This window comes from Aeromonas sp. S12(2024) (assembly GCF_041402305.1).
Taxonomy (GTDB): Bacteria; Pseudomonadota; Gammaproteobacteria; order Enterobacterales; family Aeromonadaceae; genus Aeromonas; species Aeromonas veronii.
Genome location: NZ_JBGLRB010000012.1, coordinates 1 through 110,925 on the forward strand (window position 1 = coordinate 1; position 110,925 = coordinate 110,925).

Annotated in this window: 105 protein-coding genes, 6 tRNA genes, 1 rRNA gene and 1 riboswitch (1 of these 113 only partly in view); of the genes, 61 read left to right on the forward strand and 51 right to left on the reverse strand. The window is 59.8% G+C overall.

Going from position 1 to position 110,925, the window contains the following annotated elements; translation table 11 throughout:
• Positions 1-88, forward strand: a 5S ribosomal RNA gene (gene rrf / locus ACB035_RS12515); the annotation flags it as partial.
• Positions 89-713: 625 nt separating this feature from the next.
• Here rrf and ACB035_RS12520 read toward each other — a convergent pair.
• Positions 714-801: transfer RNA gene (locus ACB035_RS12520), tRNA-Ser, on the reverse strand.
• A 197-nt stretch (positions 802-998) separates the two neighbouring features.
• Here ACB035_RS12520 and ACB035_RS12525 point away from each other — a divergent pair.
• Positions 999-1,748: a DsbA family protein gene (locus tag ACB035_RS12525; protein ID WP_042084194.1), complete on the forward strand. Its 750-nt coding sequence runs from the start codon at positions 999-1,001 to the stop codon at positions 1,746-1,748.
• Between the two features lie 296 nt (positions 1,749-2,044).
• Positions 2,045-2,947, forward strand: a complete 903-nt coding sequence (locus ACB035_RS12530; protein WP_201937710.1) for a sulfite exporter TauE/SafE family protein — start codon at positions 2,045-2,047, stop codon at positions 2,945-2,947.
• Here ACB035_RS12530 and ACB035_RS12535 read toward each other — a convergent pair.
• The gene (locus ACB035_RS12535; protein WP_371167388.1) at positions 2,862-3,677 is read right to left on the reverse strand and encodes a hypothetical protein; all 816 of its coding nucleotides are present in this window, start codon (positions 3,675-3,677) and stop codon (positions 2,862-2,864) included. The genes ACB035_RS12530 and ACB035_RS12535 overlap by 86 nt on opposite strands.
• Positions 3,678-3,894: 217 nt before the next feature.
• On the reverse strand, positions 3,895-5,181 hold the full coding sequence (gene hemL, locus ACB035_RS12540) for a glutamate-1-semialdehyde 2,1-aminomutase (RefSeq protein WP_058058558.1): 1,287 nt from the start codon (positions 5,179-5,181) through the stop codon (positions 3,895-3,897).
• A gap of 244 nt (positions 5,182-5,425) precedes the next feature.
• Here hemL and clcA point away from each other — a divergent pair, with 244 nt between their 5' ends.
• From clcA to erpA, 3 genes are all read left to right on the forward strand, one after another.
• The gene (gene clcA / locus ACB035_RS12545; protein ID WP_371167389.1) at positions 5,426-6,814 is read left to right on the forward strand and encodes a H(+)/Cl(-) exchange transporter ClcA; all 1,389 of its coding nucleotides are present in this window, start codon (positions 5,426-5,428) and stop codon (positions 6,812-6,814) included.
• A 91-nt stretch (positions 6,815-6,905) separates the two neighbouring features.
• Positions 6,906-7,601: a DUF6776 family protein gene (locus ACB035_RS12550; RefSeq protein ID WP_005343032.1), complete on the forward strand. Its 696-nt coding sequence runs from the start codon at positions 6,906-6,908 to the stop codon at positions 7,599-7,601.
• Positions 7,602-7,688: 87 nt separating this feature from the next.
• Positions 7,689-8,039 carry an iron-sulfur cluster insertion protein ErpA gene (erpA, locus tag ACB035_RS12555; RefSeq protein WP_005340225.1) on the forward strand — a complete coding sequence of 117 codons (351 nt, stop codon included), beginning with the start codon at positions 7,689-7,691 and terminating at the stop codon, positions 8,037-8,039.
• A 138-nt stretch (positions 8,040-8,177) separates the two neighbouring features.
• Here erpA and nhaC read toward each other — a convergent pair whose 3' ends face one another.
• Positions 8,178-9,587 carry a Na+/H+ antiporter NhaC gene (gene nhaC, locus ACB035_RS12560; RefSeq protein WP_236297999.1) on the reverse strand — a complete coding sequence of 470 codons (1,410 nt, stop codon included), beginning with the start codon at positions 9,585-9,587 and terminating at the stop codon, positions 8,178-8,180.
• Positions 9,588-9,888: 301 nt separating this feature from the next.
• On the opposite strand from nhaC, the gene ACB035_RS12565 reads away from it, so the two are divergent.
• Positions 9,889-10,098 (forward strand): hypothetical protein, encoded by a 210-nt coding sequence (locus tag ACB035_RS12565; protein WP_005340228.1) that lies wholly within the window; start codon positions 9,889-9,891, stop codon positions 10,096-10,098.
• Here ACB035_RS12565 and ACB035_RS12570 read toward each other — a convergent pair.
• The 9 genes from ACB035_RS12570 to rsmC all read right to left on the reverse strand — a co-directional run bounded on the left by ACB035_RS12570 (position 10,093) and on the right by rsmC (position 15,095).
• Positions 10,093-10,365: a late competence development ComFB family protein gene (locus ACB035_RS12570; RefSeq protein WP_005343036.1), complete on the reverse strand. Its 273-nt coding sequence runs from the start codon at positions 10,363-10,365 to the stop codon at positions 10,093-10,095. The two genes, ACB035_RS12565 and ACB035_RS12570, sit on opposite strands and share 6 nt — an antisense overlap.
• 109 nt (positions 10,366-10,474) lie before the next feature.
• Positions 10,475-10,560: transfer RNA gene (locus ACB035_RS12575), tRNA-Leu, on the reverse strand.
• 72 nt (positions 10,561-10,632) lie between these two features.
• Positions 10,633-10,718: transfer RNA gene (locus ACB035_RS12580), tRNA-Leu, on the reverse strand.
• Positions 10,719-10,764: 46 nt separating this feature from the next.
• A tRNA-Leu gene (locus ACB035_RS12585) sits at positions 10,765-10,850 on the reverse strand.
• Positions 10,851-10,894: 44 nt separating this feature from the next.
• Positions 10,895-10,980, reverse strand: a tRNA-Leu gene (locus ACB035_RS12590).
• Positions 10,981-11,033: 53 nt separating this feature from the next.
• Positions 11,034-11,119: transfer RNA gene (locus tag ACB035_RS12595), tRNA-Leu, on the reverse strand.
• Between the two features lie 128 nt (positions 11,120-11,247).
• Positions 11,248-12,708: a glycogen synthase GlgA gene (glgA, locus tag ACB035_RS12600; RefSeq protein ID WP_371167390.1), complete on the reverse strand. Its 1,461-nt coding sequence runs from the start codon at positions 12,706-12,708 to the stop codon at positions 11,248-11,250.
• A complete protein-coding gene (glgC, locus tag ACB035_RS12605; protein ID WP_005340236.1) occupies positions 12,698-13,915 on the reverse strand; it encodes a glucose-1-phosphate adenylyltransferase in 1,218 nt (405 codons plus the stop codon). Before glgC ends, glgA begins: the two co-directional genes overlap by 11 nt.
• Before the next feature lie 151 nt (positions 13,916-14,066).
• A complete protein-coding gene (rsmC, locus tag ACB035_RS12610) occupies positions 14,067-15,095 on the reverse strand; it encodes a 16S rRNA (guanine(1207)-N(2))-methyltransferase RsmC (RefSeq protein ID WP_371167391.1) in 1,029 nt (342 codons plus the stop codon).
• A gap of 280 nt (positions 15,096-15,375) precedes the next feature.
• Between rsmC and dapA the strand changes: the two genes are divergently transcribed.
• Positions 15,376-16,248, forward strand: a complete 873-nt coding sequence (gene dapA, locus ACB035_RS12615) for a 4-hydroxy-tetrahydrodipicolinate synthase (RefSeq protein WP_371167392.1) — start codon at positions 15,376-15,378, stop codon at positions 16,246-16,248.
• Between the two features lie 91 nt (positions 16,249-16,339).
• On the opposite strand, the gene ACB035_RS12620 is transcribed toward dapA, so the two are convergent.
• Positions 16,340-17,308 (reverse strand): inorganic triphosphatase, encoded by a 969-nt coding sequence (locus ACB035_RS12620; protein ID WP_371167393.1) that lies wholly within the window; start codon positions 17,306-17,308, stop codon positions 16,340-16,342.
• Between the two features lie 170 nt (positions 17,309-17,478).
• On the opposite strand from ACB035_RS12620, the gene ACB035_RS12625 reads away from it, so the two are divergent.
• The gene (locus tag ACB035_RS12625; protein ID WP_005340244.1) at positions 17,479-18,159 is read left to right on the forward strand and encodes a TIGR00153 family protein; all 681 of its coding nucleotides are present in this window, start codon (positions 17,479-17,481) and stop codon (positions 18,157-18,159) included.
• A gap of 25 nt (positions 18,160-18,184) precedes the next feature.
• Complete coding sequence (locus ACB035_RS12630) at positions 18,185-19,450, forward strand: inorganic phosphate transporter (RefSeq protein ID WP_005343043.1); 1,266 nt, start codon at positions 18,185-18,187, stop codon at positions 19,448-19,450.
• Positions 19,451-19,544: 94 nt separating this feature from the next.
• Here ACB035_RS12630 and ACB035_RS12635 read toward each other — a convergent pair whose 3' ends face one another.
• Positions 19,545-22,001: a bifunctional aspartate kinase/homoserine dehydrogenase II gene (locus tag ACB035_RS12635; protein WP_371167394.1), complete on the reverse strand. Its 2,457-nt coding sequence runs from the start codon at positions 21,999-22,001 to the stop codon at positions 19,545-19,547.
• On the reverse strand, positions 22,001-23,173 hold the full coding sequence (metB, locus tag ACB035_RS12640) for a cystathionine gamma-synthase (RefSeq protein WP_371167395.1): 1,173 nt from the start codon (positions 23,171-23,173) through the stop codon (positions 22,001-22,003). The genes ACB035_RS12635 and metB overlap by 1 nt, the downstream gene beginning before the upstream one ends.
• A 205-nt stretch (positions 23,174-23,378) precedes the next feature.
• On the opposite strand from metB, the gene metJ reads away from it, so the two are divergent.
• The 3 genes from metJ to ACB035_RS12655 all read left to right on the forward strand — a co-directional run bounded on the left by metJ (position 23,379) and on the right by ACB035_RS12655 (position 24,889).
• Complete coding sequence (gene metJ / locus ACB035_RS12645; protein WP_005340251.1) at positions 23,379-23,702, forward strand: met regulon transcriptional regulator MetJ; 324 nt, start codon at positions 23,379-23,381, stop codon at positions 23,700-23,702.
• Positions 23,703-23,743: 41 nt separating this feature from the next.
• A complete protein-coding gene (locus tag ACB035_RS12650; protein WP_371167396.1) occupies positions 23,744-24,478 on the forward strand; it encodes a helix-turn-helix domain-containing protein in 735 nt (244 codons plus the stop codon).
• A 72-nt stretch (positions 24,479-24,550) separates the two neighbouring features.
• The gene (locus tag ACB035_RS12655) at positions 24,551-24,889 is read left to right on the forward strand and encodes a tRNA-binding protein (protein ID WP_335842295.1); all 339 of its coding nucleotides are present in this window, start codon (positions 24,551-24,553) and stop codon (positions 24,887-24,889) included.
• A gap of 71 nt (positions 24,890-24,960) precedes the next feature.
• Here ACB035_RS12655 and ACB035_RS12660 read toward each other — a convergent pair whose 3' ends face one another.
• The 3 genes from ACB035_RS12660 to nudE all read right to left on the reverse strand — a co-directional run bounded on the left by ACB035_RS12660 (position 24,961) and on the right by nudE (position 28,128).
• Complete coding sequence (locus ACB035_RS12660) at positions 24,961-26,232, reverse strand: aromatic amino acid transport family protein (protein WP_193860724.1); 1,272 nt, start codon at positions 26,230-26,232, stop codon at positions 24,961-24,963.
• A gap of 437 nt (positions 26,233-26,669) precedes the next feature.
• Positions 26,670-27,482, reverse strand: a complete 813-nt coding sequence (gene cysQ / locus ACB035_RS12665; protein ID WP_371167397.1) for a 3'(2'),5'-bisphosphate nucleotidase CysQ — start codon at positions 27,480-27,482, stop codon at positions 26,670-26,672.
• Positions 27,483-27,519: 37 nt separating this feature from the next.
• Entirely contained in the window at positions 27,520-28,128 is a 609-nt protein-coding gene (nudE, locus tag ACB035_RS12670; protein ID WP_371167398.1) for an ADP compounds hydrolase NudE, read from the reverse strand.
• 144 nt (positions 28,129-28,272) lie between these two features.
• Here nudE and yrfG point away from each other — a divergent pair, with 144 nt between their 5' ends.
• Positions 28,273-28,953 (forward strand): GMP/IMP nucleotidase, encoded by a 681-nt coding sequence (gene yrfG / locus ACB035_RS12675; RefSeq protein ID WP_371167399.1) that lies wholly within the window; start codon positions 28,273-28,275, stop codon positions 28,951-28,953.
• Positions 28,954-29,021: 68 nt separating this feature from the next.
• Here the strand turns inward: yrfG and ACB035_RS12680 are convergent, their stop codons facing one another.
• The 6 genes from ACB035_RS12680 to ACB035_RS12705 all read right to left on the reverse strand — a co-directional run bounded on the left by ACB035_RS12680 (position 29,022) and on the right by ACB035_RS12705 (position 35,478).
• A complete protein-coding gene (locus ACB035_RS12680) occupies positions 29,022-29,234 on the reverse strand; it encodes a hypothetical protein (protein ID WP_005348798.1) in 213 nt (70 codons plus the stop codon).
• A 164-nt stretch (positions 29,235-29,398) separates the two neighbouring features.
• Complete coding sequence (locus ACB035_RS12685) at positions 29,399-29,737, reverse strand: DUF1294 domain-containing protein (RefSeq protein ID WP_103251910.1); 339 nt, start codon at positions 29,735-29,737, stop codon at positions 29,399-29,401.
• Positions 29,734-30,324 carry a sugar O-acetyltransferase gene (locus tag ACB035_RS12690; protein ID WP_371167400.1) on the reverse strand — a complete coding sequence of 197 codons (591 nt, stop codon included), beginning with the start codon at positions 30,322-30,324 and terminating at the stop codon, positions 29,734-29,736. Before ACB035_RS12690 ends, ACB035_RS12685 begins: the two co-directional genes overlap by 4 nt.
• An 86-nt stretch (positions 30,325-30,410) precedes the next feature.
• On the reverse strand, positions 30,411-31,673 hold the full coding sequence (locus ACB035_RS12695; protein ID WP_371167401.1) for an MgtC/SapB family protein: 1,263 nt from the start codon (positions 31,671-31,673) through the stop codon (positions 30,411-30,413).
• Between the two features lie 285 nt (positions 31,674-31,958).
• A complete protein-coding gene (gbpA, locus tag ACB035_RS12700; protein ID WP_323875876.1) occupies positions 31,959-33,380 on the reverse strand; it encodes an N-acetylglucosamine-binding protein GbpA in 1,422 nt (473 codons plus the stop codon).
• 65 nt (positions 33,381-33,445) lie between these two features.
• Positions 33,446-33,531: riboswitch (cyclic di-GMP riboswitch) on the reverse strand.
• 264 nt (positions 33,532-33,795) lie between these two features.
• The gene (locus tag ACB035_RS12705) at positions 33,796-35,478 is read right to left on the reverse strand and encodes a methyl-accepting chemotaxis protein (RefSeq protein WP_160881020.1); all 1,683 of its coding nucleotides are present in this window, start codon (positions 35,476-35,478) and stop codon (positions 33,796-33,798) included.
• A gap of 276 nt (positions 35,479-35,754) precedes the next feature.
• On the opposite strand from ACB035_RS12705, the gene ACB035_RS12710 reads away from it, so the two are divergent.
• From ACB035_RS12710 to ACB035_RS12725, 4 genes are all read left to right on the forward strand, one after another.
• The gene (locus ACB035_RS12710) at positions 35,755-37,599 is read left to right on the forward strand and encodes a M3 family metallopeptidase (protein ID WP_371167402.1); all 1,845 of its coding nucleotides are present in this window, start codon (positions 35,755-35,757) and stop codon (positions 37,597-37,599) included.
• Positions 37,600-38,219: 620 nt separating this feature from the next.
• A complete protein-coding gene (locus tag ACB035_RS12715) occupies positions 38,220-39,563 on the forward strand; it encodes a diguanylate cyclase domain-containing protein (RefSeq protein ID WP_047439779.1) in 1,344 nt (447 codons plus the stop codon).
• Complete coding sequence (locus ACB035_RS12720; protein WP_005357891.1) at positions 39,556-40,896, forward strand: glycosyltransferase; 1,341 nt, start codon at positions 39,556-39,558, stop codon at positions 40,894-40,896. Before ACB035_RS12715 ends, ACB035_RS12720 begins: the two co-directional genes overlap by 8 nt.
• The gene (locus ACB035_RS12725) at positions 40,896-41,945 is read left to right on the forward strand and encodes an HlyD family secretion protein (protein ID WP_005348815.1); all 1,050 of its coding nucleotides are present in this window, start codon (positions 40,896-40,898) and stop codon (positions 41,943-41,945) included. Before ACB035_RS12720 ends, ACB035_RS12725 begins: the two co-directional genes overlap by 1 nt.
• A 99-nt stretch (positions 41,946-42,044) precedes the next feature.
• Here the strand turns inward: ACB035_RS12725 and ACB035_RS12730 are convergent, their stop codons facing one another.
• Positions 42,045-42,278 (reverse strand): hypothetical protein, encoded by a 234-nt coding sequence (locus ACB035_RS12730; RefSeq protein WP_088870201.1) that lies wholly within the window; start codon positions 42,276-42,278, stop codon positions 42,045-42,047.
• 308 nt (positions 42,279-42,586) lie between these two features.
• On the opposite strand from ACB035_RS12730, the gene ACB035_RS12735 reads away from it, so the two are divergent.
• Positions 42,587-43,879 carry a ferric reductase-like transmembrane domain-containing protein gene (locus ACB035_RS12735; RefSeq protein ID WP_371167403.1) on the forward strand — a complete coding sequence of 431 codons (1,293 nt, stop codon included), beginning with the start codon at positions 42,587-42,589 and terminating at the stop codon, positions 43,877-43,879.
• 6 nt (positions 43,880-43,885) lie between these two features.
• Here ACB035_RS12735 and ACB035_RS12740 read toward each other — a convergent pair whose 3' ends face one another.
• On the reverse strand, positions 43,886-47,053 hold the full coding sequence (locus ACB035_RS12740; protein WP_371167404.1) for a S41 family peptidase: 3,168 nt from the start codon (positions 47,051-47,053) through the stop codon (positions 43,886-43,888).
• A gap of 279 nt (positions 47,054-47,332) precedes the next feature.
• On the opposite strand from ACB035_RS12740, the gene ACB035_RS12745 reads away from it, so the two are divergent.
• The 6 genes from ACB035_RS12745 (at position 47,333) to ACB035_RS12770 (ending at position 51,986) form a co-directional block, all read left to right on the forward strand.
• A complete protein-coding gene (locus ACB035_RS12745; protein WP_042084254.1) occupies positions 47,333-47,812 on the forward strand; it encodes a murein L,D-transpeptidase family protein in 480 nt (159 codons plus the stop codon).
• A gap of 120 nt (positions 47,813-47,932) precedes the next feature.
• Positions 47,933-48,640, forward strand: a complete 708-nt coding sequence (locus tag ACB035_RS12750) for an AzlC family ABC transporter permease (RefSeq protein ID WP_075115980.1) — start codon at positions 47,933-47,935, stop codon at positions 48,638-48,640.
• A 1-nt stretch (position 48,641) separates the two neighbouring features.
• Complete coding sequence (locus ACB035_RS12755) at positions 48,642-48,977, forward strand: AzlD domain-containing protein (RefSeq protein ID WP_005340292.1); 336 nt, start codon at positions 48,642-48,644, stop codon at positions 48,975-48,977.
• Positions 48,978-49,099: 122 nt separating this feature from the next.
• The gene (locus ACB035_RS12760) at positions 49,100-50,626 is read left to right on the forward strand and encodes a YjjI family glycine radical enzyme (RefSeq protein ID WP_371167405.1); all 1,527 of its coding nucleotides are present in this window, start codon (positions 49,100-49,102) and stop codon (positions 50,624-50,626) included.
• A gap of 10 nt (positions 50,627-50,636) precedes the next feature.
• Positions 50,637-51,524, forward strand: a complete 888-nt coding sequence (locus ACB035_RS12765; RefSeq protein WP_371167406.1) for a YjjW family glycine radical enzyme activase — start codon at positions 50,637-50,639, stop codon at positions 51,522-51,524.
• 138 nt (positions 51,525-51,662) lie between these two features.
• Positions 51,663-51,986 carry a DUF1820 family protein gene (locus ACB035_RS12770; protein ID WP_371167407.1) on the forward strand — a complete coding sequence of 108 codons (324 nt, stop codon included), beginning with the start codon at positions 51,663-51,665 and terminating at the stop codon, positions 51,984-51,986.
• Between the two features lie 63 nt (positions 51,987-52,049).
• Here ACB035_RS12770 and ACB035_RS12775 read toward each other — a convergent pair whose 3' ends face one another.
• From ACB035_RS12775 to ACB035_RS12785, 3 genes are all read right to left on the reverse strand, one after another.
• Positions 52,050-52,982 carry a LysR family transcriptional regulator gene (locus tag ACB035_RS12775; protein ID WP_100646832.1) on the reverse strand — a complete coding sequence of 311 codons (933 nt, stop codon included), beginning with the start codon at positions 52,980-52,982 and terminating at the stop codon, positions 52,050-52,052.
• Between the two features lie 163 nt (positions 52,983-53,145).
• Positions 53,146-54,342, reverse strand: coding sequence for an amino acid aminotransferase (locus ACB035_RS12780; protein ID WP_128815084.1), 1,197 nt, complete (start codon positions 54,340-54,342; stop codon positions 53,146-53,148).
• Positions 54,343-54,469: 127 nt separating this feature from the next.
• Positions 54,470-54,745, reverse strand: a complete 276-nt coding sequence (locus ACB035_RS12785) for a metal/formaldehyde-sensitive transcriptional repressor (RefSeq protein WP_005348831.1) — start codon at positions 54,743-54,745, stop codon at positions 54,470-54,472.
• A gap of 71 nt (positions 54,746-54,816) precedes the next feature.
• Here ACB035_RS12785 and dmeF point away from each other — a divergent pair, with 71 nt between their 5' ends.
• Entirely contained in the window at positions 54,817-55,782 is a 966-nt protein-coding gene (dmeF, locus tag ACB035_RS12790) for a CDF family Co(II)/Ni(II) efflux transporter DmeF (protein ID WP_181269258.1), read from the forward strand.
• Positions 55,783-55,829: 47 nt separating this feature from the next.
• On the opposite strand, the gene ACB035_RS12795 is transcribed toward dmeF, so the two are convergent.
• Positions 55,830-56,243: a hypothetical protein gene (locus tag ACB035_RS12795; protein WP_058058596.1), complete on the reverse strand. Its 414-nt coding sequence runs from the start codon at positions 56,241-56,243 to the stop codon at positions 55,830-55,832.
• Between the two features lie 262 nt (positions 56,244-56,505).
• On the opposite strand from ACB035_RS12795, the gene pulA reads away from it, so the two are divergent.
• The gene (gene pulA / locus ACB035_RS12800) at positions 56,506-60,570 is read left to right on the forward strand and encodes a pullulanase-type alpha-1,6-glucosidase (RefSeq protein WP_371167408.1); all 4,065 of its coding nucleotides are present in this window, start codon (positions 56,506-56,508) and stop codon (positions 60,568-60,570) included.
• Between the two features lie 201 nt (positions 60,571-60,771).
• Here pulA and ACB035_RS12805 read toward each other — a convergent pair whose 3' ends face one another.
• The gene (locus tag ACB035_RS12805; RefSeq protein WP_371167409.1) at positions 60,772-63,219 is read right to left on the reverse strand and encodes a zinc/cadmium/mercury/lead-transporting ATPase; all 2,448 of its coding nucleotides are present in this window, start codon (positions 63,217-63,219) and stop codon (positions 60,772-60,774) included.
• 184 nt (positions 63,220-63,403) lie between these two features.
• On the opposite strand from ACB035_RS12805, the gene tpx reads away from it, so the two are divergent.
• Positions 63,404-63,904 (forward strand): thiol peroxidase, encoded by a 501-nt coding sequence (gene tpx / locus ACB035_RS12810; RefSeq protein WP_005341463.1) that lies wholly within the window; start codon positions 63,404-63,406, stop codon positions 63,902-63,904.
• Positions 63,905-63,962: 58 nt separating this feature from the next.
• On the opposite strand, the gene ACB035_RS12815 is transcribed toward tpx, so the two are convergent.
• On the reverse strand, positions 63,963-64,790 hold the full coding sequence (locus ACB035_RS12815; RefSeq protein WP_371167410.1) for an ABC transporter substrate-binding protein: 828 nt from the start codon (positions 64,788-64,790) through the stop codon (positions 63,963-63,965).
• Between the two features lie 144 nt (positions 64,791-64,934).
• Here ACB035_RS12815 and ACB035_RS12820 point away from each other — a divergent pair, with 144 nt between their 5' ends.
• Positions 64,935-66,155, forward strand: coding sequence for a DEAD/DEAH box helicase (locus ACB035_RS12820; protein WP_371167411.1), 1,221 nt, complete (start codon positions 64,935-64,937; stop codon positions 66,153-66,155).
• 2 nt (positions 66,156-66,157) lie between these two features.
• On the opposite strand, the gene ACB035_RS12825 is transcribed toward ACB035_RS12820, so the two are convergent.
• The 3 genes from ACB035_RS12825 to ACB035_RS12835 all read right to left on the reverse strand — a co-directional run bounded on the left by ACB035_RS12825 (position 66,158) and on the right by ACB035_RS12835 (position 69,290).
• Entirely contained in the window at positions 66,158-66,943 is a 786-nt protein-coding gene (locus ACB035_RS12825) for a hypothetical protein (RefSeq protein ID WP_371167412.1), read from the reverse strand.
• On the reverse strand, positions 66,940-68,256 hold the full coding sequence (locus tag ACB035_RS12830; RefSeq protein WP_371167413.1) for a sphingomyelin phosphodiesterase: 1,317 nt from the start codon (positions 68,254-68,256) through the stop codon (positions 66,940-66,942). The genes ACB035_RS12825 and ACB035_RS12830 overlap by 4 nt, the downstream gene beginning before the upstream one ends.
• Positions 68,257-68,459: 203 nt before the next feature.
• Positions 68,460-69,290: a lysostaphin resistance A-like protein gene (locus ACB035_RS12835; protein ID WP_371167414.1), complete on the reverse strand. Its 831-nt coding sequence runs from the start codon at positions 69,288-69,290 to the stop codon at positions 68,460-68,462.
• A gap of 120 nt (positions 69,291-69,410) precedes the next feature.
• Between ACB035_RS12835 and ACB035_RS12840 the strand changes: the two genes are divergently transcribed.
• Positions 69,411-70,148 (forward strand): substrate-binding periplasmic protein, encoded by a 738-nt coding sequence (locus ACB035_RS12840; protein WP_371167415.1) that lies wholly within the window; start codon positions 69,411-69,413, stop codon positions 70,146-70,148.
• Between the two features lie 68 nt (positions 70,149-70,216).
• Here ACB035_RS12840 and ACB035_RS12845 read toward each other — a convergent pair whose 3' ends face one another.
• Together ACB035_RS12845 and ACB035_RS12850 are read right to left on the reverse strand one after the other, a co-directional pair.
• The gene (locus ACB035_RS12845; RefSeq protein ID WP_005340323.1) at positions 70,217-70,513 is read right to left on the reverse strand and encodes a hypothetical protein; all 297 of its coding nucleotides are present in this window, start codon (positions 70,511-70,513) and stop codon (positions 70,217-70,219) included.
• 53 nt (positions 70,514-70,566) lie between these two features.
• Positions 70,567-70,941, reverse strand: coding sequence for a YacL family protein (locus tag ACB035_RS12850; protein ID WP_031227767.1), 375 nt, complete (start codon positions 70,939-70,941; stop codon positions 70,567-70,569).
• 209 nt (positions 70,942-71,150) lie between these two features.
• Between ACB035_RS12850 and ACB035_RS12855 the strand changes: the two genes are divergently transcribed.
• The 7 genes from ACB035_RS12855 to ACB035_RS12885 all read left to right on the forward strand — a co-directional run bounded on the left by ACB035_RS12855 (position 71,151) and on the right by ACB035_RS12885 (position 78,578).
• Positions 71,151-72,266, forward strand: a complete 1,116-nt coding sequence (locus ACB035_RS12855; RefSeq protein ID WP_371167416.1) for a sugar diacid recognition domain-containing protein — start codon at positions 71,151-71,153, stop codon at positions 72,264-72,266.
• A gap of 118 nt (positions 72,267-72,384) precedes the next feature.
• A complete protein-coding gene (locus ACB035_RS12860; RefSeq protein ID WP_371167417.1) occupies positions 72,385-73,647 on the forward strand; it encodes a GntP family permease in 1,263 nt (420 codons plus the stop codon).
• 9 nt (positions 73,648-73,656) lie between these two features.
• Positions 73,657-74,790 (forward strand): glycerate kinase, encoded by a 1,134-nt coding sequence (locus ACB035_RS12865; RefSeq protein WP_263084794.1) that lies wholly within the window; start codon positions 73,657-73,659, stop codon positions 74,788-74,790.
• Between the two features lie 232 nt (positions 74,791-75,022).
• Complete coding sequence (locus ACB035_RS12870) at positions 75,023-75,586, forward strand: NnrU family protein (protein WP_042084306.1); 564 nt, start codon at positions 75,023-75,025, stop codon at positions 75,584-75,586.
• A gap of 58 nt (positions 75,587-75,644) precedes the next feature.
• Positions 75,645-76,181: a glutathione peroxidase gene (locus ACB035_RS12875; protein ID WP_123173810.1), complete on the forward strand. Its 537-nt coding sequence runs from the start codon at positions 75,645-75,647 to the stop codon at positions 76,179-76,181.
• An 82-nt stretch (positions 76,182-76,263) separates the two neighbouring features.
• Positions 76,264-77,199: a LysR family transcriptional regulator gene (locus tag ACB035_RS12880; RefSeq protein ID WP_005340335.1), complete on the forward strand. Its 936-nt coding sequence runs from the start codon at positions 76,264-76,266 to the stop codon at positions 77,197-77,199.
• Positions 77,200-77,381: 182 nt separating this feature from the next.
• Positions 77,382-78,578, forward strand: coding sequence for a NupC/NupG family nucleoside CNT transporter (locus tag ACB035_RS12885; RefSeq protein WP_005348874.1), 1,197 nt, complete (start codon positions 77,382-77,384; stop codon positions 78,576-78,578).
• Between the two features lie 101 nt (positions 78,579-78,679).
• On the opposite strand, the gene ACB035_RS12890 is transcribed toward ACB035_RS12885, so the two are convergent.
• The 5 genes from ACB035_RS12890 to ACB035_RS12910 all read right to left on the reverse strand — a co-directional run bounded on the left by ACB035_RS12890 (position 78,680) and on the right by ACB035_RS12910 (position 81,676).
• Positions 78,680-79,099: a DUF4426 domain-containing protein gene (locus ACB035_RS12890; RefSeq protein WP_108613294.1), complete on the reverse strand. Its 420-nt coding sequence runs from the start codon at positions 79,097-79,099 to the stop codon at positions 78,680-78,682.
• Positions 79,100-79,142: 43 nt separating this feature from the next.
• Positions 79,143-79,445: a DUF167 family protein YggU gene (gene yggU / locus ACB035_RS12895; RefSeq protein WP_201958626.1), complete on the reverse strand. Its 303-nt coding sequence runs from the start codon at positions 79,443-79,445 to the stop codon at positions 79,143-79,145.
• Positions 79,445-79,996 carry a YggT family protein gene (locus ACB035_RS12900; RefSeq protein WP_323906461.1) on the reverse strand — a complete coding sequence of 184 codons (552 nt, stop codon included), beginning with the start codon at positions 79,994-79,996 and terminating at the stop codon, positions 79,445-79,447. Before ACB035_RS12900 ends, yggU begins: the two co-directional genes overlap by 1 nt.
• A gap of 11 nt (positions 79,997-80,007) precedes the next feature.
• Entirely contained in the window at positions 80,008-80,832 is an 825-nt protein-coding gene (proC, locus tag ACB035_RS12905; RefSeq protein ID WP_323906462.1) for a pyrroline-5-carboxylate reductase, read from the reverse strand.
• 142 nt (positions 80,833-80,974) lie between these two features.
• Positions 80,975-81,676 (reverse strand): YggS family pyridoxal phosphate-dependent enzyme, encoded by a 702-nt coding sequence (locus ACB035_RS12910; protein ID WP_371167418.1) that lies wholly within the window; start codon positions 81,674-81,676, stop codon positions 80,975-80,977.
• 39 nt (positions 81,677-81,715) lie between these two features.
• On the opposite strand from ACB035_RS12910, the gene tapT reads away from it, so the two are divergent.
• The 4 genes from tapT (at position 81,716) to ACB035_RS12930 (ending at position 85,329) form a co-directional block, all read left to right on the forward strand.
• Positions 81,716-82,750, forward strand: coding sequence for a type IVa pilus ATPase TapT (gene tapT, locus ACB035_RS12915; protein ID WP_005340354.1), 1,035 nt, complete (start codon positions 81,716-81,718; stop codon positions 82,748-82,750).
• 28 nt (positions 82,751-82,778) lie between these two features.
• Positions 82,779-83,888: a type IVa pilus ATPase TapU gene (gene tapU, locus ACB035_RS12920; RefSeq protein WP_005340356.1), complete on the forward strand. Its 1,110-nt coding sequence runs from the start codon at positions 82,779-82,781 to the stop codon at positions 83,886-83,888.
• A 47-nt stretch (positions 83,889-83,935) separates the two neighbouring features.
• Complete coding sequence (gene yaaA, locus ACB035_RS12925; RefSeq protein ID WP_371167419.1) at positions 83,936-84,709, forward strand: peroxide stress protein YaaA; 774 nt, start codon at positions 83,936-83,938, stop codon at positions 84,707-84,709.
• Positions 84,710-84,903: 194 nt separating this feature from the next.
• The gene (locus ACB035_RS12930; protein ID WP_005340360.1) at positions 84,904-85,329 is read left to right on the forward strand and encodes a hypothetical protein; all 426 of its coding nucleotides are present in this window, start codon (positions 84,904-84,906) and stop codon (positions 85,327-85,329) included.
• 360 nt (positions 85,330-85,689) lie between these two features.
• On the opposite strand, the gene ACB035_RS12935 is transcribed toward ACB035_RS12930, so the two are convergent.
• Positions 85,690-86,181 (reverse strand): methylated-DNA--[protein]-cysteine S-methyltransferase, encoded by a 492-nt coding sequence (locus ACB035_RS12935; protein WP_371167420.1) that lies wholly within the window; start codon positions 86,179-86,181, stop codon positions 85,690-85,692.
• Positions 86,182-86,213: 32 nt separating this feature from the next.
• The gene (gene arfB, locus ACB035_RS12940; RefSeq protein ID WP_021230947.1) at positions 86,214-86,630 is read right to left on the reverse strand and encodes an alternative ribosome rescue aminoacyl-tRNA hydrolase ArfB; all 417 of its coding nucleotides are present in this window, start codon (positions 86,628-86,630) and stop codon (positions 86,214-86,216) included.
• Between the two features lie 201 nt (positions 86,631-86,831).
• On the opposite strand from arfB, the gene glnK reads away from it, so the two are divergent.
• The 5 genes from glnK to ACB035_RS12965 all read left to right on the forward strand — a co-directional run bounded on the left by glnK (position 86,832) and on the right by ACB035_RS12965 (position 92,227).
• The gene (glnK, locus tag ACB035_RS12945; protein WP_005341406.1) at positions 86,832-87,170 is read left to right on the forward strand and encodes a P-II family nitrogen regulator; all 339 of its coding nucleotides are present in this window, start codon (positions 86,832-86,834) and stop codon (positions 87,168-87,170) included.
• A 258-nt stretch (positions 87,171-87,428) separates the two neighbouring features.
• Entirely contained in the window at positions 87,429-88,436 is a 1,008-nt protein-coding gene (locus ACB035_RS12950; RefSeq protein WP_005357960.1) for a Fe(3+) ABC transporter substrate-binding protein, read from the forward strand.
• Positions 88,437-88,475: 39 nt separating this feature from the next.
• Positions 88,476-90,101 (forward strand): iron ABC transporter permease, encoded by a 1,626-nt coding sequence (locus ACB035_RS12955; RefSeq protein WP_100654581.1) that lies wholly within the window; start codon positions 88,476-88,478, stop codon positions 90,099-90,101.
• Between the two features lie 82 nt (positions 90,102-90,183).
• Positions 90,184-91,218, forward strand: a complete 1,035-nt coding sequence (locus ACB035_RS12960; protein WP_371167421.1) for an ABC transporter ATP-binding protein — start codon at positions 90,184-90,186, stop codon at positions 91,216-91,218.
• A gap of 103 nt (positions 91,219-91,321) precedes the next feature.
• Entirely contained in the window at positions 91,322-92,227 is a 906-nt protein-coding gene (locus tag ACB035_RS12965; RefSeq protein WP_064338814.1) for a Dyp-type peroxidase, read from the forward strand.
• A gap of 90 nt (positions 92,228-92,317) precedes the next feature.
• Here the strand turns inward: ACB035_RS12965 and argR are convergent, their stop codons facing one another.
• A complete protein-coding gene (gene argR / locus ACB035_RS12970; RefSeq protein ID WP_005340378.1) occupies positions 92,318-92,788 on the reverse strand; it encodes a transcriptional regulator ArgR in 471 nt (156 codons plus the stop codon).
• Positions 92,789-92,989: 201 nt separating this feature from the next.
• Here argR and ACB035_RS12975 point away from each other — a divergent pair, with 201 nt between their 5' ends.
• From ACB035_RS12975 to ACB035_RS13000, 6 genes are all read left to right on the forward strand, one after another.
• Positions 92,990-93,730 (forward strand): ATP-binding cassette domain-containing protein, encoded by a 741-nt coding sequence (locus ACB035_RS12975; RefSeq protein WP_005357971.1) that lies wholly within the window; start codon positions 92,990-92,992, stop codon positions 93,728-93,730.
• A gap of 24 nt (positions 93,731-93,754) precedes the next feature.
• On the forward strand, positions 93,755-94,492 hold the full coding sequence (locus ACB035_RS12980; RefSeq protein WP_005340381.1) for a transporter substrate-binding domain-containing protein: 738 nt from the start codon (positions 93,755-93,757) through the stop codon (positions 94,490-94,492).
• A gap of 3 nt (positions 94,493-94,495) precedes the next feature.
• Positions 94,496-95,146 carry an arginine ABC transporter permease ArtQ gene (artQ, locus tag ACB035_RS12985; protein ID WP_371167422.1) on the forward strand — a complete coding sequence of 217 codons (651 nt, stop codon included), beginning with the start codon at positions 94,496-94,498 and terminating at the stop codon, positions 95,144-95,146.
• Positions 95,147-95,149: 3 nt separating this feature from the next.
• On the forward strand, positions 95,150-95,812 hold the full coding sequence (gene artM / locus ACB035_RS12990) for an arginine ABC transporter permease ArtM (protein ID WP_005348902.1): 663 nt from the start codon (positions 95,150-95,152) through the stop codon (positions 95,810-95,812).
• 221 nt (positions 95,813-96,033) lie between these two features.
• On the forward strand, positions 96,034-96,969 hold the full coding sequence (gene mdh, locus ACB035_RS12995) for a malate dehydrogenase (RefSeq protein ID WP_005340384.1): 936 nt from the start codon (positions 96,034-96,036) through the stop codon (positions 96,967-96,969).
• Between the two features lie 368 nt (positions 96,970-97,337).
• Positions 97,338-97,949: a tetratricopeptide repeat protein gene (locus ACB035_RS13000; protein WP_371167434.1), complete on the forward strand. Its 612-nt coding sequence runs from the start codon at positions 97,338-97,340 to the stop codon at positions 97,947-97,949.
• Positions 97,950-98,049: 100 nt separating this feature from the next.
• On the opposite strand, the gene hmpA is transcribed toward ACB035_RS13000, so the two are convergent.
• Entirely contained in the window at positions 98,050-99,243 is a 1,194-nt protein-coding gene (gene hmpA, locus ACB035_RS13005; protein WP_371167423.1) for an NO-inducible flavohemoprotein, read from the reverse strand.
• 111 nt (positions 99,244-99,354) lie between these two features.
• On the opposite strand from hmpA, the gene ACB035_RS13010 reads away from it, so the two are divergent.
• On the forward strand, positions 99,355-99,825 hold the full coding sequence (locus tag ACB035_RS13010) for an Rrf2 family transcriptional regulator (RefSeq protein WP_005340388.1): 471 nt from the start codon (positions 99,355-99,357) through the stop codon (positions 99,823-99,825).
• Between the two features lie 40 nt (positions 99,826-99,865).
• Here the strand turns inward: ACB035_RS13010 and ACB035_RS13015 are convergent, their stop codons facing one another.
• Positions 99,866-101,146: an HlyC/CorC family transporter gene (locus ACB035_RS13015; protein ID WP_005348906.1), complete on the reverse strand. Its 1,281-nt coding sequence runs from the start codon at positions 101,144-101,146 to the stop codon at positions 99,866-99,868.
• Between the two features lie 42 nt (positions 101,147-101,188).
• Positions 101,189-101,977 (reverse strand): inner membrane protein YpjD, encoded by a 789-nt coding sequence (locus ACB035_RS13020; protein ID WP_203119288.1) that lies wholly within the window; start codon positions 101,975-101,977, stop codon positions 101,189-101,191.
• Between the two features lie 202 nt (positions 101,978-102,179).
• Between ACB035_RS13020 and ffh the strand changes: the two genes are divergently transcribed.
• The 5 genes from ffh (at position 102,180) to rplS (ending at position 105,692) form a co-directional block, all read left to right on the forward strand.
• The gene (gene ffh / locus ACB035_RS13025; RefSeq protein WP_042084336.1) at positions 102,180-103,556 is read left to right on the forward strand and encodes a signal recognition particle protein; all 1,377 of its coding nucleotides are present in this window, start codon (positions 102,180-102,182) and stop codon (positions 103,554-103,556) included.
• A gap of 177 nt (positions 103,557-103,733) precedes the next feature.
• Positions 103,734-103,982, forward strand: a complete 249-nt coding sequence (gene rpsP, locus ACB035_RS13030) for a 30S ribosomal protein S16 (protein ID WP_005340392.1) — start codon at positions 103,734-103,736, stop codon at positions 103,980-103,982.
• A 24-nt stretch (positions 103,983-104,006) separates the two neighbouring features.
• The gene (gene rimM, locus ACB035_RS13035; RefSeq protein ID WP_005340394.1) at positions 104,007-104,528 is read left to right on the forward strand and encodes a ribosome maturation factor RimM; all 522 of its coding nucleotides are present in this window, start codon (positions 104,007-104,009) and stop codon (positions 104,526-104,528) included.
• Positions 104,529-104,562: 34 nt separating this feature from the next.
• Positions 104,563-105,312: a tRNA (guanosine(37)-N1)-methyltransferase TrmD gene (trmD, locus tag ACB035_RS13040; RefSeq protein WP_005340400.1), complete on the forward strand. Its 750-nt coding sequence runs from the start codon at positions 104,563-104,565 to the stop codon at positions 105,310-105,312.
• A gap of 32 nt (positions 105,313-105,344) precedes the next feature.
• Positions 105,345-105,692 (forward strand): 50S ribosomal protein L19, encoded by a 348-nt coding sequence (gene rplS / locus ACB035_RS13045; RefSeq protein WP_005313505.1) that lies wholly within the window; start codon positions 105,345-105,347, stop codon positions 105,690-105,692.
• A 108-nt stretch (positions 105,693-105,800) separates the two neighbouring features.
• On the opposite strand, the gene ACB035_RS13050 is transcribed toward rplS, so the two are convergent.
• Both ACB035_RS13050 and mutH read right to left on the reverse strand, forming a co-directional pair.
• Positions 105,801-106,124, reverse strand: a complete 324-nt coding sequence (locus ACB035_RS13050; protein WP_005348910.1) for an isoamylase early set domain-containing protein — start codon at positions 106,122-106,124, stop codon at positions 105,801-105,803.
• A gap of 80 nt (positions 106,125-106,204) precedes the next feature.
• Positions 106,205-106,879, reverse strand: a complete 675-nt coding sequence (gene mutH, locus ACB035_RS13055; RefSeq protein ID WP_042059668.1) for a DNA mismatch repair endonuclease MutH — start codon at positions 106,877-106,879, stop codon at positions 106,205-106,207.
• Positions 106,880-107,612: 733 nt separating this feature from the next.
• Between mutH and rppH the strand changes: the two genes are divergently transcribed.
• The 3 genes from rppH to lgt all read left to right on the forward strand — a co-directional run.
• On the forward strand, positions 107,613-108,140 hold the full coding sequence (gene rppH, locus ACB035_RS13060; RefSeq protein WP_005340421.1) for an RNA pyrophosphohydrolase: 528 nt from the start codon (positions 107,613-107,615) through the stop codon (positions 108,138-108,140).
• 14 nt (positions 108,141-108,154) lie between these two features.
• Positions 108,155-110,434, forward strand: a complete 2,280-nt coding sequence (gene ptsP, locus ACB035_RS13065; protein ID WP_005340422.1) for a phosphoenolpyruvate--protein phosphotransferase — start codon at positions 108,155-108,157, stop codon at positions 110,432-110,434.
• Positions 110,435-110,501: 67 nt separating this feature from the next.
• A protein-coding gene (gene lgt / locus ACB035_RS13070; protein ID WP_031227775.1) for a prolipoprotein diacylglyceryl transferase crosses the window boundary here: on the forward strand, positions 110,502-110,925 show its 5' portion. The gene runs 401 nt beyond the window's last position; only the first 424 of its 825 coding nucleotides appear in the window; the start codon lies at positions 110,502-110,504; its stop codon lies beyond the right edge, outside the window.

Genomic DNA, 110,925 nt, shown 5'->3' on the forward strand with positions numbered 1-110,925 from the left:
CCTGATCCCATGCCGAACTCAGAAGTGAAACGCGGTAGCGCCGATGGTAGTGTGGCATTCGCCATGCGAGAGTAGGACACTGCCAGGCACCCAATACAAGAAACCCCGCTCGATGAGCGGGGTTTTTTATTGCCTGCAATTCAGTAAGTCGCCTGATAATTGACCCATCTTATCTCTTCTCCTCTGTTCTTATTGTTACTCGTCGCTGTTTTCTGGTTCCACAAATAGCCTGATGTTCCGCTTGGTACTCTTTCTTCGCTGAACCGCTGTCGCTTTTTCCGGTGGCTCTGGCGTCGTCATATCCTGTGCATCCCATGATCGCCTATACGTCATGATATCTTGCTTGGGATCTCTGCTTCCTGAGTTAGCCGCCCCTTCTGTTTAAGCCGCAACCCCATCGTCCCTGCTTTCTATGACTGTGTTAATCGGCCCTGACTTTATTCCGAAGAGGGGTTATTGGCGGTACCAACATGCAGGAGTTGTGGTCGCTGCGTGTTGTCGTTGTGGTTTGGGGAATAAGAAAGTGGGCTGGGATGTGCGCAGTAACTCAGATCTTCTGAGGTTGATTGGTGATTTTCTGGTGATTATTGAGCCCGCAGGCGGGAAGATTAGGAGGATGTTGAAGAAGACTAATGTGTTGAGAGCTATGAGGAATGACAAATCGCAGGCAAACAAAAAGCCCACGCAACATGATTGCATGGGCTCGGTATGAATGGCGGAGGAGGTGGGATTTGAACCCACGGATGGTCGCCCATCGCCGGTTTTCAAGACCGGTGCATTCAGCCGCTCTGCCACCCCTCCGCAGCAGTGCGGCGAATATTACCATGCTGATCCGGCTTGTAAATCCCTGTCCGGTTTGATTGCTGGTTAATTGCGCGAAATGACATGAAAAAGTGGCAATCAGGGCGCATCAAGCGCTTTTTTGGCCAGATAGCTTGACTTGAAAACAGACTCAACCACTATAGTGGCCTCTATCATATCCTCTGCAAGATAACGTTATGACTATTAAAAATGCCCTGTTTTGCGCGCTGGCTGGTGTGACCCTGCTGGCGACGCCGGTACATGCAAGCGAGCTGACCAAAAGCGATGTCGAGCAAATCGTTCGCGACTATCTGGTCAAGAATCCCGAGATCCTGGTCGAGATGTCCAATGCCCTGCGTGCCAAGCAGGAGAGCCAGCAGGCCGAGAGTGACAAGGCGCTGATCAAGGCTCACTCCAAGCAGCTTTATGCCAATCAGGATCCCGAGATGGGGAATCCGAAGGCGTCGCTGACCATTGTGGAGTTTTTCGATTACAACTGCGGTTACTGCAAACGGGCCCATCCGCTGGTCAAGCAGCTGATGGCGGAAGATAAAGATATCCGTTACATCTACAAGCAGTTCCCCATTCTGAGCGAGTCCTCCTACTTCGCCGCCCGTGCTGCGCTGGCGGTCCAGCTGGGTCAGCCTGACAAGTACCAGGCGTTCCACGAGAAGCTCTATACCCATCAGGGCCCGCTCGCTGATGAAGCACAGGTCAAGCAGTTGGCTGTGGCGGCCGGTGTGGACTGGAGCAAGGTGGAGGCCAAGATCAAGGATGGCAGCATTGACCAGAACCTCGGTACCAACCGTGCGCTGGCTGAAGCGCTAGGTATCTCCGGTACCCCGGCCTTCATCATCGGTGATCAGATCCTGCGCGGTGCCCCGCGTGATCTGGCCAGCCTGAAGGGGTTTATCAAGGACGTGCGCGCCGGTAAGAGCATTCAATAAGCGGTTGTCATGGTCGAGGGCCCAGCGCCTCGGTCAGAAATAGAAAGAGGGTCGGTATCACTACCGGCCCTCTTTTTTATTATGTCCTTTGGCACAAGTGGTCGTCGCGAAAGGACCATAACAACGTGCTCAGGACCCGGCCTGTTGGCCTCAGTAACAAGTATTAGCAGAGTCGTTCGGAGTCTATTGATAAATATTTCACCTTGCAGATGCGTGTCGTGAGCATTGCTTAATTCCGGTCAAGATTTTTTCTGCTGCTTGCCTTAGAATCGCCGCCCGTTGCAGGAGAAACCCCTATGTTAGTTGATATTTTACGGCTGGTTTTTATAGCCGGAGGCCTCGTATTTATTTTCATGCTGGTGCAAGCCTGCTGGCGGAAGAAGCAAAGTGGCTCCTTTGAGGCGACCCCCTTCTGGCCGGTGGCGTTGATCGGTGGGGTTGCCAACTTCCTCGATACCCTGGGGGTGGGCAGCTTTGCGGTAAAGACCGCCTGCTACAAGCAGTTCAAGCTGATCGATGATCGAGTGCTGCCGGGTACCCTCAATGGGCAGTGTGTGCTGCCGACCGTGACTCAGTCGCTGATCTTTGTCGGCGCAGTCGCGGTGGATCCGCTGACGCTGATCAGCATGATGATGGCCGCCGCAGCTGGCGCGGCCTGGGGCGCTCGCCATGTGGCCTCATTTGATCGGCAGACCATCCGGTTGGTGATGGCCATCTCCTTGCTGGTCGTCGCAGGGCTTATCTTTGCCGGTCTGCTGGGTCTTTTCCCTGTAGGCGGCGATGCAATGGGACTCAGCGGCTACAAGTTGGCGATCGCCCTGCTCGGCAACTTCATCTTCGGAGTGCTGATGAATGTCGGTATCGGCCTGTTTGCTCCCTGCATGACGCTGGTTTATCTGCTGGGGATGAATCCGCTGGCGGCGTTTCCCATCATGATGGGCTCCACCGCCGTGCTTAGCGTTTTCTCCGCAGGCACCTTTATCCGCAAAGGGGCGTTTGATGCCAAGGCGGTGCTGGCGGTAGCCATCTTCGGCCCCATCGGTGTGGTGCTGGCCGCCATGCTGGTCAAATCCATGGATATGGAGATGCTGAAGTGGCTGGTTGCCTTTATCGTCATCTATACCTCCTGGACCATGTACGCCTCCTGGCGGGCGGCGCGTCGCTCCCCTGTGCAACTGGCGGTGGAGAGCGCAGGCTAGCCTGTACCAGTGCCGCTTCGGCCTTGGCTCCCAGAAAGACATAGAGGCCAAGTGCCAGCAGCAAACCCACCGCACACCCCATCACTCCGACCGCTGGCCAGAGCAGCTCGTTCTGGCCGAGCGAGCCTTTGAACAGCAGTAACAGCCCCTCGATGGAGACCGCGATCAGAATGGCGGCGATAAAGCGGGTGATGGTGCGGCGAATGGCGCTGTGGCGGAAGATATCCTTATGCAGCAGTACCTCCTCTTCCAGAATGGTCTTGCCCAGATCGAACACTGCCAGTGCCAGCGTCAGAAAGATGATGGCGCTAAAGGCGCCTAGCTGGTTCTGCTGCTCGCCGCACAATAGCTGGTAAAGCTGCTCCAGCCCGTGCCAGATCAGGGTAGCGACGATCAAAAACAGCGCCATGCTGAGCACCACATAGACCGCCTTGAACCAGGGCATGGCGCGGCGGCGCTCCCTGTCTCCCATTAACCAGCCAATCAGCTGATTCAGACAGACGGTGATCTCCCGTCCTTGCCCCTGCACGATAAGGTGCAGTCGGTTATAGGCCGCCGGTGCCGCAGGCTGGATGCTCATCGGCCCCTGATAGTGGTCAATGCTGACGACAAAGGGATACCCCTTGAGCGAGGCAAGGGGGGCGCTGAGCAGCCCCTGCAGTAGCGGGGTCAGCTCTTCCTGATACTCCTGATAGCGCCGCAGCACATCGATGGGGCTCATCTCTGCCATATGGACCTCGGTGACGTGGGCTCTTGTGGTGAATGTGCAAATAGTGGGCCTGCTTTATGACAGGGATGGCGGGGTAAGTTGCACCAGAGAATGACAAATCGGTGGATGACGAGGGGGTAATGCACCAGAAATGGGCGTATTGCCGCCCTGTGTGGTGATGGAGTCTCTGTAATAGAAAAGGGCCCATGACGGGCCCTTTGCGACAACCAGCGGCGATTTAGCCAGCCAGCTTGGCGAAGCTGCGCTCGGCGGCAGCCAAGGTATGTTCGATCTCCTTGTCGCCGTGAGCCAGTGACAGGAAGCCCGCCTCGTAGGCGCTCGGCGCCAGATAGACACCCTCTTCCAGCATTAGATGGTAGAAGCGCTTGAAGCGTTCCATATCGCAGCGAGTAACCTGCTCGTAGCGGGTGATTTCGGGCTCGTCGGTGAAGAAGAAGCCGAACATGCCACCTACATAGTTGATGGCGAGCGGGATGCCGTGCTTGGCTGCGGCCGCTTTCAGTCCCTCGGCAACACGAGCCGTCTTGGCGCTCAGCTGCTCATAGAGACCCGGCTCCAGCAGCAGATCCAGCATGGTCAGACCGGCTGCCATGGCCACCGGGTTGCCGGAGAGAGTACCCGCCTGATAGACAGGGCCGGTCGGTGCTATGTGCTGCATCACCTTCTTCTTGCCGCCGAAGGCGCCAACAGGCATGCCAGCACCGATGATCTTGCCGAGGGTGGTGAGATCCGGGTCGATGTTGTAGTGACCTTGAGCACCGCGCAGGGAGACGCGGAAGCCAGTCATCACCTCGTCCAGGATCAGCAGGGCACCGAACTCGTCACAGATGGCGCGCAGCCCTTCCAGGAAGCCGGGGACCGGCGGGATGCAGTTCATGTTGCCTGCGACCGGCTCGACGATGATACAGGCGATCTCGCTGCCGTACTGAGTGAAGGCTTCACGCACCGACTCCAGATCGTTGAACACGCAGGTCAGGGTGTGTTTGGCGAAGTCGGCCGGAACGCCCGGGCTGTTGGGTTGACCCAGGGTCAGGGCGCCGGAGCCGGCCTTGACCAGCAGGGAGTCGGCGTGGCCGTGGTAGCAGCCCTCGAATTTGACGATCTTGTCGCGGCCAGTGTAGCCGCGGGCCAGACGAATGGCGCTCATGGTGGCTTCGGTGCCGGAGTTCACCATCCGTACCTGCTCCATGGAGGGGACAATCTGGCGCACTTTCTCGGCCATCAACACTTCGATCTCGGTCGGCGCACCGTAGCTCAGCCCTTTCTCAACGGCCTTGATGACGGCAGCCTTGATGGCGGGGTGGTTGTGACCCAGCAGCATGGGGCCCCAGGAGCCGATGTAATCCACGTAGGCCTGACCATCCACATCATAGAGATAGGCGCCATCGGCGTGATCGATGAAGCGGGGCGTGCCGCCGACCCCATTGAAGGCGCGGACCGGTGAGTTGACGCCACCCGGAATGGTCTGGCGGGCCTGTTCAAACAGCTGATCTGATTTTGACATGGATCATCCTTAATGGGATTTTGGTCGTCACACAAGGGATTGCAGCCGATTGAGACTCGGCAGGCTGGAGCATCAGGAGTATGCTTTGCGCTCTCGCCACCCGGACTCTCGGTCTGCTCCCGTGACAAAAATTTAACGGGCCGACTATAGCAGAAAGCCCCAGCCCTGGGCAGCCGAGCAACGCGCCGGGTGATCCTGATCTCAGCTAGCTGACGATATGGTTTTTCCAAGTTGGTGTAACAAGATGGCGCAACAAGCTCTCTCCTCTGAAGCCGATACCTCTTCGCGGGGGCCGCTTTCCCGCATTATCCGGCAAGACAAGATGCCCTTGCTGGTTCTGTTGCTGGCGGCGCTGGTCGGTACCCTGGCCGGACTTGTGTGCGGTCTGTTCGAATCTGGTGTCCACTGGCTGGCAGAACAACGCATCGCCTTGCTGGCCGACCGTCCCTGGTGGCAGCTCGGTCTGCTCGGCTTTGGCTTCAGCGCCTTGTTGGGATTTGTCGGCTACTTCCTGACTCATACTTTTGCCCCGGAAGCGGGTGGTTCCGGCATTCCCGAGATCGAGGGGGCGATGGACGATCTGCGCCCGGTGCGGTGGTGGCGAGTGTTGCCGGTCAAATTCTTCGGCGGCATCTGTACCCTGAGCTCCGGCATGGTGCTGGGGCGGGAGGGACCTTCGGTACAGATCGGCGGCAACCTCGGCAAGATGGTGGCGGATATCTTCCGGTTGCCCAAGGAGCATGGCCATGCCCTGTTGGCCGCCGGTGCGGCGGGCGGTCTGGCGGCAGCCTTCAATGCGCCGCTGGCGGGGATCCTGTTCGTGATGGAGGAGATGCGGCCGCAGTTTCGCTACTCCTTTCTGGCCATCAAGGCGGTGGGGATCTCCGCCATCATGGCGACCTTGATGTTGCAGAACATGAAAGGGCAGGAGGCGGTGATCACTCTGCCCCACTACGATGCGCCAGCCCTCAAGGCGCTCTGGCTGTTCCTTTTTATGGGGGCCACCTTCGGGGTGCTCGGTTTTGTCTTCAACAAGTTGGTGCTGGCCTGTCAGGATGGCTATCTGGCGTTGCACCAGAACAAGCGCCACCGTTTTGTGGCCATCGGCATGCTGGTCGCCGGAACGTTTGGCGTGCTGTCGCTGTTTGCTCCCGCGGTGACGGGGGGCGGCACAGAGCTTATTCCCCATCTGATGGGGGATGAGTATGCGATGGCGACCCTGTTCCTCATCTTTTCGGTGCGGCTGGTCGCGACCCTCATCTGCTTCTGCTCCGGTGCCCCGGGCGGGGTGTTTGCGCCGACCCTGGCGTTGGGCACCCTGTTTGGCGTGGTGTTTGGCCATCTGTTTCATGCGGCGTTTCCGGAGCTTGGCATCGAGCCCGGCGCCTTTGCCATCGCCGGAATGGGGGCGCTGTTTGCTGCCACCGTGCGCGCCCCCATCACCGGTATCGTGCTGGTCACCGAGATGACCGACAACTATCAGCTGATCCTGCCGATGATGATCACCACGGTCGGTGCGACTCTGGTTGCCCAGTGGCTGGGTGGCCGACCCATCTATTCCCAGATCCTGGAGCGAACTTTACGGCTCGCCGCGCGTCAAAAGCGGGGTGATGGCAGCGCCACGGCCAGTTAATTTTTCCCTTTATCGCCTTTGGCCTCGGTCAGGGCGGTATAGTGAAGGGAGAGGCGCTGCCGTAAATGGCGTGATAACGGGATGAGGGGCTATGTCCAATCTATTGAAGTTATTGGTCGTGTTAGCCGTTGGCGGGCTCATCGGTTACTTTGTCGGTAACCGTCAGGAGCTGGCCCAGAGCAGTCTGTTGGTGGTACAGCAGGAGACGCTGGATCGTCAGGGCAAGGCCATCGGCCAGCTCAAGACCGAATTGGGGGTGAAAGATACCCAGTTGGCGACCCAGAAAGCGGCCTTCGAGCAGTTGCAGACCACCCTGAAGAGTCAGGAGGCGCAGGTGCAGGAGCTCAAGCGCCAGCTGGCCTTTTTCGAGCGGATCATGCGCCCCACCGGCGAACAGGTGGGGGTGGTGATCGACAACCTGACCCTGCAGGAGACCAGCATTCCCGGTCGCTACCACTATCGTCTCGCCCTGACCCAGCCCGCCAAGAAGCGGGAGCTGTTCCGTGGTCAGGTGCAGATCCGGGTAGAGGGGAGCCTGGCTGACAAGCCGAAGACGCTGACCGGCCGCGATCTCGGGATGAAGGTGAGCGAGTGGCGCTATGCCCTGCGTTATTTCCAGCTGCTGGAAGGGAATTGGCAGTTGCCGGAAGGCTTTGTGCCGGATCGGATCCGTGTCACCATCAACAAGGACGGCAGGCAACCGGCGCAAGAGCTGCTGGTTGAGTGGGGTGAGGTGATCAAGCCGCTGGTTGCCGCACCGCCAGCTCCGGTTCCCGCTGCCGGTTAAACGTGGTGAATACTTGAACTGAATGGTCGGGTATTGGATAATTTCGCGGTTTCCATGTTTGTGGATCTAATGGTTGTGAGGTCAGTAATGAGTGCAGTAGCAGAAGCCCCGCTGCCCATCCAGATGACGGATGCGGCGGCCAACAAGGTGAAGAACCTGATCACCGAGGAAGAGAATCCCGAGCTGAAGCTGCGGGTATACATCACGGGTGGGGGCTGCTCCGGTTTCCAGTATGGCTTTACCTTTGATGAGAAGATCAACGACGGGGACACCGTAGTCGAGAAGAATGGCGTCACCATGGTGATCGATCCCATGAGTCTGCAATATCTGGTAGGCGGCAGTGTGGATTACACCGAGGGCCTGGAAGGTTCACGCTTTACCGTGACCAACCCTAATGCCACCACGACCTGTGGCTGTGGCTCCAGCTTCTCCATCTGATCGGCGTATCGGTCTGATGAAACGGCTCTCGGCAACGAGGGCTGTTTTTGTTTGTGGTGATCAGTGTGCTCCATCAAACAGCATTTCTCTGAAACAACAAAGGCGCCTTGATGGCGCCTTTGTTGTTTGCAGAATGGCTTAGCGGGAGCTTGCCGCCGCGACCAGCGGGATCCGGTTCACTGCCTTGCCCATGTAGGCGAGGATGATGGTCACAATGATGCAGGTGAAGCTCAGCCACATGTAGGGCAGGTAGTCGAGGGTTGCCACCCCCAGCACCCCGGCCATGAAGATGCCGTTGTCGCTCCAGGGCACCATGCCGCAGGTGAGAGTGCCGCCAAACTCGGCGTTGCGAGAGAGGTTCTTGCGCGCCAGTCCCAGCCGGTCGTAGTTTTTGGCCATGATCTTGGGGGTCAGGATCAGCGACACATACATGGCCGAGCCAAACACGTTGGCCAGAAACGCGGTACCGATGGTGTGGCTGGTCAGGCTGCCGACGCTGTTGATGCGCTTCTCGAAGGCGCTGGCGATCACTTCCAGAATACCGACCTTCTCCAGCAGGCCGCCAAAGCCCAGACCGAAGATGATGACCGCAACCGAACCCAGCATGGACTCCATGCCACCGCGACCGAGAATGTTGTCGATAAAATCGATGCCGGAGGTGATGGCAAACGGACTATAAGCCGAGTGCATCGCCTTGACCGGATCCATGCCCTGGAAGGCGATAGCCCAGATCAGGCCCAGCAGGGCGCCGAAGCTGATCACCGGGAAGGCGGGCTTGCGATTTGCCAACAGGCCCAGCACCAGCACCACCGGCACTATGGCCAGCGGGGTGATGTTGAACTGGTTGTCGAGGGCCTCCATCACCAGATTGACCTGCTCCAGACTGACATTGCCTGAGTATTGCATGCCCACCACGGTGAATAGCACGGCGGTGATGACATAAGAGAGCAGGCTGATAGGCAGCATCCCCTTGATATGCTCCACCACGTCGACGTTGGACATGGTCGAAGCCAGCACTACTGAGTCGGAGAGCGGAGAGAGCTTGTCACCGAAGTAGACGCCGGAGAGCACGGCACCGGCTACCAGCGGCGCAGGCACGCCGAGACTGTGGCCGATCCCCATCATGGCGATACCGGCGGTGGCGGCAGAGCCCCAGGAGGTGCCGGTGGCCAGCGAGGTCAGGGAGCAGATGATCAAGGTTGCCAGCAGGAAGATGGACGGGTGAATCACCTTGAGGCCGAAGTAGATGATGCTGGGGACTATGCCACCGGCAATCCAGGTGCCGACCAGGGCACCGACGGAGACCAGGATCAGGATGGCCCCCATTCCCTTGGCAACGCCGTCAACGGCTGCCTGTTCCAGGGATTTGTAATCGTGGCCGAGTTTGATGCCAAGCCCCATGATGACGAACCAGGCGATGAACAACGCCAGCTGGATCGGCAGATCGAGCACGCTGGTGAACGAGAATGCCAGGGCCAGGAAAATGGCCAGACAGGCAAATACCTGTGCCATGCCCGGTAGTCGGATGTGGTTTTGTTGGTTTTGCATAGATACTTCCTAAACTCTTGCTCGCCAAGGTCACTCCCTCTCGTCCTGTGGATACATCGATCCCGAGGAGGCAACCCAAAAAGAGGCCGCAATCTACCACAAACCCGGCGGGTTAAAGCCCCATCAAATTGGCAAAAATGCACATTTGATTGAAAAAATCACAAATTAGTTGATCTCATAACCCGTTTTTGAGCGGCCTGTTGACACAAAGGGTCACATACGAAGCTTGCCTATGACGCCACTTGCATCCCCAATAGATGCATATGATAATTATTATCAATTGATGGGTGGGGAGAAAATAATGCGCTGGATATTGCGGGGGATGATGTTACTGGCGGCGGTGGCCGTACTCGCATGGGGTCAGGATAAAGAGTACGGCACCTGGAGTGCCGGTTTTCTGTTGGCTGCCTGGGTGATGCTGGAGCCCGGATTGCGCCCCGCCTTGATCTTGCTGCCAGTGGCCGGGTTGACCGGTATCGTTACCCTGCTCTGGCAGCAGCCCTGGTTATGAGCTTTTGACGGGAGCCTGCTTGATCTTCTGCTGTGCCACCTTGAGCGATTCGACCACCAGCTTTTCCATTTCGGTGCGCTTGGCGTCGGTCAGGAAGTAGATCATGTCGACATTGTGGCGAATATAGTGGGCGGGGAGCTGGTTGAGGGTCAGGCAGCAGAGGTCGGCCATCTGATCGCTGTTGAGCTTTTGCTGCAGCCCCTGTTTCTCAATCTCCTTGAGCACCAGATGTTCGTAAAAGTTGTGAATGTCGGTATCCAGTATCATATGCGTTCCTTGGCATGACGATGAGCGGGGAGTCGTCAAAAGCATAGCCATAACAAGGAGTAAAAACAAAAGGCCCATCACTTTTGTGATGGGCCTTTTGCGTAATTAATGGTGCGAAGAGAGGGACTCGAACCCTCACATCCGTGGGACACTAACACCTGAAGCTAGCGCGTCTACCAATTCCGCCACCTTCGCACACTGATTTTTCTCCAGCTGGTTTTTAAATGCGGTTGGAGCGCATTGCTCTGTGTTTACATGTCAGAATCATGGTGCGAAGAGAGGGACTCGAACCCTCACACCCGGGGGGCACTAACACCTGAAGCTAGCGCGTCTACCAATTCCGCCACCTTCGCACATTCGGGTTTCCAGTCTGGATTTACATGCTGTCTGGATAAAGCATGGTGCGAAGAGAGGGACTCGAACCCTCACATCCGTGGGACACTAACACCTGAAGCTAGCGCGTCTACCAATTCCGCCACCTTCGCACATTGTGATACCAGTTTTGATTTACATGCTGTCTGGAGAAGCATGGTGCGAAGAGAGGGACTCGAACCCTCACACCCGGGGGGCACTAACACCTGAAGCTAGCGCGTCTACCAATTCCGCCACCTTCGCACATTCGGGTTTTCTAGTTGGATTTACATGCTGCTGAATCAGCATGGCAGTATTGGTGCGAAGAGAGGGACTCGAACCCTCACATCCGTGGGACACTAACACCTGAAGCTAGCGCGTCTACCAATTCCGCCACCTTCGCATCACTGCGGAGGGGGATTCTATAGAGTTTTGGGGGAGCGTCAACAGCCAAAGGGGACTTTTTTCGCTGTTGACGCCCAAAGTTGCGCCAAGGGTACAAAACTTCAGCAATTAGCTGACGTCTGGCATTCAGTAACGGCCCAATGCGTTCTGATACATCCGTTCATACTGGGTGACCGAGTCAGGCCAGTTGAAGCGGGTACTCATGGCATTGCGCTGCACCTTGGCAAAACGCTCTTTGTCCTGCAGGAAATAGAGCAGGCTGCGGCGCATGGTATCGAGCAGGATGGCGGCAGTCGGATCGTTAAAACAGAAGCCGGTGGCATGCTCGGGATCTGCATCCCAATCCACCACGGTATCTTTCAGACCACCCACGGCGCGCACCAGTGGCAGGGTGCCATAGGCGAGACTGTACATCTGGTTGAGGCCGCAAGGCTCGAACAGAGAGGGCATCAGGAAGAAGTCGGCACCGGCTTCGACCAGATGAGCCAGTCGATCGTCATAGGTGTTGATGAAGGCGAGCTTGCCCGGATAATCCCGGGCCATGGTTTGCAGTTGCGTGGCGAGCGCAGGATCGCCCGAGCCGACGATCACCACTTGTACCTGATGGTGGAGGAATTTCTCCAGCGCAGGGAGCAGCAGGGGAACGCCCTTTTGCTCGGTCAGGCGGCAAACCATGCCGTAGATGGGCAAGTCCGCTATGGCCAGCCCCGCTTCCTGCTGCAGGCTCTCTTTGCAGATCTGTTTGCCAGCCATGTTGTCGATGCTGTAGATCGCAGGCAGGAATTCGTCGAACTCCGGATCCCAGTCCTTGTAGTCGCAGCCGTTGAGGATGCCGCAGAGATCCGCCGCCCGTTGCTGGAAGATATGCGCCATGCCGTGGGCGCCGAGGTGAGTCAGCAGCTCCTGGGCATAGTTGGGACTGACCGCGTTGATCTTGTCGGCGTAGAGCACCCCGCATTTGAGCAGATTAACGTGGCCGTAGTCGTAGTTGATGCGGCGTTCGTAGTCGGCGATCTCGGGCATGGCCCAGAACTGCTCGCGGCCAAACACCCCCTGAAACGCCGCGTTGTGAATGCTGATCACGCTGCGGGTCTGCTGGAAGAAGGGGTTGTGGGCGTGACGGGTTTTCAGCAGCAGTGGCAGCAGGCCGGTGTGCCAGTCATTGCAGTGGGCGATATCCGGGGCAAAGCCGAGCTGCTCGCAGGCATGGAGGGCCGCGGCCGAGAAGAAGGCAAAGCGCTCGCCATTATCCGGATAGGCCTGATTGTTCTCGGCGTAGAGCTGGGGACGATCGAAATATTGCGGGCAGTCGAGCAGATAGACGCAGACGCCATCCAGCTCCATCTGGTAGATGCGATAACCGATATCCGGCAGCCCGGGGTGGGTTGGCAACCAGCGTGACGCCACCAGTCTGGCCTCATCCCGTCGCTTTATCGTCTTGTAGAAGGGCAACATGATCCTGACATCATGTCCCTTCTGGGCCAGGTACATCGGCAGGGCTCTGGCGACATCGGCCAGGCCCCCGGTCTTGACCAGCCCCTCAACTTCCGAGGCAACAAACAGGATTTTCAGTGGGTTAATAGCCAACTCTTGCTCCCTTAGGTACCACCACGATACCGCCTTCGGATACGGTAAATCGCTCTCTATCGTGGTCCAGATTTTCACCGATAACGGTGCCGGGCGCAATTTCAACATTTTTATCTATAATCGCGCGCCGGATGGAGCACCCTTCACCAATCTTCACATCCCCCAGCAGCACGGACTCACTGATATGGCTGCACGCGCCGATATTGCAGCGGAAACCGAGGATGGATCGCTGGATCTGGCTGCCCTGAATGAAGCAACCGGCGGAGATCAGGGAGTTGGCGATCTTCACCTTGCACTCGTCGCTGTCGATGAAGGTAGCAGGTGGCAGCGCCGGATAGTGGGTGTGCAGGGGCCACTTGCGGTTATAGAGGGAGAAGGGGGGATTGTCGGCCACCAGGTCCATGTGCGCTTGCCAATAAGAGTCGAGGGTGCCCACATCCCGCCAGTAGACGTGCGGTTTCTCGCCGGGGATGACGTTGGTGCTGTAGTCATAGACATAGACGGGGGCACGTGGGTAGAGGCTCGGGATCACATCCTTGCCAAAGTCGTGGCTGGAGTTCTCCTCGGCGGCATCCCGCTTCAACTCGCGGCAGAGGGCATCGGTCTCGAAGATGTAGTTGCCCATGGAGACCAGCGCCTGGGTCGGATCGCCGGGAATGTGCTTGGGCTGCTTCGGCTTTTCCTGAAAGCCGATCATCCGCCCTTCGGTATCGACCTCGATCACCCCGAAGGCGCTCGCCTCTTCGATGGGCATGCGCAGGGCTGCGACCGTCATGGCGGCGTTCTTCTGCTTGTGGAAGGTGACCATCTGGCTCACATCCATCTTGTAGATGTGGTCGGAGCCGAAGATGCAGACATGATCCGGTTCGGCCCGCTCGATAAAGCCGAGGTTCTGGTAGATGGCATCGGCGGTGCCGTCATACCAGCGTTTGCCCATCCGCATCTGGGCCGGGATGGGATCGATAAAGCGGTCGGTGATGCCGACGATATTCCACCCCTTCTTCATGTGCAGGTAGAGGGACTGTGATTTGAATTGGGTCAGTACATAGATGCGCAGAAAGTCGGCGTTGACGAAGTTGTTGAGGACAAAGTCGATCAGCCGGTAGCTGCCACCAAAGGGGACGGAAGGCTTGCTGCGGGTAGTGGTCAGAGGCTGCAGGCGAGTACCTTCGCCACCAGCCAGGATCATGGTCAATATGCCTGCCATCGTATTTCTCTCCCTGAATTAACAACATGAAAAGGTTTTCAATGTTCGGTATAAAAACACCCCTAAAGGGGTGGTTTTTATCGTGCGCTTAATACCTTATCAGATGCCGGATGGCGCTCTCTAGCTGTTTTATTGTGCTGCTTACACTTATTTACATTTTGCTCAGATAGACCTTGAATTTGGCATCACTGCTGATCACTTCAGTCCGTTTGAAGTGTGTCTCCAGTATAGGCTGGTAGCGCAAGAAGGCGTTGGCAACAATGGTCAGCGAACCATTTGGCAGCAAAAATGCCGGCGCCTTGGCCAGGAACTGCTCGGTTGCCGCATAGAAGGTTTTGAGACCCGCATGGAATGGCGGGTTGGAGACGATGTGCTGGAAACGAGTGGAGACATCCGAATAGACATCGGAAGCGGTGACCTTGCCCTGCAGACCGTTGATCGCCAGGGTGCGGCGGCTCGATTCGAGTGCCAGTGCGCTGATATCCACCATGTTGACCCGCAGATCCGGATTGCGCTTGGCCAGCACAGACCCAATCACCCCGGCGCCACAACCGAAATCGAGCAATTCGCCCGTCATCGGCGGCATGGCGGCCAGCAGCATCTGGGTGCCGAGATCCAGCTCGGCGGCACTGAAGACGCCGGGCAGCGCCAGCACGGTCAGCTCGGTATCACCCGCCTTGCACTGATAGCGGCCAAACCAGCTATCCAGATTGAAAGGTTCAACCGGCTTGCTCAGCTCACCGTGATAGAGGGAGCAGCGGCGCGCTGAATCGCGCTTGATCGGCTTTTCGCCATAGGGGGCCAGCAGCTTGTCGGCGCTATTGATGCCGCCGCGGTTTTCACCGGCGAGGAACAGGTCGGCACCCGCTTCCAGCAAGGGGGTCATCATGGCCAGCAGATATTGTGCCTCGGCCTTGGCCTTGGGCATCAGCAGCAACAGGGCATCGAAGCGCGGGGCTCCACCGAGCTGGTGGTCGAACAGGATAGCCTCGCCGAGGGCGGCCTGCTGGCTGCGGTAGTAGCAGTAATCGGTGGTAAAGACGGTCAGGGTCCGGGCCAGGCTCGCCAGCTGGCGGGGGTAGTCATCCTCCAGCGCGCCGCAGACAAGTAGCCGCTTGCCGACAAAGAGGGCTTGGTTTCGTTCCAGCATCTGGCTGACGGCACTGATTGGGCTGCTCATCGGGTCTCTCCACGCAATTTTGGGCGGCCATTATACATAGCCCCTTTCGCCTTGACATTTATGCCGTGTTCCCGAAATATGCCCAGACACCATTTTTTGACCAGAGATGACGAAATGCGGTTCAACGGGTTGAAACGAAAGCACAAAAAAAGCCTGAAATTCGGGCCTGCCGACGTTCGCGCGTAACCTCTCATCCCTGAGAAGCTTCAAACCCCGGTTGCGCACATCGTACCGGGGTTTTTTATTGCCATATGCGCGTCATTTAGGAGAAGGAGATCCCATGTTTCAAGGTTCAATCGTTGCGTTGATCACCCCGTTTCGACAGGGAAAGCTGGATGAAGAGGCGCTGTTGCGTCTGGTGGAGTGGCATATTGAACAGGGTACTCACGGCATTGTGCCGGTGGGTACCACGGGTGAGAGCCCGACCCTGACCCACGACGAGCACTGTCGGGTGGTGGAGCTGGTGGTCAAACAGGTCGCTGGTCGCATTCCGGTGATTGCCGGGGCCGGTTCCAACAATCCGGTCGAAGCCATCGAGTACACCCTCCATGCCGAGCGTGTGGGGGCTGATGCTACTCTGCATGTGGCCGGTTACTACAACCGCCCCAATCAGGAGGGGCTCTACCACCACTTCAAGGCGGTACACGATGCCACCGCCAAGCCGATCATCGTCTACAACATTCCGCCGCGCGCCATCGTTGACGTGCAACCAGCGACCCTAGCCCGTCTGGCTGAACTGCCGCGCATTGCCGGGGTAAAAGATGCCACCGGCGATCTGGCCCGCCCCTGGACCGAGCGCCAGCTGATCAAAAAGCCCTTCGCCTGGCTCTCCGGTGAGGATGCCACTGCGGTTGCTTACAACATCGGCGGCGGTCAGGGCTGTATCTCTGTGACCGCCAACGTGGCGCCCAAGCTAGTGGCCGAGGTTCAAAATTTGGCGCTGGCTGGCAAGTGGCAAGAAGCGCGTGAGCTGCAAGACAAGCTGATTCCGCTCCATCAGGCGATGTTTGCCGAGCCGAGCCCGGCCGGTGCCAAGTATGCCGCCTCTCTGCTCGGTTTCTGCAGCGAGGAGTGCCGTCTGCCGGTGATGCCGCTGTCAGAAGCGACTCGCGATCGCATTCGCAGCGCCATGCAGCAGCTCAACCTGCTGTAATGCAAAACGGGTGAGCCAAGGCTCACCCGTTTTGTTTTCGGCTTTTGTTTCCGGTCTTTATTTCCGACCTTTAGTACCGGTATGGCCACGCTCAGGCTGCGTGATGCAGCCATGCGGCGATGGCCAGCTGCAACTCGACATACGCCGGATAGGGGAAGAGATCGGCCAGCTCGGCAGGCCACTCGTCATGCTCGCCCGATTGGGCTTGCAGATGTGCGTGCAGGCTGGTCAGGGCGGGTAGCCAGGGCGCTGGTTGTGGCAGCGCGGCCGCAGTGCGGGCGACCAGGTCGATCCCTAGGCACAGGGCCGCGGGTGCCTGCTGTTGAATGCCTTTATCCTGAGGATGCTCCAGCCAGAGTTGCTCGTGATGCTGCCAGTGGCGCAGCCCCTCGCCTATCCCCGTTATGCCATCCATACCTTCATGTTCGACCAGCGCCTGCAGGGCCAGCGGTTTGCCAAGACCAGCCAGTCGATAGCCGCGCTGGGCCTTGGATTGGGCACCGAGACGCAGCCCACCAAGCTTGGCGAGGCGTTGGGCCAGCGCAAACAGCGCCGCGGTAGCGCCGGATTTGAGCTCCAGTTCCAGCTCGTTGATGGTGGTGCTGCCCTGACTGCCGACGATCTCTCCCTGATCCCAGGCCAGCTCAATCTCGGCCCCCTCGAAGACGATCAGCCAGTGGCGGCGCAGGAAGTCGGTGCGAAACTGGGCGACCAGCTGCTGCTGAATCTGGTCACGCTCGGTCAGGGTCGGCCAAATTTCATCGGGAAAGGCCGAGAGGGTCGGCAGATCGCCGCTGACAGGGGCGTTGTACTCGGGTCTGGCGTGCAGGCCGCCCACCACCTGGCCGCGGCATTTGATGGTTTGTTCGGCGAAGGCATCGCAGCGGCGAATGCGTAGCCCCATATCCAGACGACGAAGGTCGAGGGTCGGCGTATCGAAATAGACGTTGCCGAGCTGCTGTTGTGACGATTCTTTAATCTCAAGAGAATTCAGCAGGTTGGATAACTTGGCTTGAATGTCGCGGGCGACAAAAAACTTTATCTCGATCTCAGTTTGCATACTCATTCCGGGCTGGCAGGCAACTTTGGGGGGGCAGGAATCGGGTCGCGGGGATATAATGCCCGCGAGACGACTAGATTAATTCGCGGTTTAATTGAGGGCGCAGTTCGGTTACCATGCGCGCCTCATAAAATCGTATCGAGTGTTTTTTCACCGACACAGGTTTGGCCATGCCAGTAAATACTATTTTGGGGCTTTTTGCCAAGTCCCCCATCAAGCCGCTGCAGAAGCATATCGTCAAGGTTCACCAGTGCTCCCAGCAGTTGGTTCCCTTCTTTGACGCCGTTGCCGAAGACCGTTGGGAAGATGCCGAGAAGATCCGGCAGCAGATCGCCCAACTGGAAAAAGAGGCAGATACCCTCAAGCGTGAAATCCGTCTGAAACTGCCTCGCGGCCTGTTCCTGCCGGTTGCACGTACCGACCTGCTGGAGCTGTTGACCCAGCAAGACAAGATTGCCAACCGTGCCAAGGATATCTCCGGCCGCATGCTTGGTCGTCGCATGGAGTTCCCCGCCGAAATGCGGACGGATTTCATGGCTTACCTCAAACGTTGTATTGATGCGACCGCTCAGGCCGAGAAAGCGATCGGGGAGCTCGACGAGCTGCTCGAGACCGGCTTCAAAGGACGGGAAGTGGAAATGGTTGCCGAGATGATCCATCAGCTGGATCTGATCGAGGACGATACAGACACCATGCAGATCGGACTGCGCCAACAGCTGCAAGCGGTTGAGCACAATTACAATCCGATCGATGTGATGTTCCTTTACAAGATCCTCGAATGGGTAGGTGACCTGGCAGATCAGGCTGAGCGCGTAGGCGCCCGTCTGGAACTGATGCTGGCTCGTTCGTAATCGACTGACTGGGTAAACACTACTAATGGACATTATCGCGAATTACGGCACCACTCTGGTGCTCGTGGCGGCCTTGTTCGGCTTTTTGATGGCTTGGGGCATTGGCGCGAATGACGTGGCCAACGCCATGGGAACATCGGTCGGCACCAAATCCCTGACCATCCGTCAGGCGATCATCATTGCCATGATCTTCGAATTTGCCGGTGCCTATCTGGCCGGTGGCGAAGTGACGGCCACCATCCGTAACGGCATCATCGACAGCAATGCGTTTGTCGATAGCCCGGACCTGCTGGTGCTCGGTATGATCGCCTCCCTGCTGGCGGCAGGCGCCTGGTTGATCCTCGCCTCCTACTTCGGCTGGCCTGTCTCGACCACTCACTCCATCATCGGCGCCATCGTCGGTTTTGCGGTGGTGAGCATTGGCCCGGAAGCGGTGCAGTGGAGCAAGTTTGGCGGCATCGTCGGCTCCTGGGTCATCACCCCGGCCATCTCAGGTGTCATCGCCTACTTCATGTTCATCAGCGTGCAGAAGCTTATCTTCAACACCGATGACCCCCTGAACAACGCCAAGCGCTATGTGCCGTTCTACATGTTCCTGACTGCGCTGGTGATCTGTCTGGTGACCATCAAGAAGGGGCTGACCCACGTCGGTCTGCACCTGAGCGATGGCGAGGGCATTCTGCTTTCCATCGCCATCTCCATCGCAGTGGCGTTTGCCGGCTGGATCTACATTCGCGGCCAGAAGTACAACCCGCAGGATGACAGCAAGATGCACTTCGCCAATGTGGAGAAGGTGTTCGGCATCCTGATGGTGATCACCGCCTGTGCCATGGCCTTTGCCCACGGCTCCAACGATGTGGCCAACGCCATTGGCCCGCTCTCTGCGGTGGCCTCTATCGTGGCTTCCGGTGGCGAGATTTCCAGTCAGGCAGCCATTGCCTGGTGGATCCTGCCGCTGGGCGGTATCGGTATCGTGATCGGTCTGGCGACCATGGGCGAGAAGGTGATGGCGACGGTCGGTACCGGCATCACTCACCTGACCCCGAGCCGTGGTTTTGCTGCCCAGCTGGCGACTGCCGCGACAGTGGTGATTGCCTCCGGTACCGGTCTGCCCATCTCCACCACCCAGACCCTGGTCGGTGCTGTGATGGGTGTCGGTCTGGCGCGCGGTATTGCGGCGCTGAACCTGGGGGTACTGCGCAACATCGTGGTCTCCTGGATCATCACCCTGCCTGCCGGTGCCATTCTGGCTATCGCGATCTTCTACGTGCTGCAGGCTTGCTTCTCCTAATCGAAGCGGCATTCAGCAAAAAGCCCGAGTCATCGACTCGGGCTTTTTTTATTGTGCGCGGGAGCTGAGGCGCAGCTCCCTTTGCATATCAGCCTTAGAGGTTGGCGCAGATCTGCCACAGATCGTACTGGATAGCGGCGGCTGTCACTTCCCGACCCGCCCCCGGCCCCTGAATCACCAGTGGGTTGGTGCGGTAGCTGTCGCTCTCGATGGCGAAGATGTTGTCGCACGGCAAGAGGTTGGCAAACGGGTGATGGGGCTCCAGCGCCTCCAGTCCGACCCGCGCCTTGCCGTCATGCTCAAAGCGGGCGACGTAGCGCAGCACCTTGCCGAGGCGCTTGGCCCCTTCGAAGGCGGTCTGGATCGGGCCATCCAGCTCTTTCAGTCTGTCCATGAACTGATCGGCGGTCACCTTGCGCAGCGTGACGGGCACCAGATTCTCCAGCTCGATATCGGCGGAGTCGAGCTCAAAGCCTGCTTCCCGCGTCAGAATAAGCAGCTTGCGGCGCACATCCTGGCCGGAGAGATCCTCGCGGGGATCCGGCTCGGTCAGGCCGTGCTGCCACGCCTCGTCCACCAGCTCGGAGAAGGGGCGACTGCCGTCATACTGCTGGAACAGCCAGGAGAGGGTGCCGGAGAAGATGCCGGAGACCCCCTGAATGCGGTCGCCGCTCTGGCGCAGCATCTGGATGCTGGACTGGATCGGCAGCCCGGCACCCACGGTGGCGTTGTAGCGCCACTGCACCTGATGGTCGCGGCAGGTCTGCTTGATGCGCTGGTAGAACTCGCTGTCGGCGGCGCCGGCAAACTTGTTGGCGGCGATGATGTGAATGCCTAACTGGGCAAAGTCCGGGTAGTAGCGACTCACCGTCTCGCTGGCGGTCATGTCCAGCGCAATCAGGGTATCGAAACCGTGCTGCTCCAGCTGGGCCAGCAGCTCGGGCCAGATCAGCGGCTTGGGATTGAAGTTGTCCTGCACCTTGAGCGGATCCAGCCCCTCTTCATCCAGCAGGCCCCCTTCCGAGCTGAACACCCCGTAGAGGGTGAGCGCCAGATTGAGTTCATGTTCGAGGCGGGCTTTTTCGCGGGCATAGAGGCTCAGCCAGTGGCCGCCGATATTGCCCTTGCCGAACACCACCAGTCCGACCCGATTCGGGCGGCTGAACAGGGCGCTGTGCATGGCAATGAGCAGGGGTTCCAGTACCACCTGACGCAGCACGGCCACCAGACTCAGGCCATCTTTGGCCACCTGGACGAACTCCAGCGGCTGATCCGCCAGCAGTTGGTAGAAGCGGTGGCACTGCTCGGCATTGTCGGTGACGCCAGCCCCCACCAGCGCAACCAGACTGTACCCCTCTTTCTGGATGAGGCCAGTGAAGCTCCCTTGCAGCTGAAAGTCGCGCAGCAGCTCGAAGGCCCCTTGTGCCACTTCGAGGGTATAGGCGAGGCGCAGCACCCGGCGATCCGGCTGGCGCTGAAGAGTGAGCGGATTGAGACGGTGACGGGCCAGATGGGCCTCGATGGTGGCCACCGTCTGCTCATAGTTGGTTTGTGGCAGGACCTTCAGCTCGATGAGGGCGATCTGATCCACCGAGGAGACTATGCGGGCACCGCCGGAGCGGGGGGCACGGCGCAGGATGTGGGTGCAGCCCTCGTCCGGGTTGTAGCTGCAGCGCAGGGTGAGGCGCTGGCGGCTGTCGGCCACCGGTTGCAGGGTGCGCGAGTGCAATACCGAAGATCCAAGACGGGCCAGCTCGTTGGCTTCCGCGAGGCTCAGGCGCTCCAGTAGGCGTGCCTCCTTCACCCGACGCGGGTCGGCGCTGTAGACCCCGGCCACGTCGCTCCAGATGGTGGTGGATTCGCCGTCCGCCAGCAGCGCCAACAGGCTGGCGCTGTAGTCGGATCCGTTGCGACCGAGCAGCAGGGAGCGCCCCTCCATGTCGGCGGCGATAAAGCCGGTCACCACGATGCGACCGGCATGTTCGGCCAGCCGCGCCTTGAGCAGTTCGCTGGAGAGGGCGGTATCCACCTTGACCAGAGCGCCATCCTCGGCGCGCAGGAAACTGCGGGCGTCGAGCCAGATAGCCTTGTCGCCGCGGCTGGTGAGCAGGGCTGCCAGCAGGCGCGCCGACCACACTTCGCCAAAGGCGAGCAGTCCGTTGCGGGCGAAGCGGTCAAACTGTCCTTCCAGCGTTTTGGCGATCAGCTGCATGTCGTCGGCCAGCTGCTTGCTCAGATCGAGCTGCAGTTCACCCTCCAGCAGGCCGTCGATCAGGCTCTGCTGATAGGCCAGCAGGGCAGAGATGGCTTCACCGGCGGCTTCGTCCCCCGCTTCGGCCAGCTCCACCAGCTGGATCAGCCGGTTGGTGGTCTTGCCGGCGGCAGAGACCACGATCAGTTCATCCCCGCCCACCTGTTGTTCAACGATACTGGCGACCCGGCGATAACAGACCGGATCCGCCAGACTGCTGCCACCAAATTTGTGGACGTGACGTCGCTTCAATCCTGCTTCTGCTGCCACCGCGATCTCTCCTTGTTGCTGCTGTTCCATTACTTCGCTACCTGTTCTGCCTGCTGTGCCTGTTCAAAAGCCTGAGCCAGATCGGCCACCAGGTCTTCACCGTGTTCAATACCGACCGACAACCGCAGCAGCTGGGCGCTGATACCTGCTGCCTGCTGCGCGACCGGGGTCATGGCCCTGTGAGTCATGCTGGCCGGATGGGCCACCAGACTCTCTACCCCGCCGAGGGACTCGGCCACCGAGAAGAGGGTGAGGGCCGCGAGGAAGGCGCGAATGCCTGTCTCGCTGCAATCGAGTTCAAAACTTAGCATGGCGCCGAAGCCGGACTGTTGACGGCGCGCAATATCGTGGCCCGGATGGCTCGGCAGGCTGGGGTGATAGATGCGTTTCACCAGTGGCTGCTGTTGCAGGAAGGCGAGGATGCGATCGGTGTTCTCCTGATGGGTGCGTAATCTGGGGGCCAGAGTGCGCAGACCGCGCAGGGTGAGGTAGGAGTCGAACGCCCCGGAGGTGAGCCCCAGACAGTTGGCCCACCACACCAGCGACTCGGCCAGTGCAGCCTCCTTGGCAATCGCCACTCCGCCCACCACGTCTGAGTGACCGTTGATGTACTTGGTGGTGGAGTGCACCACCACGTCGGCACCAAGTGCTAGGGGTTGTTGCAGCAGGGGGGAGAGGAAGGTGTTGTCCACCACCACCTGCGCACCCACCTCGTGGGCGGCGCTGGCGATGGCGTTGATATCCACCACCCGCAGCAGCGGGTTGGAGGGGGTCTCGACCCATACCAGCGCAGGCTTCAGGGCCAGCGCGGCGGCCAGTGCGGCCTCATCCCCCTGATCGACAAACTGCACCCGGTAGTGGCCCTTGGTCGCCAGATACTCGAACAGGCGCCAGGTGCCGCCGTAACAGTCGTGGGGGGCGAGCAGCAGATCCCCCGCCTTGAGCAGTGCTGTGGTGACCAGATGGACGGCGCCCATGCCGGTGCCGGTAACCACGGCGCCAGCGCCCCCTTCCAACGCCGCCAGCGCGTCCGCCAGATTGGTGCGGGTCGGATTGCCGGAGCGGGCATAATCGTATTGACGGGGCTCGCCAAAGTCGGCAAAGGTGTAGTTGCTGGAGAGGTAGATGGGGGGCACCACGGCACCGTGTTGCTGGTCTGTCTCAATCCCGGTGCGAACCGCCAGGGTGGCCTTGTGGGTCATATCACTCTCCTTGATGTCTCTTCACACGCCGGCATCTTGCTGCCACGCGCCATCCCGCCATTGCGGGCTCATGGACAACCACACTACGCCAGCTTAAAAAAGACGTCAACACTTCCGGACGTCTAAATGGCTTTGCTGTTGGATTGCCATTAATTTCCTTAAGGGTTAAAATCCGCGCTCACGGCTAAATGAGAACAGGTGAGTCATGGGAACAGAGTGGAACGGCGACTACGTCAGCCCCTACGCGGAACACGGTAAGAAGAGCGAACAGGTCAAGAAGATTACCGTCTCGATCCCGCTCAAGGTGTTGAAAGTGTTGACCGATGAGCGCACCCGCCGTCAGGTGAACAACCTGCGTCATGCGACCAACAGCGAGCTGCTCTGTGAAGCCTTCCTGCACGCTTTCACCGGCCAGCCGCTCCCTTGCGACGAAGACTTGCGCAAGGATCAACCGGACAGTGTCCCGGCCGAAGCGCGCGCCATCATGGAAGCGCTGGGCAAAGAGATCGAAGATTTCGACAAGGAATAATCCCCAATGACGCGGCCCTGGCCGCGTCATTGCTATCTGCCATGTCCCGCTTCAGCCTGCGCCACTATCACCACCACGTCTGCAGTCATAGCCACGACTTTGCCCAACTGGTGATCCCCCTCGACGGCCCCCTCGAGATCGAGGTGCAGGGCCGGGGGCACAGGCTTGCCCCCGGTTCTGCCTGCATCATCGCCCCCGGTGAGCGACACGACTACGCCGCCGATCCTGCGCTTTCGTTTCTGGTGCAGGAGAGCGACTGGCTACCCGGGGATCTGGCGGCCTGCCCCTTTATCGAGCTGGATGAGCCCCAGCGCCACTACCTCGCGTTTCTGCACCGCATGGTGGCCGAGGGGCGGCAGGTGGCGGGCATGGAGCAGGTGTGGCTTTCCCTGCTGGCGCAAGGGCAGGGGATGCAGAGCGCAGCCATTCCACGCCTTGCCACCCGCATCCTCAAGGTGCAGCGCCATATCGAGGCCAACCTTGCCGCCCCGCTGACCAATCAGCAACTCGCCGCCATCGCCTGTCTTGGCCAGAGCCAGTTCAAGCTCGCCTTTCGCCAGCAGCTGGGGGTGAGCGTCTCCCACTACATTCGCAGTCGACGCATGGCGCTGGCGCGCACCCTGCTTGCCGGTACGCAACTGCCCGTTGGCGAGATTGCCAGCCGCTGCGGTTACCAGAATCAGGGGGCCTTCGGCGAGCGCTTCCTGGCCGAGACCGGGCTCACTCCGTCCCTCTGGCGCCAGCAAAACGGCCACCTGCCGCAACGAAACGGCTGATCGCCGAAGACAGGTTTCTCTCTTTGGGCCATGCTGCGGGTCATGCAAGGTGCACGATAAACAGGAGCCAAGATGGAGACGATTAGCTGGCAGGATTTCGAGATGGTGGAGCTCCGGGTGGGCACTCTGGTGCGGGTCGAGCCGTTCCCCGAGGCGCGTAAACCGGCCTACAAGGTGTGGGCGGATTTTGGCCCTGAACTGGGGGTTCGCAAGAGCAGTGCCCAGATCACCGCTCTCTACCAGCCAGAGCAGCTGGTGGGCCGCCAGATCATCGCCGTAGTCAACTTCCCGACCAAACAGATAGGGCCGTTTCAGTCTGAATTTCTGCTAACCGGATTCTACCGGCCGGATGGCGCCGTGGTGATGGCTATCCCTGAGCGGGCGGTGGAGAACGGCGCCAAGCTGGGCTGAGTTCACACCCGAACAGAGACAAGAGAGGCGACCCCAAGGTCGCCTCTCTTTTTGTTATCTGCTGCGAGTCGTTACTTCAACAGGCTGAAGATCAGCGCCGATACCGCCAGCGAACCGGTCAGCAGGATAAAGCCGTTGGTCCAGCCGTGACGGAAGCGGGCCAGCGCCTCCACCTTGTAGATTGCAATCACCGGCATGATGAACAGGATCATGGCGATGACCGGGCCGGAGAGGGTTTCCATCAGCCCCAGAATGCCCGGGTTGATGACTGCAGCACCCCAGATAGAGAAGAACATCAGGGCGATGCCCAGTTTGTCCGCCTTGGCAAGCGGCAGGCCGGTGGGCTTGGCGATCAGGCTTTTCAGGCTTTCGCGGGCACCGAGGAAGTGGCCGAGGAAGGAGGAGCTGATAGCGATAAAGGCGATGAGCGGCCCCAGAGTCACGATCACCGGGTTGTCGGTGATGTTGGCGAGATAGGAGAGTACCGAGACGTTCTGGGCCTTGGCTTCGGCCAGTTGGGCTGGCGAGAGGCTCAGCACACAGGAGAAGACGAAGAACAGCACGAAGCCCACCAGCATTACTGTGGTGTTGCGCAGGATCAGGCCGCTCTTGGCTTCCGCCTGCTCGCCATATTCACGGCGCTGCACGTTGGCAAAACCGGAGATGGCAGCGGCGTGGCTGAAGGCGAACACGGTGACCGGCAGCGCCAGCCAGACGGTGTTGAGGAAGCTGACCCCCTCAAACGCGGTCACTTCCGGCCATTGCCACTGGGGAATGAGGTAGCAGGAGAGGGCCGCCAGAATGGCCGCCAGCGGATAGACCATAAAGGCGAAGGCGCGCAGCATCGCTTTCTCCCCCGCCAGCATCACGGCGATCATGGCAAACACCAGCACGCCGGAGAGCATCACCCGATCCGGGGTCGCCATGCCGAGCTGGTTGACCATGAAGCTCTCTACCGTATTGGTCAGCCCGACCCCGTAGATGAGCAGGATCGGGAAGATGGAGAGGAAGTAGAGCGCCGAGATGAGGCGGCCGGCCATCTTGCCGAAGTGCTCCTCCGCCACTTCGGTGAAGTCGGCGTGGGGGCGTGACGAGGAGAGCACGAAGCGCGCCAGTCCGCGGTGGGCCAGGAAGGTCATGGGGCCTGCCAGTACCGCGACGATGACGAGAGGCCAGATGCCGCCCAGACCCAGATTGATAGGCAGGAACAGGATACCGGCGCCAACGGCGGTGCCAAACAGGCTGATGACCCAGTGGGTGTCGTGACGGCGCCAGCGTGTGATGCTGGCAGTGGTGGAGCAGGAACCGGATAGCTCCTTGGTAGCCTCTACAGATAAACTCATTACTAATTCACTTTTTGTTAGTGTTTTAATCTGAGTTCATTGTGGTTTATCGGGATTTAATTCTCAAAAAGCGAGACTGAAACATATCACTGCCATTGCGGGGTTTAGCCAGCGAGATTGGGAATGGAATCTGGATCGCAGAATGAAACAAAACTGATATTGGTGATTTTTGTGAAATATAAAACCAAAATTTGATCCGCTGTCATTTTTTTATTTTGGCTAATCAGGTGTTTTCAGAATTACGTGAAAAATCGCACCATATCTCGCCGACCGATTGTGATGTTTCACTATCATTTTGTCGCTTTGCCAGCGTATCACGCTGTTCAAGAGCGCCTTGACCAGCGGATCACACCGGCCATCACCCGGGGTAACTTCCCTGAAAAAGCAGGCGGCCATCGGGCCGCCTGCATGTCTGGAGTGATGATATCGCTATCCGCCTAGTGGGCCAGAATGTTGCCCCAGGCGAGATCCGGATCCCCCATCACGATAAAGTCCGGGTTCTCCAGCGACTCGGTCTCGTTGTAGCTGAGTGGCTGCAACGCCAGGCTGAGGATGCGGCCACCGGCTGCCTCGACGATGCACTGGGCGGCGGCGGTGTCCCACTCGCCGGTGGGGCCGAGCCGCACGTAGCAATCGGCCGCCCCTTCCGCCACCAGACAGGATTTGAGGGAGCTGGAGCCGAGCGGGATCAGCTCGTAGTTGATGGCCGGGTTGAGGCGGCGGGTGAGATTTTCCAGCTTCTGGCGGCGGCTGATGGCCACCACCAGCGAGTCAGGCTGGTCATGCTCGCGGTGCATGGCGCTGATGGGCAGCACCTCGCCATTCACCTCCTTGAAGGCGCCGTAGCCGCGCACCGCCCAGTAGAGCACGTTGGACTCGGGAGCATAGATGACCCCGAGCACCGGCACATTGTCCCGCACCAGGGCGATCAGGGTGGCGAAATCGCCGCTACCCGCGATAAATTCGCCGGTGCCATCGAGGGGATCCACCAGCCAGTACTGCCGCCAGTTGGATCGTTGGCTGAAGGGGATGTCGGCCGCCTCTTCGGTCAGCACCGGCACATGGGGGGTGAGCGCCGAGAGCGCCTGTTTGAGGTAGGCATCGGCAGCAAGATCGGCACTGGTGACCGGGGTCGCATCCTCCTTCAGCTGACGCTCGAACTGACCGCCGTGATAGATGTCGTGAAGGATCCTTCCGGCTTCGCGGGCAATCTCCTTGACCCCCGGCACCCAGGCCAACAACTCCTGCATCTCGTTATCCTCTGTCTGTTAACTGCCCGTCTGCGGGCTACTCTGCCTGCTCCGCCAGCCACTTCTGGGCCAAGAGCAGGGCACTGATGCTGCGCGACTCGGTGAAGTCGGGTCGCGCCAGCAATTCGTCGATCCGGTTCAGCGGCCAGGGGATCACCTCGAGCGGTTCGGGTTCATCGCCGATCCGCAGCTCGGGGAAGAGATCCCGCGCCAGCAAAATATCCATCCGGCTGGAGAAGTAACCGGGCGCCAGCGACACCTGCTTGAGCAGGGTGAGGCTGTTGGCGCCAAAGCCCGCTTCCTCCATCAGCTCCCGGTTGCCCGCCTCGAAGGCGTTCTCGCCCGGGTCGATCAGCCCTTTAGGGAAGCCCAGCTCGTAGGAGTGAGTGCCAGCGGCATATTCGCGCACCAGCAGCAGGGTGTGGGCATCGAAAAGTGGCACCACCATGACGGCGCCACGATTGCCGCCGCGCATCCGCTCGTAGACCCGCTCTTCGCCGTTGGAGAATTTGAGGTGTAGCGATTCCACCTTGAACAGTCGGCTCTCGGCCACGATATCGGCCTTGAGGATCTCCGGTTTGCTCTTGGGGTTATCCAGTTGGTCGGCTGAGATGTGCTCGGGTTTGCTCTTGTGGGGGTCGCTCATCGGACGCTGGCTGCTCGTTAAAAAATCGTGCTTCAAGAGTAAACGACTCTCACACCGAACACCACGGGCCAGGGATGGCAAAGGGGGAGGAAAAATCCGTTATACTGCCGCCCCGTTTTCCGAGATCCGCGATCAAGAGGCCCGATGCCACACTCCCGCTCCACCACCTTGCCCTGGCACCAGATAGATACCGTCTTGCTCGATATGGATGGCACCCTGATCGATCTGCATTTTGACAACCACCTCTGGCAGCAACTGGTGCCTGAGCGTTACGCCGAGCAGCTCGGTCTGCCGCTGGATGAAGCCAAAGCGCAGATCGATGTCCACTATCACGCCGTCAACGGCACCCTCAACTGGTACTGCGTGGATTACTGGAGCGAGACCCTGGGGCTCGATATTCGTGCCCTCAAGCAGGAGCTGCTGGCGAAGATCCAGTGGCGTCCCCATGCCATCCCTTTTCTGGCCGAGCTGCGCGCCGCGGGCAAGCAGCTGGTGCTTTTCACCAACGCCCACCCCGCCAGTCTATCGGTGAAGGATGCGCAACTCGGTCTTGCCGACCATCTGGATCTGATGGTGAGTACCCACGAGCTGGGCTGGTCGAAGGAGAGCCAGCACTGCTGGCAGGCGCTGGCCGAGCGGCTGGCGTTCGATCCAGCCCGCACCCTGTTTGTGGATGACAGCGAGCGGATCCTGCGGGCCGCCGCCGACTATGGCATCGGCTATCAGCTGGCGATCCAGAATCCGGATAGCTGCAAGCCGGAGCAGAGCATCACCGCTTTTCCGGCGATCCGCGACTATGCGGAGTTGCTGCCGCTGGCAATCTGAGTCTGCTGAAACGAGAGAGGGTTGCATCGTGCAGCCCTCTCAGTATCTGAAACCTGGCGGTGAAAAAATCACAGCTCCCGAAACGGGCGCCGCTTCTCCTCTTCGATGACGATCGCCTCCAGATTGGCGACCCGCTCCTGCAGCTCCCGAATGACCAGATCCTGCTTTCCGAGGCGGTCGGTGATGCGGGCATCCCCCATCTGATAGCGGGCCCGCTTGCCGAGATATCCGAACAATACGCTGATAAATACGATCAGGACTATGCCTGTCCACATGGTCATGTCACGACTCCTTGTCGTCTATAAACGGCGAAAACGCTGATGAGGTCTGCTCTGTTTTCTCATAGCCGCCAATTGGCCGCAATGTGGCCCTTTTCGCCTTTGTGATGCAGTTGGCTATTGCTGCCAGAGCGGGCGGTCAAGCCACAGTTTTGTTACTCGGGCGGCTATTGCTGCCAGAGGGGGCGGCCAAGCCAGAGTCCCCACAGGGTGAGGTGTAGCAGCACGATAAACCAGAAGACCAGCCGGTAGCTGCGCTTCTGGGTCTTGTGGCGCAGCCACTGGCGGGCAACCAGCGCCCCCGGCCAACCACCGCACAGCTCCAGCAGATGCAAACGGGATTCGGGAATGCGCCACTCACCCCGTACCGCCTGCCGCTTGTCCCAGGCGTAGGCGGCCACCGTGAGCAGGCTCATGGTGAGCAACACGGCCAGCGGCCACCACTGCTGCTCGCCGAGGCCGAGCCAGAGGGCGGCGCCCAGTGGCAGCAGTGCCAGCGCCATCATTGGGCCAGCTCCCAGCAGCGCTCCTCATCCTGCTTGAGGGTGCGGATCACCCTGGCCGGATTGCCCACCGCCACCGAGTCGGCCGGGATGTCGCGGGTGACCACGGCGCCGGCGCCAATGATGGAGCGCGGCCCTATGGTTACGCCGGGGCAGATGATGGCGCCGCCGCCGATCCAGCAGTCATCGCCGATCCGCACCGGCTTGTTGTAGGCAGTCCAGCTGCGTCGCTCCAGATAGTTCATGGTGTGGGTGGCGGTGTAGATCTGCACGTTGGGGGCCAGCAGCACATGGCTGCCGATATGCACTTCACCCAGATCGAGAATGGTGACGTTGAAGTTGAAGAAGGTCTTCTCGCCGATGTGGATGTTGCGGCCAAACTCGCAAGTGAACGGCGTGCTGATCCAGCAGGAGTCGGGGCAGTGGCCGAACAGCTCGCGGCAGATCTGCTGGCGCAAAGGGCCATCGCCCGCCGGTGAACCATTGAGCCGGGCCAGCAGCGCCTGACCGCGGATCCGGTCGTTGGCTATCTCCTCGCTCTGGCTATCCAGTGCCCCGCCTGCCAGTACCTTGTCCCAGTCGCTCGCCATTGCTACCTCCTCATGCTGCAAGAGCAGGCAGTATACGTGACTGTCAGGGGCGCCGTCAGTCTGTCACTTGTTGCAGGTGATCCCGGTCATCCTGCAGGCCAGACGAGGGGCAGGATCAGCAGGGCCGAGACGAAGTAGGGGAGCAGCACCCGCAGCCCGAGACTGCGGCCGCCAATGCCGAGGGCCAGCAACCCCTTCACCAGCGAGTTGACCAGTCCGGCGAGCAGGATGCCGCGAGCCGCCACCTCCAGCGCCAGCTCCTTGTGGGAAAGCTGGGAGAGCGACAGCGTGATGGCGTCCACATCGGTGATCCCCGAGGCCAGCGACAGCAGATAGACCCCGGAGTTGCCCACCTTGTCTTGCAGCAGAGTTGCCATAAAGCCGATCAGCGCCAACAGCAGGCCGAACTTGATGGCGGTGGCCAGATCGAGCGGGTTGCTGGTTTCCGGCTGTACCGGGCCGTCAGTCAGCTCCTCGCGCTGGCGCCAGAACCAGAAGGCAAAGCCGTAGACAGTGGTGGCCAGCAGCAACAGGGGGGCGACGAGGCGCATCGCCAGTTCGCTGTGAATGAGCAGCACCAGCACCAGCAGCCGCAACCACATGGTGGCCCCCGCCAGCAGGATGCCGGTGGCCAGCAGCCGTTCCAGCCCCCCCTGCTCCTTGTTGAGACGGGCGAACTGCAGGGTAAGGGCGGTGGAGGAGGCCAATCCCGCCAGTATGCTGGTGAGCACCAGTCCGGCGCGGGTGCCGAGCAGCCGCACCGCGAAGTGGCCACAAAACGAGATGCCGGCGATCACCACCACCATCAGCCAGATCTTGAAGGGGTTGAAGGCATCGAGAGGGCCCATCTCCTCGTTGGGCAGTACCGGCAGCAGTACCAGCGAGATGAGCAAAAAGCGCAGGGTGGCGTGGAATTCGGTTTCGCTCAGAAACAGCATCCCCTGCTGGATCTTGCCCTTGAGCCCCATCAGCAGGGCGGCAAGCACGGCGCAGGCTACCGCCTCGCTCGGGCTCAGCAGCACCGACATCAGCCCCAGCAAATAGGTGAGCAGCATGGCCACCGAACTGGTGAGGCCGAACTCCCCTTGCCTGCGTTGGGCCAGCCAGACCGAGAGGCCGCAGCCGATCACCACCGCCAGCAGGCCGAGCAGTGGCAGCCAGGGGCCCAGAGTCGGCAGCAGCAAACCGCAGACCCCGCCAAGCAGGCCGATAAGGCCGTAGGTACGCATCCCGGCGATGCGCTGGTTATCCCCCAGCTGGCGCACCTGCCAGCCCCGCTCCAGTCCGATAATCAGGCCGATGGCCAGCGAGACCAGGGCTCCGTTGACCGGTTCTGCATTGATCCACATGGCGGCTTCCTTTCGCATCGTTGCAGCCTGATCCCATGATGGCACAGCGAGCAAGGGGGCAGAGGGGCATGGCTCACAGAGTCTGCGTCCGGCTCCCGATGCGAGTGGCCGATATGAGCAATAGAGAGATGGATCGCGAGCACTGCGCAAGAGTCGTACAGGCTATCGGGGAGGTGTCATGGGCTGCTAGCCCGTCATCGACGTCCAGATTTGAACGGGGATAGAAGACAAGAAGGGGAGCCAATGGCTCCCCGTTTTATTGATGGCGTCATGACCCGCTGCGGATCACTTCAGCTCAATCCAGGCTTCTTGCCAGTGGGATCCGACACCCGGCTCGAACTGGGTGGCGGTGGTGGCCCACTGCACGCAGTAGCCGCTGTAGGGGAAGGGCTTGCACTGATAGACCTTGCCATTTTTCGGCTGCTGCACCTTGGTACCGGCGGTGTAGGACTTGATGTTGTTCGGGAAGACGAAGTCATATTCGCCGCTGCTCTGCTCCTTGAACATCAGATCCATGGTCTGCTGGATGGTCTCGCCGCCCGCTTTCGGAGTGGCCTTGATCACCAGCTGGTGGTGACCTGCCTTGAGTCCTTCCAGCGCCATGGTGAAGGTGTGGCTGCTGTCTTTGATATCTGCACTGCTTTCACCCTTGGCGACGCCGCCGTGGTCATAGAGGGTGCTGGTGACGGCCAGATCGCCTTGTGCGGTGACGGTGAAATCGAGGGTTGCCTTGCCGTTGTCCAGCACATAGTCGCTGGCCAGACCGCTGACGCTGATGCTGTCCACCACCGGCGGTTGCTGCTGTTGCAGGTCAATCTCGACTCGCTTCAACTCGCTGTTTCGCTTCAGATAAATGGGGTTCATACCGTAGACCGGATTGAACTGGCCATCGGCTCCTTGCTGACCGGCGCGGATCAGGCTCTGTTCGGCGTTGATCTTGCTGGCGAGGGCATGGGCCCAGTTATTCTTCTGGCCCTGTTCGGTAGTGGTGATGGTCAGCACGGTTTGCAGATCGGGGCGCTCGCCATTGGCATCGAATACCCGGGTCATCGCCTTGTCGCCTGCCGCGAGGTCGATGGAGGGGTAGATGGTGCCTGCCTGACTCCACTCCAGCGGTGGCTGGCTGCCATCTTTGAACTTGGCATCGATGATGTTGTAGAAGCTGTTGCTGGTGTCGCCAACTTCCCACACGCCGAGGATCACTTGATAACCGGTGCGCTCCGGCAGGATACAGTTGTGGGTCACCTGCTTGGGCGGCTGTACCATGTTGCCATCGATGACGCAGAAGGGATTAAGGTCAAACGAGGCGCGGGTGAGCGGCTGGTTGGGGTTCCAGTCCTGCTTGGTGAGGTAGTAGCGCCAGTTGCGGGTGACGTGGTTGGCGGTGAATGTCCAGCTGATGGCGAAGGGGCCGGGCTGTACTTCACGTTTGGTCCAGCGGTCGCTGGTCTGGATGTTCAGCTCGCTCCAGCGCGGGCTGCCCGCCGATGCGATTTGACCATCCTGCGGGCCGCTCTGCGGGAAGCCGGAAGGGCCCTCCACGCTCTGGGGTTCCCACTGCACACCGCCACACTGGCTGTTGCCGCCGGTTTTGCACAGATAGTTGCGGCTCTCTGGCTGGCTGATGTAGCCATGAGCCAGGGCGCTGCCGCTGGCCAGCAGAGCCAGCACCGCTGCGATGTGATTGAGTTGGATTTTTGCTGCCATACATTCCTCTGTTCGACAGATGTGGGCAGTCAGTTGGCCTGGGGATTCCCCGATACACACTTGCGTGTGGCAACCCCGCTATCCTGGACAAAACGTCTGTAGACCGGAGGCTTTGCGTCCCGACCTTTCGGTCAGTTTGCCAAATGACTAGATGATTAGTGATGGGCCAAATGTTCGGCCATCAACATTGTGCACCGCATTGATTAATTATTTGAAGTTAAATGTTTAAACGCATCATCCAATGGCGCGCAAATCATTCTAACTGGCTGTTTTTAAATTGTTCTCTTATTTGTGAATGGCACCGATTAACGTTGAATATGTCGATAAGATGCATGCTAATTGCGTGTTGTTGGCGTAAAAAAACCTGCCAGCTGAGCTGGCAGGTCGGGTGACAAGGCGACACGTATTGACGCTATCAATGGCGGGCGTGCTGCTCGCCGGAGGGGGGAGACAGGGGCGCCATCATCGGCGCCGCGGCGGACTCCTTGCCCAGTTTGAACACCGCAAGCCGCTCATCCAGGCTGCGGGAGAGACCGGCCAGCAGCTCGCTCTCCTGCGCCAGTTGCGAGGCGGACTGGGACATCTCCAGCGCCGAGTCGTTGATGCCGCTGACGTTGCGGTTCATATCCTCGGCCACCATGCTCTGCTGCTCGGCGGCCGTCGCGATCTGGGTCGCCATGTCGCTTACATGCTGGATGTGGTTGACGATCAGGGTGAGATCCTGCCCCGCCTGCTGGGACTGGTTGACGCTGCTCTCTGCCAGTTTGCGGCTGGTATCCATGGCGTTGGCGGCGGTGACGGCCCGTTGCTGCAGCTGGGCAATGGTGCTCTGGATCTCCTCGGTGGATTGGCGAGTCCGGCTGGCCAGTTGGCGCACCTCGTCGGCCACCACGGCAAAACCGCGGCCCTGCTCACCGGCACGGGCTGCTTCGATGGCGGCGTTGAGGGCCAGCAGGTTGGTCTGCTCCGAAATGGCGCTGATGACGGCGGTCACTTCGCTGATCTGCATCACTCCCTCTTTGAGCTGGTTGACCTGCTGGGTGGCCTGCTCCACCTCGGTGGCCAGCGCCTTGATGCCGTGCACGCTGGCATGAACGTCACGGTTGCCGAGGCCCGCTTCACCGGTCGCTTCCTGGGTATCCCGCGCGGTATTTTCGGCGTGCCCGGCCACATCGGAGATGGTGGCGCTCATCTCGTTCATGGCGGTAGCGAGCTGGGCCAGCTGATCCCGCTGGCTGGTGACCGCCTGATTGGTCTGCTCGGCAGAGGCGGCGATGCGCAGGGCGGCATCCGCCACGTTGCGGGCCCCCTGGCTGGCCTCCAGCAGGGCGTGACGGATGGCATCGAGACTCTGGTTGGTGCAGCGGGCGACCACTCCCAGCTCATCCTTGCCCTGTACCGGGATGCTCACCACCAGATCCCCCTTGGCGACCCGTTGCATGGCGTGGTTGATCTGGCTGAGGGGGGAGACGATGGAGTGGGTGATGCGCCAGCCCAGCAGCCCCATCAGCAGGATCACGATGGCGGTGGCGGTCCCCATCTTCATGTACTGGGCCCAGATGGTCTGCTGAATATCCTGCAGCAGCATGCCGGAACCGAGGATCCAGCCCCAGGGCTGATAGCCGGATACCATGGAGAGCTTGTCGGCGGTTTCGCCCGATGGGCCTGTCCAGACATATTGCAGGGTGCCCTGTTTGCCCCCTTTGGCGATATCCACCATCTGATACCAGAACTGCCCGGCGGTGGCGGCACCTCCTTCACCCATCTTCTGGCCGACCAGTTCGGGACGGATGGGGTGAACCACCATGGTGCGGTTCTCGTCGATGACGAACAAATAGTTGTTGCCATCAAAGCGGGTGTTGGTCAGCAGCTTGCGCGCTTCCTGCTGGGCCTGCTCTGCTGGCAGGGTGCTGGCCAGAAACTGGATCTGGCTCATGGCCTGCTCCAGTACCGCATTGAGCCGCGCCTCTCGCTCGCTCATCAGATTGCGCTGGAGCGCGTTTGCCGAGATAAGCAGCAGCGAGACAAAACCGACAAACGCCAGTGCGAGCAGCAAAATCAATTTGCGGCTCACGGTAATATCACCGAGCTTGAACATGACTAAACCCTCATTTCCCTGTTGATTTTATGTGGCTCTGTACCGCGGCAGCCAGTTCGTAAGAGTTAACAACTCATTTACTTTCAGTCTCTTGCCGAGCTTTCTCAAATGAGCGTTTTAACATCAGTATAGTCAGCAGACAGCAACCCCCACTTTTTGGTAGCGTGTTGATGCGCATCCCAGCGCAATTTTTGCCAAAGAGTGTGAATGGTTTGGCATTTCTTCAAAAAAAGGAGTGGGCCCCGCTGCGGGTGACCCCATAACAAGAGGGAATTTATGAGTTCCATTGCCAGGAATTACTTCAACCAGCTCAACGCCGACTACCTGCAGGTGCACAGGCGCAAGGAGGATCTCTTCTGGTCCACCTATATGGGCACCAGCGACGATCAGGCCGGTTTCACCACGGCCGAGCAGGCCTACAAGGCCTTTTGTGCCAATCCGGCCCGTCTGCCCGAATTGCGGGAGATGTTGGTGCAGGCCGACGAGGATGATCTCAAGCGCGGTCTGCAAGGCTGGATCGCCTTCTTCGAGTGCAATGTGATTGAAGATCCCGCCGCTGCAACCCTGATGGATGAGCTGGTAGCCGCCGAGGCGGCGCTGTTCGCCCGCCGCAAGGGGCTGAAACTGACCCTGCTGGATGAGCAGGGCCAGCAGGTCGCAGGCAGCCTGCCTGCCGCCAGTACCTCCCTTGCCGCCAGCCCGAACGAGGCGGTGCGTCAGAGCGCGCTCGCCATGTTCCACACCCTGGAGCAGTGGGTGGTCGGCAACGGTTTTCTCGAGGTGGTGGCGATCCGCAACCGCTTTGCCCGCACCATGGGCTATCGCGACTACTTCGACTACAAGGTGCGCAAGAACGAGCAGATGAGCCCGGAGCAGCTGTTTGCCATCCTCGACGACTTTATTGCCCGCACCGATGGGCGGCTGCAGCAGAGTCTGGTCGAGCTGAAGGCCGCCAAGGGCGAGGCGGCCTTGCTGCCTCACAACCTGCGTTACAGCGTGAGCGGCGACGTCACCCGCCAGCTCGATCCTTACGTGCCCTTCTCGCGGGCGCTGCGGGATTGGGTCGAGAGCTTCCGCCGGCTCGGCATCCAGTATCGCGGGGCGACCCTGACCCTGGACTTGCTGACCCGGGAGGGGAAATACGAGAACGGCTTCTGCCACGGCCCGGTGCCGAGCTTCTTCCAACAGGGGGAGTGGGTGCCGGCGGTGGTCAACTTCACCAGCCTGGCCGATCCGGCGCAGGTGGGCAGCGGCTGGAGTGGCCTCAACACCCTGTTCCACGAGGGGGGCCACGCCGCGCATTTTGCCAATGTCACCGGCAACGCCCCCTGCTTCTCACAGGAGTTTCCGCCCACCTCCATGGCCTATGCCGAAACCCAGTCGATGTTCTGCGACAGCCTGCTGGACGATGCTGACTGGCTCAAACGTTACGCCAGAAATGCGGCGGGAGAGGCTGTTCCCGACGCCCTCATCAAGGAGATGATTGAAGCGCGTCAGCCGTTTCGCGCGTTTAACGAACGCCAGATCGCGCTGGTGGCCTACTTCGAACGGGATCTCTACGCCATGGATGAGGCCGAACGCACTCCCGAGGCAGTGTTGGCGCTGGCCCGCCAGTGGGAGCGCAAGATTGTCGGGGTGGAGAGCCCGCGTCCGTTGCTGGCCATTCCGCACCTCCTTAATCAGGAGTCGGCCTGCGCCTATCACGGCTACCTGCTGGCGCTGATGGCGGTGGAGCAGACCCGCGCCTACTTCCTCAAGCGTGATGGCTACCTCACCGACAACCCGCGCATCGGGCCGGATCTGGCTGCCCACTACTGGGGGCCGGGCAACGGCATGACTCATGATGAGACCCTGCGTAGTCTCACTGGCGAGGGGTTTAGCGCAGTGCCGCTGGCCGAGGCGTGCAACCTGAGCGCCGCCGACGCGTGGCAACAGGCGCAAGCCTGCATGGCCGCCGCGCAGCAGCGCCCCGCGGCGGGTGAGGGAAGCCCGCTCGATGCCCATATCCGGGTGGTACACGGCGCCGAGCTTATCGCCGACAACAGCGAGTCGGAAACCCGCATGCTGACCGATTTCGAAGCGTGGATCCTGAGCCACAGCGCACGAGCCTCAGTTGCGTAAGCTGGAATGCTCCCGGTTCTTGAGCCGGGGGCACTCTTGGCGTGGCTCTGATGTATGCTCGCGGTGATGGCTGGTACAGCTGTAGATATGTTGACGACACAGACTGTCGCATTATGGTTTTGGTATGCAGATTTCAGATTAAATATGTATTCATATGAATAGGGTTGTGAAGAGTAGGCCATAAGCTCATGGAACCTTATCGCCCCACATATTTGTTTATTTTGTTAATAGTGTTTTTTGTACTCACCTTTGTGCATAAAGATTGATCTATTCATCTGTTTGAGAACCATTCCCATTTTTCTGGGTTGACTAAATTGTCCACAGCTGCAGAATCGCCCTCTTTGCCACCCCCGATGTGAGTCGGGTTCGGAAAGTTTCAGATCTCTTCCCCTCGAGATGGCTGGGCCGCACATGAAAATGGCGTCAGCTCTCAACTCTTTGCTGCGCGTTCGCCAGCTTCATGTTATCAGTCGATAACGTTGACACTGCTGCAGTGCTGTCCGTGTAGGGCAATTCGTATTTCGTTACATTGCCTGAGCCTGCCGGCGCATGACAACAGGTTGGTTCGTTTTATTGGCTTAGTATCTATTTGTCAGTGAATGGAAAGAGGTTATTCCCCCATGATGAGCACGAGTGAACACCCTGGTCAGATTGCGCTGCTGGGAGGCTCGGTGGATCGTGCAGCCTTGCCACTTCTCGACCTGTCCCGCTGGGATCCATTGCAGCAGCCGGTATTACTGCTCAACCTGCCGGCAGATGAGCAGGACAGTGTGTTGCAGGCTGTGCGGTGTGACCCGATACGTTATTTGCAGCCGGTATTTTGTGTTGTTAAGAGCTCTCTCTCCCCCATGTTGTCCGACGGTCTTCTGACTCAGCTGGATGAACGGGCCTCTGACATGCTTGAACGGTTGGCGTTATTGACCCCTCGCGATCATCCGGATGAAATGGAGAAGCTGGCCTGGTACAGCTGGCCGAGGGCTCATTTCCGTTTGTTACCTCGCTGGCAGGCAGGTTGTCGCCAGGGCTACAGCTACCCGCTGCTGGATTGTCTGCTGGGGGCCGATGCAACTGCATCCTTGCCGCAACTGGTCTCCGAGCGGCTGTTGCAGATTGAACAACTGGTCGATCGATTACGCCTGTGCAGCAGTTGCAGCTCTGCTCATCTCAATTTTGTCGACGTATGTCCAGAATGTTCCCATATCGCCATCCAGGCCAAGCCTGCGGTGCACTGTTTCACCTGCGGTCATGTGGACGATCAGGATGTCTTCATGCAACAGGGTTTGCTGCGTTGTCCCAAGTGTGTGACAACCCTGCGTCATATAGGGGTCGACTACGACAGACCATTGGAAAAGTACCGCTGTCTCTCTTGCCATGCCCGTTTCATGGAGGCGGCAGTACAGGCGCGATGTCATGAGTGTGGGCGGGCTCACAAACCCGATGATCTGTTGGTGTCTCCCATCTATGAGTACCGCATCGGCAAATTGGCTCGCCATATTGCTCGCGAGGGTACTCAGCAGTTGCATCTGCCCCTGACTTGGGGGGCTCCGATGGCGATGGATCACTTCCCCTGGCTGCTGCAATGGAGCAACCGGCTGCTGCAGCGCCACGGCGGCAACCATACCCTTTTGGCTATCCAGATCGAGCAGCTCGCCGAGCTGCGCGCCGAATTGGGCCTGTTGAAGACTCAGCAGAGATTGGGGGCCTTGCTGGCTCGTCTGCAGGCACTGTTTCGGGATACCGATGTGGTTTGCCAGTATGCCGATGATCGACTGCTGTTGTTGCTGCCGCACACCAATGTGGAGGATTGGCAGATCTTGCAGGGGCGGATCTTGGCGCTCAACAATGTCGAGGGGCTGGATGCCTTGACGCTGAATGTGCAGGTAGAGCCGCTCCCTACCACGCTGGGTGAAGATACCGCCCTCTGGTTGAGCCGCTGGCTGGACGGGAGCCTTCAGGATGCCTGAGTGGATGAGTACGGTTCGGTACATCCTGACCGAGATCCTGGGCAGCCTGCAGTTTTCGCCCAGGATGATCCTGCTGCTGCTGCCCATGTTGCTGCTGATGGAGGTGCCCCTGATGGCGCTGACCCTGACCGGGATCCTCAAGTGGTTTGCCCGTCAGCTGCCAAAAAAGTCTGATTTACCCCTGTCACATCGTTGTCCCAAGGTCTCCTGCATCATCACCTGTTACGGTGAGGGGGAGGCGATCCGCTCGACCATTCTGACCCTCAAGGAACAGCTCTATCGCGGCCATCTGGAGATCATTGCGGTGATCGATGGTGCCAAGGCCAATGCCCATACCTATCAGGCGGCCCTAAACTGTATCGCCGAGTTTGAGGGATGTGAGAGACGTACCCTGGTGCTACTGCCCAAGTGGCAGCGTGGCGGGCGGGTATCGACCCTCAATGCTGGCTTGTCGGCGGCAACCGGCGAGATAGTCATGAATGCAGACGGGGACACTTCCTTCGACAACAACATGATCGATGAGATTGTCGCCTGCTTCGATGACCCGAACGTGCCCGCCGTTGGTGGGGCGTTGCGGGTGCGCAACCTGCGCGATGGTTTGCTGACCCGTATGCAGGGGATCGAGTACATGATCTCCATGCAGGGGGGCAAGACGGGTCTGAGCGAATGGAACCTGATCAACAATATTTCGGGGGCATTCGGGGCTTTTCGCCGCGATTTCCTGCGCCAGATTGGAGGGTGGGATACCCACACAGCAGAAGATCTGGATTTAACGGTGCGGATCAAGCACTACCTCAAACGCCATCCCAATCTGAAGATCGGCTTTGCCCCCAGAGCCATTGGTCACACGGACGCCCCTGCAGATTTGGTGACCCTGGCAAACCAGCGTCTGCGCTGGGATGGGGATTTGCTGTTTCTCTACCTGCGCAAACACAAGTTATCGCTGACTCCGCGCATCTTGGGATGGAAGACCTTTTTGTTCACTCTGATCTACGGGGTGGCACAAAACGTGGTGTTGCCGCTGTTGGTCATGGGGTACAGCTGGTGGCTGGTGTTAAGTTATCCTGGTCCGTTCGTTACGGCCTTGATGCTGTGCCTCTACCAGGTCTATCTGCTTCTTACTCTGGTCAACTTTATGGTGTTTCTGCTTGCCATTTCCGAGCGGCCTAAAGCGGATATGCGTATGTTGCCATGGTTGTTGTTGTATCCGCTCTATACCCTGCTGATGCGTCTATGGTGTGCCGTGGCACTGCTCAACGAAATTTTCCGTCGCGGTCATGAGGAGAGCAGTATGGCTCCCTGGTGGGTATTAAAACGAGGAAACAAATTCTGATGAAAGTCACATTCAATCCCCCCAAGAAACAGGACGCTACCTCTGATCAAGGGATTCGGGTGCTCTATGCCCCCGCCAAGCGCATCGCATTTCGAGCCCGCTGGTATCTGATCCTGCTGCTGGCATTCAGCCCCGTCATCATACTGCTCTGGTATCTGGGACGAGAGTGGTGGCTGACCCAGGCGCCTGCCATCATCACTACGGAACCTCAACTTGTGGTGGCCAATGGAGATGGCTTCATTCGCAACATTTATATGTCTCCCGGTCAAGCCGTCTCGCAAGGGGATGCCCTGATGCGATTCGAGTCGCCGACGCTACGGGCCAATATAGAGGGGCGTAAAGCACGTCTAAAAGCGATCGAGCTGGACAAGAGCGCTGCCGAACAGGCGATATTGAGTAACCTGGATGAGCAGATTCGTATCGCAGAGCGGGGGGCTAATGAGCAGGAGGGGATCTATCAGGAGTACGCGGGGTATAGGAAGGAGAAACTGGTTTCCAGCGCCGAGTATGCCAGTGCCTTGCTGAGCTGGACCCAGTCTCGTATCGATTTGCAGAAGGCAAGATCTGAAAAAATGCAGCAAGAGTTGCAGATCAAAGAAGATCAGCTGACAGGGCCACTGGCCAGTGCGCGCCACCAGTTGGTGCAGGAGCTAACCGAGATGCAAGCTATCACTAGGCAGCAGCAGCCCCTTTCCCCAGCTACCGGCAAGGTCTCAGATGTGCTGGTGCAGGAGGGGGACTGGGTCTTCTCGGGGGCCCCCCTCGCGTTGATCGCTAAGCGGGAAGACCCGTTGGTCATTGCCTACGTATTGCCAAAATACCTCTCCTCGATGAAGCCGGGTCATAAGGCTATCGTCAAGTTGCCCAGTGGTGAGCGTTTGGCGGCCAGGGTTGCCAGACCTGTGGAGCTTGCAGACAAGCTGCCAGCGCAGCTTGCAGCACCGTTTGAAGGGGAGAAAGCAACCCTCAAGGTCGCACTCTCGCTGGATGAAAAGTTACCCCCGAACCTGCAAGTGGAAGGGTTGCCGGTGACTGTGTTGTTTGATTGATGTCTATGGCGTTGTGATCCTGAATCGCAACGCATTCTTTATGGATTTCGGCCATAAAAGGTGGCTGGTGTATTGACGCCCGCAATTGCCCCCCCTTTTTCATTCATCAATAACTTTATTTCCGCAATTTTCACAGATGGCGTGGCGTTCAAAGCGATCCATGTTGGCCAGAAAGGGGCCGGCGGCCCAGCCGGTAATGAAGTCTTTGATAAATGCTGTGCGCTTTTGCTCCGGTGTCGGCTGTTTGCCAAATGATTTGTCGACCAGCACCACGACATGGTTGGTCTCGCGCTGACAACTCGGGCAGTAGCGTTGTTCAGTGGATGAAAGCAAGGGGGATCTCCTTGTCCGGAAGAGTGGGCAGCAGGTTTTCCGCCGCAGATATGTAACGTCCCCATTTGATTCCTTTTTCTGGCAGGTCGTCAATCACAGCGGAGGCGAATTGTGCGCCATCTCCTGTGAAGAGGGGCGAGCCAACAAGGGTGATCACGAGGGGCCAGTCGGCCCCTCTTTTGTTTCCGTTTGTCACACATTGCCACACAAGCTTCCCCCACTGGCAAAGTTTTGTGACCGGACAGGTGTGCAATGGTGCCATCAGCAGGGAGATGAGGCCCTGCCGCGATGGAACCAGGGAGCATGTTATGACGAACAAATGGATGTGGTGGCTGTTGCCGCTGCTGGCGGTCGGGGTCTGGTGGCTCGGTTATGCGGGGGATGCCAACGGGGTGTGGCCCTGGCGCCATGAGATGTTGCTGCTGACGGGTCTGCTGGGGATGACCTATATGGCCATTTCGCTGTTGCTGGCGTTGCGTCTGCCGCAGCTGGAGGTGTGGTGTGGCGGTCTGGACCGGATGTTGCGATTGCACCGCCAGACGGCCATCGGTGGCGCATTGGCGCTGACCGCCCACTGGTTGGTGGTGGAGGCGCCCAAGTGGGCGGTCTCGGCGGGTTGGCTGAGCCGTCCCGCCCGGCGTGGGGCCAGCGGTGCTGGGGCTGGTGCAGGTAATAGCATCTCGCTCCATGCCCTTGGCAATACCCTGGGTGAGTGGAGTTTCTATCTGCTGATCGCGCTGGTGGTGGTGAGCTTGCTGGCGCTGGTGAGTTATGGTCGCTTTCGGCTGATCCACCGGCTGGCGCCGATCATCTATCTGGCGGGTTGGGGGCACGGGCTCTGCCTGCTGCCTCAGGTGGGAGCCATGACGCCGGTTGGGGTAGCGATCTGGTTGATCGGCGGGATCGGTGCTATCGGGGCCCTCTACTCCCTGCTGGGACAAGTGGGGGCGCGGGATCGCCATCCGGGCCGGGTCATTGCGGTGCGCGCGCTGGCGGATCAGACCTGCGAGCTGACCATGCAGCTGGAGCAGCCGCTCGCCCATTACCGCCCGGGTCAGTTTGCCTTCTTCGAATTTGATGCCAGGGAGGGGCTGCACCCCTTTACCCTGGTGCGGGTGTCGGCGGATCGGTGCCAGCTGGTGATCGCGGTGCGGGCGCTCGGGGATCATACCCGTCAGCTGGTGGCAGAGGCGCGCGTCGGGGATGGAGTGGTGGTGACCGGCCCCTATGGCGCCTTTGTCGCCCCGCAGAGGGGAGGCCGAGCCCTCTGGCTGGGGGCCGGGATCGGTATCACGCCGTTTGTTGCCTGGCTGGAGGGGCTGGCTGCCCGTGGAGAGCGCTGCGAGGGGATCACCCTGATCCAGTGCGCGCCAGATCTGGCGGGGGCTGTCTACCACCAGCGGTTGGCCGAGCTCTGTCATCGCACCGGTGTGCGTTATCAGCTGCATCTGGACAAGACAGCCGGGCGGCTGGATCTTGCCCGCATTGCGCAGGATGCCCCCGAGCAGGTGTGGTTTTGCGGGCCGGAGGGGATGGCAGATGCCCTGACCCGGCTGTTGCCGGACGGGCATCTGCATCGCGAGCTGTTTCGCTTTCGTTGAGCGCAGTTATTTGGTGCTGGCTGGCAACTGCTTGAGGGCGGCTTGTACCGCTGCTTCCAGCTGCGGATCCCGTCCGGCCACCATGTCGGCGGGGGTGAGGGGCATCTGTAGATCCGGGATCAGCTCCTGATTCTCGTAGAAGGTACCGTCCGGTTTGCGCAGCCCCAGGGTCGGAATGCCGTAGGAGAGTCCCGGGATCAGCCGGGAGTCGTGGCTGTAGACCATGGTGCCGGTGCCGGGCACCGGATCGCCGACGATGGGGCCGACCTTGAGGGCACGGTAGTACTCGGGGAAGGCGGAGCCTTCCGAGTAGCTGCCAGCGTTGACCAGCACCACCGAGGGCTTGGTCCACTGGCGAGTGGCGGCGTCGGTTTCACCCTTGCCCTGACGGGGCCAACTGCTGGCCATCCCCTTGGTGCTGCCGCTGCCGGTCAGAAACTCCACCAGGGTATTGGCGAGATAGCCGCCGCTGTTGAAGCGGACATCGACGATCAGCGCCTCGCGATTGCGCTGCCTGCCGAGGGCATCCGCCACCACCGCATCGTAGACCTCGCTATTCATTGCCGGCAGATAGACGTAGCCGACCCGTCCTCCGCTCAGGCTGGCCACCAGCTCCCGCCGTTTCTCAATCCAGCGATCCTGTTGCAGCTGGTACTCCTGCTGCTTGTCGATGGCGGTGAGCACTACCTCGTCAGTTTGCTTGTTGCCCTCCTGCTGGAAGGTGAGGGCGAGCCGGGCACCGGCCTGATGGTTAAGGGCTTGATCCAGCTCGGCCAGATTGGCAATCGGGACGCCGTTGATGGCGAGCAGGCGGGCGCCCGGGGCGATATCGCTCTCCTGATCCAGCGGGCCGCCAGAGAGCATGGCGGTGAGCTCGGCCCCCTGCTCGCCATCCTGCCAGTAGCCGCCCAGGCTGGCGGTCTCGTCCGCCATGCGCGGGAAGGGGGCGGGGCCGCTGCCCCAGGTGTGGGAGACATTAAGCTCGCCAGCCAGCTCCGCCAACAGGTTGCCAAAGTCCCGCGGGTTGCCGATGCCCGGCAGCAGGCGGCGGTAAGCGGCGACATAGCTATCCCAGTTCACCCCGTTCATGTCGTCCAGATAGAACTCGTCCCGGGTGAGCCGGGCGATCTGATCGAAGGCGGCAGTCATGCGTGCCTGCCAGCGGCTGGTGGGTTGCAAGGCGAAGGGGGTGCTGGTGGCTTCGCCGGAGTCGAGGTGGATCCGGGTGATCTCCCCATCCCGCACCAGGGTAGCCAAGGTGCCCTGCTGGTTGAGGCTTGCCAGCGCAGGGCCGGGCTGCTCGCCAAACAGTTCGCTGGTTTTGCCCTTGCGCAGATCCTGGCTGTAGCCCTTGATCTCGCTCTCGCCGTTGACCCCCATCTCCTCCACCAGATAGATCAGCTGGTCGCCGATGATGCGGCTGGCGAGCAGGGTGCCGGTGGGTTGCAACAGCAGCGCTTCCCGATGGTTGAGGCGATCGCTCTCAAAGCCGTATCCCCCTTTCGGCGGCTCCAGCTCGGCAATCGCATCAGCTCTGGCGGCGCGGCTGCTGTAAATGCCGAGCAGGTTGGTGACGAGGGGCTCGCCATCGGGCCCCAGTGCGCCAAACCGGGTCGATTGCCAGTAGAGGATGGCGCCATCCTGACTCCAGCCCGGTTGCCCATCCTGATAGCCGTTGAGGCTGACATTGACCGGTTTGGCCTTGGGATTGGCCGTATCGATCACCGCGATCTCCTGCTCTGCCGCATCGGGGCGGAAGGTGAGCGCCAGATGGCGGGAGTCGGGGGCGAAGGCGAGATGCACCTCGTGGCGCGACGGGTTGAAGCTGGCAGGCACCAGCTCCCGCTGCTTGTTGCTCGCCAGATCGAGCAGGTGGATGGCTTGGCCATCCACCACGAAGGCGAGCTGTTTGCCATCGGGGGAGAGCACCGGACGGCTGATCCCCTTGCCGGGAATGGCCAGCAGCAGGCTCTCGGTCAGGGTGCCGGGATCGCTGAACAGCAGATCCGGATCCCCCTTGCGCAGGCGATAGAGGGCGGCATGCCCCTGCTGCTCGGACAGATAGATGAGGGCGCGCCCCTGCTCGGCAAAGAGAGGGCTGGATTGCTCGCTCGGGTCACGAGTCAGCTGGCGCACCCGCTCCCGCTCGGGGTCGACGGCAAACAGGTTGCCCTCGCTCACCAGGATCAGCTCGTCCGCCTCTTCGCTGACCAGCGCTTCGTCTGCCAGGGTCAAGGTCTCGCTCGCCTCATCCGGCGCGCTTGCCACTTGCGGGGTGAGGGTCAATTTGCGCGGCTCGCTGCTACCGGCATCGAGGCGATAGAGTTCACCCAGCCATGACCAGACCAGATCACCATTGCGAGAGGCGCTGAGCCCCCGCACCGGATGGCCCTGATAGTGGGTCAGCTGTTGCTCCTTGCCGCTGGCGAGATCCCGGCGCCAGACGTTGAAATCACCGCTGCGCTCGCTCAGGTAAAAGAGGCTGTCCCCCTTGTCGCTCCAGACCGGATCGGTGGCCGCCACCCGATCTTCCGTCAGCTGCTTGTGCTGCTTGCCATCAAACAACCAGAGACGGGGCACCGCGAACGAGTGCTGATGCTTGCGAAAGGGTTGATCCGCCGAGGGCATCTGATAGGCGAGCCGCTCCCCGTGGGGGCGGGCGAGGGTCGCAGGCAGCGGCAGATCGGCCTGCAAGGTGCCGCCGGTGATCTGGGTCCAGTAGAGCTCGCCCCATTGGTAGCCTTCCGCGACAAAATGGTCGGCAGCGGGCGTCCCCAGGCGCTGGCTGCTCAGCAACAGCCGTTTGCCATCGGCGCTGAAGGCTTGCGGCAGATCGGTGCGCGAATCGCGAGTGAGGCGCACCATCTCGCCGCCGTTGGCGGGTACCACGAACACATCCTCGTTGCCGTAGAGATTGGCGGCAAAGGCGAGCTGTTTGCCATCCGGCGACCAGATTGGCCGCTGGCTCAGGTAGTCGCTGCCAGTGAGCGCCGTGGCGGGGCCACCCTCGGCACTGGCGACAAAAATGCGCCCCTGCCAGGTGAAAGCAAGCCGCTTGCCATCGGGGGAGAGGGCGGGCTCGCGCAGCCAGAGTGCATCGGCGGCGACACTGGCGGGCAGCCAGAGCAGGAGTGGCGAGAACAGCAGGGTGGCGAGGCGGCACGAAGAGCGCATGGCATGATCCTGTCGGGGAGTGGAGTGTTATCTTCGCCGATCATTGCCCCGGGTGCCAGCGCGATAATTTTTTGTATCTTGTTGTTTTAACTGTTAATTACCAATGCAAAATGACGGCGTTCAAGGAAGATGGCCTTGCTGCGGCAAGATATGTTTTGCCGGGCATATTGAGTATTGATGGCGATCCAATATCATGGCGCTCGCTCGCCGCTCGGCGGGCATCGTTCAGATGATCTGGTAACAAGAAAAGCCCGCACCAGAGGCTTGTCGAGGGATGGAATGAGAGCCGTATTACTGTGTTTGTTGGGGCTTTGGCCCGCATTGAGTTTTGCCTTTACCGAAAAAGCCGATTTGGTGGTGGTCAAGAAGTCTACCTATAGCCTGACCCTGATGAAGGATGGCAAAGAACTGAAGCGCTACTGGATTGCTCTGGGCCCGGCGCCCAAGGGGCACAAGCAGCAGGAAGGGGATCAGCGTACGCCGGAAGGGCGCTACACCCTCGATTACAAGAAGACCAATTCCGGCTACTACAAAGCCATCCATATCAACTATCCGAACCTGGATGACATCAAGCGCGCCAATGAGCTGGGTGTTCGTCCGGGTGGCATGATCATGATCCACGGCCAGCGCAACAGCATTGGCAACCGCAGGGTTCAGCCTTCCAACTGGACCAACGGCTGCATCGCCATGCTCAACCACGAGCTGGATGAGGTGTGGGACGCTATTGACCCGGGTACGCCCATCGTCATCGAGCCCTGATCCCCTTGTGCACGCCCGCGACTCCGCGGGCGTTTTATTTCCCGCCAGTGATGACGTGACAGCGCTTGCTGTCCCGTGCTAGTTTTTTCGGCTCGCTTTGGCTGTGACAAGGAAGATCACATGATGTCAGTAACGAGCGTGCCCGAGCGAACGGGGATGCTCTGGTGGCGTGCCACACTGGATATGCTCCCGCTCTCCATTTCTGTGATCCCCTGGGGGATCCTGTGTGGCGCTTTGGCGTTGCAGGCAGGGCTGAGTCCGCTTCAGGCTCAGCTGATGTCGTTGCTGGTCTACGCCGGAGCCGCCCAGCTCTCGGCCACGACCCTGTTCGGGGCGGGCACGCCCCTGCTGCCCATCATGGGCTCCACCATGGTGATCACTTCCCAGCATCTGCTATACGGCTTCACCTTCCGCCGTGACGTATTGCCGCTCTCCCTGCGCTGGCGGGCCAGCCTTGCTTTTTTCCTGACTGATGAGATGTTCGCTGTGGCGCTGAAAGACCGGGAGCGCAGCGGCCACTTTGATCCGGCCTACGCGCTCATCGCGGGATTCGTCTTCTATCTGTTCTGGAATCTGGCGACCCTGCTCGGCATCGCGGCCGGCCAGTACATCGATGGACTGGACAGCATGGGGCTGGATTTTGCCATCGCAGCCACCTTCATCGCCATGACCATTCCCGCCATGAAAAACTTGCCCATGATTGCGGCCACTCTGGTGAGCGGCGGCACAGCGTTGCTTACCAAGCCGCTGCTGGCGGAGATCCACATCATCGTCTCGGCTCTGGCTGGCATGGTGGTGGGCTATGTGTTGCACCGGATGAGGAGGTAGCGTGAGCTGGCTGATGATTGGCCTGCTGGCCCTGATCACCTTTTTCAACCGCTTCGCCTTCTTTTCTCGGTTGACCCGATATCAGCCGGGTGCCGAGATGGGGGCGTTTCTCGGCTTCTCGGCCCAGTCGGTGCTGACTGCAATCTGGTTGCCCATCGTCTTTAGCTACGAGCCGGGGATAGGTCTTGACTGGGATCCTGACTACCTGACTGCCACCCTGTGGGTGATGCTCTTGACCCTGTTGCGGCTGCCGACTCTGGTTGTGGTGGTGGGCGGAATGGGGGGCTTCTTCCTGCTGCGCTGGCTGGGAGGCATAGCCGAGCTCTTGCCTTGGTGAAACGCGAGCCGTGATCTTGTGTAATGGATGTCATTATTCGACATCCGTCATGTCATGAATGTCACTTCAAAAAAAGCCTGCAAATGGTGAGGATATGGGCTCTGTCCGTGAAGGAGTGTCCCATGTCTTTGATCGAAACCTGTCAGCGCATCGTGCGCGATCCCCATCTCTCCGCCGCCCAGAAGAGCCACGCGCTGGCGCTGGCCGCCGAGAATGCGTTGCCCTACCCCGACCTGCCTGCCGCAGTCGCCGAGGCGATGGAGCAGGGATTTATCTGCGACATGTTCGAAGGGCACGCCCCCTACAAGCCGCGTTATGTGCTGCCGGACTATGAAAAATTTCTGACTCAGGGCTCTGCCTGGCTGGAGCTGGCGGCGCCGCAGGATTTCGACGAGGCGCTCAACGCCCTGCGCATCCTCTATCACCATGTCCCCTCCGTCACCGGCATGCCGGTCTGGCTGGGGCGGCTCGACCATCTGCTGTTACCGTTTGTCGGTGAACTGGATGACGAGACCCTCTATCGCAAGCTGAAGGGGTTCTGGGTCTATCTGGATCGGGTGCTGCCGGACGCCTTCATGCACGTCAACATCGGGCCGGATGACAACCGCATCTGCCGCCTGATCCTGCGTATCGACAACGAGCTCAAGCAGGTGGCGCCGAACCTCACCTTCTTCCACGATCCGGAGCAGACCCCGGATGATCTGCTGTTGCAGGCGGTGAAGAATATCGCCGAGTGCAGCAAGCCGCACATCGCCAACTACCCGATTCATCGCGACACCTTCGACAATCGCGGCTTTGGCATCGTCAGCTGCTACAACGCCCTGCCGCAGGCCGGTGGCGCCAATACCCTGGTGCGCATCTCCCTCAAGCGGGTCGCCGAGCAGTGTCAGGGGCGCGATGACTTCCTCGGTTGCCTGCTGCCCCATTACTGCCGCTTGGCCTCTCAGCTGATCGAAGCTCGGGCCGCATTCCTCCATGATGAGTCCGGTTTCTTCGACAGCTTTCTGGTGAAAGAGGGGCTGCTGGATGAGGATCGCTTTGTCCCCATGTTCGGCATCTACGGCATGGCGGAAGCGGTCAATATCCTGATGGATAAAGAGAATCTGCCGGATCGTTACGGCCATGGCGAGGAGGCGAACCAGCTTGGCTATCGCATCTCGGCTCAGCTCTCGGAATATGTCACTGCGACGCCGCAAACCCATGCCTGGGGTGGTCGTGCGCTGCTGCACTCGCAAGGTGGCCTCAGCATCGATGTGGCTGTCACCCCCGGGGTGCGCATTCCCTACGGGCAGGAGCCGGATCCGGCCAGCCATGTGCTGGCACTGGCGCCGCACCACACCTATTACCATTCGGGGATCAGCGAGATCCTGACGCTGGATCCCACCATCCGCCAGAACCCGCAGGCGCTGTTGCAGCTCTGCAAAGGGGCGCTCGCCATCGGTATGCGCGAGTTCACCGCCAACGTGGCCGACAGCGATCTGGTGCGGGTGACCGGCTACATGATCCGCAAGAGCGACGTGGCCCGCTTCGCAGAGGAGGGGTCACGCTTGCAGACCACCTGTCTCGGTGCCGAGGCGAGTGAAGTGACCGCCATTCGTCAGCGTGCACCGCGAGTGGTCGCCCACGAATCGACTATCGGCGAGTATTGAGTTCGCACCGATGGCTGATGTCTTGCCAACACGCAGCGCCCTGGTAAGCAGGGTGCTGCCGTTCTCCTGTGTCGACGGGCCGGGCAACCGGCTGGTGCTGTTTCTGCAAGGGTGCAACTTCAGCTGCCCCGGCTGCCACAACCCGCACACCATAGGGCAGTGCGACGATTGCGGCGACTGCCTTGCGGTCTGTCCGAGCGGCGCCCTCTCCATGAGCGAAGGCAAGGTTCATTGGCAGGCAACGCTCTGCACCGATTGCGACGCCTGTCTGGATGTCTGCCCGCGCAGTGCCAATCCCAAGACCGCTACCATGACGGTGGCCGAGGTGCTGGCCCTGCTGCGTCGCTACGGCCCACTGTTGAGCGGGATTACCGTCTCCGGTGGTGAGGCGACCACCCAGCTCCCCTTTGTGGCTGCGCTGTTTGCTGCCATCAAGGGCGCACCGGATCTGGCCCATCTCAGTTGCCTGCTCGACAGCAACGGCTCGCTGGCCGAAACCGGCTGGCAGCGGCTATTGCCGGTGCTCGACGGCGCCATGATCGACCTCAAGGGGTGGCGTGACTCGGTACACCTCTCTCTGACCGGCTATGGCCGCGAGCGGGTGCTGGCTTCGCTCAGGTTGCTGGCAAGTTACGGCAAGCTGGCCGAGTTGCGGCTGCTCCATGTGCCGGGCAAGAGCGATTTTCTGGATGCGAGTGGTGAGCTGGACGCGGATCTCGCCGCCTTCTTGCAGCAGCTTGGGCCTGTGCCCATTCGCCTCAACGGCTTTCGCCATCACGGGGTGCGGGGGGCAGCGGCGCAATGGCCAGAGGCTCACCAAACCGAGCTGGAACAGCTGGCCAACCGCTTGCGTGCAGCGGGATTGGGGCCTGTCTCACTGCCTGCCTTGATGAGCTGAGTGGTTGCGTCATCCGGTGACCGTCATGGTGTGAGGTGCGGCATGGAAAGGCCGCAACTGTGATTTCTGTCTATTGGAGGGGGCGAGAACGGCGGCTAGAATAATGGCCATCTTCTTACCCCTCAATGACAGATAATCATGAGTGAAAGCAAGGCGTTATATCGGGTTCAGTTTATTTGCCACAGCGAGCGCTACGAAGTCTATGTGCGCGAAGTCAATCAGGGCCAGCTGTTCGGTTTTATCGAGATTGCCGATTTTGTCTGGGACAACCATACGGCTCTTATCGTCGATCCCAGTCACGAGAAGCTCAAGAGCGAATTTGCCGATGTGCGCCAGACTCTTATCCCTATGCATCAGGTGCTGCGCATCGATCTAGTGAAAAAGCAGGGGGCAGCCCGCATCACGGATCTGGACAGCAACGTCGCCTCCTTCCCCAGCCCCATCTATACCAAACGTCCCTAGTCCATACTTGCCATTGATGTTTCGCCGCGGTGAAACATCAATCTCTTCTCCTTGTCGCCCGGCTCAGGGCTCAATCAATTCGCGACCCAGTTGCAGGATCCGCTGGCGGAACCAGTGACGGGCCGAGCCATCACCGGCTGGGCCATACCAGACCAGACTGTGACTCACCTTGCCGTAATCGAACGGTGCCGGACGCATCACCAGATCCGGCTGACTGGCCATGCAGGCCGCCCAGCCACCGATGGCGGTGAGGATCAGATCGGTCTGGGGCAGCAGGGCCGCCGCGCTGGCAAAATCGGGCAGGGTGGCGCCAATCTGGCGACGCACCTGCTGCTGGGCCAGGCTCTGCTCGAAGAAGGGGTTGGCCAGCTCCTGATCCCGAATGGCGATATGGCGCCAGCTCAGGTAGGCATCGAGATCCCAGGGCTTGGCCAGCGCGGGGTGGTCTTTGCGCAGCAGGCAGACCAGTTTTTCTTCCCGCAGGGTCTCCCATACCAGCCCGGGCTGGCGCGGCAACGGCTGGCTCTGGTCATGGGGCAGGATCACGAAGTCGAGTTTGCCCGCTGCCAGCGCCTCCAACCCCTGCTCATCCTTGTTCCAGATCTCCGGCACCATGCCCGGCACCTCTTTCATCAGCTGACCCAGAATGGGGCCCACCGGCCAGGTCATCACGCTCTCGCGCAATCCCAGCCGCAATGTGCCCTGCCACTGCTGCGGGTTGAAGGCGTTCTGGCGAGTGAGGCCGTTCAGCTCCCCCAACAGCCGGTGCAGGGTGGGCGCCAGTCGCTCGGCCATGGGGGTGAGCAGCAGCTGGTTGCCCTGGCGGTAGAGCAGTTGATCCCCCAGCAGATCCCGCAGCTGGTTGAGGGTTTTGCTGACGGTGGAAGGCGTGGTGCAGAGCCGCTCGGCGGTGCGGGTGACGCTCTGGTTGTCGAGCAGCAGGTGCAGGGTGACCAGATGGCGACCTCCCAGCCTAGAGAGAGCGATCAGATCCATATTGGCTCCTGAAATTGATGAAGATAAACAGGCTTGGAATCAGGGAGATTCAGCGTGACCTGCTGGCATTCTCTCACAGCAGGGGGAGGGTGAGCAGACTCCTCAAGAGGTGACTGCGAACGCAACAGACAAAAAAGCCCCGCCAAAGCGGGGCTGATGCGGATTAGCCCTTGAGCACCGCCGCCATGGCGTCGGCCACATAGTCGACGTTGCGGCTGTTGAGGCCCGCCACGCACATGCGGCCGGAGCGCACCAGATAGACGGCGAACTCTTCGCGCAGTCTGTCAACCTGCTCCGGGGTGAAGCCGGTGTAGCTGAACATGCCGCGCTGGTTGATGAAGTAGCTGAAATCGCGGCCCGGCACCTTGGCGCTCAGCACCTCGAACAACTTCTGGCGCATCGCCTTGATGCGGGTGCGCATCTCGGTCACTTCATCGACCCACATGGCGTGCAGTTCGGGCTGGCTCATCACTGCCGCAGTGATCTGGCCACCGTGAGTAGGAGGGCTTGAGTAGTTGCGGCGCACGGTGGCCTTCATCTGGCCCAGTACACGGCTGGCCTCTTCGGCATCCTGACAGATGACCGACAGACCACCGCAGCGCTCGCCGTAGAAGGAGAGGTTCTTGGAAAACGAGTTGCTGACGAAGAAGCTGACGCCGGCGGCCACCATGGCGCGAATGGCGTAGGCATCCTCTTCCAGCCCGTCACCGAAGCCCTGATAGGCGATATCCATAAAGGGGATAAGGTTCTTCTCGACCACCAGCGCGATCACTCGATCCCACTGGGCACGGGAGAGATCCACCCCGGTCGGGTTGTGGCAGCAGGGGTGCAGCAGCACGATGCTCTTCGCCGGCAGGCTGCTCAGGCAGTCGATCATGGCATCGAACTGCACGCCGCCAGTGGCCGCATCGTAGTAGGGGTAGTCATGCACCTTGATGCCGGCTCCCTCGAACATCGCCTTGTGGTTGTCCCAGGTGGGATTGCTGACCCATACCTCGGAGGTCGGGAAGTAGCGCTTGAGCAGATCGGCGCCGATCTTCAGCGCGCCTGAGCCACCGATGGTCTGGATGGTGGCGATACGTCCCGCCTTGACCGCTTCATGGTCGGCACCAAACAGCAGGTGTTGCACTGCGGTGCGGTAGTTGGCGGCGCCTTCCATCGGCTGGTAGGGGCGCGGGGCCGGGGCGGCGGCGCGCTGGGCTTCGGCCTGCTGCACCGACGGCAGCAGCGGAATGCGGCCCTGCTCGTCGTAATAGAGGCCAATCCCCAGGTTCACCTTCTGCTCGCGGGTGTCTTTGTGGAAGGTCTCGACTAGCGTCAGGATGGGGTCGCCAGCATAGGCATCGACGTGTTCAAACATGGGGGATCCTTGAAATTGACTGTCCAGTAAAACCGGCGGTCAGCCGGGCTGGACATCATGGCGCAAAGCTGGCGGTGGCTCAAGCCCGACGCTGGTCGAGCCTGAAGGGATGGCGCCGCGATCCTGCTTACTTCAAATAGGATCGCAGGACGCTGACCACCTGATCCAGATCCTCCAGCCGCTCTGCCGGGGTGGCATCTGCGGCGCCCAGGTGTTCGCGCATGTGCCCCTCCAGCACCTCCAGCATCAGGCCGTTGACGGCGCCGCGGATGGCGGCGATCTGCTGCAAAATGGCGGCGCAGTCGCTCTCCTGCTCCAGCGCGCTCTCCAGCGCACCTGCCTGTCCCTTGATGCGGCGCACCCGTGCCAGCAACTTCTTTTTGTCGTGAATGGTGTGGGACATGCAGGATCCTCTCGATCAATAAAACTATACTAGGGTATAGTATATTGCATCATCGCTCTCAGGAGAAATCCATGTCATCCCTCGCTCAATCCCACTGTCATCAACCCGTCATCCATGAGGGCAATCCGCTGGCCGAACAGAAGACCCGCTGGGCCGTATTGCTGACTGTCATCATGATGGTGGCAGAAATTGGCGGTGGCTGGTTCTACAACTCCATGGCGCTGCTGGCCGATGGCTGGCACATGAGCTCCCACGCGCTGGCGCTCGGTCTCTCTGTGCTGGCCTACCGCGCCGCCCGCCACTTCGCCCGCGACCACAGGTTCAGCTTCGGCACCTGGAAGATCGAGGTGCTGGGTGGCTTCACCAGCGCCCTGCTGCTGGTGGGAGTGGCCGGGTTGATGCTGTTCGAGTCGGTGTTCCGGCTGCTCGATCCCAGCCCGATCCACTATCAACAGGCGATCGCTATCGCGCTGGTGGGGCTGCTGGTAAACCTCGCCTGTGCCTGGCTGCTCAAGGATGATCACGGCCACCATCACCATGGGCATGACCACCATCATGAGCATCACGACCACGATCATCATCATGACCATGACGATCACCACGGCCATCAGGATCTCAACCTGCGCGCCGCCTATATCCACGTGCTGGCGGATGCGGCCACTTCCGTGCTGGCGATTCTGGCGCTGGTGGGGGGTATGTTGTGGGGGGCCGACTGGCTGGATCCGCTGATGGGCATAGTGGGTGCAGGGCTGGTCGCGGTGTGGGCCTGGGGTCTGTTACGCGACTCTGGTCGGGTGCTGCTGGATGCCGAGATGGATACCCCGCTGGTGGCGGAGATCCGCGAGGTCATCGCCGAACTGCCGGGCACTGATATCCGCGATCTGCACGTCTGGCGGGTAGGGCAGCAGCAGTATGCCTGCGTGCTCTCTTTGCTGATGGTCAATCCGTTACCGGCGCAGCAGATCCGCGAGCGGCTGGCGATCCATGAAGAGCTGGTGCATGTGACCATCGAGATCGCCAGCGAACAGGATAAATAACGGGGGCCGTTGGCCCCCTTGGTTTCAGTGCCGTTGGCACTCTGATGTCAGTGCGGCTGCCCGGTGATCTCATCCTGGGGCTTGTGTTGCCACACAGCACCGAGCAGCAGCTTGAGCAGCAGTCCGGGCGGGTTGTCCAGCAGCTTGCCCGACTCCAGCAGCAGCTGGCCATCGGCGCGAAACCCGAGGCTGGCATCTATGGTGCCATCCTCCGAGACCACCTGGATCAGGCCATGGAGGGCGGAGCGCTCGCCGGGCTGACAGCGCAGCCGCAGTTCGCGGGGTTCCCCCAGCAGGGTGAAGGCGCGGCTCAGCGGGGGCGAGTCTTCATAATCGGGCCAGTTGAAGAAGTGATACTGCTCGGCCAGGGTGCCAGCCTGCTGGCAAAACTGGTCGAACAGCTGCCCGATCGCCTGATACTCCTGATCGAGTCGTCTTGCCTGCTCTTCAATCCGTTTCATTGCTTACTCCTTGTCTATCCACTTGATCAGACATTGCTTTTCTGACCCCGTGACTGCCGTTTTCCAGATATGAGGCCAAATGGCCACGAGGTCTGTGAGCCGGATCGAAGTTTCAGTCTGAAAACGTTATCTTGTTGAAACTGGATGGTTTTTTTGCCCTTCCGCTCACATTTGAATCGATTGCCGCTGATTAATATGGCACCGCCTGGCAATGACCGGGTGCTCGACTATCGAGACTAACTACAGCGGGAATTATAAAAATATGGATATGAAAAAGACCAAAGTGGCGCTGGTAACAGCCTCACTGCTCGCGCTTTTGTCTGGCTGTAATGACAACAGCTCTGATGCCTCCGGTGTGAACCCCGTTCCCCCTACACCGCCTACACCTGAAGTCACCGATGGGCCTGTCGCCCGTCTGCCCAAGATGGATCCCCCGAAAGAGTTGCTGGTTGCCGGCGAAAATCAGGCGGTCATTGCGCTGGTGGATACCCAGTCGGCAACCAAAGGAGCCAAGGCACCGTTTGACAGCCACAGCCTGCACCTTTGGAATAACGACGCCTGCCAGGCAACGGCTGATAGTGGCCTGAATACCGGTTGGGATGACAAGAGCAAGACACCAGCCACCGCCGACAGCTTTGGTCCGGCCTGGGTTGTTCCGCTCAAAAATGTGGAAGGGTGCATCAACTTTATCGCTCGCAACGGCGATCTGGCCAACCTGACCGGCAGCGATATGAAGGTGAGCTTCAGTGAGCACCCGGATCGCACTGTGGCCATCGTCGCGGGCAAGAAAGATCTGTTTGGCAGCCGTGCCGAAGCCTTTACCGCCGCCTTTGGCGTGGCGGGGGCCAGCGCCCATCTTATCGATGGCAATACCCTGATCTGGCAAGGGGGCAAGGACAAGCCCCATGTTCGCCTCTATTACAGCGACTCGGGCACCATCAAGGCCAATGCCGATGGGGTGTTCGATTTCCCTTATATCAGCCTGACCGCGACCAGCCTGACTGCCGAGCAGCAGGCCAAATATCCGCACCTCAAGGATGCGGCCGCCTTTGCCCTGCCTGCCGGGAAAGATCTCAAGCCCCTGCTCAAGGGGGAACTGGTGGCTATCGGCACCGATGCCGATGGTATCCTGCAGGGGGCGACCCTGGTGCAGAGCGCCGGTGCTCTCGATGCGCTCTATGCTCCCGAGGCGACCAAGCTGAGCTATGGTGCCGTGGTGGAGGGTAACCGGGTGACCTTCCGCCTCTGGGCGCCGACCGCCAAGTCGGTCAAGCTGGCCCTCTACAACGCCAGCCACCAGAAGAGTGGTGAAGTGGCCATGACCTTCGACAGCGCCAGCGGCAGCTGGAGTTACGAAGGGGGCAGCGAGCTGATCGGCCAGTTCTACCGCTACGACATGGAGGTCTACCACCCGCTGAGCCGCAAGGTCGAGCACTACGAGGTGACCGATCCCTACTCCTTGAGCCTCGCGATGAACTCCGAGTTCAGTCAGGTAGTGGATCTCGACGATCCGGCCCTGAAACCGGAAGGATGGGACAGCCTCAAGGCGCCCCACAGCCAGCAGAACCCCGCCGACATCACCATCTATGAGGCCCATATTCGCGACCTGACCGGTAACGATGCCTCCACCGATGAAGAGAAGCGCGGCAAATTTGTCGGTCTGACCCAGCCCGACTCTGTACCGGTCAACCATCTGAAAGCGCTGGCAAAAAGCGGCGTCAGCCACCTGCACCTGCTGCCGGTGTTCGATATCGCCACCGTCAACGAGGATCCGGCCAAGGTTGCCAATCTCGGCGATGACTTCAGCAAGCTCTGTCAGATCAATCCGGATGTGAAAACATCCAGATTTGGCGGCTATTGCGGTGGCGGTCAGACCGTGGGGGATGTGCTGGCCGACCTGCAAGGGGGCGACAGCAAGGATAATCCGCAGGTGCAGGAGCTCTCCGGCTATCTGCGTGGCGTCGACTCCTTCAACTGGGGTTATGATCCCTACCACTACACCACGCCGGAAGGCTCCTACGCCACCAACGCCGAGGGCACCAAACGTATTCTGGAGTTCCGCGAGATGGTCAAGGCCATCAAGCAGAACATCGGCATGAACGTGGTGATGGACGTGGTCTACAACCACACCAACGAATCCGGGCTCGGCCCCAAGTCGGTGCTCGACAAGATCGTGCCCTGGTACTATCAGCGCCTCAATCCGGAGACCGGCTCGGTGGAGAACTCCACCTGCTGCTCCAACACGGCGCCGGAACACGTCATGTTCGCCAAGCTGATGGATGACTCTCTGGTCACCTGGGCGCGCGACTACAAGATCGACGCCTTCCGCTTCGATCTGATGGGCCACCATCCGAAAGATCAGATGGTGCAGGCGCTGGCCGCGGTGAAGAAGGTCAATCCCGAGATGTACTTCTACGGCGAGGGGTGGAACTTCGGCGAAGTGCAGGATGACAAGCGCTTCGTGCAGGCGACCCAGAAGCATCTGGGCGGTACCGGCATCGGTTCCTTCTCGGACCGCTTGCGCGATGCGGTGCGCGGCGGCAGTCCGTTCGACGGTGGCGATACCATTCGCAAGACCCAGGGCTTTGGCAACGGTGCTTTCGTCGCTCCTAACGAAATGAGCAAGGTGGATCTGGCTACGGCCTTGCACCAGTCCGATCTGGTGCGGCTCGGCATGGCGGGCAACCTCAAGGAGTTCGTGCTGACCGACAAGGATGGCATGCCGAAGAAAGGCGCCGAGATCGACTACAACGGTCAGAGCGCCGGTTATGCCCAGGATCCGGTGGAGGTGCAGAACTATGTCGACAAGCACGACAACCAGACCCTGTTCGACAACCTGATCTACAAGGCGCCTGCCAGTGCCGATCTGGTGCGGATGCAGGGGGTCTCGCTGGCGACCGCCATGCTGGGTCAGGGCATTCCCTTCACCCACGCCGGTGTCGAGCTGCTGCGTTCCAAATCCATGGAGCGGGACAGCTATGACTCGGGCGACTGGTACAACAAGGTCGACTACACCCTGGGCGACAACAACTTCGACAAGGGGTTGCCGCGCAAGGACAAGGATGGTGACAACTATCCGCTGATCGAGCAGGTGCTCGGCAAGCATGCCAAGCCGGGCTCGGCCGAGATGGCGCAGATGGTGAGCTTCTATCAGGAGTTGGCGGAGCTGCGCAACTCCTCCCGCCTGCTGCGTCTGGGCAGCGGAGCCGAGGTGATCAAGCGGGTCGACTTCCGCAATACCGGCCCGGATCAGGTGCCCGGCCTTATCGTCATGACGGTGGATGATGGCGTCAGTGCCGGGGCGGATCTGGATCCGGCCATCGACGGTCTGGTGGTGATGATCAACGCCAGCAACCAGAGCCAGAGCATCGGCGACTTCCGTGATGGCAACGATCAGCCGATCGATCTGAGCGGTATGGTGCTAAGCAGCAAGCATCGCGCTGTCGACAGCATCGCCAGCGGCGCCGCCTATGATAACGGCCAGCTGACGCTGGGGGCCTGGTCTGCCGCCGTGTTCGTCAAGCCGCAGTCTGGTGCACAGGGCGCGGGCCTGCCGGTCAGCAAGAAGACCGACCTGAGCACCCTGCCACCGTTTGGCAACACCGATGTTTATCTGAAGGGGTTCCTCGATGAGTGGGGTAACACCAACCAGATGACCTTCAGCGGCAACTTTATGTATGAGTTCACTACCGAGGTGAGCACCGACAAGCTGGGTACCACCAACGTCAAGATCGCTGACGCCAGCTGGGGGCCGGTCAACTACGGCAGCTGCAACGTTGGTGACAAGCTGGTGGTAGGCACTCCGCTGACCCTTTGCAAGGGTGGCGATACCGGCAACATCGGTGTCGATCTGGCCAAGGCAGGCAGCTACAAGTTTGTCTTTACCGCCATGAACAAGGACAAACCGACCCTGAGCGTCAGCTTCACCGAGCCGGTGCAGAGCTGCAAGGTGCTGGAGACGGTGGCGGGCAATCCGCTCGGCTACAACCTGTTCGTCAAGGGTGAGCTTTCTGGCTGGAATGCCCAGCCCCAGTACCAGCTGAGCTACAAGGGAATGGACGGCGATCTCGCCATCTATCAGGCGGCGTTCAACTATGCCGGCAGCACCGAGTTCAAGGTGGCCAACGAGGACTGGAGCAAGGAGTACCTGCTCAACGGTGGCGGCGCGGTGAACGCTGAAACCGGCTATTCGTTCGCCTTCTCCAAGGGGGGCAGTGCCAATAACAGCATCACCCTGTCGCAGGGGCTGTGGAGTGTGCTGGTGAAGGTTGACCCGGCTGGCGTCAAGGCGGGTACTGCCGTCATTCAGGAGTGCAGCGTCAAGTAAGCAAGCCATTGAGTCCGGGGGATGGCTCGGCGCCCCCGGGTTGAATTCCACCTTGCCAAGGGTGGGATAACTCCGAGAGAGTAAGCAAAGCGCGACTGCCGACCGGCAGGCGCGCTTTTTCTTTTACGGGGGGCCGTGAGAGGAAAAAGAAAAGCCGTCCCGGTTGGGGGACGGCTTTTGGCTGGGATGCCATTGGCTGGCTTAACCCCTGCGTAGCAGCCGCAAGGCGTTGGCGGTCACCAGCGCGGTGGCGCCGGTATCGGCCAGCACCGCAATCCACAGGCCGGTGATGCCGAGCAGGCTGGTGACCAGGAAGATGGCCTTCAGCCCCAGCGCCAGCGCGATATTCTGGTGAATATTGGCCAGTGCCGCCCGCGACAGCCGGATCATCGCGGCAATACCACCGAGCTGGTTGTGGGTCAGCGCCGCATCGGCGGTCTCCAGTGCCACATCGGTGCCGCCCCCCATGGCGATGCCGATACTGGCCCGCTTCATGGCGGGGGCATCGTTGATGCCATCGCCGATCATGGCAACCTTCCGGGTGCTGGCCAGCTTGGCGATCTCTTCTACCTTGTTCTCCGGCAGCAGACCGGCACGCCAGCCCATGCCCAGCTCGGTGGCAATCGCCTCGGCAGCGTTGGGGTTATCCCCGGTCAGCATGATGCTGTTGAGCCCGAGCCGGTTGAGCTCTTGCAGTGCGGCTGCCGCCTCCGGCCGGATCTGATCCCGCAGCGCCAGCAGGGCAACCGGCAACGCCTGAGCATCGCTGCTCTGGCAGAGCACCACAACGGTCTTGCCCTGCCGCTCCAGCGAAGCAATCCGGGTCTGCTGTTCCATATTCAGGGCCGCCACCCGGCTCGGTGCCAGCAGTTGCCACAGTTCACCGTTGATGCATCCTTCAACCCCCATGCCCGGCAGTGCGCGCAGGTCGCGGGCCTCCGCCAGCGCCAGCCCCTGTTCGGTCGCGTTGGCGACCACGGCGCGGGCCAGCGGGTGGTGGGAGCCCTGCTCGATGGCAGCCGCCAGTGCCAGCAACTCGGTCTCCGGCTGGCCATTGAGGCTCACCAGCTCGGTCAGTTGCGGCTTGCCCAGCGTCAGGGTGCCAGTCTTGTCAAAGGCGACGGTATCGATATGGGCCAATCGCTCCAGCGCGGCCCCCCCTTTGATCAGCGCCCCCTGACGGGTTGCCGCAGCCAGCGCCGAGGTAACCGCTGCCGGAGTGGAGATGACCAGCGCGCAGGGGCAACCAATGAGCAGCAGCGCCAGCCCGCGATAGATCCACTCGTCCCAGCTCTGGCCGAAGGCAAGGGGCGGCACCAGCACCACCAGCAGGGCGACCAGCATCATGGCCGGGGTATACCAGCGGCTGAAGCGGTCGATAAAGCGCTCGATGGGCGCGCGCTGGCTTTCGGCCTCCTCGATGAGGTGCAGAATGCGGTCGATGGCGTTGTTGCCGGGTTCGGACACCACCTCAAGGCGCAGCACTCGATCGGCAGCCAGACTGCCGGCCGGCACCTTGTCCCCCTGGCGACGTTCCACCGGAATGGATTCGCCAGTCAGGGCGCTCTCGTCAAACGCACCGAGCTCATCGAGTAGACGGGCATCGGCAGGTAGGCGGGCACCCGGGGCGATTTCGATGATATCGCCGGGACGCAGCTCATCGGCGCCGACCTCTTCCCGCACATCGCCCTCGGCAGTGGTACGGATCCGCAGCGCCTTGTCGGGCACCAGCGCCATCAGGGCGGTCACTCCGGCCCGGGCACGTCCGGCGGCGTAGGCCTCCAGATGCTCACCCAGCATAAAGAGCAGCAGCACCATGGCCGCTTCGGCGGTTTCGCCGAGGAACAGGGCCCCCAAGGCGGCGACCGTCATCAGGGTCTCGATGGCGAAGGGGGAGCCGCTTTTGGTCAGCGCCCACGCCTTGTGGGAGATGGGCCACAGACCCCAGAGGGTCGCCAGGGTAAAGAGTGGCTGACCGAACTCTTTCGGCAGCAGGGCGGCGACCAACATCAGGCCGGCCAGTGACAGGGGCTGCCAATATTTGCCCCAAAAGTTACCGAATAGATTGCCCTGCAGGGGCTGTTGTGAAGCTTGCTCGCGGCCAGCTGCCTGCTTGTCAGCACTTTCCCCCTTGAGCTGGAAACCGGCGGCCAGCACGGCGGCGGTGACGGGATCGGGGGAGAGACCGGGGGCCAGATCCACCACCAGCTTCTCGGTGGCAAATAATACGCGCGCCTGTTGCACGCCGCTCACCCGGCTGACGGCGGTCTCGATCTTGCGGGCGCAGCTGGGACAATCCATCCCCAACACCTGCCAGCTGTGGCGACTGTTACCTTGCTCCGGCGCAACCAGCGGGTCGGCAGGGGGCATATCGTGCTCATGCTCATGCTTATGATCGTGAGCTGGCGATAAGGGGGCGCTGCAGCAAGCTTGATCGTGACAGCTTCCTCGGGGAGGCTCTTCATCCCCGGGGGATTCATTGCCGTCACGGGATGCGTGCTCATGAGGCGTCGGGCTTGAACAGCAACTGACGGGCGTGGTGTTGTCGCAGCAGTGGCTATCGTGGTGATGCTCACTCTGGCCGGGGGCCGCCTTGCTGACGGCCTTGATGGGGGCGGCGTGCTGATGATTGCAGCAGGATTTGCTCATGATGAGTCCCTCTTGATGGATCCCGCCCCTGCGAGATCCCTGATTACCGAGGAGGAGTCTAAACCTTGGTGTTAAGTCCAAGGTCAACCCCTTTATATCCCTTGTCTTCGCGGGTGTTTGTCTGGTCCCGCCGCCCCTATACTGATCACCCGGATTTTTACTACACCAATAAAGGACATAACACATGAGCAACTCAGTCACTCTGCAAGGCAACCCGGTTTCCGTCGCTGGTCACTTCCCGGTCGCCGGTGAGCAAGCCAAGCCCTTCTCCCTGGTGGCCAAGGACCTCTCCGACGTGACCCTGGCAAGCTTTGCCGGTCAGCGCAAAATCCTGAACATCTTCCCGAGCGTCGATACCCCGACCTGCGCGACCTCTGTGCGCAAGTTCAACGAGCAGGCCAGCGCGCTGGAGAACACAGTTGTGCTGTGCATCTCCGCCGATCTGCCGTTCGCCCAGTCCCGCTTCTGCGGCGCCGAAGGTCTGGACAAGGTAGTAACCCTCTCCACCCTGCGCGGTGCAGCCTTCATGGAAGATTACGGCGTTGCCTTCTCTTCCGGTCCGCTGGTCGGTCTGACCGCTCGCGCCATCGTGGTGCTGGATGGTGACAACAAGGTGCTGCACAGCGAGCTGGTCGCCGAAGTGGCCGACGAGCCGAACTACGCTGCGGCGCTGGCCGTGCTGTAAGGCTGCAAGCCATAAAAAATCCCGCTTCGGCGGGATTTTTTATGCGGGAATTGTCCGTTCAGGGCGTAGCTGGCGGGGTGGTCGCCGGTTCAGCCTTGGCGGTTGGGGAGGGTTGCCACTCCACATAGGGGCGGTGGATCTTCTCGTAAATTTCGGCCAGTTTGCCGGTGGCAGCCAGCTGATCAATGGCTTGGCGGAGAAATTCGTCCATCTCATCACCTGCTGCCCCTTTCTGGATGATGAAGACATCCTCGAAATCCCCGAAAAATTCTCGCCTGATATTGGTCAGCCCCAGCTGCTTGAGCATCAGGTCGGCCTCCTCTTGTGCCCAGACAAAGGCGTCGATACGGCCGCGTGAGAGCTTGCGCAGTGACTGCTCGATACTCATCGATCGCTGCACCGGGAAGGGCATATAGTCAGGAACGGCCTCGATCAGCAGATCCCGTTTGGTGGGCACTATGCCATAGGCCATATCCGTGGTGACCGGATAGGCGGTATTGCTGTAAATCACATGGGCAACCTTGCCAAAACTGCGGGTGCTGAAGCGATAAGCCAGCATATCGATATCCTTGAGGTTGCGGATGGCGGGCAGCCCCAGATCAGCCTTGCCGGAGATCACCCCAGCCATGGCACGGGCGATGGGGTAGATGGTGATCTTGATGGTTACATCGGGGTAGAGATCATCGATGGCGTGTACCAGATCGACAAAGGGGCCTGTCTTGTCGGCATTGATCAGCCCTGGCAGCTCGCCAAGGTGGGCATTGAGGATGCGCACCTGTTTCGGCGGCTCGGGGTGGGCGTCGTTTTCCGGAGTCTGCGACAGGCCGAGAGTCGCGCTGCCGAGCAGGGTGACCACGAGCAGCAGAAGGGGGATGTGTCTGGTCATGGTGGGTCTCTCTTGGTGATGGGTCAGCTAAAGTGTAGTCAGCCCGTCGCCAGCGCCCCTCGGCCAGGCCATCATGGATAGGGTTTTACTTCTCGGCCCCCGCTCACTAGACTTCGCCTCCCACTTCTTTGTTGACGTAGCGCCATGACCTTTAGCGAACTTGCCCTTCATCCCGACTTGCTTGCCTCTTTGCCCGCCACCTTGCAGACGCCGACCCGCATCCAGCAGCTGGCCATTCCGGCGGCGCTGGCGGGGCAGGATCTGCTGGCGCTGGCCCAGACCGGCAGCGGCAAGACGCTGGCGTTTGGCTTGCCGCTGCTGCAACGGTTGGATCCCGCCTCCAGTCAGGTGCAGGGTCTGGTGCTGGTGCCGACCCGCGAGCTGGCGATTCAGGTCACTGCCGCGCTAAAAGAGGGGGCCGAGGCGCTGGGGCTGCGCATCGTGACGTTGTGTGGGGGCGTTGCGCAGGAGCGGCAACAGGCCGAACTGGCGCAGGGGCCACAGCTGCTGGTCGCCACGCCGGGGCGGTTGCGGGATCTGCTGACCCAACAGGTGCTGGGGCTGGATGGTTTGCAACTCTTGGTGCTGGATGAGGCGGATCGCCTGCTGGAGATGGGCTTTGCTCCCGACATCAAGGCGCTGCTCGGCTTTATTCCGGCGGATCGCCAGACCCTGCTCTTCTCCGCCACCTTGCCTGCCGAGCTGGAGGCGCTGGCTAACGGCCTGCTGCGTGAGCCAACCCGCATCGAGGCCAACCCCCTCAACAGCGTGGTGAACGAGATCGAAGAGCGACTCTATCTGGTCAACAAGAGCAGCAAGGTTCCGGCGCTCATCAGCCTGCTCAAGGAGCAGGCGTGGCCGCAGGTGCTGGTCTTTATCAGTGCGCGGGATGATGCCGATGGGGTTGCCAGAAAGCTGGCCAAGGCGGGCATTACGGTGGCTGCCCTCCATGGCGAAAAAGAGCAGGCGGTACGCGAGCAGGCGCTCGGCGATTTCAAAGAGGGCAAAATTCGGGTGCTGGTGGCCACCGACCTGATGGCGCGCGGCATCCATGTGGAGGCGCTGCCGGTGGTGATCAATCTGGACTTGCCCGCCAGCGCCCCTGTTTACGTACACCGCATCGGCCGTACCGCCCGGGCTGGCCGAGAGGGGCTGGCCATCTCGCTGGTCTGCCATGGCGAGAGTGACATGCTGCAAGCCATTCGCCCCCTGACCGGCCGCGAGCTGCCGTTGGGCGATCTGGCCGGATTCCCGGTCACCGACCAGCCTGCCAGCGGGGAAGGCAAGCGCCCCCCTCGTGACAAGCAGGCCAATCGCCGCACTCAGGCCAAACGCAGCGTCAAGCAGTTCAAGGGCAAGCGCTGACCTCAGGGTGTGCCTTGCTCCCGTGCGAAGAAGTCACGACGCCACTGGCTCAACACCTCCTCCTTGTGTTGTTGCCACAGGGCAGGATCCATCTGCTGTTGGCTGACCGCCAGTTGCTGCTCCAGCTCGGCCAGCTCTCGTTGGTAGCGGCTGCGTTGATCCAACTGCTGCTGGCGCGCCCCGGCAAACGCCAGCGTGGCTTCAGCCTGCTCTGCGGGCAGGAAGTGACGGGCCAGGGTGGCCAGCTCCTCATCTCCCCAAAGCTGACGAGCTTGCTGCAGGCGGGCATCCGGGTTGAACAGCTCGCCTGCCAGATCTGGATGATCCGCTGCCCACCGATCCTGCAAGCGGCTGAGGGCGTCCAGCCGCTCGGCCAGCGGCAACTGCTCGCTCTCCTGCGCCAACTCATCCAGCGCCAGGGCATAGCGCCCCTGTAACCGGATCAGGCTCTCCCCCTCGCTCAGCCACCCGGCCTCTGTTGCTTCCAGATTGCTCACACGCTGCACCAGCGGCAACTCGCTGTCGCTGATCTCGCTGGCAAGCTGGGTGATCAGTTTATCCGGCATCGCCTGCCAGCTGCTGGGCACTTCTTTGCTTTTGCCTTCCATCCCCTCAGCGTTTGGCATTCGGGGAGGCGGGCTCCCCGGTTCTGCTGGCAACTGCACATCGGCCGGAGAGGGCGTCGCCGACCGTTCTGGTGATATCGGAGACGGCTCTTCCTGCCAGCCCAGATTCACCAGCAAAAGGGTCAGGATAGCCAGTGCCAGTATCCCGTAACGGCGAGTCATCGGCTGATCTCTCCCTTGACCGGGAAGTGGTCTGAGAGGTTGCTGGCGGGCCAGAGGCTGCCATCGCTGCTGCGCGGGATCCAGACCGTGTTGAGGTTGTGGCTGGCGCTGCGGTATTCCCGGCTCACTACCAGGTAGTCCAGATACTCGACGTTGGCGCCACCGGAGAGCGGGCCACCGGCATAGGGGTTGATCCTGGGATCGAAGGTGGCTTCGGTATAGCCGCCATAGGCGGGTTCATGGGCGTTCAGATTGGCCAGCATGTTGGCGTAGTCATCGGCAAACTTGCGTTTGTTGACGTTGAAGTCACCGCCGTAGATGACGGTGTCGCTGGCGGGGATCTTGAGGCTGGCTGCCAGAGAGCGGATCTGACCGAACTGGATCTGGCGCAGCTTGCGGGCCTCGTCGGTGTCAAAGCTGGCGGTGTGGGTGGCGAACAGGTGCCACGCCTTGCCCCCCTTGATCACCTCGGCGTACATCACCCCCTTGTCGGCGAAGCAGTCGGTGCCGGTGCATTGGGGATAGACCAGCTGGGCCTCCCGCACTATGGGATAGCGGCTGACGATCACCACGCCGCCGTCATGAATGTTGACCCCGGGCTTGTCGAGTACCTTGGTCTGGTAGGGGTACTCTTTCGCCAGCGCCTGCAAAAAGCCCTCGCGGCGGCCATCGAATACCTCTTGCAGCAGCAGGGCGTCATAGCCCTTGAGATGCTCTGGCAGCAGAGCCAGCCGCTCACCGATGCTGGAGGCGATCACCGGCAGCGCCCAGACGTTGTAGCTGGCCACCTTGAGCCTGTTTTCTGCCGGTTCCGGCTGTTCCCGTTTTTGGGGGGGCGTGATCAAATAGTGCAGATCGTCGTAGCGGCCGGTGAACTTGGCGGCAAATGCCAGCTCTTGTGGCCCGGCAACGCGATGGATCGCCCGATCGTTTTGCCAGCCGGATGCGCCGGTCGGCGTTTCGCCACCGTGCTGCAAGGTGGTGTTCCACCAGGTTCCCTCCATCAGCTGGTTGAGCCGATAGACGTCGCCACCCGCTGTGGTCACACGGGTTTCGAACAGATAGCTCTTGCCCGCCTTGACCCCCTCATAGCGATTGAAGCTGAGCACCATGGCACTCTCCCATGGGCCCAGCTCTGTGCGGTGCTGAAGCCACTGACTGCCGGGTTGCAGCTGGCCGGTACCGCTTTGGCGGATGTCGATATGGAGCGGTTCAGGACTGTTGTTGGTGAGATAGACATCGGTATCGGCCAGTGCCAGTTGCGGGAACTGGCTGACCAGCAGCAGGGCGGCATAACTGAGGGTTTTCTGCATCACAGGATCCTTTTGGTTGCAGGGCAATGGAAAGTGACTGTTATGGCGAATGCAGAGGTCAGTTTGTTTACATTTTGGTTACAAGTAAGTGAATTGGTTTTGTTTGGAGCTTTTTGGAGGTGTAAAGCGAGCGAGGCAGCACGCTTAAAGAGAGAGGGAAGAGCGAGGGAAGGCGCCCGTGTCAGGCGCCTTCACTTCAGGAGTTAGCGGTGGGCCAGCGGGTAGGTGAAGAGCGCTAGATGGGCGAAGTTGAAGGCGAAGTGGATCAGGATGGCCACGGAGAGTCGCCCGCTGAGCTGGAATGCCAGGCCATAGCAGCAGCCTGCCAGGGTCGCAAACAGCGCCAGCAGTGGGCCACTGGGCAGGTGGATGGCTCCGAACAGTAGCGCAGCCACGACGATGCCAATCCAGGGGCGGTAACGCTCGGTCAACCCCTGCTGGATAGCTCCACGAAACAGCGCTTCTTCCGCCACGCAGGTGAACAGCAGATTGTTGAGTGCAAACAGCCACCACCAGTGGGGCAGACCCACTTCCGGTTTCAGTGCCCCCAGTTGCCAGGCGATGACCAGCAGGGCACCCAGCGGCAGCAGTAACAGGGCCAGCGGGCGCCAGCGGATGGCGCCCCCCTTGCCCAGCAGCATCGGGCAGGCCAGCAGCAAGCCAAAGAGCAGCAGCGGCTTGTCGAGGTTCAGATACATGTTGAACGGCACGCTGGCGGGGCCTGCCAGCGCCTGATCCAGCACCTTGAGATTGTTGAAGCCGGGGAGCAGGTGCAGGGTCAGCGCAATCGCCCAGAGGATCAGCACCACTCTGGCCACCATCGCCCAGCGGGCGGGGAGGGTTGGCGTACGCCACGCCAGCAGTAATCCTGCGACCAAGACCAGCAGGGCGGGTAGCGTCATTCGGTCAAGCCACAGGGCCAGCAGCAGGGAGAGTCCCAGCAGGGCAAAGGCGGGAAGACGTTGGCGGAAGAGGGCAAGCAGCACGGCCAGTGCCAGCGCGCCCCAGATAAATGAGTCGGGGAGGGGTAACATTGGATCTCCTTGATCGAGGCAGGCGGCAACCTTAACAAGTGGGCGTCAGCAGGACAACCGCGCAGGAGGTGGTCGGATCCCTTCTCTATACTCATCAACAGGGTAAAGGGAGAGCAGCTGATGAAGCACTGTCTGTGGTTGTTGTGTTGTTGGTGTGTCTGGCTGCAGGCCGCACTCTTGCTGCTGGTGACCGGTGAGTTCACCCCCTATACCGGCAAGGCACTGCCTGAAGGCGGCGAGAGCACCCGGCTGGTGACGACCCTGCTGCAAGAGGCCGGGTATCGAGAGCTCCAGGTCGACTACCTGCCCTGGCCCCGCGGCTATCAGTTGACCCGCAATGGGTTGGTTGCGGCCACCTTCCCCTACGCCTGGACTGCCGAGCGGGCCAAGCTCTTCCACTACAGCGCTCCCATTCATATAGATCGCCTCTCCTGGTTCACCTATCGGGGGAGTGAGGCCATTCAGGCTGGCCGTTGGCAAGGGCTGCGTGTCTGCATTCCGCTGGGGTGGAGCACCAGCCATGCCGACGGGGTGATCAAGCGTTTCGGGCTGGATCTGCAGCGTCCCAAGACACTGGCACAATGTCTGCAACTGCTGGATCGCAAACGGATCGATCTGCTGCCGATGAACGAGACGGTGACCCGGGATGCCAGCCGTCAGCTGTTTGGCGACCCCTGCCATCTGCAGGCATTGCCCCACTTTCGTCAGAGCGACACTTTTTATCTGATCATTTCACGGCAGTATCCGGAGGCCGCCAACCTGCTTGAGCGCTTCAATCATGCCCTGGCTGCCGCCCGTGCCGATGGTCGCTATGACCAACTGGTCTCCCGAGCCGGAAAGGGGATCGATTGCCGTTGAGAGTGCCTGGGCGGAAAACAAAAAACCGGAGCAGTGGCTCCGGCTTTCTTTTATGCCTTCAGGGGCGATTAGCGGCCTGATTCTGCGATCACGCGGGCGATGATATCGGCGCGCTTGCTGGCTTCCAGTTCGCCCAGGGCGATCAGGCCAGCCTTGAAGATGACGTTCTTCGGCAGGCTGACATCGTCCAGCGTGGCGATCGCTTCAACGTGCATGCCGTTCAGACGGCTGGCATCGCGCGGGCTCAGGTTGACCTGGGTGTTCATCACCTGCTTGCCTTTCTTCTTGGCAGGTGCAGCCGCTTTCTTGGTGGATTCCTGTTCTTCGTCTTCCGGCAGTTCGTCATCAAAATCGTAAATAGACATAGTCAATCCTGTTGAGTTAGGCAAAAGGGCACGTTTGCCCGATATTGGGTCAATCAGCCCATATCCTCGTTACGGATAAAGGCGCGCCAGGAGCCGAGCACCTGGGCAAAATCTTCCAGCCCACACATGGCCAGCTGTTCATCATCGTAGTAGGCGAGATCGTCAAGATCCTCACCCAGCTCGATATTGAGGGCGTTGGCTTTCACCTCCGCCTCTTCATGGGTCAGCAGCAGGGAGTAGTCACCGCCGTTGAGCCGGTATTCGACTCGGGTGCGGTTGGAGAGCTGATCAATGATGGAGAAGAGCTCGTCGAGCTTCTCTTCATCCTTGCCAACCTCGTCGATCAGCCACTGACCGATGGCTTCATGGCCCATGGAGAACCGGGCGCGATAGCCACCAAACGGGTCGCGGCGAAATTCATAATCCATAGCACAGTCCAGATCGGAGGGATGGGCCATCACGGGCAGGCGGGTGCAAGCACGCAATTCCTGCTCCATGGCGGGGCACACATCGGGTAAAGTGGCCTATTCTAGCGATCCCCCTCTCGCTTGTCTTGATGATGTGGCATCTTTGCGCCCATGTGCCCTGAATCGCCTCGTGGTGGCGTAGCCAGATCAGCCCCTTGTCCGGAGATGTTATGCAGCTAAACGATAACCTTGCCCGCCAGATCGTCTCACGGGCGATGAAGATCCTGTCGTTCTCGGTCAACGTGATGGACGAACGTGGCCTCATCATTGCGTCCGGCAATCCGGAGCGGATCCATCAGCGTCACGAAGGGGCCGTGCTGGCATTGACAGAAAACCGGGTGGTGGAGATCAGCGAAGCGACTGCCTTGCAGCTCAAAGGGGTGCGACCCGGCATCAATTTGCCCATCTCCTATCAGGGGGAGCTGCTGGGGGTGATCGGTATCTCTGGCGAGCCGGAGGAAGTGCGTGCTTACGCCGAGCTGGTGCGAATGACGGCAGAGCTGATCCTGGAGCAGGCGGCGCTCACCGAGCAGTTGCAGTGGGACAAGCGCCACAAGGAGGAGCTGGTGTTGCAGCTCATTCGTGGTGAGGGACGAGTCGATCAATTGCTGCAGGCGGCCCGTTTTCTCGGACTGGATTTGGCCCAGCCTAGGGTGGTGGCCGTGCTGGCCCTGGAGGAGGCGGATCCGGCGCGTCTGCGGGAGCTGGTTCATCAGCTGGAGAACCCGGAGCGGGACAATCTGGTCGCCATCAACGGGCTCGACGAGATAGTGGTGCTCAAACCGGCGCAGTTGAGTGAGGGCGTCTGGCAATCGGCGCAGGAGCGCAGCCGGATCAAGCAGTTGCTGGCCCGCATTCCCCACTTCAAGGTGCATATCGCGGTGGGCGATTACTTCGCCGGGATCGACGGGCTGGCGCGCTCTTACCAGACTGCGCGGGATACATTGCGCCGTGGCATGCGGCAGGCGCCGCGCAAACAGGTCTACTTCTTTGAGGACTACCGTTTGCCGGTGCTGCTGGGCAGTCTGGCGGACTCCTGGCAGGCGGATCAGCTGCGCACACCGCTGCAGAAACTGGCCCGGGAAGATGGCAAGGGGGTGCTGCAGAAGACCCTGCGCCACTATTTCTTGCAGGATTGTGATCTGCATCGCTGTGCCGAAGCCCTGTTTATTCACCCCAATACCCTGCGCTATCGGCTGGGGCGGATAGAGCAGATAACCGGGTTGAATTTCAACAAGTTAGACGACAAATTTTTGCTCTATCTCGGCCTTAATCTCGACTTGTGATTGTAAAATTAGATAAAAAACTACTTTTGCATGACATGTTTTTTGGCTATTCAGCCAAAGCATTCTGATTGCAGATCTCCATAATGGCGGCCATTCACTCCCATTGAAGGTGTCCGTCATGATCCCGGTTACTGCCCTTGGCGCCATCGCGGCGCTCTCCATCGCCATCATCCTCATTTTGAAAAAGGTGCCGCCCGCTTACGGCATGATCGTGGGTGCCTTGGCCGGTGGCCTGATTGGCGGTGCCGATCTGACCCAGACCGTCGCCCTGATGATCGGCGGTGCCCAGGGGATCACCACAGCTGTGATGCGGATCCTGGCGGCCGGTGTGCTGGCGGGCGTACTGATCGAATCGGGCGCGGCTACCACTATCGCCGAGACCATCGTCAAGAAACTTGGTGAAACCCGCGCCCTGCTGGCGCTGGCGCTGGCAACCCTGATCCTGACTGCGGTCGGCGTGTTCGTGGATGTGGCCGTTATCACGGTCGCCCCCATCGCGCTGGCCATCGCCCGCCGTGCCGACCTCTCCAAGGCGGCCATCCTGCTGGCGATGATCGGCGGCGGCAAGGCGGGTAACGTCATGTCCCCCAACCCCAACGCCATTGCCGCGGCTGATGCCTTTCATCTGCCCCTCACCTCTGTGATGGCTGCGGGCATCATCCCGGGTCTGTTCGGTCTGGTGATGGCCTACTGGCTGGCCAAGAGGTTGAACAACAAGGGCAGCAAGGTTGCTGCTGATGAAGTGGTGAGCGTTGCCGGTGCCAAGTTGCCGGGCTTTGCCGCCGCCATCAGTGCACCACTGGTCGCCATCCTGCTGCTGGCCCTGCGGCCGGTCGCCGGTATCGTGGTGGATCCGCTGATTGCACTGCCCCTCGGTGGTCTGGTCGGCGCCCTGATGATGGGTAAATTCAGCAAGGTGAACCAGTTTGCAGTCTCCGGCCTCGCCCGCATGGCGCCGGTCGCCATCATGCTGCTGGGTACCGGTACCCTTGCAGGCATCATCGCCAACTCAGGCCTGAAAGATGTGCTGATCAGCGGCCTGACCGCCTCCGGTCTGCCCTCCTACCTGCTGGCGCCCATCTCCGGTGCCCTGATGTCGCTGGCGACAGCCTCGACCACCGCCGGTACCGTGGTGGCCTCCAACGTATTCAGCTCCACCCTGATTGAACTGGGGATCAGCAGTCTGGCCGGAGCAGCCATGATCCATGCCGGTGCCACTGTGTTTGACCACATGCCCCACGGCTCCTTCTTCCATGCCACCGGTGGCAGCGTCCACATGGGCGTGGGTGAGCGCCTGAAACTTATCCCTTACGAAACCGCAGTCGGTCTGACCATTGCCACTGTCTCCACCCTGATGTTTGGCGTGTTTGGCCTCGCCTAAGGAATTGATATGAAAATTGTTATTGCCCCCGATTCATTCAAGGAGAGTCTGAGCGCCATGGCGGTGGCTGATGCCATCGAGGCCGGTTTCAAGCAGGTGCTGCCGAACGCCACCTACGTCAAATTGCCGATGGCCGATGGCGGTGAAGGTACGGTGCAATCGCTGGTCGATGCCACCGGTGGCAGGATCCTGCCGGTCGAAGTGACCGCGCCTCTTGGCAACAAGGTGCAGGGCTTCGTCGGCCTGCTGGGTGATGGCGAGCGCGCCGTCATCGAGATGGCTGCCGCCTCCGGCATCCATCTGGTGGCGCCCGAGCAGCGCAATCCGCTGCTCACCTCCAGCTTCGGCACCGGCGAGCTGATCCTGGCCGCGCTGGAGATGGGGGTGAAGCACCTTATTCTCGGTATCGGCGGCAGCGCCACCAATGACGGCGGAGCCGGTATGATCCAGGCGCTCGGCGGCAAGTTGCTCAAAGCCGATGGCTCTGCCATCGAGCTGGGTGGCGCGGGTCTCGGTGAGCTCGAGACCATCGACCTGAGCGGTCTGGATCCGCGTCTGGGCGAGCTGGTTATCGAGGTGGCGTGTGATGTGAACAACCCGCTGTGCGGCCCGAAAGGCGCCTCTGCGGTGTTTGGCCCGCAGAAGGGGGCAACGCCCGAGATGGTTGTCGAACTTGATGCCAACCTCTCCCGTTATGCCGACTGCATTGAGCAGGCCCTTGGCAAGCAGGTGAAGGATATTCCGGGGGCGGGCGCTGCCGGTGGCATGGGGGCCGCGCTGGTCGGTCTGCTTGGTGCCGAACTCAAGCCCGGCATCCAGATCGTCATCGAAGCGCTGAAACTGGCCGAGGAAGTGGCCGATGCGGACCTGGTTATCACCGGCGAAGGGCGCATCGACAGCCAGACCATCCATGGCAAGACGCCAATCGGTGTCGCACGTTGCGCCAAGCAGTTCGGCAAGCCGGTGATCGGCATCTCCGGTTGCCTGACCGACGATTGCGGTGTGGTACACGATCACGGGCTGGACGCGGTATTCGCCGTGGTCAACCGCGCCATGTCTCTGCCGGAGGCGCTGGAGAGCGCCAGCACCAACATTCAGCTGACTGCGCGCAACGTAGCAGCGCTCTATCAGCTCAAGGGCTGATCCGGTTCGGCCGATGGGCGCCATCGGCCACTCAATATCCCCGTTTGGGGCATCTCCCATCCCGCGAGATGTCTGACTGCCCTGGCACTTATTTGCCGATCCATCGTGATCGGCTCTTTTCTTTCTGCTTCTTTGTCTTGCCACACTTTTGACTCCATGGGTCAGCGCGGTTTTGATAGGCGCACATCTCCCTTTACGGCATAGTGGTCGTACCAAGTACAAGGAGAGACTCATGTTCCTGCTGACCCTGGGGGTTGCGCTGTTTACCCTGATCCATCTCTACCCCTGTTTTGCGGTGGCCCATCGGGCGCGACTGAGAGAACGGCTGGGTGAGAATCGCTACAAGGGGCTCTTCTCATTGCTGGTGTTTGTCGCCATCGCCTGCATCATCGCCGGTTGGCGCTCGGCCAGCTCGCTGCCGCTCTACTTCCTGCCCGAGTGGGGGCCGATGACCATGACGGTGATGATGCCCTTTGCGCTGATCCTCTTCTTCTCCGGCCAGGGGCCCAACCATCTGCGGCGCTGGCTGGTGCATCCCCAACTGCTCGGTACCCTGCTCTGGGCGGTGGCCCATCTGCTGGTCAACAGCGAGGCGCGCTCTCTGGTGTTGTTTGGCGGCATCGGGCTGTGGGCGCTGGTGAGCATGGTCTGGATTTCGGTGCGGGACTGGCAGCGATATCCCCGCCCGGCGGCGAACTGGACGGGCACCGGCATCAGCGTTGGGGCGGGCCTGGCTGCCACCGCGCTGCTGGTGTTCTGGGGCCACGGCTGGCTGACCGGCATTCCCCTGCATTGAGAGTGAACTGCGGCTCTGGTAAACGCGTATGATGGACAAAACAAAAGGAGTCTTGGCGATGAAATGGTTCACTCTGTTGCTGTTATTGGGGACCGGCGCGGCCTCTGCGGCGTGCCCCGATTATTTCAATGTGGAGATGCGGGAGCTCAACAATGCCCAGCGCCACAACCTCTGTCAGCTGACCGAGGGCAAGGTAGTGCTGGTGGTCAATACCGCCTCCTACTGCGGCTACAGCGGCCAGTTCCGCGATCTGGAGAAGCTCTACCAGAGCTACAAGGATAAAGGGCTGATTATTCTGGGCTTCCCCTCCAACGACTTCTGGCAGGAGGCGGGCAACGAGACCAAGACCGCCGAGGTATGCCGCCGCGACTATGGCGTCACCTTCCCGATGTTCAATCGGGTAGCGGTGCGGGGCTCCGATGCAGTGCCACTGTTCAAGGGGCTGGCGGCGGCCGCTGACGGGGATGAGCCGAACTGGAACTTCCACAAGTATCTGGTGGGGCGCGATGGCAAGCTGATCGCCAGCTACGGTGCCAATCAGAATCCGGCTGACGATCCCCTCAAACTGCAGATCACCCGGGCGCTGGGGCTCTGACCCTACCCCTTGGCGGGCGGCTCTGGAATAATGGGCTCCCGCCACTCAATCCGGTTATCCTGTGCTGCAACGTCTTCCTCAAATGGTGATCTTCGATGCGCTGGTGCGCGAGCAGGGGATCTCTGCCGCCGCCCGTCGTCTCGGGGTCTCCAAATCCCATATCAGCAAGCAGCTGGCGCTGCTGGAGACCACCCTTGGCGCCCAGCTGGTGCAGCGCACCACCCGCCGCTTCGTCCTGACCGAGCTGGGTCAGGAGTATGCCCGTCACTGCCATGCGCTGGTGGCAGTGGCGCAGGAGGCTGACTCCATGATCGCCGAGCGGCGTGGCAAGGTGAGTGGCGTGCTCCATCTCGGGGTGGGCCAATCATTTGGTCGTCTGCACGTAATTCCTCATCTCAAGGCGTTTCAAGATCGCTATCCCGAGCTGGAGCTGGAGGTCTCGCTGTTCGACCACAGAACCAATCTGGTGGATGAGGGGCTGGATCTCTGGCTCACCACCTATGAGGACAAGCCGGAAGGGCTGGTGGGACAGCGGCTGGCCGACATTGGCTTCGTGGTGGCGGCTTCGCCGGATTACCTGCTGAGCCACGGCACGCCGCTCCATCCCAAGGATCTGGCCCAGCACAACTGCATCACTTACCAGAGTCGGGAGCGGCGCTATCACCAGTGGTCGTTTCGCCAGGGCAAGGAGCGCCAGACGGTGCAGGTGGCGGGCAACTATCGGGTGGATATGGCGGAGGCGGTGCGCGATGCGGCGCTTGCCGGGCTCGGCATCGCCTATATTGCCAACTACTTGCTGGACAAGGAGCTACAGAGCGGCAAGCTGATCCCTGTGCTGCCAGGGTGGCGACCGAACCAGCAGATGGCGGTACATGCCGTTTATGCCCGTCGCGAACATCTGGATCCCAAGATCCGTCTCTTCATCGATTTCCTCAAGGCCCGCTTTGGCCCTGAACCCTATTGGGAGCAGCGACTGGCCCCCTGGCTCGGGGGTAAATTGTCCGGCGGTGAGGAATAATTGTTTCCATATAAGAACTCTCGATTTCTCCTGATACTAAAATCGAACCAAATCAGCCAGTTGGCGCAACCGATATCGTGCAAACGTTTTTTCTAACAGGGTTGTAACCAAGCGGACTTGCAGTGACGGGGTGAGAGGCGCAGAATCCGCGCCCATCTTTTGCCCCACCTGATGGAGTCCCTATGATTGCCCTGCTCGGCATCCTGAGTATCCTGGCGCTTGCCGTCATCTGCTCTGATAATCGTCGTCGTATCCCGTTGCGAACAGTTGGCCTTGCCCTCTGCCTGCAAATCATGTTTGCCGGTCTGGTGCTCTGGCTGCCTGCCGGTCAGCATGTGCTGAACGGGGTCAGTGAGAGCGTAAGTAGCGTGATCGGTTATGGTCAGGAGGGGATCGCCTTCCTGTTCGGCGATCTGGCCAAGTTCAAGCTGGGCTTCATCTTTGCCTTCAACGTGTTGCCGGTCATCATCTTCTTCTCCGCGGTGATCGCCATCCTCTACCACATCGGTATCATGCCGCGGGTGATCGCCCTGCTGGGTGGTGGCTTGCAGAAGCTGCTGGGCACCGGCCGCGCCGAGAGCCTCTCCGCGACCGCCAACATCTTCGTTGGCATGGTGGAAGCGCCGCTGGTGGTCAAACCCTACCTCTCCAAGATGTCCGATTCCCAGTTCTTCGCTGTGATGAGCTGTGGTCTCGCCTCCGTCGCCGGTGGCACCCTGGTGGGTTATGCCAGCCTCGGGGTTGAGCTGAAATACCTGATCGCTGCCGCCTTCATGTCGGCCCCTGCCGGTCTGGCGATGGCCAAAATCCTGGTGCCGCCGGGAGCTGAAGAGGTCGATCACCATCAGGATGTGGAGATCCCCCGCGCTACCAACGTGATCGAAGCGGCGGCCGATGGCGCCATGTCCGGCCTCAATATCGCGGTGGCGGTCGGTGCCACCCTGCTGGCCTTCGTTGGCGTGATCGCCATGCTCAATGGCCTGCTCGGCTGGGCTGGCGGTCTGGTAGGGCTGGATCTGAGCTTCCAGATCATTCTGGGCTGGCTGTTTGCCCCCGTCTCCTGGCTGATCGGGGTACCCTGGGATCAGGCGCAAGCCGCTGGCGCCCTGATCGGTACCAAGATCGTGGTCAACGAGTTCGTCGCCTTTATCGGTCTGGTGCAGGATCAGACCCTGAGCGAGTCGAGCAAGGCCATCGTGACCTTCGCCCTGTGCGGCTTTGCCAACATCTCCTCCATGGCGATCCTGATCGGCGGTCTGGGCTCCATGGTGCCGGAGCGCAAATCCTTCATCGCCCGTTACGGCATGCGCGCCATTCTCTCCGGCGTGCTGGCGAACCTGATGAGCGCCTGTCTGGCCGGTCTGTTCCTCGCCCTGTAACAGTCGCGGTACGGAATAGATGTAACAAGGGCGCCCTGATGGCGCCCTTGTCATATGGATAAAATGAAGCCCCGACCTTGGTCGGGGCTTCTTGTTGCTGCTCAGTCGACGTAGAAGGTCTGCTGGAAGCTGAGGTTCTGTTGCTGCCCACCGCCCATGATCTTCAGGGTGAACTGATAGGTATCTTCGTTGCGGTAGGGGAGGGTCGCCAGATAGTAGATGGCATCCCCCTCTTTTACCTCCTGAAAGTTCAGGGTGCGGATGGTACCGGTCAGGTTCTTGGCCTCACCGGTGATCCCCACGGCTTGCGCCACTTTCTGCTTGTCCTGTACCGCGATATTGATGATGGCGTTGTAGCGGCTGCGCTCCAGTCCATACGCTTTGGCGACCTCGGGGGTGAGGAAGCTGGAGTTGAAGGCGTTGTAGTGCACCAGCCAGGGCCCCAGCTCCTTCATCTGTTCTGCCTTGAGCGGCAGGGTCATCAGCAGTGCCAGCAGGCTACTCATCCAGGCTGTTTTCATCTGTCATCCCTCTCATATCTACGGTTGGCGCAGGCCGATTCATTCAGCCTTGTGTGTCATTCAGCAGTGTACTCACTTCTTGCGGCAACTGTTTGGGGCTGTCGATGGCGACGGTTTTGTGTCGCCCCAGCTCGCCCCGCACTATGGTTACCTGGCCCTTGGCCACCTTGAACTGCTTGGCCAGAAACTTGATCAGATGGCTGTTGGCCTGGCCATCGACGGGCGGCGCCGTGATGGCCACTTTCAGCTCTTCACCATGCAATCCGATGATCTGATCCCGACTCGCCTTGGGCTGGATCACCAGATGCAGTACCAGTTCATCCCCTTGTTGCAGGACGGCTGGCATCAAATCATCCACCACAGCTGGCCGAACAGGTCACCCAGCAGGTAGTTGATGGCTTGCAGGCCGATAAAGGCGACCAGCACCGAGAGATCCAGTCCGCCCAGTGCCGGCAGTACGCGGCGGATAGGAGCGAGGAACGGCTCGGTCAGCTGATGCATCACGTATTCGATGGGGTTGCGGCCCTGGCTGATCCAGCTCAGGATGGCGCGGATCAGAAGTACCCAGAAGATCATCGAGCCCGCTTTTTTCAGCACGGTCAGCGCGGCAAACAGGCTGATGCTGAGCCAGTCCGCCAGCAGTACGTTCATGCTCTTGAGCAGGGCCAGCTTGAGGAAGGCGACAGCCAGCGCCAGCACCACGGAGGCGAGATCGATGCCGCCAAAGCCCGGGATAACGCGGCGCAGCGGGATCACCAGCGGATTGGTCAGCTTGACCACCATCTGGCTCATCGGGTTGTAGAAGTCGGCACGGGCCCACTGCAGCCAGACGCGCAGCAGGATCACCATCAGGTAGAGATCGAAAACGGTGTTAATCAGAAAGTAAGCAGTGTTCATCTGGGCTCCTGTTAGAAGAGGGTTTCCATTTCGGTGGCGCGAGCAACGGCTGCCTGCATGGCTTGCGCAGTCAGCGGCATCAGCCCCTGCTGCTGGAATGTCTTGATGGCTTCGGCTGTGGTGCCGCCCTTGCTGGTCACCTGCTCACGCAGGGTCTGCAGCGCCAGCTCCGGGTTTTGCTCCACCATGGCGGCTGCGCCCAGCGCGGTCTGCTGCACCAGCAGGCGTGCTTGCTCGGGCGAGAAGCCCAGTGCCTCCGCCTCTTCGGCGATGGCCTGCATAAAGAGGAAGAAGTAGGCCGGAGCACTGCCCGCCGCGGCGATGACGCCGTTGATGCCGGACTCCTGCTCCACCCAGAGGGTCTTGCCGACCGCCTGCATCATCTGCTCGGCAAAGTCGCGATCCGCGGCGGCAATATGTTCGGGTGCATAGAGACCGGTCATGCCCAGACCCAGCAGAGCAGGGGTATTGGGCATGGTGCGGATGATGCGGTCATGGCCACCGGCCATCTCGCCAAGGCGCGCCACCTTGATACCGGCCGCGATGGAGATGAGCAGCTTGCCCTCAAGGGAGCCCAGCTCGGCAACCAGCGCTGCCAGCATGCCGGCCATCAACTGCGGCTTGACCGCCAGCACGATCACTTCGGCGTCACGGGCCGCCTCGGCATTACTCTGGGTGATGCGAATGCCATGTTCCCTCGCCAGCGCCTCCAGCTTGGGCAGACTGGGGTTGGCAGCAGTGATCTGCTCGGCGGGATAACCCGCCTTGACCAGTCCGGCGATGATGCTGCGGCTCATGTTGCCCGCGCCGATAAAGGCCAGCGTTCTATGCTGCATCAGATGCTCCTGTTGCACATGGGGTCGCGGCGGGGTGGGTGCTGCCTGCACCACCAGATGCCAGAATTTGGTGTTCCATCAAACGCTCCTGTTGATGAAGTCGCGGCAAGAGGCGGACGTATGGGTTATCCGCTGGCCTTGCCTATGAGTAGTCACGGGCGCCGAAGATGGCGGTGCCGACCCGCACCATGGTGCTACCGTGGGCGATCGCCAGTTCGAGATCTTCGGTCATCCCCATCGAGAGGGTATCCACCGAGGGGTATTGTCGCGCAAGCTCGGTGAACAGAGTCTGCATACGGGTCATTTGGGCGGCCAGTACGCCCTCGTCGCTGGTGTGCTCGGGAATGGCCATCAGCCCCCGCAGCACCAGTCGCTCACTGTGAGAGACCAGCTCGGCAAGGCGGAAAATCTCTTGTTCCGACGTTCCGGATTTGCTGCTCTCTCCGCTAATATTGATTTGCAGACAAACATTTAGCGGTGCCATTGTAGTTGGGCGCTGGTTGTTGAGGCGGTCGATCAGCTTGTCCCGATCCACGCTCTGCACCCAGTCAAACCGTTCGGCGACCAGTTTGGATTTGTTCGATTGCAAAGGGCCGATAAAGTGCCACTCTATGTCGCTATATTCCGGCTGCTGGCGCAAGGTATCGATCTTGGCCGCTGCTTCCTGGGCGTAGGATTCGCCAAAGCAGCGCTGACCTGCGGCATGGGCAGCCATGATGGCCTCGACCGGCTTGGTCTTGCTCACGGCCAGCAGGCGGATCTGCTGCAGGTTGCGGCTCGCCCGTTCGGCGGCCTGGGCAATACGTTCCTTTACCTGAAACAGGTGCTGGGCAATCTGGTTCATATTTCGTTAGTGATCTTGTGATGGGAGAATGACAAGTCTATGGATATCACAGAGTTATTGGCTTTCAGTGTAAAGCATAAAGCCTCGGATCTACACCTCTCGGCCGGGGTTCCCCCGATGATCAGGGTTGATGGTGAGGTTCGCAAGATCAATTTGCCCGCCCTGGAACATCGGGAAGTGCATGCCCTCATTTACGACATCATGAACGACCATCAGCGCAAGGAGCTGGAGGAGAATTTCGAGGTCGACTTCTCGTTCGAGGTACCCAATCTGGCCCGTTTCCGGGTCAACGCCTTCCAGCAGGCACGCGGTTCGGGCGCGGTATTTCGTACCATCCCCAGCACTGTGCTGAGCCTCGAGGATCTCGATGCGCCGGAGATCTTCCGCAAGATCGCCGAGTTCCCGCGGGGTCTGGTACTGGTGACCGGCCCGACCGGTTCCGGTAAGTCGACCACCCTGGCGGCCATGGTCAACTACATCAACGAGAACTTCCATCACCATATCCTCACCATCGAAGACCCCATCGAATTCGTCCACGAGAACAAGCGCTGTCTGGTGAACCAGCGGGAAGTGCACCGTGATACCAAGAGCTTCAGCAACGCCCTGCGCTCGGCACTGCGGGAAGACCCGGACATCATTCTGGTGGGCGAGATGCGCGACCTTGAGACCATTCGTTTGGCCATGACCGCCGCCGAAACTGGCCATCTGGTGTTTGGCACCCTGCACACCTCGTCGGCGGCCAAGACCATCGACCGTATCATCGACGTCTTCCCCGGTGCGGAGAAGGACATGGTGCGCTCCATGCTCTCCGAATCCCTGCGGGCGGTCATCTCCCAGACCCTGCTCAAGCGCATTGGTGGCGGCCGAGTGGCGGCCCACGAGATCATGATGGGCATTCCGGCGGTGCGTAACCTGATCCGGGAGGACAAGATTGCCCAGCTCTACTCGGTGATCCAGACCGGGATGACCCACGGCATGCAGACCATGGATCAGAGTCTCAAGCAGCTGGTGAGTCGCGGTGTGGTGGCATCCCTCGATGCCAAGGCCAAGGCCGTCGATCCCAACAGCATTTAAGCGACTCGCACCCAGGGAGGGATAGATGATGAATCTGGATGATCTGCTGAGCGAGCTGGTCGAGCGAAAGGGATCGGATCTGTTTGTGACGGTGGGCTCGCCGCCCACCCTCAAGGTGAATGGCCATCTGGTGTCGCTGGGGGGGGAAGCGCTCGACAAGAAGGGGGCGCTGACGTTGGTCAGGGATACCCTCAGCAGCGATCACTTCGAGCGCTATATCCGCACCAAGGAGGCCAACTACGCGATCTATCGCGAAGCGCTTGGCCGTTTTCGGGTCAGTGCCTTCTGGCAGCAGGAGCTGCCCGGCATGGTGGTGCGGCGTATCGAGACCCGCATTCCCACCTTTGAAGATCTGCAGCTACCCAAGATCCTGCAAGAGGTGGCGATGGCCAAGCGGGGACTGGTGCTGTTTGTCGGCGCCACCGGGGCGGGCAAATCGACCACCCAGGCAGCGATGATCGGCTATCGCAACCAGCATGCCGATGGTCACATTCTGACGGTGGAAGATCCGGTGGAGTTCGTTCATCAGCATGGTCGCAGTCTGGTGACCCAGCGAGAGGTGGGGATCGACACCGAGTCGTTCGATGTGGCGCTGAAAAGTTCGCTGCGTCAGGCGCCGGACGTGATCCTGATCGGCGAGATCCGAAGTCAGGAGACCATGGAGTTTGCCCTGCAGTTCGCCGAGACGGGCCATCTTTGTCTCGCCACTTTGCATGCCAACAATGCCAACCAGGCGCTGGATCGCATCCTCCATCTGGTGCCGCAAGACAAACACCGCCAGTTCCTGTTCGATCTCTCTTTCAACCTCAAGGCCATCGTCGCCCAGCAGCTGGTGCCGAGTATGGATGGCAAGCGGCGCTGCGCCGCGTTCGAGATCCTGCTCAATACCCCGCTCATCACCGACATTATCCGCAAAGGAGAGATGCATCGCCTCAAGGAGGTGATGACCAAATCGACCGAGCTGGGTATGCAGACCTTCGATCAGGCGCTTTTCAGCCTGTTCTGCGCCGGCCAGATTGGCTACAGTGAGGCACTCGCCCACGCCGACTCGGCCAACGACCTGCGACTGCTGATCAAGCTCTCCGGTCGCGAGCGGCTCGGCACAGGCACGCTGGACAATGTGACGCTGGATGAATGAATCATGGGGCTGCTCTGCCGTTCGGCCCCTCGCCATAAAGGAACGTTATGCTGATTGTGGTTTCCCCGGCCAAGACGCTGGATTACGAGTCACCGCTGGTGACACCCCGTTTCACCCAACCCGAGCTGCTGGATCACTCCGCCGAACTGATTAGTCGTGCCCGCCAACTGAGCCCTGACCAGATCGCTACTCTGATGAAGATCAGCGACAAGCTGGCCGGTCTCAATGCTGCCCGTTTTGCCGAGTGGCAGCTAGATTTCACCCCTGCCAACGCCCGTCAGGCGCTGCTGGCCTTCAAGGGGGATGTCTACACCGGATTGGCGGTGGAGGATTTCAGCGAGGCCGATTTTGACTTCGCTCAGGCACACCTGCGGATGCTCTCAGGCCTCTATGGCGTGTTGCGTCCCCTCGACCTGATGATGCCCTACCGGCTGGAGATGGGGACCAAGCTCGACAATAGTCGCGGCAAGGATCTTTACCAGTTCTGGGGGGAGGTGATCACTCACCACCTAAACGACGCGCTGGCTGCGCAGGGGGATGAAATGCTGATCAATCTGGCCTCCGACGAGTATTTCAAGTCGGTACGACCCAAGAGCCTGAAAGGGCGGATTGTCACACCGGTGTTCAAGGATGAGAAGAATGGCCAGTTCAAGATCATCAGCTTCTACGCCAAGAAGGCGCGCGGCATGATGGCTCGCCACATCATCAAGCACCGTCTGACCGAGGTGGAACAGCTGACCGGTTTCAACGCCGAGGGCTACTACTTCGTGCCGGAAGAGTCGGACGCCAATACCCTGATGTTTAAACGCGCCGAAAATTAATTACAAAAAGAGGGAACCAATCTTTCGACCCACGGGTCTGAATATGTGAATCCTCTGTTGTAAGCACTTTTTATTCGCCGACGTTTGATACGTCGGCTTTTTTATTGCCGTTTTTATTGTCCATCGATTGCCTTCGCCGGGACTATGTGGTTCAGATAGACTCAAGACAGGGAGCGAGTCGTCGTGAGGTGAATATGGAACAGAAAAATGCCATTCGGCAGGTTGCCGTACCTTGGGCTCCGTCCCGCCAGCTCCCACCCGGGCTGGTCGTTGCCGAGCTGCATCAGGATCTCTGGAGCGACTCCCTGACCATCATGCTGGGTCGGGCACGCAGCATCGATCTGCCCCCGCAAATCCTCTGCCGGGTCTATTTTCGCCATATCTATGCCCTGCGGGTCATCGAAGATTGCGATCTGGCCGAGGGGAAGGATAGCCACGCTATCGAAGAGCAGATCCAGCTCATCACCCCATCCCGTTTTGCCAGCTGGTTCCATCAGGAGTCGGACGGCCTGCATCTGGATGAAGATCTGCAGCACTATCGCATCTCGACCTGGGATTATTGCGCCGATGTGCTGACCTCCTCGGCGCCGGAGCTGCAGTTCCTGCCCCAGAGCGAGTAGCCAGCTGTTACGTCAGAGGCGAAGGATGATCCTTCGCCTCTTGGTTTTTGGGCGGGCGCAGATTTTGTGGCGTTCAGGCCATTCAGCTTGGGTGGTGGCCTGTTGTGTCGGCACAAAAAAAGCGCCTCAGAGGAGGCGCGGGGAAAAAGACAGATTGGAAGCGTCACATGGGTGCTACTTGAATCAGCGAATGAGCCGTGCCATTCAAGTATGGAGCCATCATGCCAAGCTCAATCTGAAGTAGTTCTGAGGCGATTCTTCATTTTCTGTTCATCTTGTCAGCAAAGCGTGGCTACTGGCTGAAAGCCTTTTCATTTTGGCCACGATATTGTCCCGTTCCTCTCCGGGGCGGTCATCGTGTCATGGGACCAGCTCGAATGCTGTGCCTGCCTGTTCCAGTGCCAGCAACCAGCGCTTGATGGGAATGCCACCAGCATAGCCGGTCAGATCGCCGCTGCGTCCGATCACCCGATGGCAGGGCACTATGATGCTCAGCGGATTGCGGCCATTGGCAGCGCCTACTGCTCGCACTGCCTTGGGATTGCCGATAGCCTGGGCAATCTCGAGATAGCTCACGGTCTCGCCATAGGAGATATCACACAAAGCGTTCCACACTGTTTGCTGGAACGGGGTGCCCTTCGCTGCCATGGGTAGATCGAACTGCTGCAATTTTCCGGCGAAATAGGCGGTGAACTGGGCGAGATAGGGGGCCAGCGCCTTGTCATCCCGTTGCCAGTCAGTTTGCGGCATGACGGGCCGCTCCCCGTGCATAAACTCCACGTGGCGCAGGCCATCCTGATCGATGGAGACCAGCAGCGGGCCGCGGGCGCTGTCGCAAAAACTGTATCTCATCGGCTGACATCCTTTGGGGGCTGGGGGCTGGCTCAGTCCAGAACCGGTTTGCCGCGGGCGGACTTGATATCCCCCTTGCGTTTCTTGGCATCGACCCGTTTGCGCTGGGAGCTGCGGGTCGGCTTGGTGGCATGACGAGCCTTGGGTCGCCAGGCTGCTTTCTTCAGCAACTCCACCAGACGGCTCATCGCCTCCTTGCGGTTCATGTCCTGGCTGCGATGGCTCTCGACCCGGATCAGGATAAAGCCATCGTGTACCCGGCTGTCGCTCAGCTTGTCGAGACCCTCCTTGTAGAGGGGCGTCAGGCTGGGAGAGTTGCGGTAATCGAAGCGCAACCAGACGGCGGAGTCGGTCTTGTTGACGTGCTGTCCACCGTTGCCCTGTGCCCGCATGGTCTGAAATTGCAGCTCATGCCAGGGAATCGTGACGCTGTTGGAGATAACTAACATGCTGTTTTGCTCTTGTTTGGTGCATACCCGCTGACCGCTGCAGCATGGTGCCTCATTATGGGGCGTACTGGCCGGTTATGGGGATGTGCCTGGCGAATGGCGCAGGCATTAAACTCTATCCATATGAAATAAAACAATAAAAATACTTGGCATAAGAATTGAAACCCGATTCATGACACACCATGGATTGGGAGCAACCAGATGAAGCTGATTAGTGCGATTATCAAACCGTTCAAGTTGGACGATGTCCGCGAGGCTATTGCCAACCTGGGGGTGGAAGGGCTGACCGTGTCCGAGGTCAAGGGATTTGGCCGCCAGAAGGGACACACCGAATTATACCGGGGAGCCGAGTATCAGGTCGACTTCCTGCCGAAGGTGAAGCTGGAGATTGCCACCGCCGATGATAACGTGGAAGGGGTGATTGAGGCGATCTGCAAGGCGGCCTATACCGGCAAGATCGGCGACGGCAAGATTTTTGTCTACGACTTGCTGCAAGCGGTGCGCATCCGCACCGGCGAGAGTGACGACGAGGCGCTGTGATGAACCGCATCCGTGACGTACAGATCTGTTGACCTCCCAATGTCGGGAATTCCCGATGGAGTGAGCGCTTATTGAAGCCTGATCAACATAACGTTTTGCTCAGAAGAGGCCGAATGGGATTCCATCCGGCCCTTTTCATTTATGGGTGATTAAATATGTGATGTGGCGACGGCGAGCTTTCTTGATCCGCTTATAAGATGTATGCAGAATGCAAACGGAAATCGTTATCACTCTGTATAGCTAATCAAGGAATGGATGATGAAAATGAAGATGTTGGCACTGGCTTTCTCTGCGTTGGCAGCTCAGTCGGCATTGGCGGCCGGGGAAGTGAATGTCTACTCCAACCGGCAGGATGAGCTGATCAAGCCCATCATCCAGCAGTTCGAGAAGGAATCTGGCATCAAGGTGAACGTGGTGTTCGCCAAAGAGGGATTGAACGAGCGTCTGGAGCGGGAAGGCAAGCTCTCTCCGGCCGACCTGATGCTGACCGTCGATATCAGCCGTCTGACCGATCTGGTGGACAAGGGGCTGGTGCAGCCGGTAGACAGCAAGATCCTGCAGGAGAACATCCCCGCCATCTATCGTGATCCGGAGAATCGCTGGTTCGCCCTGACCACCCGGGTTCGCGCCATCTACTCCAGCAAGGAGCGCCTCGGCAAGCTCGATACCATCAGCTACGAAGATCTGGCCAAACCGGAATTCAAAGGGAAAATCTGCACCCGCAGCGGCAAGCATGAGTACAATGTGGCGCTGGTCTCCTCCATGATTGCCCATCACGGCATGGCCGAGACCAAAACCTGGCTGGAAGGGGTCAAGGCCAACCTGGCGCGCAAGCCGCAGGGCAACGACCGGGATCAGGTCAAGGCGATCAAGGATGGTATCTGTGACGTGTCACTCGGCAACAGCTACTATCTGGGCGCCATGTTGAAAGATCCTGCTCAGAAGTCCTGGGCGGATGCGGTCTATATCAACTTCCCGAACCAGGCTGACCGCGGTGCCCACGTCAACGTGAGCGGCGTGGCCATGACCAAGTATGCCAAGAACAAGGCCGAGGCCCAGAAGCTGATGGAGTTTCTGGCTGGTGACACCGCCCAGCACATGTATGCGGATGTGAACGCCGAATATCCGGTCAAGGCCGGAGTCGAGCCTTCCGCCATGGTCAAGTCCTGGGGCAGTTTCAAGTCTGACGCGCTACCGGTCAGCGATTACGCCAAGCACCGCAAGGACGCCTTGCAGTTGCTGGATGAAGTGAAGTTCGACTTGTAATCAGATGGGGCCAACGGCCCCATCAACATCTGTGGTCTCATGAAAAATTTTGGATGGATGACCGGCAGCTGGGCCATCGCACTGCTGCTGGGTTTACCGGTTATAGCCCTGCTTTTCTCTGCCTTTTCGGCTGAGGGGGAGCTGTTTCGCCACCTCGCCGATACCGTACTGCTCGATTATCTGGGCAATACCCTGGGGTTGGTGGTCGGCGTGGTACTGCTCAGCCTGCTGTTTGGTGTACCCACCGCCTGGCTGGTGGCCATGTGTCAGGTGCCGGGGCGCCGTGCCCTGCAGTGGGCCTTGATGCTGCCAATGGCCATGCCCTCCTATATCGTTGCCTACGTCTATACCGACTTACTCGATTACTCGGGCCCGCTACAAGCCGGGTTGCGCGCACTCTTTGGCTGGAACAGTCCAGCCGATTACTGGTTTCCGGCCATTCGCTCCCTTGGCGGCGCCGCCTGGGGGCTGGCGCTGGTGCTGTTCCCCTATGTCTATCTGCTGACTCGAGCCTCTTTTCTCGAGCAGTCGGTCAGCCTGATCCACTCCAGCCGCCTGCTCGGCTGTACCCCGTGGCAGAGCTTTTGTCGTCTCAGTCTGCCGCTGGCGCGCCCCGCCATCATGGTGGCGGTATCGTTGGTGGCCATGGAGACGCTGGCCGATTTCGCCACCGTACACTTCTTTGCCATCAACACCCTGACCACGGCGGTCTACGACACCTGGCTCGGTTACGGCAGTCTGGCCACTGCGGCCAAACTCTCCTGCCTGATGCTGCTGGCGGTGGTGCTGCTGATCGCGCTGGAGCGCCGCTCGCGCAGTCGGCAGCAGGTGTTCCAGAAGTCCATGGGCCATGAGCAGCCGCTGCGCTATCCGCTCAAGGGGATGAGTCGCGCTCTGGCCGCTTTCTGGTGCTGGGGGCTGGTGCTGGCCGGTTTCGGCCTGCCGTTCGTCATCCTGCTCGACTACGGGGTGCGCTACTTCGAATTGTCGTGGACGCCGGAGTTTGTCCGCTTCGCCGGCAACAGCTTAGCTATCTCGGCGCTGACCGCTCTGCTGGCGATGGGGATTGCCCTGTTGCTAGGCTTCTTCCGCCGCCTTGATGGCGGGATAAAGAGTCTGTTGCCCCTGCGCATCGCCGCCATGGGCTACGCCATGCCGGGCACAGTGCTGGCCATCGGGGTGCTGGTGCCGCTCACCGCCCTCGACTTTGCCATCAACGATCTGGCCGAGTGGCTCGGGCGTCAGGGCCCGGGCTTGCTGCTGACCGGCACCATCACCGCCATCGTGTTCGGCTATCTGGTGCGCTTCGTGGCCATCGCCATCGGCTCGGTGGAGAGCAGCATGGGCAAGATCTCCCCCAGCCTCGACATGGCGGCCCGCTCCCTGGGTCAGGGGGATGGCGGCATGCTGCGGCGGGTCCATCTGCCGCTGGTGCGCCGTGGTCTGTTTGCCGGTGCCATGCTGGTATTCATCGAATCCATGAAGGAGCTGCCCGCCGCTTTGCTGCTGCGGCCGTTCAACTTCGATACTCTGGCGACCCACGTCTATCAGTTTGTCTCGGACGAGATGCTGGAGCGCGGCGCGCTGGGGGCTATCGTCATTGTGCTGGTAGGACTGTTGCCGCTGATCTGGGTCAACCGCACTCTGGACAGTCCGGGCCACTGAGTCGCCGCGTCGGTCAATGAAATTGCATGCGGTGTGCTGAACCGAAAGGCAGCGCGCCGCCAGAAACGAGAGGAAGTCAGCCTTGTCCTGTTTGCAGGTTGAAAATGTCAGCTGCCGTTACAACGGCCGCAATGTGCTGGAACAGCTCTCCCTGACGGTGGCAGACAATGAGATCGTCTGCCTGCTGGGAGCCAGTGGCTGCGGCAAAACCACGTTGCTCAAGGCCATCGCAGGGCTGCTGCCGTTGGCAGAGGGCTCTATTCGCCTCGGCGATACCCTGCTCGACGGGCCGGGTGCCAGCGTGCCGCCCGAGGCGCGCAATATCGGGATGATCTTTCAGGATTACGCCCTCTTCCCCCACCTGACGGTAGCTGACAACGTCGGCTTTGGCCTGACCAAACTCGATCGCCGCGCCCGCCAGCAGCAGGTGGACGAGGCGCTGGCGCTGGTCAATCTGCAGGGGCTGGGGGATCGCTATCCGCACCAGCTCTCCGGCGGTCAGCAGCAGCGGGTAGCCATCGCCCGGGCGCTGGTGTGCAAGCCGCGGCTGATGCTGCTGGATGAGCCCTTCTCCAACATCGATACCCAGGTGCGGATGAAGTTGATCCTCGAGATCCGCGCCCTGCTCAAGCAGCAGGGGATCGGCGCCATCTTCGTCAGCCACAGCAAGGAGGAGGCGTTTGCCTTCGCCGATCGGCTGGCGCTGTTTCGCGCCGGTCACATCGAGCAGGTGGGCCAGCCTGAGCAGCTCTATCGCCGCCCGCAAAACCGCTTCGTGGCGGAGTTTCTCGGCGGGGTCAACTATCTGGCTGCCGAGGTGGTGGACAGCCACTGCGTGCAGACGGCGCTCGGGGTCATCTGTGGCAGCGAGCCCCATGGCCAGGTGGTGGGCGAGCAGTTGCAGCTGATGCTCAGACCCCAGCAACTGCTGCTGGAGAGCGCCGCAGATGGGGAGCTCAAGGTGGTGGAACAGCAGTTCCTCGGCCACCACTGCCGGGTGCTGTTCGAGTGTGGCGATCTGCAGCTGGAGGCGAGCATTGGCGAGCCCCTTGATGGGATGCGGGCACGGATCAAGGTCGCTCCCCATGGATTGGTGTTGTTTGACCCTTTGCCCTGAACGCGTGATATCGTCGTGAAATCAAAGAACTGGATCCACTCTGGTTTATAATCGCGCAACGCAAATAGCCCGTAACGCTAACGCCTACTCAGGGGAGAGATATATGAAAGCCCAAGCCGGGATCTGCGCAGAGCCGAATCTGCACGCCCTCTATCTGATGTTCAATCGTACCGGTGATGCCGCCGAACTGGTCGGCCGTCTGGCCAAATTGCCCGCCTTGTGGCAAGCGGTGGCTGCCGATTTCCCCGATGCCGGGTTCAGCGGTCTGGTTGCCGTTGGTGCCGATGCCTGGGATGGTCTCTATCCTGCCGCCCGTCCGCCCCAGTTCCGCAGCTTTATGGCGCAATCCGCCAACGGTCAGGAAGCCCCCAACACCCCGTTTGATCTCTTTATTCAGCTGCGCGCCGATCGGGTGGACGTGCTGCACCACGCTGGTCACCGTGTGATGGCGCTGCTGGCCGGACTGGTCGAGCTGGCCGAAGAGGTGCGCGGTTTCCGCAATCTGGATTTCCGTGACCTGACCGGTTTCGTTGATGGCACCGAGAACCCGCAGGATGAACACCGTGCCGAAGTGGCGCTGCTGGCGGAAGGCGAGTTTGCCGGTGGCTCCTACATTCATGTCCAGCGCTGGGTCCACGCCATGAGCGACTGGGAGAAGCTGGCGCAAAAAGAGCAGGAAGACATTATCGGTCGCACCAAGCCCGACAACATCGAGTATGAGTCTGCTGCCAAGCCGCTGACCGCCCACATCAAGCGGGTCAACCTCAAGACCCCGAAGGGAGAGTCCATGGAGATCCTGCGCCAGAGCATGCCCTGGGGCACCATGACCGAGCAGGGGCTCTACTTCATCTCCTGCTGCCGCACACCACAGCACTTCAACGCCATGCTGGCCAGCATGTACAAGGGGGAGGGCAGCCACTTCGATCACCTGCTGCGCTTCACCAAGGCGGTGACCGGCGCCGCTTTCTTCGCCCCATCGGAGGGTTTTCTGATGGCGCAGGGCAAATAAGCCCGCCTGACGAAGACTCAGAAAACAAAAATCCCGGCCTTGGCCGGGATTTTTCGTTCTGGCGTGACCGCTATGACGCGGTGGTGGCCATTATGGCGTCTGTTCGAACAGCTCGAGGGCGGAGAGATAGAGCTCTTCGATATCGGTGTCGCTGGTCGGGGTGATGAAGATGGTGTCATCACCGGCGATGGTACCGAGGATCCCCTCTGCCTTGCCGAGGGAGTCGAGCAGGCGGGCGATCAGCTGGGCAGCGCCCGGGCTGGTGTGGATCACCACCAGTGCGCCGTTGTGATCGACGTCCAGTACCAGATTCTTGAGCGGGCTGGAGGTGGTGGGCACGCCCAGTTCCACCGGCAGGCAGTAGACCATCTCCATCTTGGCGTTGCGAGTGCGAACGGCGCCGAAGCGGCTCAGCATGCGCGACACCTTGGACTGGTTGATGTTCTCGAACCCCAGCTCTTGCAGGGCGGTGACGATTTCTGCCTGGGAGCCAAAGCGCTCTTCTTTCAGCAAGGCTTTAAAGGCCTTGGCCAGTTTTTCTTGCTTGTCGTTGTGTTTCATCTTGGTCTCACGAATGAGGAGGTGTGGCGGCCTGTGCGATACAGGCGGCAGATACGAACAGCGGGGCCATTTTGCATTCATATGCCGTTTTTTGCAAGGAAGCGGCGCTTGTTCTGCATATTGATTCAAAAATGGCTTGCATCAACCTTTATTAGGGATAGAATCGGGATGAAATTTTGAAAACTTATTCAATTGGGCTGTATGGGTATTGAATTAATAGGTATCGAGAAGTCCTGGCACAAGGTGCCGGTTCTGCAACAGGTCAGTTTTCGGACATCCCCCGGTGAAACCTTGGTGTTGCTGGGCCCGAGCGGTGCTGGCAAGAGTTCCCTGCTACGGATGATGAATCTGCTGGATACCCCGGATGCGGGTGTTCTGCGGATTGGTGAAAGTGAATTTTCTTTCCCGAACTCCCTCTCTGCTGCCGAATTCAACCGCCAGTCCCAACTGCTGCGTCGCAAGGTGGGCATGGTGTTCCAGCAGTACAATCTCTGGCCACATCTCACTGTGATGGAGAATCTGATTGAAGCGCCGGTCAAGGTGCTCGGCATGAGCAAGGAGGCCGCCATCGAGAAGGGGGCCTACCTGCTGGCCCAACTGCAACTGGCCGACAAGCGCGATGCCTGGCCGGCACGCCTCTCTGGCGGTCAGCAGCAGCGGGTGGCCATTGCCCGTACCCTGATGATGGACCCGGAAGTGCTGCTGTTTGACGAGCCGACTGCTGCCCTCGATCCCGAGATCACCAAGGAGGTGGCCGAGATCATCCGTAACCTGAGCCAGACCGGCATTACCCAGGTGGTGGTGACCCACGAGGTCGACTTTGCCCGCAAGGTGGCCAGCCAGGTGATTTATCTGGAGAAGGGGCGGATCATCGAATCCGGCACCGCTGCCATTTTCCAATCCCCGCAAACCAGCCGGTTTGCCGAATTCTTGATGCATTGATATTGAATCGATAAGGAAGCTGTCATGAAAAAGAGTCTGTTGTTGGTTGCTGCCATGGGCCTGTTGAGTACCTCCGTCATGGCCAAAGAGATCAAGTTCGCCACCGAGGCCACCTACGCACCGTTCGAATACCTGGATGACAAGAACGAGTTTCAGGGTTTTGACATCGATCTGGCGCGCGCCATCTGCGAGCAGGCCAAGCTGGAGTGCAGCTTCCACAACCAGGCCTTCGACAGCCTGATCCCCAGCCTCAAATTCCGTCGCTATGATGCGGCCATCGCCGCCATGGACGTAACCCCTGAGCGGGCCGCTCAGGTCGATTTCTCCGACATCTATTACGAGAACTCGGCAGTATTCGTCGCCAAGAAAGGGGCCTTCAAGGGGCCGGAAGAGATGGTCGACAAGACAGTCGGTGTGCAGAACGGCACCTCTCACCAGTCCTATCTGGTGGATAACTGGGTGAGCAAGGGGCTGCTGACCGTGCCTTATGCCAGCTACCAGAGCGCCTTCCTCGACATGATGAATGGCCGTACCGACGGTGTCTTTGCCGATACTGCAGTTGCTGCCGACTGGCTGAAGCAGCACAAGGAGTATGCGGTGGTGGGGGCGCCGGTGACCGATGCCAAGTACTTCGGTACCGGCTTTGGCATCGCGGTCGCCAAGGGCAATCAGGAGCTGCTGACCCAGCTGAACAAGGGGCTGGCCGAGATCAAGGCCAACGGCACCTATCAGAAAATCTTCGACAAATACTTCGCGCAGTAAGCCATGTTGAGCCTGTTGTTGGATGCAGCCTGGATGACCCTCGGGCTGGCCTTGGCATCACTGGTCGGGGGCATGGTATTGGCACTGGCGTTCAGTGCCGCCGAGCTCAGCAAGAAGCGTGCGCTGGTGTGGCCGGTGGCCACCCTGACCACGCTGATCCGTGGCCTGCCCGAGTTGCTGGTGGTGCTGTTCATCTACTTCGGCTCGACCCAGGTGTTGTTCCTCATCACTGGCGAGTATGTGGAGTTCAGCCCGTTCGCCTGTGGCGTGCTGGCGCTCTCCCTGCTGTTCGCCAGCTATGCGACCCAGACCCTGCGGGCGGCGCTCAATGCGGTGCCTTCAGGTCAACGGTTGGCGGCGCTGGCGCTGGGGCTTGGCAAGAGCCACATCTTCTTTCGCATCGTGTTGCCGCAGGCGTGGCGTCATGCCCTGCCGGGCCTCGGCAACCAGTGGCTGGTGTTGCTGAAAGATACCGCGCTGGTGTCGCTTATCGGGGTCAACGAGATGATGCGTCAGGCACAGATGGCCTCGGCCAGTACCTATGAACCTTTTACCTGGTATGCCGCCGCGGCCCTCATCTATCTGGCTATCAGTCTGGTGAGCGAGTACGGCCTCGGGCTGGCTGCCCGCTACACCCGCCGCTACGGAGGCTAACTGATGCAAGAGTATCTCGTTACGTTGCTGGGCGGTCTGGTCACCACGCTGGAACTGACCCTGTTCAGCCTGCTGCTGGGTATTGTGCTGGCGGCCCTGATGACTTGGGTGCTGGAGTTGCGCCTGCCGGTAGCGACCCAGCTGGTGCAGCTGTGGGTGCTGCTCTTTACCGGTACGCCGCTGCTCATTCAGATCTTCCTGATTTACTACGGGCCGGGTCAGTTTGAGTGGCTGAAAGCCAGCCCGCTCTGGCCGCTGCTCAAGCAGCCCTGGTTCTGCGCCGTGCTGGCGCTGGGTCTCAACACGGCGGCCTACTCCACCCGGTTGTTCAAGGGGGCGCTCGATGCCATCCCGGCCGGTGAAGTAGAGGCGTGTCGTGCGCTTGGCTTTAACGGCCGCCAGACCTTGTGGATGAAGGTGCGCCACGCCGCCCGTCATCTGGTGCCTGCCTACTCCAACGAGGTGATCCTGGTGCTCAAGGGGAGCTCCCTCGCCAGTACCATCACCATCATGGACATCATGGGGCTGGCGCAGGGGTTGAACGCCCAGACCTACGATACCCTGGCTGTGTTCGGGGTGGCTGGTGGGCTTTATCTGGCGATGAACGGATTGTTAACAATTGGTTTTCGCTGGTGTGAAAAACGGGCGCTGGCATTCCAATCCTGAGACCTTCAAATCTACCTCTTTATGGTAAGAGGAAGTGCAGAAAAACTGTGCTTCTCCTCCAACTTTTTGTATTTCCCTCCAATTTTTGCTCCCGCATGTTTCGTGGCTCACAGAACCCGTGACTGCAACTGTTATCAGATTGTTTTTTATGGGGGGATCCATTAAGGTTGGGCGCACAACAACAAACAACCTTAAACCTACGCTTAAACATGGAGTTGATCATGAAAGTTGCCGTTCTGGGTGCCGCTGGTGGCATCGGTCAAGCCCTCGCTCTGCTGTTGAAAAACCGTCTGCCGGCTGGCTCCGAGCTGAGCCTGTATGACATCGCCCCGGTTACTCCGGGTGTGGCCGTTGACCTCAGTCATATTCCTACCGACGTCGCCATCAAGGGCTTCTGCGGTGAAGATCCGACTCCTGCGCTGGTCGGGGCCGATGTGGTGCTGATCTCAGCCGGTGTGGCACGCAAGCCGGGGATGGATCGCTCCGACCTGTTCAATATCAACGCCGGTATCGTCAAGAATCTGGTCGAGAAGTGCGCGGCCACTTGCCCGAAAGCACTGATCGGCATCATCACCAACCCGGTCAACACCACTGTGGCTATCGCCGCCGAAGTGCTGAAGAAAGCCGGTGTCTATGACAAGCGTCGCCTGTTCGGTGTCACCACCCTGGACGTGATCCGCGCCGAGACCTTCGTGGCCGCCGCCAAAGGGTTGAACATCGACAAGGTTCGCGTCAACGTGATCGGTGGTCACAGTGGCGTCACCATTCTGCCGCTGCTCTCCCAGATTGAAGGCGCTTCCTTCACCGCTGAAGAAGTGGCTGCCATGACCAAGCGCATCCAGAATGCCGGTACCGAAGTGGTTGAAGCCAAGGCCGGTGGCGGTTCCGCAACCCTCTCCATGGGTCAGGCGGCTTGCCGTTTTGGTCTCTCCCTTATCAAGGGTCTGCAGGGCGAAGCCAACGTTGTTGAGTGCGCCTACGTGGAAGGCAACGGCGAGCACGCCACCTTCTTCGCACAGCCGGTACTGCTGGGCAAGAACGGCGTCGAAACCGTACTGGATTACGGCAAGCTGAGCGCCTTCGAGCAGGAAGCGATGGAAGGCATGCTGGCTACCCTGAAAGCCGATATCCAGCTGGGTGTCGATTTCGTCAAGTAAGCGGGTCAACCGTGCCAACAAGGGAGCTTCGGCTCCCTTTTATATTGATGAGATCCGCCCGGCAGGCTAAGGGGATGGGGCTTGGTGCCGATAACAGAGTGCAGCAGGAGATCCTTATGATGAAACCCCTTACCCTTCTCGTTCTTGTCGGTGCATTCACCGCGCCCCTCTATGGTGCCGAGGCGGTATCGGCCGCCGTATCGAGCGATGCGCCTGCAGCCAGTGCATCTGCACCGACCACAAGCAGTGCTGCGGTGGCAACGGCGCCTGTCTCTGCTGCTACGCCAGCGCCCTCTGAGGCTGTCCCCGTCTTGCTTCCGGCCGAGCCGGTCACGCCCGTTGCCAGCAGTGGCGAGGGGGCCGCGCCGCTGCCAAAACCGGCTGAACCTGCCGCTGTAGTGGCGCCTCCCGCACCTCTGGCCGCTGGCGAGTTGCAGGCGGTGCCGCTCTATCGTCAGGACGAGCTGCTCAACTGGATTGAGCAGGGGCGCCACCTCACTCAGGTGAAGCAGGATCGCTGTCAGCTGACTCAGGATATCGAAGCGCGCGCCTCGGTGATGAAGATCCCGGCCTATCAATTCCTCTGGGGGGATATGCTGGCGTGGGGGGTCTGTACCAAGTCCAACGCCGAGCTCGGCGTGCAATATATGTGGGAGGCGGCCAATCAGGGGTTGGCGCCGGCGCTGGAGCAGTTGGGTCGCTACTACTGGAAAGGAACTTTGGTGCAGAAGGATCTGGTGCGAGCCGAGACTCTGATGCGCGAGGCGGCCAGCCTCGGTTTTCTGCGGGCCCGCATCGAGTGGGTCGAGATGCTGTTGCAGGGGATGGGCAGTCCGCTCGATTATGAGGACGCCTATCGCTGGCTCCATGGCTCTGTCATCGGTGACAAGGCGCAGCACCAGAAGGCGGCGAGTTTGCTCAACCGCCTTGGCAACCGGATGCCGGCCAACGTGGTGGCCCGCGCCAAGGCGATGCACTGATCCAAAAAAAATGACCCACAGATCTGCACCTGTGGGTCCGGTTCCAGCCGCCGTGCCATGACAGGCCGGAACCTCCCTCTGTTATATGGCTGCCCGCGCTTTAGAGATCTTGGTGGGGGCCAAAAACTTCGTAATGGAGCTGCTCCGTTGGCACCCCAGCCGCCAGCAGCTGCCGCTTGATCTCCTGCATGAAGCCGACGGGGCCACAGAAGTAGTAGTGGGCCTCAGGCGTGATGCGCTCCTTCACGGCCGTCAGATCCATGGTGCCGGCCAGATCGTAATCTTGACCCTGCACATCACTGGCCTCCGGCTCCCGATACCAGATCCGGCTCAGCAAGTTGGGATGCTGGCGGGATTTTTGCTGAATATCCTCCCGGAAGGCGTGTACAGCGCCCTGTTCGCAGGCGTGCAGCCAGGTGATATCAGCCTGATGGCCGCTCGCCAGCAGCTTGTTGAGCATGCTCATCATCGGTGTCACGCCGACACCGGCGGAGAGCAGTACCACCGGGGTCTGGCTGTCGGCTTTCAGGTAGAAATCGCCGGTGGGGGGCATCACTTCGATCTTGTCACCCGCCTGCAGGTGATCGTGCAACAGATTGGAGACCTGACCCTGTGGCTCACGCTTGACGCTGATGCGGTAATCCTGCCCGTTAGGGGCATCGGAGAGGGAGTATTGGCGGATCTCCTGATATTCCAGCTCGGGGTGAACCAGCTTGATGCTGAGGTATTGGCCCGGTTTGAAGGCCAGCACCGGCTTGCCATCTTCCGGAGCCAGCAGGAAGGAGGTGATGAGGGCGCTCTCGGCTCGCTTCTCCTTGATGATGAAGGTGCGGGTACCTTGCCAGCCGCCATCCTGATTGGCCTTCTCCTGATAGATCTCCTGCTCGCGGCCGATGAAGATGTCGGCCAGCACGCCATACGCCTTGCCCCATGCCTCCAGCACCTCGTTGGTGACCGCACTTCCGCCCAATTCTTTGAGCGTGGCCAAGAGATGACTACCTACAATGTGATATTGTTCTGGCTGGATCAGGAATCCGGTATGTTTGTGCGCAATCCGCTCGACCGCACCGGCGAGCGCTCCCAGATTGTCGATATTCTTTGCATACGCGGCGACTGCATTGAACAGGGCCAGCGGCTGGCCGCCACTGCGTTGGTGGGCCAGGTTGAAGATATCTTTCAGCTCCGGGTTATGGCTGAACATCCGCTGGTAGAAGTGCTGGGTGAGGGCAGGGCCTGCCGATTCGAGCAGCGGAATGGTGCTTTTGATGACGGCAACGGTGGTTTGATCTAGCATAGGGGCCTCGTTCTAATTGAACATATAAAATGTCATTTAATAAGTGGCATCCTAGATGTTTATTTGATTTGAATCAATACTCCACTTTTCGCATCGCGCTAATCAGGTTTTATGAGACTAACCAGTTATACAGATTTTGGATTGAGAGCCCTGCTCTATCTTGCCACCCTGCCGGAAGGGGAGTTGTCGAGCGTTGCCAAGGTATCGGCCCTGTATGGCGTTTCCCGCAACCACATGGTGAAGGTGGTCAATCAGCTGGTGAAGCTGGGCTATCTGCAATCCCAGCGGGGCAAGAATGGCGGTATTCGTATGGCTTGCGATCCCGCCACCATCAATATCGGGCAGGTGATCAGGGCGCTGGAAGGCAATCTGGACGGCATTGACTGCGGTTCGCCCGCTTGTCACATCGTCTCTGTCTGTCTGCTCAAGAGTGCGCTGAAAGAGGCGATGGATGCGTTTCTGGCGGTGATGGACAGCTATACGCTGCAAGACCTGCTGGCCAACCGCGACGAGTTGCAACGGGTGTTTGGCGAGTTGATCCCGACGCTGGTGCTGGAGCCGGATGATGAAGATGAACAGTGACGATGAGCAACAGAAAAGGGCTGCCACTGGCAGCCCTTTTTCAATCTTGCGAATCCGATTCCGCCCGGTACGATGCCGGCATGATCCGCGCCATCTTGACCATGTTGTTCTCCACATCGAGGATCTCGATAGGATAACCGGCCAGCCGGATCCCGATGTTGGGCTGGGGGATCTCCTCCAGATATTCGAGGATCAGACCGTTGAGGGTACGCGGGCCGTCGATGGGCAGATGCCAGTTCATCTCCTTGTTCAGCTCACGAATATTGGCTGAGCCTTCGACCAGATAAGAACCATCTGACTGGGGGTGGATCTCGTCGCTCGGCGCTGGCGTCATGGAGGTGGTGAAGTCGCCCACGATCTCTTCCAGAATATCGTCCAGAGTGATTAGCCCCTGAATGTCGCCGTATTCGTCGACGATCAGGCCAATTCGCTCCTTGTTGCGCTGGAATTTGGCCAGCTGCACGTTGAGCGGCGTTCCTTCCGGAATGAAGTAGATCTCGTCCACTTCACGCAATAGACTCGATTTGTTGAACTGGTCCCTGGCTACCAGCCGCAGGGCATCGCGCGCGTGCAAAAAGCCGACAACGTCGTCGATGTTGTCGCGATAGAGCAGGATCTTGGTGTGAGCGCAGTGGGCCAGCTGGCGCTGGATGCTCTTCCAGTCATCGTTGATGTCGATGGCGTAGATATCGCTGCGCGGCACCATGATGTCCTCGACCAGCATCTTGTCGAGATCCAGAATACTCAGCAGCATCTCCTGGTGACGCTGGGGGATCAGGTTACCCGCCTCATTGACGATGGTGCGCAGCTCCTCGGTGTTGAGGGAGTCATCCTTGTTGGGATTGATCTTCAGCATCTTGAGCAGGCCGCTGGTGATGCCGTTGATCAGCCAGACCAGCGGCGAGAGCGGCACCATCAGCCCCTTGAGGATCCAGGAGGCGGGATAGGCGATCTTCTCCGGAAACATGGCGGCCAGGGTCTTGGGGGTCACTTCACCGAATACCAGTACCACCAGGGTCAGCCCGAAGGTGGCGATGGCGACCCCGAGATCACCAAACAGCCGGATACAGACGATGGTGGCGATGGCGGAGGCGAGAATATTGACCAGATTGTTGCCGATCAGGATCAGCCCCAGCAGGCGATCGGGGCGGGCGAGCAGTTGCTCAACGCGACGTGCGGCTTTGTGTTTGGTCTGTGCCAGATGCCGCAGTTTGTAGCGGTTGATGGACATCAGGCCGGTTTCGGCACTGGAGAAAAAGGCGGAAAGAAGGATCAAGATAACGAGAACAATCAGTAATGTACTCGTTGAGATGCTGTCCAAAAAGGGCTCCTGTTGGATGGTATGGCTAAAAGAGTATAGGTGTCAGCTCAACAGCACTTCTTTGACGAAGCGACTGCCAAAGTAGGCAAGAGTCAGGATGAAGCTGCCGATCAGACTGAGCGTGATGACTTTGCGGCCGCGCCAGCCATAGGTGTGATGACCCCACAGCAGCAACACGTAGACACACCATGCCAGGATGGAGAGCACTGCCTTGTGAGACTTGCCCTGGGCGAACATATCTTCGAGGAAGAAGAGGCCGGAAGCGATGGAGAGTGTCAGTAGCAGCACCCCTGCAGAGATCAACTGAAACAGCCGTTTCTCCACTGTCATCAGTGGCGGCATGGCTGGCAGGTTGCTGATTTTTCGAGATTTAAGCTGCTTGTCCAGACAGGCGAGCTGCAGCGCAAACAGACAGGCGATCATCAATACCGAGTAGGCCATCAGGGCGAGGCCGATGTGCAGCAACAGCTGGGGATGGGCCTCCAGATGGGTTATGTAGCGACCCGGGATCAAGGCGCTGGCAGCCAGCAACAGGGCCGAGAAGCTGTAGACCACCGGCAGCAGGATCCAGCCGTTGAAGCGGCGGGTTACGCAAGTCATGAAGCAACTGATGATGAGGCTGACCAGCGAGGCAACGTTGAGCATGCTCAGGTTCTGGCCGTAACTCTGCAATACCTCTGAACCGAGGGTGCTGGCGTGGGCGATCAGGGCCAATCCGATACAGGCAAACAGGGAGCGCTGTCCCACCGGCTTGGCGCTCAGTAACAGATGCAGGGAGGCGATGATGGCCAGCAGATAAAACGCCAGGGCCAGAACAGAGATTACGATCATAACCAGGTCGTTGTTGCACAAGCTTTTGAGGGTAAGAGGGGCAGTATACCTTGCACGAGAAGTGCTCGCCAGTTGTGCAACGGCCGATCTGCCCATATATAGGGAGAAGCTCCCTGCTGCTGCGGTGCGGTGAATAATCGTCCTCGCGCCCGCTCTGGGTTATAATGCCCCCAATTTATTACGCCAAGAACCGGAATCCGTCATGTTTGAGAATTTGACTGAACGACTCTCGCGCACCTTGCGCAATGTCAGTGGCCGTGGTCGCCTGACCGAAGACAATATCAAGGAAACCCTGCGCGAAGTCCGCATGGCGCTGCTCGAGGCGGATGTCGCCCTGCCGGTCGTGCGTGATTTCGTGGCGCGTGTCAAAGAGCGCGCAGTCGGGCAGGAAGTGGCCAAATCCCTGAGCCCGGGCCAGGCATTCATCAAGATTGTGCACGGTGAACTGGTCACCGTGATGGGGGAGGCCAACGAACAGCTCAACCTGGCTGCCCAGCCGCCTGCGATCATTCTGATGGCTGGTCTGCAGGGTGCCGGTAAGACAACCACGGTTGGCAAACTGGCCAAGCTGCTCAAAGAGCGCAGCAAGAAGAAGGTGCTGGTGGTCAGTGCCGACGTCTATCGCCCAGCAGCGATCAAGCAGCTGGAGACCCTGGCGAGCGACATCGGCGTCGACTTCTTCCCGAGCGATGCCAGCCAGAAGCCGGTTTACATCGCCACCGCCGCCATTGATCAGGCGCGCAAGAAATTCTATGACGTGGTGATCGTCGATACCGCCGGTCGTCTGCACGTCGATAGCGAGATGATGGCCGAGATCCAGGATCTGCATGCCACCATCAAGCCGGTCGAGACTCTGTTCGTGGTGGATGCCATGACAGGTCAGGATGCCGCCAACACCGCCAAGGCGTTCAACGAAGCGCTGCCGCTTACCGGTGTGATCCTCACCAAGGCGGACGGCGATGCCCGTGGTGGTGCTGCACTGTCGGTGCGCCACATCACCGGCAAGCCGGTCAAGTTTATCGGTATGGGCGAAAAAACCGATGCGCTGGAGCCGTTCCACCCGGATCGTCTCGCCTCCCGCATCCTCGGTATGGGCGATGTGCTCTCTCTGATCGAGGAAGTCGAGCGCAACGTCGATAAAGAGAAAGCGGCCAAGCTGGCCAGCAAGGTCAAGAGTGGCAAAGGCTTCGATCTGGAAGATTTCCGCGAGCAGCTGGCCCAGATGCGCAACATGGGCGGCATGATGGGGATGCTCGACAAGCTGCCCGGCATGTCCGGGCTGCCGGATAACGTTAAAGATCAGATGGATGACAAGCTCACTGTGCGAATGGAGGCGATCATCAGCTCCATGACGCCCAAGGAGCGCGCCCATCCCGATCTCATCAAGGGATCCCGTAAACGCCGTATCGCCGCAGGTTCCGGCATGCAGGTGCAGGATGTGAACAAGCTGCTCAAGCAGTTCACCGAGATGCAGCGCATGATGAAGAAAATGTCCGGTAAAGGCGGCATGCGCAAGATGATGAGCCAGATGAAGAACATGATGCCCCCCGGTTTCGGTGGCGGTCGCGGCCCGTTCTGATCCGGCCTGCGTGTTGATGGGGGTCTGCAGCGGCAGGCCCCTTTTCATTACCGCTCTGCGCAAAAAATGGCTGGCTTGGTTGCAATTATTACGAATCCAAGTAGAATTATGCGGCTTATTTTAAGCTAGGGTCCGCGTGTTTGCGGGCCTTGTTCATTAGATGTTAATGAGGACGATATGGTAACCATTCGTTTACAACGTGGTGGCGCGAAAAAGCGTCCGTTCTACCAGGTAGTAGTTTCTGACAGCCGTTGCGCCCGTGACGGTCGCTTCATCGAGCGCGTTGGTTTCTTCAACCCGGTTGCTGCTGGTCAAGCTGAAAAGCTGAACCTGGACCTGGCTCGTATCGAGCATTGGGTTGCTACTGGTGCCGCTGTTTCTGACCGCGTTGCCAAGCTGATCAAAGACGCTAAAAAAGCTGCTTAATCAGCCCAACGGTAAGGAGTTAAGGTGGAAAAACCTGTAGTTCTGGGCACCCTGGGTACCGTTTATGGCATCAAGGGCTGGCTTAAAGTGAACTCCTTCACCGATGTTGCCGAAGCGATTTTCGATTACAACCCCTGGCTGATTAATCAGAACGGGGCGTGGCGTGAAATTCGGGTTTCATCCTGGAAACGTCACAACAAGGGTCTGATCTGCAAACTCGATGGTATCGATGTGCGCGAAGATGCCCTGGCATTGACCAATGTCGAGATTGGCGTACCCGCCGATCTGTTGCCTGCGTTGCCTGAAGGTGAGTTCTACTGGCGTGACCTGATTGGTTGCTCCGTGGTGACCACCAAGGGATACGACTTGGGCAAAGTGACCGAATTGATGGAAACCGGCTCCAACGATGTGTTGGTGGTTGAGGCCAATGTAAAAGATGCCTTTGGTGCAAAGGAGCGGTTGATTCCGTTCCTGGAAGAGCAGGTGATCAAGAATATTGATCTGACTGCTCGAACAATCGAAGTTGATTGGGATCCTGGTTTCTAGTTTCCCGCGCTAACACGGGTGCCGGAGGTTTCTTATGTGGATTGGGGTCATTAGCCTCTTCCCTGAAATGTTCCGAGCCATTACCGAGCACGGGGTAACGGGTCGGGCCGTCAAGAGTGGCCTGCTGCAGATTGAGTGCTGGAACCCCCGGGAGTTTACCCACGACAAACACCGTACGGTCGATGATCGTCCTTATGGTGGTGGGCCCGGCATGTTAATGATGGTTCAGCCGCTGCGTGACGCGATTCATGCAGCCAAGCAAGCAGCGGGAGACGGGGCGAAAGTCATCTATCTCTCTCCTCAGGGACGCAAGCTGACTCAAGCGGGCGTAACCGAGTTGGCGACGAATCAGAAACTGATTCTGGTAGCCGGTCGATACGAAGGTATCGATGAACGCGTGATACAAACCGAAGTCGACGAAGAGTGGTCTATCGGGGATTACGTGTTAAGTGGTGGCGAGTTGCCTGCCATGACCCTGATCGATGCGGTTTCGCGTCTGGTACCCGGGGTTTTGGGCGATCAGGCCAGTGCCGAGCAAGACTCCTTTACGGATGGCTTGCTGGATCATCCCCACTATACTCGGCCGGAGGTGTTGGATGGATTGGCGGTGCCCGAGGCGCTGACAAGCGGCAATCACGAAGTGATTCGACGCTGGCGTCTCAAGCAATCGCTCGGACGAACCTGGCAAAGAAGGCCGGAACTTATTAACAACCTAGCTCTGACTGACGAGCAAGAATCACTTCTTGCCGAGTATGTCCGCGAAGTGCGTGACAGCGTTAAGTAGAGTTTTCAGTTTATCCTAGGTAAGGAAAGACAATGAGCAAGATTATTCAGCAGCTTGAACAAGAGCAACTGCGTACCGATATCCCGGCTTTTGCCCAGGGCGACACTGTACGTGTTCAAGTTCGTGTTAAAGAAGGTGGTAAAGAGCGTCTGCAGGCTTTCGAAGGCATCGTTATTGCCAAGCGTAACCGCGGTCTGCACTCTGCTTTCACCGTTCGCAAGATCTCCAACGGCGAAGGTGTTGAGCGTGTATTCCAGACTCACTCTCCGCTGATCCACAGTGTAGAACTGAAGCGTCGTGGTGATGTTCGCCGCGCCAAACTGTACTACCTGCGCAACCTGTCCGGCAAAGCTGCTCGTATCAAAGAGAAGCTCAACTAATTCGATTCGAATTGGTGTCGGTATGTCGGCAAATAGCTCGACAGGTAGTGAAAAGGCTCGCCAATGGCGAGCCTTTTTTGTATCCGTCTATTGGCTATCTGGGAGCTGTTACTGAATGACCCGAACTACCGAGTTGTCTCGCCCGAAGGGGCCTGGCACATAGTCATCCGCTGCCCAGTCATTCTCGTAGAGAGTTTCCCCTGCCGGTGTGATGAGCTGGTAGCAATATTCAAAGTAGCCCGGGCCGTCGGTCGGCAGATTGAGGGTGGCTTTGAACTCGCCGCTCTTCATGCGTTTCAGCTCGACCGGTTGCCACTGGGTGAACTCGCCGATCAGCATCACCTGTTCCGCCCCTGCTGCTGCCTCTTTCTCTACGGCAAAGGTCACCTTGACCTCGGGCTTGGACTTCAAAAACTGTTTGATCAGTGGCATGACGCCTCCTTGTCTGTGAGTTAAAAATGGCTCCTGTCTATTTTTATACCACCATATGACAAAGATGTTGATAAGGCAGATCAAGTCGGCAAGGCAAAATAGCGTTGCAGTAGACTGTGGGTGAAGTCGATCTTGAGATAGAAGCCGCGCGGCAGGGTCATGATGGGTTGACCATCGCGGCCGATGGCGCGAGTCAGCGCCTTGTTGTTGGCCGCCTTGGGCCGCAGTTGCATCACCTGGCCGTGGCGTGCGCTGATCTGCTCCACTTCTCCCAGCACTATCATGTCCATTAGCTCCTCCCAGTCCTGACGCAGCAGCCGATCTTCCTCTTCATTCGGGCTCCACATCAGCGGCATGCCGACTCGCCGTTCGCCAACCGGGATCTCGCGACTGCCTTCCACCGGGATCCAGAGCACTCGGGAGAGCTTGTTGCGTACGTTTGACTCCTCCCAGCGCTGGCCGCTGACGCCGATCAGCGGGGCGACACAGACGAAGGTGGTCTCCAGCGGCTTGCCTTGAGGATCCACGGGGATCGTCTTGAGTTCGATCCCCAGCTCCGGGAAGTCCTGTTCCGGCTTGCTCCCTGCGCTGGCCCCCAGTTGCAGCTCGATCAACTGACCGACCCACCCCTTGTCACGGCGCAGATCGTTGGGCACCGCGACGCCAGCCTCGGCGGCCAGCTGCGCCAGCGTGAAGCCAGCCATGGCATAGGCGCGGCTCAATAACTCCTGCTCGGATTGGGGATTGCTTGGCATGTTTGGCTCCATCTTGCTCGCCATATTCTAACAGGGGAGGATCCCGAGAAGGATCGCTGTTTTTATAACCGATCCTGAGTGGATAAGATCAAATGCAGAGAATTTGGGGGCTATCAGCTCATCGTAATGATTTTAAAGGGTTTTGTCTGTTTTATCGAGCAGTAAGCCAGGTCTGGTTTGACCTCGAAATAGTTGTCCAAGGGTTTGTGCATGATGTTACACACAGTTATCCACAGAAATCTTGGATAAGTGGATGAAAGTGGTTGGAGTCGCTGATATGTTACAAAAAATTGTGAATGCCACCCCATTTTTACAGGGTAAACGGGGTAGATATTGTGCCACTCCTGTGGATAATTTCGCCGCGGTGGATCTTTGAGCAGTTGAACTTGTTCACAATCCGGATCATGGATCTGGCTCTTGGGGGAACATGGATCTAGATCCAGTTGTTTTATCTCAAGCTTATAAAAAATAATGATTTTTTATATTTTATGTCACGTGGTGATACGGAGGGGCACTTTTCGCGTACAGTTAAAAAGTACTGTATATACCCGTTTGCTAACAGCTTTATGCACAGCCTGGGTGGGCAACTTGGGGGCGCGGATCCTTGGATTTGTTTATAAGTATGTTTGAAATTGAAAGTTATTCATGAAACAGGGGATTCACTCCTTGTTTGCTGCCACGGAGTGAATGTGGAACAATCTCCTTATAGATTCAGCCTTTATAAGGTGATCACGTGATTGATGGCGACGGATTTCGTCCCAATGTCGGTATCGTGATCTGTAACCGTGAAGGACAAGTGTTGTGGGCTAAACGCTATGGGCAGCACTCCTGGCAGTTTCCGCAGGGGGGGGTTGATGATGGTGAAACGCCAGAGCAGGCCATGTATCGAGAGCTGTATGAGGAGATTGGCCTCAAGCCCGAAGATGTGACCATCATGGCCACCAGTCGTAACTGGCTAAAGTACCGTTTACCCAAACGTCTTGTCCGCTGGGACAGTTCACCGGTCTGTATTGGCCAAAAACAAAAATGGTTCCTGTTGCAGCTGAATTCGGGCAAGGAGTCGCGGATCCAGTTCGGCTGTCATGGCCATCCCGAATTTGACGACTGGCGTTGGGTCAGCTTCTGGTATCCGGTGCGTCAGGTCGTCTCGTTCAAGCGGGAGGTTTACCGCCGGGTTATGAAAGAGTTTGCCCCGCTGGCGATGCCAGTGCCGGCAGTGCAGGTCAACAAGAAGGATGGGCGGCGCAACCGCGCCCGTTAAGGAGCACAGATTAGTTGTTAACGGAACTGAGACGTATCGTCGAGAGCATGGCCGAGGCCAATACCCTCGAGCAGGCCTTGCAGGCATTGGTGAGCCAGACCCGGCACGCCATGGCAGTGGACTGCTGCTCCGTCTATGTCTCGGAACCCGAGGTGCGCCGCTATCGCCTGGCGGCTACCGACGGCTTGGCCCCGTCCGCAGTCGGCAAGGTGACCCTGCCCTACGAGCAGGGCATCGTCGGTCTGGTGGGTCAGCGGGAAGAGCTGATCAACCTAGCTGATGCCCCCGCGCATCCCAGTTTCAAATTCCTGCCCGATGTGGCCGAAGAGGCGTTCCGCTCCTTCCTCGGCGCTCCCATCATGCATCAGCGTCAGGTGGTCGGCATTCTGGTGGTGCAGCAGAAGGAGAGCCGCCGCTTCGATGAGGGGGAAGAGTCCTTCATGGTCACACTGGCGGCCCAGCTGGCGGCGCGGATCGCCCAGGCGCAGGCCAAGGGGTGGTTGCAGAAGACCGACTGGAGCAAGCCGCTGCGTGGTATTGCCGGTGCCAGCGGTATCGCCATGGCCAAGGCCTGGGTGTGGCGGCCCCGTAAGGCGCTCTCGTCCATTACCCCGCGCAAGGATGAAGACCATGCCAGCCAGCTGGCGCGGCTGGAGCTGGCGGTTGAGGAGGTGCGTCACGACTTGGAGAGTTTGGCGCTGCGTTTTCGCGAGAGCTACAGCCAGGATTCGGTGGCGATCTTCGATATCTACCTCCATCTGCTGAACGATCCCGGCTACATCAAGCCGATTCGCAACAAGGTGAGCAAGGAGCACTGGACTGCGGTCTCGGCGGTCAAGCTCATCAGTGATCGCTTGATCGAGCAGTTCAAGGGGATGAAGGATCCCTACTTGCAGGAGCGCTCCACCGACGTGAAGGATATTGCCCAGCGGCTGATCAGCCGACTGGTGCAGAATGAACCGGAACATATCTCCATCGGCGAGCCGGTGGTGCTGGTTGCCGATGAAGTGACCGCCACCATTCTGGCAGAAGTGCCCCGCGAGTATCTGACCGGGGTGGTCTCGCTCAAGGGGGGGACCAACTCCCACGCGGCCATTCTGGCCCGCGCCATGGGGGTCGCCGCCATCATGGGGGTCGATCTGCCCCTCGGCGACATCGGCGGTCGCATGCTGGTTGTCGATGGTTACAGCGGCGATCTCTTCATCGAACCCAATCAGGTGATTCTGACCGAGTATCGTCAGCTGCTGAGCGAAGAGCGGGCGCTCGATACCCTGGTGCGCAGTGTCGACAATCTGCCATCCGAGACGGCCGATGGCACCAAGGTCTCCCTGCTGCTCAACGCCGGTCTCAGCGCCGATACCGAGATCTCCCTCAACCAGCTGGCGGACGGGGTGGGCCTCTATCGCACCGAGATCCCCTTTATGCTGCAGGAGAGCTTCCCCTCAGAGTGGGAACAGACTGCCCGTTATCGCGGCATTCTGGAGACCTACCGCAACCGGCCGGTCTGCATGCGGACGCTGGATGTGGGCGGCGACAAGCCGTTGCCCTATTTCCCCATCGTCGAGGAAAACCCCTTCCTTGGCTGGCGGGGGATCCGGATCACCCTGGATCACCCCGAACTGTTTCTGGTGCAGCTCAAGGCGATGCTGCGGGCCAGTGAAGGGCTGGACAATCTGGCCATCATGCTGCCGATGATCAGCAGCGTCAGCGAAATCAAAGCCTCCCGTCGTCTGCTGGATCAGGCATGGCGGGAAGTGTCGGAAGAGGCGGCGAGCCGCGATGCGGTGATCCGCTACCCCAGCCTCGGGGTGATGATCGAGGTGCCCTCAGCCCTCTTTATCTTGCCGGAGATGGCGCCGCTCATCGATTTCTGGTCGGTGGGCAGTAACGACCTGACCCAGTACTTGCTGGCGGTAGATCGCAACAATTCCCGGGTTGCCAACATCTATGATGCCTTCCATCCGGCGGTGATCCGCGCCCTGCAACAGCTGGTTGATGCTTCCCACCGTTACCAGAAGCCGGTGTCGGTGTGTGGCGAGCTGGCCGGTGATCCGGTCGGTGTACTGTTGCTGCTTGCCATGGGCTATCGCCGCTTCAGTATGAACACCCACAACATCGCCCGGATCAAGTACGTGCTGCGTCAATCCACCCTGAGCGAGTTGACCGAACTGATGGCTGATGGCCTCAAACATGACAATCCCCACGTACTGCGGGGCCTGTTTGCCCGCTATCTGGAGGAGCATGGTTTGGGCGGTTTGCTGCGAGCCGGTCATAAATCGAAACAGAGTGATTGATAATCATGCCTTGTCCCTGCTGGCGAATGATCGGAAAATGCGGCTTTTATTTTGACTGGGGCCGCATATGCAGCACGATGGATATTGGGTTTTCTCGCAGATTGATCCCGTAGCATTCAGTTTGGGACCACTATCGGTACGCTGGTATGGTCTCATGTACCTGTTCGGTTTCGCGTTTGCCATGTGGCTTGCCGGCCGTCGCGCCGATGCGCCGAACAGCGGCTGGACCCGCAACGAGGTGTCGGATCTGCTGTTTTACGGCTTCCTCGGGGTGATCCTCGGTGGCCGTGTCGGTTACGTACTGTTCTACAACTTCGATCTCTTCCTCGCGGATCCCACCTATCTGTTCAAGATCTGGACCGGCGGTATGTCGTTCCACGGTGGGTTGATCGGGGTGATCACCGCGATGATCTGGTTTGCCCACAAGACCAAGCGCCACTTCTTCACCGTGGCCGACTTTGTGGCACCGCTCATTCCGTTCGGTCTCGGCG

Bases quoted from the DNA above. Each gene is read 5' to 3' on its own strand.
- pulA (WP_371167408.1), top strand. From the start codon at position 56,506: ATGGATATGAAAAAGACCAAAGTGGCGCTGGTAACAGCCTCACTGCTC.
- tpx (WP_005341463.1), top strand. From the start codon at position 63,404: ATGAGCAACTCAGTCACTCTGCAAGGCAACCCGGTTTCCGTCGCTGGT.
- mdh (WP_005340384.1), top strand. From the start codon at position 96,034: ATGAAAGTTGCCGTTCTGGGTGCCGCTGGTGGCATCGGTCAAGCCCTC.
- ACB035_RS12785 (WP_005348831.1), bottom strand. From the start codon at position 54,745: ATGTCCCACACCATTCACGACAAAAAGAAGTTGCTGGCACGGGTGCGC.
- glnK (WP_005341406.1), top strand. From the start codon at position 86,832: ATGAAGCTGATTAGTGCGATTATCAAACCGTTCAAGTTGGACGATGTC.
- ACB035_RS12760 (WP_371167405.1), top strand. From the start codon at position 49,100: ATGTCTTTGATCGAAACCTGTCAGCGCATCGTGCGCGATCCCCATCTC.
- ACB035_RS12820 (WP_371167411.1), top strand. From the start codon at position 64,935: ATGACCTTTAGCGAACTTGCCCTTCATCCCGACTTGCTTGCCTCTTTG.
- ACB035_RS13050 (WP_005348910.1), bottom strand. From the start codon at position 106,124: ATGCCACTGATCAAACAGTTTTTGAAGTCCAAGCCCGAGGTCAAGGTG.
- ACB035_RS12875 (WP_123173810.1), top strand. From the start codon at position 75,645: ATGAAATGGTTCACTCTGTTGCTGTTATTGGGGACCGGCGCGGCCTCT.
- ACB035_RS12690 (WP_371167400.1), bottom strand. From the start codon at position 30,324: ATGGCGAGCGACTGGGACAAGGTACTGGCAGGCGGGGCACTGGATAGC.
- artQ (WP_371167422.1), top strand. From the start codon at position 94,496: ATGTTGAGCCTGTTGTTGGATGCAGCCTGGATGACCCTCGGGCTGGCC.
- rpsP (WP_005340392.1), top strand. From the start codon at position 103,734: ATGGTAACCATTCGTTTACAACGTGGTGGCGCGAAAAAGCGTCCGTTC.
- trmD (WP_005340400.1), top strand. From the start codon at position 104,563: ATGTGGATTGGGGTCATTAGCCTCTTCCCTGAAATGTTCCGAGCCATT.
- clcA (WP_371167389.1), top strand. From the start codon at position 5,426: ATGGCGCAACAAGCTCTCTCCTCTGAAGCCGATACCTCTTCGCGGGGG.
- ACB035_RS12840 (WP_371167415.1), top strand. From the start codon at position 69,411: ATGAAGCACTGTCTGTGGTTGTTGTGTTGTTGGTGTGTCTGGCTGCAG.
- ACB035_RS12900 (WP_323906461.1), bottom strand. From the start codon at position 79,996: ATGAACACTGCTTACTTTCTGATTAACACCGTTTTCGATCTCTACCTG.
- yrfG (WP_371167399.1), top strand. From the start codon at position 28,273: ATGCCACACTCCCGCTCCACCACCTTGCCCTGGCACCAGATAGATACC.
- ACB035_RS12660 (WP_193860724.1), bottom strand. From the start codon at position 26,232: ATGAGTTTATCTGTAGAGGCTACCAAGGAGCTATCCGGTTCCTGCTCC.
- ACB035_RS12565 (WP_005340228.1), top strand. From the start codon at position 9,889: ATGCGCTGGATATTGCGGGGGATGATGTTACTGGCGGCGGTGGCCGTA.
- ACB035_RS12735 (WP_371167403.1), top strand. From the start codon at position 42,587: ATGACGAACAAATGGATGTGGTGGCTGTTGCCGCTGCTGGCGGTCGGG.
- ffh (WP_042084336.1), top strand. From the start codon at position 102,180: ATGTTTGAGAATTTGACTGAACGACTCTCGCGCACCTTGCGCAATGTC.
- ACB035_RS12890 (WP_108613294.1), bottom strand. From the start codon at position 79,099: ATGAAAACAGCCTGGATGAGTAGCCTGCTGGCACTGCTGATGACCCTG.
- ACB035_RS12795 (WP_058058596.1), bottom strand. From the start codon at position 56,243: ATGAAACGGATTGAAGAGCAGGCAAGACGACTCGATCAGGAGTATCAG.
- ACB035_RS12745 (WP_042084254.1), top strand. From the start codon at position 47,333: ATGAGAGCCGTATTACTGTGTTTGTTGGGGCTTTGGCCCGCATTGAGT.
- ACB035_RS12835 (WP_371167414.1), bottom strand. From the start codon at position 69,290: ATGTTACCCCTCCCCGACTCATTTATCTGGGGCGCGCTGGCACTGGCC.
- ACB035_RS12815 (WP_371167410.1), bottom strand. From the start codon at position 64,790: ATGACCAGACACATCCCCCTTCTGCTGCTCGTGGTCACCCTGCTCGGC.
- ACB035_RS12880 (WP_005340335.1), top strand. From the start codon at position 76,264: ATGGTGATCTTCGATGCGCTGGTGCGCGAGCAGGGGATCTCTGCCGCC.
- gbpA (WP_323875876.1), bottom strand. From the start codon at position 33,380: ATGGCAGCAAAAATCCAACTCAATCACATCGCAGCGGTGCTGGCTCTG.
- ACB035_RS12870 (WP_042084306.1), top strand. From the start codon at position 75,023: ATGTTCCTGCTGACCCTGGGGGTTGCGCTGTTTACCCTGATCCATCTC.
- ACB035_RS12850 (WP_031227767.1), bottom strand. From the start codon at position 70,941: ATGGATTATGAATTTCGCCGCGACCCGTTTGGTGGCTATCGCGCCCGG.
- ACB035_RS12780 (WP_128815084.1), bottom strand. From the start codon at position 54,342: ATGTTTGAACACGTCGATGCCTATGCTGGCGACCCCATCCTGACGCTA.
- ACB035_RS12965 (WP_064338814.1), top strand. From the start codon at position 91,322: ATGAAAGCCCAAGCCGGGATCTGCGCAGAGCCGAATCTGCACGCCCTC.
- yggU (WP_201958626.1), bottom strand. From the start codon at position 79,445: ATGCCAGCCGTCCTGCAACAAGGGGATGAACTGGTACTGCATCTGGTG.
- artM (WP_005348902.1), top strand. From the start codon at position 95,150: ATGCAAGAGTATCTCGTTACGTTGCTGGGCGGTCTGGTCACCACGCTG.
- erpA (WP_005340225.1), top strand. From the start codon at position 7,689: ATGAGTGCAGTAGCAGAAGCCCCGCTGCCCATCCAGATGACGGATGCG.
- ACB035_RS12805 (WP_371167409.1), bottom strand. From the start codon at position 63,219: ATGAGCAAATCCTGCTGCAATCATCAGCACGCCGCCCCCATCAAGGCC.
- ACB035_RS13020 (WP_203119288.1), bottom strand. From the start codon at position 101,977: ATGATCGTAATCTCTGTTCTGGCCCTGGCGTTTTATCTGCTGGCCATC.
- ACB035_RS12955 (WP_100654581.1), top strand. From the start codon at position 88,476: ATGAAAAATTTTGGATGGATGACCGGCAGCTGGGCCATCGCACTGCTG.
- ACB035_RS12910 (WP_371167418.1), bottom strand. From the start codon at position 81,676: ATGAACCAGATTGCCCAGCACCTGTTTCAGGTAAAGGAACGTATTGCC.
- ACB035_RS12865 (WP_263084794.1), top strand. From the start codon at position 73,657: ATGAAAATTGTTATTGCCCCCGATTCATTCAAGGAGAGTCTGAGCGCC.
- ACB035_RS12570 (WP_005343036.1), bottom strand. From the start codon at position 10,365: ATGATACTGGATACCGACATTCACAACTTTTACGAACATCTGGTGCTC.
- ACB035_RS12685 (WP_103251910.1), bottom strand. From the start codon at position 29,737: ATGATGGCGCTGGCACTGCTGCCACTGGGCGCCGCCCTCTGGCTCGGC.
- cysQ (WP_371167397.1), bottom strand. From the start codon at position 27,482: ATGCAGGAGTTGTTGGCCTGGGTGCCGGGGGTCAAGGAGATTGCCCGC.
- dapA (WP_371167392.1), top strand. From the start codon at position 15,376: ATGTTTCAAGGTTCAATCGTTGCGTTGATCACCCCGTTTCGACAGGGA.
- ACB035_RS12705 (WP_160881020.1), bottom strand. From the start codon at position 35,478: ATGTTCAAGCTCGGTGATATTACCGTGAGCCGCAAATTGATTTTGCTG.
- metJ (WP_005340251.1), top strand. From the start codon at position 23,379: ATGGGAACAGAGTGGAACGGCGACTACGTCAGCCCCTACGCGGAACAC.
- ACB035_RS12975 (WP_005357971.1), top strand. From the start codon at position 92,990: ATGGGTATTGAATTAATAGGTATCGAGAAGTCCTGGCACAAGGTGCCG.
- ACB035_RS12525 (WP_042084194.1), top strand. From the start codon at position 999: ATGACTATTAAAAATGCCCTGTTTTGCGCGCTGGCTGGTGTGACCCTG.
- ACB035_RS12930 (WP_005340360.1), top strand. From the start codon at position 84,904: ATGGAACAGAAAAATGCCATTCGGCAGGTTGCCGTACCTTGGGCTCCG.
- ACB035_RS12650 (WP_371167396.1), top strand. From the start codon at position 23,744: ATGTCCCGCTTCAGCCTGCGCCACTATCACCACCACGTCTGCAGTCAT.
- ACB035_RS12935 (WP_371167420.1), bottom strand. From the start codon at position 86,181: ATGAGATACAGTTTTTGCGACAGCGCCCGCGGCCCGCTGCTGGTCTCC.
- glgC (WP_005340236.1), bottom strand. From the start codon at position 13,915: ATGGCAGGCATATTGACCATGATCCTGGCTGGTGGCGAAGGTACTCGC.
- hemL (WP_058058558.1), bottom strand. From the start codon at position 5,181: ATGTCAAAATCAGATCAGCTGTTTGAACAGGCCCGCCAGACCATTCCG.
- ACB035_RS12860 (WP_371167417.1), top strand. From the start codon at position 72,385: ATGATCCCGGTTACTGCCCTTGGCGCCATCGCGGCGCTCTCCATCGCC.
- ACB035_RS12535 (WP_371167388.1), bottom strand. From the start codon at position 3,677: ATGGCAGAGATGAGCCCCATCGATGTGCTGCGGCGCTATCAGGAGTAT.
- ACB035_RS12655 (WP_335842295.1), top strand. From the start codon at position 24,551: ATGGAGACGATTAGCTGGCAGGATTTCGAGATGGTGGAGCTCCGGGTG.
- ACB035_RS12825 (WP_371167412.1), bottom strand. From the start codon at position 66,943: ATGACTCGCCGTTACGGGATACTGGCACTGGCTATCCTGACCCTTTTG.
- ACB035_RS12750 (WP_075115980.1), top strand. From the start codon at position 47,933: ATGATGTCAGTAACGAGCGTGCCCGAGCGAACGGGGATGCTCTGGTGG.
- ACB035_RS12635 (WP_371167394.1), bottom strand. From the start codon at position 22,001: ATGGAACAGCAGCAACAAGGAGAGATCGCGGTGGCAGCAGAAGCAGGA.
- yaaA (WP_371167419.1), top strand. From the start codon at position 83,936: ATGCTGATTGTGGTTTCCCCGGCCAAGACGCTGGATTACGAGTCACCG.
- ACB035_RS12530 (WP_201937710.1), top strand. From the start codon at position 2,045: ATGTTAGTTGATATTTTACGGCTGGTTTTTATAGCCGGAGGCCTCGTA.
- rplS (WP_005313505.1), top strand. From the start codon at position 105,345: ATGAGCAAGATTATTCAGCAGCTTGAACAAGAGCAACTGCGTACCGAT.
- tapT (WP_005340354.1), top strand. From the start codon at position 81,716: ATGGATATCACAGAGTTATTGGCTTTCAGTGTAAAGCATAAAGCCTCG.
- arfB (WP_021230947.1), bottom strand. From the start codon at position 86,630: ATGTTAGTTATCTCCAACAGCGTCACGATTCCCTGGCATGAGCTGCAA.
- ACB035_RS12980 (WP_005340381.1), top strand. From the start codon at position 93,755: ATGAAAAAGAGTCTGTTGTTGGTTGCTGCCATGGGCCTGTTGAGTACC.
- ACB035_RS12740 (WP_371167404.1), bottom strand. From the start codon at position 47,053: ATGCGCTCTTCGTGCCGCCTCGCCACCCTGCTGTTCTCGCCACTCCTG.
- ACB035_RS12550 (WP_005343032.1), top strand. From the start codon at position 6,906: ATGTCCAATCTATTGAAGTTATTGGTCGTGTTAGCCGTTGGCGGGCTC.
- hmpA (WP_371167423.1), bottom strand. From the start codon at position 99,243: ATGCTAGATCAAACCACCGTTGCCGTCATCAAAAGCACCATTCCGCTG.
- ACB035_RS12765 (WP_371167406.1), top strand. From the start codon at position 50,637: ATGGCTGATGTCTTGCCAACACGCAGCGCCCTGGTAAGCAGGGTGCTG.
- ACB035_RS12725 (WP_005348815.1), top strand. From the start codon at position 40,896: ATGAAAGTCACATTCAATCCCCCCAAGAAACAGGACGCTACCTCTGAT.
- dmeF (WP_181269258.1), top strand. From the start codon at position 54,817: ATGTCATCCCTCGCTCAATCCCACTGTCATCAACCCGTCATCCATGAG.
- metB (WP_371167395.1), bottom strand. From the start codon at position 23,173: ATGACCCACAAGGCCACCCTGGCGGTTCGCACCGGGATTGAGACAGAC.
- ACB035_RS12715 (WP_047439779.1), top strand. From the start codon at position 38,220: ATGATGAGCACGAGTGAACACCCTGGTCAGATTGCGCTGCTGGGAGGC.
- ACB035_RS12770 (WP_371167407.1), top strand. From the start codon at position 51,663: ATGAGTGAAAGCAAGGCGTTATATCGGGTTCAGTTTATTTGCCACAGC.
- rsmC (WP_371167391.1), bottom strand. From the start codon at position 15,095: ATGAGCAGCCCAATCAGTGCCGTCAGCCAGATGCTGGAACGAAACCAA.
- ACB035_RS12855 (WP_371167416.1), top strand. From the start codon at position 71,151: ATGCAGCTAAACGATAACCTTGCCCGCCAGATCGTCTCACGGGCGATG.
- ACB035_RS12720 (WP_005357891.1), top strand. From the start codon at position 39,556: ATGCCTGAGTGGATGAGTACGGTTCGGTACATCCTGACCGAGATCCTG.
- proC (WP_323906462.1), bottom strand. From the start codon at position 80,832: ATGCAGCATAGAACGCTGGCCTTTATCGGCGCGGGCAACATGAGCCGC.
- ACB035_RS12620 (WP_371167393.1), bottom strand. From the start codon at position 17,308: ATGCAAACTGAGATCGAGATAAAGTTTTTTGTCGCCCGCGACATTCAA.
- ACB035_RS12885 (WP_005348874.1), top strand. From the start codon at position 77,382: ATGATTGCCCTGCTCGGCATCCTGAGTATCCTGGCGCTTGCCGTCATC.
- ACB035_RS13010 (WP_005340388.1), top strand. From the start codon at position 99,355: ATGAGACTAACCAGTTATACAGATTTTGGATTGAGAGCCCTGCTCTAT.
- ACB035_RS12710 (WP_371167402.1), top strand. From the start codon at position 35,755: ATGAGTTCCATTGCCAGGAATTACTTCAACCAGCTCAACGCCGACTAC.
- nhaC (WP_236297999.1), bottom strand. From the start codon at position 9,587: ATGCAAAACCAACAAAACCACATCCGACTACCGGGCATGGCACAGGTA.
- ACB035_RS12845 (WP_005340323.1), bottom strand. From the start codon at position 70,513: ATGTCTATTTACGATTTTGATGACGAACTGCCGGAAGACGAAGAACAG.
- ACB035_RS12830 (WP_371167413.1), bottom strand. From the start codon at position 68,256: ATGCAGAAAACCCTCAGTTATGCCGCCCTGCTGCTGGTCAGCCAGTTC.
- ACB035_RS12695 (WP_371167401.1), bottom strand. From the start codon at position 31,673: ATGTGGATCAATGCAGAACCGGTCAACGGAGCCCTGGTCTCGCTGGCC.
- ACB035_RS12680 (WP_005348798.1), bottom strand. From the start codon at position 29,234: ATGACCATGTGGACAGGCATAGTCCTGATCGTATTTATCAGCGTATTG.
- ACB035_RS12630 (WP_005343043.1), top strand. From the start codon at position 18,185: ATGGACATTATCGCGAATTACGGCACCACTCTGGTGCTCGTGGCGGCC.
- ACB035_RS12775 (WP_100646832.1), bottom strand. From the start codon at position 52,982: ATGGATCTGATCGCTCTCTCTAGGCTGGGAGGTCGCCATCTGGTCACC.
- ACB035_RS12950 (WP_005357960.1), top strand. From the start codon at position 87,429: ATGAAAATGAAGATGTTGGCACTGGCTTTCTCTGCGTTGGCAGCTCAG.
- nudE (WP_371167398.1), bottom strand. From the start codon at position 28,128: ATGAGCGACCCCCACAAGAGCAAACCCGAGCACATCTCAGCCGACCAA.
- ACB035_RS12625 (WP_005340244.1), top strand. From the start codon at position 17,479: ATGCCAGTAAATACTATTTTGGGGCTTTTTGCCAAGTCCCCCATCAAG.
- argR (WP_005340378.1), bottom strand. From the start codon at position 92,788: ATGAAACACAACGACAAGCAAGAAAAACTGGCCAAGGCCTTTAAAGCC.
- mutH (WP_042059668.1), bottom strand. From the start codon at position 106,879: ATGCCAAGCAATCCCCAATCCGAGCAGGAGTTATTGAGCCGCGCCTAT.
- tapU (WP_005340356.1), top strand. From the start codon at position 82,779: ATGAATCTGGATGATCTGCTGAGCGAGCTGGTCGAGCGAAAGGGATCG.